General features: G+C 67.5%; 115 protein-coding genes and 1 tRNA gene (2 of these 116 cut by a window edge). 69 read left to right on the forward strand and 47 right to left on the reverse strand.

What is annotated here, in order from left to right; translation table 11 throughout:
• Positions 1-1209, forward strand: partial view of a PAS-domain containing protein gene (locus tag IB227_RS04405; RefSeq protein WP_192286457.1) — the final stretch only. Its footprint begins 2133 nt before the window's first position; the window shows 1209 of its 3342 coding nt (coding positions 2134-3342); the start codon falls outside the window, past its left edge; its stop codon occupies positions 1207-1209.
• A gap of 11 nt (positions 1210-1220) precedes the next feature.
• On the opposite strand, the gene IB227_RS04410 is transcribed toward IB227_RS04405, so the two are convergent.
• Entirely contained in the window at positions 1221-1922 is a 702-nt protein-coding gene (locus IB227_RS04410; RefSeq protein WP_132864696.1) for a response regulator transcription factor, read from the reverse strand.
• 89 nt (positions 1923-2011) lie between these two features.
• Here IB227_RS04410 and IB227_RS04415 point away from each other — a divergent pair, with 89 nt between their 5' ends.
• Positions 2012-3850, forward strand: coding sequence for a 3-hydroxybutyrate oligomer hydrolase family protein (locus tag IB227_RS04415; protein ID WP_192286458.1), 1839 nt, complete (start codon positions 2012-2014; stop codon positions 3848-3850).
• A gap of 31 nt (positions 3851-3881) precedes the next feature.
• Positions 3882-5540 carry a fatty acid--CoA ligase gene (locus tag IB227_RS04420; RefSeq protein ID WP_192286459.1) on the forward strand — a complete coding sequence of 553 codons (1659 nt, stop codon included), beginning with the start codon at positions 3882-3884 and terminating at the stop codon, positions 5538-5540.
• Positions 5541-5637: 97 nt separating this feature from the next.
• On the opposite strand, the gene IB227_RS04425 is transcribed toward IB227_RS04420, so the two are convergent.
• The 3 genes from IB227_RS04425 to IB227_RS04435 all read right to left on the reverse strand — a co-directional run bounded on the left by IB227_RS04425 (position 5638) and on the right by IB227_RS04435 (position 8655).
• Positions 5638-7323, reverse strand: coding sequence for an amidohydrolase (locus tag IB227_RS04425; protein ID WP_192286460.1), 1686 nt, complete (start codon positions 7321-7323; stop codon positions 5638-5640).
• Between the two features lie 89 nt (positions 7324-7412).
• On the reverse strand, positions 7413-8078 hold the full coding sequence (locus tag IB227_RS04430) for a glycine zipper 2TM domain-containing protein (protein ID WP_192287271.1): 666 nt from the start codon (positions 8076-8078) through the stop codon (positions 7413-7415).
• A gap of 142 nt (positions 8079-8220) precedes the next feature.
• The gene (locus IB227_RS04435) at positions 8221-8655 is read right to left on the reverse strand and encodes an OsmC family protein (RefSeq protein ID WP_132864700.1); all 435 of its coding nucleotides are present in this window, start codon (positions 8653-8655) and stop codon (positions 8221-8223) included.
• Between the two features lie 301 nt (positions 8656-8956).
• Here IB227_RS04435 and IB227_RS04440 point away from each other — a divergent pair, with 301 nt between their 5' ends.
• From IB227_RS04440 to IB227_RS04450, 3 genes are all read left to right on the forward strand, one after another.
• On the forward strand, positions 8957-9355 hold the full coding sequence (locus tag IB227_RS04440) for an HU family DNA-binding protein (RefSeq protein ID WP_132864701.1): 399 nt from the start codon (positions 8957-8959) through the stop codon (positions 9353-9355).
• Positions 9356-9558: 203 nt separating this feature from the next.
• Positions 9559-9864, forward strand: a complete 306-nt coding sequence (locus IB227_RS04445) for a DUF3861 family protein (protein WP_192286461.1) — start codon at positions 9559-9561, stop codon at positions 9862-9864.
• A gap of 79 nt (positions 9865-9943) precedes the next feature.
• Complete coding sequence (locus tag IB227_RS04450; protein WP_132864704.1) at positions 9944-10528, forward strand: DUF1439 domain-containing protein; 585 nt, start codon at positions 9944-9946, stop codon at positions 10526-10528.
• Between the two features lie 144 nt (positions 10529-10672).
• Here IB227_RS04450 and IB227_RS04455 read toward each other — a convergent pair whose 3' ends face one another.
• Positions 10673-11140, reverse strand: coding sequence for an SET domain-containing protein-lysine N-methyltransferase (locus IB227_RS04455; protein WP_132864705.1), 468 nt, complete (start codon positions 11138-11140; stop codon positions 10673-10675).
• A 260-nt stretch (positions 11141-11400) separates the two neighbouring features.
• On the opposite strand from IB227_RS04455, the gene IB227_RS04460 reads away from it, so the two are divergent.
• The 20 genes from IB227_RS04460 (at position 11401) to IB227_RS04555 (ending at position 31857) form a co-directional block, all read left to right on the forward strand.
• On the forward strand, positions 11401-11847 hold the full coding sequence (locus tag IB227_RS04460) for an SUF system Fe-S cluster assembly regulator (protein ID WP_132864706.1): 447 nt from the start codon (positions 11401-11403) through the stop codon (positions 11845-11847).
• A gap of 18 nt (positions 11848-11865) precedes the next feature.
• Positions 11866-13341 (forward strand): Fe-S cluster assembly protein SufB, encoded by a 1476-nt coding sequence (gene sufB / locus IB227_RS04465; RefSeq protein ID WP_132864707.1) that lies wholly within the window; start codon positions 11866-11868, stop codon positions 13339-13341.
• The gene (locus IB227_RS04470; protein ID WP_192286462.1) at positions 13338-13748 is read left to right on the forward strand and encodes a lysozyme inhibitor LprI family protein; all 411 of its coding nucleotides are present in this window, start codon (positions 13338-13340) and stop codon (positions 13746-13748) included. The genes sufB and IB227_RS04470 overlap by 4 nt, the downstream gene beginning before the upstream one ends.
• A gap of 39 nt (positions 13749-13787) precedes the next feature.
• A complete protein-coding gene (sufC, locus tag IB227_RS04475) occupies positions 13788-14552 on the forward strand; it encodes a Fe-S cluster assembly ATPase SufC (protein ID WP_132864709.1) in 765 nt (254 codons plus the stop codon).
• Positions 14552-15814, forward strand: a complete 1263-nt coding sequence (gene sufD / locus IB227_RS04480; RefSeq protein WP_192286463.1) for a Fe-S cluster assembly protein SufD — start codon at positions 14552-14554, stop codon at positions 15812-15814. Before sufC ends, sufD begins: the two co-directional genes overlap by 1 nt.
• Positions 15811-17067, forward strand: a complete 1257-nt coding sequence (locus tag IB227_RS04485; RefSeq protein WP_192286464.1) for a cysteine desulfurase — start codon at positions 15811-15813, stop codon at positions 17065-17067. The genes sufD and IB227_RS04485 overlap by 4 nt, the downstream gene beginning before the upstream one ends.
• A 177-nt stretch (positions 17068-17244) precedes the next feature.
• Positions 17245-17781, forward strand: a complete 537-nt coding sequence (locus IB227_RS04490; protein ID WP_132864712.1) for a GNAT family N-acetyltransferase — start codon at positions 17245-17247, stop codon at positions 17779-17781.
• The gene (locus tag IB227_RS04495; RefSeq protein WP_192286465.1) at positions 17778-18110 is read left to right on the forward strand and encodes a non-heme iron oxygenase ferredoxin subunit; all 333 of its coding nucleotides are present in this window, start codon (positions 17778-17780) and stop codon (positions 18108-18110) included. Before IB227_RS04490 ends, IB227_RS04495 begins: the two co-directional genes overlap by 4 nt.
• 314 nt (positions 18111-18424) lie before the next feature.
• Entirely contained in the window at positions 18425-18838 is a 414-nt protein-coding gene (locus IB227_RS04500; RefSeq protein ID WP_192286466.1) for a hypothetical protein, read from the forward strand.
• Positions 18839-18958: 120 nt separating this feature from the next.
• Positions 18959-21238, forward strand: coding sequence for a TonB-dependent receptor (locus IB227_RS04505; RefSeq protein ID WP_192286467.1), 2280 nt, complete (start codon positions 18959-18961; stop codon positions 21236-21238).
• Positions 21239-21302: 64 nt separating this feature from the next.
• Positions 21303-21995 carry a Fe2+-dependent dioxygenase gene (locus IB227_RS04510; RefSeq protein WP_192286468.1) on the forward strand — a complete coding sequence of 231 codons (693 nt, stop codon included), beginning with the start codon at positions 21303-21305 and terminating at the stop codon, positions 21993-21995.
• 56 nt (positions 21996-22051) lie between these two features.
• Positions 22052-22708, forward strand: coding sequence for a tetratricopeptide repeat protein (locus IB227_RS04515; RefSeq protein ID WP_225591703.1), 657 nt, complete (start codon positions 22052-22054; stop codon positions 22706-22708).
• 115 nt (positions 22709-22823) lie between these two features.
• The gene (locus IB227_RS04520; protein ID WP_192286470.1) at positions 22824-23225 is read left to right on the forward strand and encodes a hypothetical protein; all 402 of its coding nucleotides are present in this window, start codon (positions 22824-22826) and stop codon (positions 23223-23225) included.
• A gap of 125 nt (positions 23226-23350) precedes the next feature.
• On the forward strand, positions 23351-25756 hold the full coding sequence (locus IB227_RS04525) for a TonB-dependent receptor (RefSeq protein ID WP_192286471.1): 2406 nt from the start codon (positions 23351-23353) through the stop codon (positions 25754-25756).
• 167 nt (positions 25757-25923) lie between these two features.
• Positions 25924-26997 carry an acyltransferase gene (locus IB227_RS04530; RefSeq protein ID WP_192286472.1) on the forward strand — a complete coding sequence of 358 codons (1074 nt, stop codon included), beginning with the start codon at positions 25924-25926 and terminating at the stop codon, positions 26995-26997.
• 80 nt (positions 26998-27077) lie between these two features.
• The gene (locus IB227_RS04535) at positions 27078-27722 is read left to right on the forward strand and encodes a PepSY-associated TM helix domain-containing protein (protein ID WP_243694003.1); all 645 of its coding nucleotides are present in this window, start codon (positions 27078-27080) and stop codon (positions 27720-27722) included.
• Between the two features lie 25 nt (positions 27723-27747).
• Positions 27748-28269: a DUF2271 domain-containing protein gene (locus IB227_RS04540; protein ID WP_132864721.1), complete on the forward strand. Its 522-nt coding sequence runs from the start codon at positions 27748-27750 to the stop codon at positions 28267-28269.
• Positions 28270-28297: 28 nt separating this feature from the next.
• Positions 28298-29104, forward strand: coding sequence for a DUF4198 domain-containing protein (locus IB227_RS04545; protein WP_192286473.1), 807 nt, complete (start codon positions 28298-28300; stop codon positions 29102-29104).
• Positions 29105-29275: 171 nt separating this feature from the next.
• Positions 29276-30250: an FAD:protein FMN transferase gene (locus tag IB227_RS04550; protein ID WP_192286474.1), complete on the forward strand. Its 975-nt coding sequence runs from the start codon at positions 29276-29278 to the stop codon at positions 30248-30250.
• Positions 30247-31857, forward strand: coding sequence for a sulfite reductase flavoprotein subunit alpha (locus IB227_RS04555; RefSeq protein ID WP_192286475.1), 1611 nt, complete (start codon positions 30247-30249; stop codon positions 31855-31857). The genes IB227_RS04550 and IB227_RS04555 overlap by 4 nt, the downstream gene beginning before the upstream one ends.
• Before the next feature lie 62 nt (positions 31858-31919).
• Here the strand turns inward: IB227_RS04555 and IB227_RS04560 are convergent, their stop codons facing one another.
• Both IB227_RS04560 and IB227_RS04565 read right to left on the reverse strand, forming a co-directional pair.
• Complete coding sequence (locus tag IB227_RS04560; RefSeq protein WP_192286476.1) at positions 31920-32516, reverse strand: HutD family protein; 597 nt, start codon at positions 32514-32516, stop codon at positions 31920-31922.
• Between the two features lie 181 nt (positions 32517-32697).
• On the reverse strand, positions 32698-34530 hold the full coding sequence (locus tag IB227_RS04565; RefSeq protein ID WP_225591586.1) for a D-(-)-3-hydroxybutyrate oligomer hydrolase: 1833 nt from the start codon (positions 34528-34530) through the stop codon (positions 32698-32700).
• Between the two features lie 115 nt (positions 34531-34645).
• Here IB227_RS04565 and IB227_RS04570 point away from each other — a divergent pair, with 115 nt between their 5' ends.
• Positions 34646-35443: a 3-hydroxybutyrate dehydrogenase gene (locus tag IB227_RS04570; protein WP_132864727.1), complete on the forward strand. Its 798-nt coding sequence runs from the start codon at positions 34646-34648 to the stop codon at positions 35441-35443.
• A gap of 123 nt (positions 35444-35566) precedes the next feature.
• Positions 35567-36229, forward strand: a complete 663-nt coding sequence (locus tag IB227_RS04575; RefSeq protein WP_192286478.1) for a response regulator transcription factor — start codon at positions 35567-35569, stop codon at positions 36227-36229.
• A gap of 108 nt (positions 36230-36337) precedes the next feature.
• Here the strand turns inward: IB227_RS04575 and IB227_RS04580 are convergent, their stop codons facing one another.
• The 3 genes from IB227_RS04580 to IB227_RS04590 are packed head-to-tail and all read right to left on the reverse strand — an operon-like array spanning position 36338 to position 38060.
• The gene (locus IB227_RS04580; protein WP_192286479.1) at positions 36338-36763 is read right to left on the reverse strand and encodes a YeeE/YedE family protein; all 426 of its coding nucleotides are present in this window, start codon (positions 36761-36763) and stop codon (positions 36338-36340) included.
• The gene (locus tag IB227_RS04585; protein ID WP_192286480.1) at positions 36760-37173 is read right to left on the reverse strand and encodes a YeeE/YedE family protein; all 414 of its coding nucleotides are present in this window, start codon (positions 37171-37173) and stop codon (positions 36760-36762) included. Before IB227_RS04585 ends, IB227_RS04580 begins: the two co-directional genes overlap by 4 nt.
• A complete protein-coding gene (locus IB227_RS04590; protein ID WP_192286481.1) occupies positions 37170-38060 on the reverse strand; it encodes an MBL fold metallo-hydrolase in 891 nt (296 codons plus the stop codon). Before IB227_RS04590 ends, IB227_RS04585 begins: the two co-directional genes overlap by 4 nt.
• A gap of 78 nt (positions 38061-38138) precedes the next feature.
• On the opposite strand from IB227_RS04590, the gene IB227_RS04595 reads away from it, so the two are divergent.
• The gene (locus IB227_RS04595; RefSeq protein ID WP_192286482.1) at positions 38139-38462 is read left to right on the forward strand and encodes a metalloregulator ArsR/SmtB family transcription factor; all 324 of its coding nucleotides are present in this window, start codon (positions 38139-38141) and stop codon (positions 38460-38462) included.
• 72 nt (positions 38463-38534) lie between these two features.
• On the opposite strand, the gene IB227_RS04600 is transcribed toward IB227_RS04595, so the two are convergent.
• Entirely contained in the window at positions 38535-41870 is a 3336-nt protein-coding gene (locus tag IB227_RS04600) for a PAS-domain containing protein (RefSeq protein WP_192286483.1), read from the reverse strand.
• A 456-nt stretch (positions 41871-42326) separates the two neighbouring features.
• On the reverse strand, positions 42327-44567 hold the full coding sequence (locus IB227_RS04605) for a TonB-dependent receptor (RefSeq protein WP_192286484.1): 2241 nt from the start codon (positions 44565-44567) through the stop codon (positions 42327-42329).
• Between the two features lie 161 nt (positions 44568-44728).
• Here IB227_RS04605 and IB227_RS04610 point away from each other — a divergent pair, with 161 nt between their 5' ends.
• Positions 44729-46135 carry a GntP family permease gene (locus IB227_RS04610; protein WP_192286485.1) on the forward strand — a complete coding sequence of 469 codons (1407 nt, stop codon included), beginning with the start codon at positions 44729-44731 and terminating at the stop codon, positions 46133-46135.
• Between the two features lie 621 nt (positions 46136-46756).
• Here the strand turns inward: IB227_RS04610 and IB227_RS04615 are convergent.
• Entirely contained in the window at positions 46757-47164 is a 408-nt protein-coding gene (locus IB227_RS04615; protein ID WP_192287272.1) for a ComEA family DNA-binding protein, read from the reverse strand.
• Positions 47165-47300: 136 nt separating this feature from the next.
• Here IB227_RS04615 and IB227_RS04620 point away from each other — a divergent pair, with 136 nt between their 5' ends.
• From IB227_RS04620 to murU, 4 genes are all read left to right on the forward strand, one after another.
• Positions 47301-48794 carry a M20 family metallopeptidase gene (locus tag IB227_RS04620; protein ID WP_192286486.1) on the forward strand — a complete coding sequence of 498 codons (1494 nt, stop codon included), beginning with the start codon at positions 47301-47303 and terminating at the stop codon, positions 48792-48794.
• A gap of 71 nt (positions 48795-48865) precedes the next feature.
• The gene (locus IB227_RS04625; protein WP_192286487.1) at positions 48866-49138 is read left to right on the forward strand and encodes a GlsB/YeaQ/YmgE family stress response membrane protein; all 273 of its coding nucleotides are present in this window, start codon (positions 48866-48868) and stop codon (positions 49136-49138) included.
• A 61-nt stretch (positions 49139-49199) separates the two neighbouring features.
• Complete coding sequence (locus tag IB227_RS04630) at positions 49200-50210, forward strand: phosphotransferase (protein ID WP_192286488.1); 1011 nt, start codon at positions 49200-49202, stop codon at positions 50208-50210.
• Positions 50207-50920, forward strand: a complete 714-nt coding sequence (gene murU / locus IB227_RS04635) for an N-acetylmuramate alpha-1-phosphate uridylyltransferase MurU (protein WP_192286489.1) — start codon at positions 50207-50209, stop codon at positions 50918-50920. Before IB227_RS04630 ends, murU begins: the two co-directional genes overlap by 4 nt.
• 215 nt (positions 50921-51135) lie before the next feature.
• Here murU and hda read toward each other — a convergent pair whose 3' ends face one another.
• Genes hda through IB227_RS04650 form a run of 3 tightly spaced genes read right to left on the reverse strand, consistent with a single transcriptional unit; the run spans position 51136 to position 54142 of the window.
• Positions 51136-51840: a DnaA regulatory inactivator Hda gene (gene hda / locus IB227_RS04640; protein ID WP_192286490.1), complete on the reverse strand. Its 705-nt coding sequence runs from the start codon at positions 51838-51840 to the stop codon at positions 51136-51138.
• Positions 51837-53012 carry an AI-2E family transporter gene (locus IB227_RS04645; protein ID WP_132864744.1) on the reverse strand — a complete coding sequence of 392 codons (1176 nt, stop codon included), beginning with the start codon at positions 53010-53012 and terminating at the stop codon, positions 51837-51839. The genes hda and IB227_RS04645 overlap by 4 nt, the downstream gene beginning before the upstream one ends.
• Positions 53009-54142, reverse strand: coding sequence for a DUF2066 domain-containing protein (locus IB227_RS04650; protein WP_225591587.1), 1134 nt, complete (start codon positions 54140-54142; stop codon positions 53009-53011). The genes IB227_RS04645 and IB227_RS04650 overlap by 4 nt, the downstream gene beginning before the upstream one ends.
• Positions 54143-54239: 97 nt before the next feature.
• Here IB227_RS04650 and purM point away from each other — a divergent pair, with 97 nt between their 5' ends.
• From purM to IB227_RS04680, 6 genes are all read left to right on the forward strand, one after another.
• Positions 54240-55298 carry a phosphoribosylformylglycinamidine cyclo-ligase gene (gene purM / locus IB227_RS04655; RefSeq protein WP_132864746.1) on the forward strand — a complete coding sequence of 353 codons (1059 nt, stop codon included), beginning with the start codon at positions 54240-54242 and terminating at the stop codon, positions 55296-55298.
• A 29-nt stretch (positions 55299-55327) separates the two neighbouring features.
• A complete protein-coding gene (locus tag IB227_RS04660; protein ID WP_192286492.1) occupies positions 55328-55771 on the forward strand; it encodes a hypothetical protein in 444 nt (147 codons plus the stop codon).
• A gap of 43 nt (positions 55772-55814) precedes the next feature.
• A complete protein-coding gene (locus tag IB227_RS04665) occupies positions 55815-56423 on the forward strand; it encodes a DUF2238 domain-containing protein (protein WP_192286493.1) in 609 nt (202 codons plus the stop codon).
• The gene (gene purN, locus IB227_RS04670) at positions 56420-57079 is read left to right on the forward strand and encodes a phosphoribosylglycinamide formyltransferase (protein ID WP_192286494.1); all 660 of its coding nucleotides are present in this window, start codon (positions 56420-56422) and stop codon (positions 57077-57079) included. The genes IB227_RS04665 and purN overlap by 4 nt, the downstream gene beginning before the upstream one ends.
• A 66-nt stretch (positions 57080-57145) precedes the next feature.
• Positions 57146-57922 carry a DUF3108 domain-containing protein gene (locus tag IB227_RS04675; RefSeq protein ID WP_132864750.1) on the forward strand — a complete coding sequence of 259 codons (777 nt, stop codon included), beginning with the start codon at positions 57146-57148 and terminating at the stop codon, positions 57920-57922.
• Positions 57923-57924: 2 nt separating this feature from the next.
• Entirely contained in the window at positions 57925-58599 is a 675-nt protein-coding gene (locus tag IB227_RS04680) for a DUF3108 domain-containing protein (protein WP_192286495.1), read from the forward strand.
• A gap of 122 nt (positions 58600-58721) precedes the next feature.
• On the opposite strand, the gene IB227_RS04685 is transcribed toward IB227_RS04680, so the two are convergent.
• From IB227_RS04685 to IB227_RS04695, 3 genes are read right to left on the reverse strand one after another with little or no spacing between them, the layout of a single operon-like run.
• On the reverse strand, positions 58722-59030 hold the full coding sequence (locus IB227_RS04685) for an EF-hand domain-containing protein (protein WP_132864752.1): 309 nt from the start codon (positions 59028-59030) through the stop codon (positions 58722-58724).
• Positions 59027-60301, reverse strand: coding sequence for a UDP-N-acetylglucosamine 1-carboxyvinyltransferase (gene murA / locus IB227_RS04690; protein WP_192286496.1), 1275 nt, complete (start codon positions 60299-60301; stop codon positions 59027-59029). The genes IB227_RS04685 and murA overlap by 4 nt, the downstream gene beginning before the upstream one ends.
• Before the next feature lie 41 nt (positions 60302-60342).
• Positions 60343-60573: a BolA family protein gene (locus IB227_RS04695; RefSeq protein ID WP_192286497.1), complete on the reverse strand. Its 231-nt coding sequence runs from the start codon at positions 60571-60573 to the stop codon at positions 60343-60345.
• 53 nt (positions 60574-60626) lie between these two features.
• On the opposite strand from IB227_RS04695, the gene IB227_RS04700 reads away from it, so the two are divergent.
• The 16 genes from IB227_RS04700 to IB227_RS04775 all read left to right on the forward strand — a co-directional run bounded on the left by IB227_RS04700 (position 60627) and on the right by IB227_RS04775 (position 73426).
• Positions 60627-61628, forward strand: a complete 1002-nt coding sequence (locus IB227_RS04700; protein WP_132864755.1) for a KpsF/GutQ family sugar-phosphate isomerase — start codon at positions 60627-60629, stop codon at positions 61626-61628.
• Positions 61629-61686: 58 nt separating this feature from the next.
• Positions 61687-62232, forward strand: a complete 546-nt coding sequence (locus tag IB227_RS04705; protein ID WP_192286498.1) for a phenylphosphate carboxylase subunit delta — start codon at positions 61687-61689, stop codon at positions 62230-62232.
• Positions 62232-62798 (forward strand): LPS export ABC transporter periplasmic protein LptC, encoded by a 567-nt coding sequence (lptC, locus tag IB227_RS04710; protein ID WP_192286499.1) that lies wholly within the window; start codon positions 62232-62234, stop codon positions 62796-62798. The genes IB227_RS04705 and lptC overlap by 1 nt, the downstream gene beginning before the upstream one ends.
• Positions 62776-63303, forward strand: a complete 528-nt coding sequence (gene lptA / locus IB227_RS04715) for a lipopolysaccharide transport periplasmic protein LptA (RefSeq protein ID WP_132864758.1) — start codon at positions 62776-62778, stop codon at positions 63301-63303. Before lptC ends, lptA begins: the two co-directional genes overlap by 23 nt.
• Positions 63303-64022 (forward strand): LPS export ABC transporter ATP-binding protein, encoded by a 720-nt coding sequence (lptB, locus tag IB227_RS04720; protein WP_192286500.1) that lies wholly within the window; start codon positions 63303-63305, stop codon positions 64020-64022. The genes lptA and lptB overlap by 1 nt, the downstream gene beginning before the upstream one ends.
• Before the next feature lie 42 nt (positions 64023-64064).
• The gene (locus IB227_RS04725; RefSeq protein WP_192286501.1) at positions 64065-65498 is read left to right on the forward strand and encodes an RNA polymerase factor sigma-54; all 1434 of its coding nucleotides are present in this window, start codon (positions 64065-64067) and stop codon (positions 65496-65498) included.
• Positions 65499-65557: 59 nt separating this feature from the next.
• On the forward strand, positions 65558-65872 hold the full coding sequence (raiA, locus tag IB227_RS04730) for a ribosome-associated translation inhibitor RaiA (protein WP_132864761.1): 315 nt from the start codon (positions 65558-65560) through the stop codon (positions 65870-65872).
• Between the two features lie 24 nt (positions 65873-65896).
• Positions 65897-66349 carry a PTS sugar transporter subunit IIA gene (locus IB227_RS04735; protein ID WP_192286502.1) on the forward strand — a complete coding sequence of 151 codons (453 nt, stop codon included), beginning with the start codon at positions 65897-65899 and terminating at the stop codon, positions 66347-66349.
• Positions 66346-67296, forward strand: coding sequence for an HPr(Ser) kinase/phosphatase (hprK, locus tag IB227_RS04740; RefSeq protein ID WP_132864763.1), 951 nt, complete (start codon positions 66346-66348; stop codon positions 67294-67296). The genes IB227_RS04735 and hprK overlap by 4 nt, the downstream gene beginning before the upstream one ends.
• On the forward strand, positions 67293-68171 hold the full coding sequence (rapZ, locus tag IB227_RS04745) for an RNase adapter RapZ (protein ID WP_192286503.1): 879 nt from the start codon (positions 67293-67295) through the stop codon (positions 68169-68171). The genes hprK and rapZ overlap by 4 nt, the downstream gene beginning before the upstream one ends.
• 76 nt (positions 68172-68247) lie before the next feature.
• Positions 68248-68640: a PTS fructose IIA subunit family protein gene (locus IB227_RS04750; RefSeq protein WP_132864765.1), complete on the forward strand. Its 393-nt coding sequence runs from the start codon at positions 68248-68250 to the stop codon at positions 68638-68640.
• On the forward strand, positions 68633-68902 hold the full coding sequence (locus tag IB227_RS04755; protein WP_132864766.1) for an HPr family phosphocarrier protein: 270 nt from the start codon (positions 68633-68635) through the stop codon (positions 68900-68902). Before IB227_RS04750 ends, IB227_RS04755 begins: the two co-directional genes overlap by 8 nt.
• A gap of 46 nt (positions 68903-68948) precedes the next feature.
• On the forward strand, positions 68949-70667 hold the full coding sequence (gene ptsP, locus IB227_RS04760; RefSeq protein ID WP_192286504.1) for a phosphoenolpyruvate--protein phosphotransferase: 1719 nt from the start codon (positions 68949-68951) through the stop codon (positions 70665-70667).
• Positions 70668-70785: 118 nt separating this feature from the next.
• A complete protein-coding gene (gene mgtE / locus IB227_RS04765) occupies positions 70786-72147 on the forward strand; it encodes a magnesium transporter (RefSeq protein WP_132864768.1) in 1362 nt (453 codons plus the stop codon).
• Positions 72148-72355: 208 nt separating this feature from the next.
• Entirely contained in the window at positions 72356-72622 is a 267-nt protein-coding gene (locus IB227_RS04770) for a hypothetical protein (RefSeq protein ID WP_192286505.1), read from the forward strand.
• 69 nt (positions 72623-72691) lie between these two features.
• On the forward strand, positions 72692-73426 hold the full coding sequence (locus tag IB227_RS04775; protein WP_192286506.1) for a tetratricopeptide repeat protein: 735 nt from the start codon (positions 72692-72694) through the stop codon (positions 73424-73426).
• 84 nt (positions 73427-73510) lie between these two features.
• On the opposite strand, the gene IB227_RS04780 is transcribed toward IB227_RS04775, so the two are convergent.
• Genes IB227_RS04780 through IB227_RS04790 form a run of 3 tightly spaced genes read right to left on the reverse strand, consistent with a single transcriptional unit; the run spans position 73511 to position 75507 of the window.
• Positions 73511-74461 carry an aspartate carbamoyltransferase catalytic subunit gene (locus IB227_RS04780; RefSeq protein ID WP_132864771.1) on the reverse strand — a complete coding sequence of 317 codons (951 nt, stop codon included), beginning with the start codon at positions 74459-74461 and terminating at the stop codon, positions 73511-73513.
• Positions 74462-74480: 19 nt separating this feature from the next.
• Positions 74481-74948, reverse strand: coding sequence for a Holliday junction resolvase RuvX (ruvX, locus tag IB227_RS04785; RefSeq protein WP_192286507.1), 468 nt, complete (start codon positions 74946-74948; stop codon positions 74481-74483).
• Complete coding sequence (locus tag IB227_RS04790) at positions 74941-75507, reverse strand: YqgE/AlgH family protein (protein ID WP_192286508.1); 567 nt, start codon at positions 75505-75507, stop codon at positions 74941-74943. The genes ruvX and IB227_RS04790 overlap by 8 nt, the downstream gene beginning before the upstream one ends.
• 78 nt (positions 75508-75585) lie before the next feature.
• On the opposite strand from IB227_RS04790, the gene IB227_RS04795 reads away from it, so the two are divergent.
• Positions 75586-76122: a DNA-3-methyladenine glycosylase I gene (locus tag IB227_RS04795; RefSeq protein ID WP_192286509.1), complete on the forward strand. Its 537-nt coding sequence runs from the start codon at positions 75586-75588 to the stop codon at positions 76120-76122.
• A 326-nt stretch (positions 76123-76448) separates the two neighbouring features.
• Here the strand turns inward: IB227_RS04795 and IB227_RS04800 are convergent, their stop codons facing one another.
• Entirely contained in the window at positions 76449-77579 is a 1131-nt protein-coding gene (locus IB227_RS04800) for a PilT/PilU family type 4a pilus ATPase (RefSeq protein ID WP_132864775.1), read from the reverse strand.
• Between the two features lie 114 nt (positions 77580-77693).
• Entirely contained in the window at positions 77694-78731 is a 1038-nt protein-coding gene (locus tag IB227_RS04805) for a type IV pilus twitching motility protein PilT (RefSeq protein WP_132864776.1), read from the reverse strand.
• 82 nt (positions 78732-78813) lie between these two features.
• On the opposite strand from IB227_RS04805, the gene IB227_RS04810 reads away from it, so the two are divergent.
• From IB227_RS04810 to IB227_RS04830, 5 genes are all read left to right on the forward strand, one after another.
• Positions 78814-79491 (forward strand): YggS family pyridoxal phosphate-dependent enzyme, encoded by a 678-nt coding sequence (locus IB227_RS04810; protein ID WP_192286510.1) that lies wholly within the window; start codon positions 78814-78816, stop codon positions 79489-79491.
• Between the two features lie 18 nt (positions 79492-79509).
• On the forward strand, positions 79510-80355 hold the full coding sequence (gene proC, locus IB227_RS04815) for a pyrroline-5-carboxylate reductase (protein ID WP_192286511.1): 846 nt from the start codon (positions 79510-79512) through the stop codon (positions 80353-80355).
• A 25-nt stretch (positions 80356-80380) separates the two neighbouring features.
• Positions 80381-80839 carry a DUF4426 domain-containing protein gene (locus IB227_RS04820; RefSeq protein WP_132864779.1) on the forward strand — a complete coding sequence of 153 codons (459 nt, stop codon included), beginning with the start codon at positions 80381-80383 and terminating at the stop codon, positions 80837-80839.
• A 269-nt stretch (positions 80840-81108) separates the two neighbouring features.
• Entirely contained in the window at positions 81109-82482 is a 1374-nt protein-coding gene (locus IB227_RS04825) for an ATP-binding cassette domain-containing protein (protein ID WP_192286512.1), read from the forward strand.
• Between the two features lie 72 nt (positions 82483-82554).
• On the forward strand, positions 82555-82962 hold the full coding sequence (locus IB227_RS04830) for a hypothetical protein (protein WP_132864781.1): 408 nt from the start codon (positions 82555-82557) through the stop codon (positions 82960-82962).
• A 66-nt stretch (positions 82963-83028) separates the two neighbouring features.
• On the opposite strand, the gene IB227_RS04835 is transcribed toward IB227_RS04830, so the two are convergent.
• The 5 genes from IB227_RS04835 to IB227_RS04855 form a co-directional block, all read right to left on the reverse strand.
• On the reverse strand, positions 83029-84981 hold the full coding sequence (locus tag IB227_RS04835) for an alpha/beta fold hydrolase (protein ID WP_192286513.1): 1953 nt from the start codon (positions 84979-84981) through the stop codon (positions 83029-83031).
• On the reverse strand, positions 84978-86003 hold the full coding sequence (locus tag IB227_RS04840) for a DUF4105 domain-containing protein (RefSeq protein ID WP_192286514.1): 1026 nt from the start codon (positions 86001-86003) through the stop codon (positions 84978-84980). Before IB227_RS04840 ends, IB227_RS04835 begins: the two co-directional genes overlap by 4 nt.
• A 305-nt stretch (positions 86004-86308) precedes the next feature.
• Complete coding sequence (locus IB227_RS04845) at positions 86309-86728, reverse strand: GNAT family N-acetyltransferase (protein WP_132864784.1); 420 nt, start codon at positions 86726-86728, stop codon at positions 86309-86311.
• Between the two features lie 299 nt (positions 86729-87027).
• On the reverse strand, positions 87028-87432 hold the full coding sequence (locus IB227_RS04850) for a DUF4304 domain-containing protein (protein ID WP_192286515.1): 405 nt from the start codon (positions 87430-87432) through the stop codon (positions 87028-87030).
• Positions 87433-87559: 127 nt separating this feature from the next.
• Positions 87560-87979, reverse strand: coding sequence for a VOC family protein (locus IB227_RS04855; RefSeq protein ID WP_192286516.1), 420 nt, complete (start codon positions 87977-87979; stop codon positions 87560-87562).
• 267 nt (positions 87980-88246) lie between these two features.
• On the opposite strand from IB227_RS04855, the gene IB227_RS04860 reads away from it, so the two are divergent.
• Together IB227_RS04860 and IB227_RS04865 are read left to right on the forward strand one after the other, a co-directional pair.
• Entirely contained in the window at positions 88247-88393 is a 147-nt protein-coding gene (locus IB227_RS04860) for a hypothetical protein (RefSeq protein ID WP_192286517.1), read from the forward strand.
• Between the two features lie 191 nt (positions 88394-88584).
• Positions 88585-88962: a hypothetical protein gene (locus IB227_RS04865; RefSeq protein WP_225591588.1), complete on the forward strand. Its 378-nt coding sequence runs from the start codon at positions 88585-88587 to the stop codon at positions 88960-88962.
• Positions 88963-88985: 23 nt separating this feature from the next.
• Here the strand turns inward: IB227_RS04865 and IB227_RS18595 are convergent, their stop codons facing one another.
• From IB227_RS18595 to IB227_RS04950, 16 genes are all read right to left on the reverse strand, one after another.
• Entirely contained in the window at positions 88986-89789 is an 804-nt protein-coding gene (locus tag IB227_RS18595; protein WP_192286518.1) for a HEPN domain-containing protein, read from the reverse strand.
• 129 nt (positions 89790-89918) lie between these two features.
• Positions 89919-90878 carry a hypothetical protein gene (locus IB227_RS04875; RefSeq protein ID WP_192286519.1) on the reverse strand — a complete coding sequence of 320 codons (960 nt, stop codon included), beginning with the start codon at positions 90876-90878 and terminating at the stop codon, positions 89919-89921.
• 970 nt (positions 90879-91848) lie between these two features.
• Positions 91849-91923 (reverse strand) — tRNA-Val (locus IB227_RS04885).
• A 63-nt stretch (positions 91924-91986) separates the two neighbouring features.
• Complete coding sequence (locus IB227_RS04890; RefSeq protein ID WP_192286521.1) at positions 91987-92340, reverse strand: PilZ domain-containing protein; 354 nt, start codon at positions 92338-92340, stop codon at positions 91987-91989.
• The gene (locus IB227_RS04895) at positions 92337-93296 is read right to left on the reverse strand and encodes a DNA polymerase III subunit delta' (RefSeq protein ID WP_192286522.1); all 960 of its coding nucleotides are present in this window, start codon (positions 93294-93296) and stop codon (positions 92337-92339) included. Before IB227_RS04895 ends, IB227_RS04890 begins: the two co-directional genes overlap by 4 nt.
• Entirely contained in the window at positions 93289-93957 is a 669-nt protein-coding gene (gene tmk, locus IB227_RS04900) for a dTMP kinase (RefSeq protein WP_192286523.1), read from the reverse strand. Before tmk ends, IB227_RS04895 begins: the two co-directional genes overlap by 8 nt.
• The gene (gene mltG / locus IB227_RS04905; protein ID WP_192287274.1) at positions 93954-95015 is read right to left on the reverse strand and encodes an endolytic transglycosylase MltG; all 1062 of its coding nucleotides are present in this window, start codon (positions 95013-95015) and stop codon (positions 93954-93956) included. The genes tmk and mltG overlap by 4 nt, the downstream gene beginning before the upstream one ends.
• A 70-nt stretch (positions 95016-95085) precedes the next feature.
• The gene (locus IB227_RS04910; RefSeq protein WP_192286524.1) at positions 95086-96441 is read right to left on the reverse strand and encodes an aminodeoxychorismate synthase component I; all 1356 of its coding nucleotides are present in this window, start codon (positions 96439-96441) and stop codon (positions 95086-95088) included.
• A gap of 154 nt (positions 96442-96595) precedes the next feature.
• Positions 96596-97858, reverse strand: a complete 1263-nt coding sequence (gene fabF / locus IB227_RS04915; protein WP_192286525.1) for a beta-ketoacyl-ACP synthase II — start codon at positions 97856-97858, stop codon at positions 96596-96598.
• Between the two features lie 130 nt (positions 97859-97988).
• Positions 97989-98228 carry an acyl carrier protein gene (gene acpP / locus IB227_RS04920; protein WP_132864793.1) on the reverse strand — a complete coding sequence of 80 codons (240 nt, stop codon included), beginning with the start codon at positions 98226-98228 and terminating at the stop codon, positions 97989-97991.
• A 149-nt stretch (positions 98229-98377) separates the two neighbouring features.
• Positions 98378-99121: a 3-oxoacyl-ACP reductase FabG gene (gene fabG, locus IB227_RS04925; protein ID WP_192286526.1), complete on the reverse strand. Its 744-nt coding sequence runs from the start codon at positions 99119-99121 to the stop codon at positions 98378-98380.
• An 88-nt stretch (positions 99122-99209) separates the two neighbouring features.
• Complete coding sequence (gene fabD, locus IB227_RS04930; RefSeq protein WP_192286527.1) at positions 99210-100154, reverse strand: ACP S-malonyltransferase; 945 nt, start codon at positions 100152-100154, stop codon at positions 99210-99212.
• 82 nt (positions 100155-100236) lie between these two features.
• Complete coding sequence (locus tag IB227_RS04935) at positions 100237-101019, reverse strand: serine/threonine protein phosphatase (RefSeq protein ID WP_132864796.1); 783 nt, start codon at positions 101017-101019, stop codon at positions 100237-100239.
• A 62-nt stretch (positions 101020-101081) separates the two neighbouring features.
• Positions 101082-102047, reverse strand: a complete 966-nt coding sequence (locus IB227_RS04940) for a beta-ketoacyl-ACP synthase III (RefSeq protein WP_132864797.1) — start codon at positions 102045-102047, stop codon at positions 101082-101084.
• A gap of 88 nt (positions 102048-102135) precedes the next feature.
• On the reverse strand, positions 102136-102333 hold the full coding sequence (rpmF, locus tag IB227_RS04945; protein WP_132864798.1) for a 50S ribosomal protein L32: 198 nt from the start codon (positions 102331-102333) through the stop codon (positions 102136-102138).
• A gap of 104 nt (positions 102334-102437) precedes the next feature.
• Entirely contained in the window at positions 102438-102947 is a 510-nt protein-coding gene (locus IB227_RS04950; protein ID WP_192287275.1) for a YceD family protein, read from the reverse strand.
• 115 nt (positions 102948-103062) lie between these two features.
• On the opposite strand from IB227_RS04950, the gene IB227_RS04955 reads away from it, so the two are divergent.
• Positions 103063-103635 carry a Maf family nucleotide pyrophosphatase gene (locus IB227_RS04955; protein ID WP_192286528.1) on the forward strand — a complete coding sequence of 191 codons (573 nt, stop codon included), beginning with the start codon at positions 103063-103065 and terminating at the stop codon, positions 103633-103635.
• Between the two features lie 32 nt (positions 103636-103667).
• Here IB227_RS04955 and IB227_RS04960 read toward each other — a convergent pair whose 3' ends face one another.
• Positions 103668-105512, reverse strand: a complete 1845-nt coding sequence (locus tag IB227_RS04960) for a glycosyltransferase family 39 protein (protein ID WP_192287276.1) — start codon at positions 105510-105512, stop codon at positions 103668-103670.
• A 65-nt stretch (positions 105513-105577) separates the two neighbouring features.
• On the opposite strand from IB227_RS04960, the gene IB227_RS04965 reads away from it, so the two are divergent.
• Genes IB227_RS04965 through IB227_RS04980 form a run of 4 tightly spaced genes read left to right on the forward strand, consistent with a single transcriptional unit; the run spans position 105578 to position 109946 of the window.
• Positions 105578-106504 (forward strand): MoxR family ATPase, encoded by a 927-nt coding sequence (locus tag IB227_RS04965; protein WP_192286529.1) that lies wholly within the window; start codon positions 105578-105580, stop codon positions 106502-106504.
• Positions 106505-107461: a DUF58 domain-containing protein gene (locus IB227_RS04970; RefSeq protein ID WP_192286530.1), complete on the forward strand. Its 957-nt coding sequence runs from the start codon at positions 106505-106507 to the stop codon at positions 107459-107461. It begins immediately after the preceding gene.
• Positions 107458-109422: a DUF3488 and transglutaminase-like domain-containing protein gene (locus tag IB227_RS04975; RefSeq protein ID WP_225591590.1), complete on the forward strand. Its 1965-nt coding sequence runs from the start codon at positions 107458-107460 to the stop codon at positions 109420-109422. The genes IB227_RS04970 and IB227_RS04975 overlap by 4 nt, the downstream gene beginning before the upstream one ends.
• A complete protein-coding gene (locus IB227_RS04980) occupies positions 109419-109946 on the forward strand; it encodes a Slp family lipoprotein (RefSeq protein ID WP_192286531.1) in 528 nt (175 codons plus the stop codon). Before IB227_RS04975 ends, IB227_RS04980 begins: the two co-directional genes overlap by 4 nt.
• Before the next feature lie 69 nt (positions 109947-110015).
• On the opposite strand, the gene IB227_RS04985 is transcribed toward IB227_RS04980, so the two are convergent.
• Positions 110016-110297, reverse strand: the 3' portion of a protein-coding gene (locus IB227_RS04985; protein ID WP_192286532.1) for a hypothetical protein. The gene runs 1017 nt beyond the window's last position; the window shows 282 of its 1299 coding nt (coding positions 1018-1299); its start codon lies off the right edge, out of view; it ends in the stop codon at positions 110016-110018.

The raw sequence follows: 110297 nt of genomic DNA on the forward strand, positions 1-110297 counted from the left end.
CGCGCCGAGGATGCGCTCAAGCGCAGCAACGAGACCCTGGAGCGCCGCGTGCAGGACCGCACCGCGCGCCTGGAGCAGGCCGTACACGAGGCCGAGCGCGCCAACGTGGCCAAGACGCGCTTCCTGACCGCGGTCGGCCACGACCTGATCCAGCCGCTGCATGCCGCCCAACTGCTGACCGATGCCATGTCGCAGCACCTGGAATCCGAATTCCTGGACAGCTTCCTGCGCCAGATCCGCGGCGCGCTGGACTCCACCGACGACCTGCTCTCGGGCCTGCTCGACATCTCGCGGCTGGAAGCCGGTGGGCTGGTCGCCGACCCGCGCCCGTTCGCGCTGTCCAACGTGCTCGACCCGCTCGCGCAGGAATTCTCGGTGCTGGCCGCCGCACGCGGCCTGCAGTTCCGCTACGTGCCCAGCCGCGTCTGGGTGCACAGCGACCCGCTGCTGCTGCGCCGCGTGCTGCAGAACTTCCTGGCCAACGCCATCCGTTACACGCGCAGCGGCGGCGTGCTACTAGGTGTCCGCCGGCGCGGCGAGGCGCTGGTGGTCGGCGTGCACGACAGCGGCCCGGGCATCGCCGCCGACCAGCAGGGCGTGGTGTTCGAGGAGTTCCAGCGCGGCGACCGCAGCAACGGGCAGGGTTTGGGCCTGGGCCTGACCATCGCGCAACGCATCGCCGCCCTGCTGCATGCACCGTTGTCGCTGCACAGCGCGCTCGGCCGCGGCTCGGCCTTCGCCATCACGGTGCCGCGTGCCTACCCGGCGCGCGCGCCGCGCAACGACGCGCCCGCGGCCACCAGCACCATCAAGGGCACCCGCGTGCTGGTGGTGGACAACGACCCCGATGCGCTGGCGGCGATGCGGCAGATGCTGCTGGCCTGGGGCTGCGAGGTCACCGCGCTGGCCGATGGCGCCAACGCGGGCACCGCGGCGCGCGAGGCCGGGCTGTGGCTGTTCGACTACCACCTCGATGACGGCGACACCGGCATTGCCCTGTACGCGCGCCTGGCCGCTGTGCACGGCCCGCGCCCGACCGTGATCCTCAGCGCAGACACCGGCAGTGACACCCGCGAGGCCGTGCGTGAGGCTGGCTTGTCACTGTTGAACAAGCCTTTCAAGCCGCTGGCGCTGCGCTGGGCGATCAACCACCTGCTGGCCGCGCGTGCCACCGGCGAGGACGCCGGCGCAACGGGGGCCTGCGGCTGACCGGTGCCGGCTCAGGCCTCTTCGGCGGCCTCGCGCTGCACCCGCGCGTCCGCGCCCTCGATCTGCCGCGAGGGATCGGCCAGGCCGAGCTCATGCAGGACGCGGATCGCCTGCGCACGGTTGCGCACGCCCAGCCGGCCCATGATGCGCGTCATGTGTGCCTTCACCGTGCGCAGCTGCACCCCCAGGCGGTCGGCGATCTGCTTGTTGAGCAGGCCTTCGGCGACCAGGCTCAACACCCGGTACTGGTGCGCCGACAGGCTGGACAGCCGCGCGGCCAGGTCGGCATCCCGGCTGAACGGCGCCACCCGCGCGACGGTATCGCGCAGCATCGCCGGTATCCAGCGCTCGCCCTCAAGCACGGTCAGCAGCGCCTGCTGCAGGTCCGCCAGCCCCGAACTCTTGGGCAGGTAGCCGGCCGCCCCCAGGTCGATGGCACGCCGGATCACATGCGGTTCCTCGTTGGCCGAGACGATGATGATCGCCAGCCCCGGCTGCAGCGCGCGGATCGTCGCCAGCCCGGCCAGGCCGTGGTTGCCCGGCATGTGCAGGTCGAGCAGCATCAGGTCGATCGACTGGCCCTCGATGGCCTCCAGTACCCCGTCCAGTGAATCGGCTTCGCTGATCTGCAGGTCGACCACCGCTTCATCGGCCGCGCGATGCAGCGCGGCTCTGAACAGGGGGTGGTCATCGGCGATGAGCAGGGTTGGCATCTCGGGCCGAGGTTAGCAAATCCCATTGCAGCTGAGCACGGGGACCTAGGTACGCTGGTATCCCCAGACCGGATTGATAGTGTGGAGCGATGAACATTCCCTGCCGTGCTTCCCTGCTTTGCGCCGTGCTGCCGATCCTGCATGGCTGCATCCCCGTCGCGAACGCCGCCACCGCCCCCGCTGCCGCCCCGGTGTTCGAGCAATGGCGCGAGACATCCCATCGCGGCAGCGATGACCTGATGACAGCCGGGCTCGGTCTTGAAGGCCTGCGCGCCAGCGCGCCCCCCGCATTCGCCAAGCCCACCGCGCCCACCGCAGAGCAAGCGCGGCGCCGTGCGATCTGGAGCAGCTGGCGGGGCATCGCCGACCTGACCCCGGGTGGCGGCTTCGGTGAAATCTACGGCACGTTCCAGCCCGCACCGGGGCGCGAGTTCTCCGCCTACGGCCGCATCCCCGGCGCCGGCCAGCCGCACCGCGTGCTGGTGCAGATACCGGACAACTTCGACCCCGCACGCCGCTGCCTGGTCGCGACGGCGTCTTCCGGTTCGCGCGGGATCTACGGCGCGATTTCCGTGGCCGGCAGTTGGGGACTGGCCCACGGTTGCGCGGTGGCCTATACGGACAAGGGCGCCGGCAGCGACTACTACGATCTGGACGCAGGTATCGGTTTCCAGGCCGATGGCACCCCGGCTGCCGATGGCGCGTTGGCATTCGTCCCCGCGAAGGGAAGCGCTGCGCATGGCGTCGCGTTCAAGCACGCACATTCGGGCGACAACCCGGAAGCCGACTGGGGCCTGCACCTCGTGCAGGCCGTGCAGTTCGGATTGCAGGCGCTGGACCGTGCCTATCCGCAGTCGGCACCCTTCACCCCGGCCAACACACGCACGTTGGGCGTCGGGGTATCCAACGGCGGCGGCGCGGTATTGCGCGCCGCCGAAACTGAAGGCGATTGGTTTGATGCGATGGTGGCCGGTGAGCCCAACGTATCGGTCGCAGGCGCCCCTCCGCTCTACGATTTCGTGACCCAGGCCGCGCTGCTGATGCCTTGCGCATTGCTGGCCATCGATGATCTGCCGCAGCCACCCGCGCAGGCCCAGACACGACCGGCCGGAATCCAGCGCTGCGCGGTGCTGGCATCCATTGGACAGGTGCAAGGCGCGGACACAGAGGCCCAGGCGCGATCGGCATGGCAGCAGTTGGCGAACGCAGGCCTGAGTGAACCCGCCCTGCGCGCAGCCGCGTTCTCGACCGGATTTGATCTGTGGCAAGCGATCGCCGCCACCTATGCGTCAGCCTATGGTGGCTATGCCGCAGGCAATCACCCCTGCGGGTACACCTTCGCCGCCGCCGGCCCGGATGGCAGGCCCGGCATCGCGACACCCGAGGTCCGTGCAGCCTGGTGGAGCGATGCCAGCGGCATCCCGCCAGGCAACGGCGTGATGCTGCTGTACGACGATCACGCGCTGCCCGCAGCGGATCCCCTGCCTGGCCTGTCCTGCCTGCGCTCGCTCTGGACCCACGATGGTGCAGGTGCCGAGCGCGTGCGCGCCGGCATTGCCCGTGCAGCCGCCAACCCGCCCCGCCCGGGCCTGCCGATCGTCGTCATCCATGGCATCGACGACGGACTGGTGCCGATCAGCCTGACCAGCGACCGCTACGTGCCGCAGGCGCGTGCGGCGGGCGCACGGATCGCCTATTGGCGGGTAGCCAACGCGCAGCATTTCGACTCGCTGCTGGCGTTCCCGGATTACCGCAAGCGCTATGTGCCGCTGCTGCCCTACCTGTTCGCGGCCATGGACCAGGTCTGGAACCACCTCGAAGACCCGGCGCAGCCCCTGCCCCAGGATGCACTGATCACCCCCACCCCGCGCGCGGAAGCACCGCTGCAGCCCGCACAGTTGTCGCTCCCGGCGGCCTCCCGCCGCTGACACCCCGTTGCCTTGCCCCCAGGAATCGCCGATGCCCTCCACCACGCCGCCCGACTCCGGTCCCTACGCCTACCCGCTGCTGATCAAGCAACTGCTGCATACACCACTGGCAACCCGGCCCGGGCAGGAGATCGTCTACGGCGACGTGCGCCATGACTACCGCACGCTGCAGGCACGCATCGGCCAGCTCGCCGGCCTGCTGCAATCGCAGGGCGTGAAGCCCGGCGATACCGTCGCGGTGATGGACTGGGACAGCCACCGCTACCTGGAAAGCTACTTCGCGGTGCCGATGATGGGCGCGGTGCTGATGATGGTGAACATCCGCCTGGCCCCGGAACAGATCGCCTACACGCTCAAGCACAGCGGGGCCAGCGTGATTCTGGCCAACCGCGAGTTCCTGCCGGTGCTGGACGGCATCGCCGGGCAGTTGCCGGCGCTGCGCACGCGCATCCTGCTCGACGATGAAGGCGGCGCGTTGCCCGATGGCTTCGCCGCGGAGTACGAGGCCGGCCTGCAACAGGCCACGCCGGTCACGCACTTCCCGGATTTCGACGAGAACACCCGCGCCACCACGTTCTATACGACCGGCACCACCGGCCTGCCCAAGGGCGTCTACTTCAGCCATCGCCAGCTCGTGCTGCATTCGCTGGCGGCGATGGCCACGCTCGGCAGCGCGCACCAGCAGGGTCGCCTGCACCGCGACGACGTGTACATGCCGATCACGCCGATGTTCCATGTCCACGCCTGGGGCCTGCCCTACGTGGCCACGCTGATGGGCATCAAGCAGGTTTATCCGGGCCGCTACCTGCCCGGGCGGCTGCTGGCGCTGATCGGCCGCGAGAAGGTGACCTTCTCGCACTGCGTGCCGACCATCCTGCACATGCTGCTGAACGACCCGGCCTCGGCGCAGACCGACCTGCGCGGCTGGAAGGTCATCATCGGCGGCGCCGCACTGCCACGGGTGCTCGCCCAGCAGGCGCTGGCGCGCGGCATCGACATCTTCGGTGGTTACGGCATGTCCGAGACCTGCCCGGTGCTCACCGTCGCCCAGCTCGACGGCGACGCACTGGCCGACGGCGAGGCCGATGTCGCGCTGCGCACCAAGGCCGGCATCCCCATCCCGCTGGTGGACCTGCGCATCGTCGACGAGGACATGCACGAGGTCGCCCACGACGGCCAAGCCACCGGCGAAGTCGTGGTGCGCGCGCCATGGCTGACCCAGGGTTACCTGCACGATCCCGCCGCGTCGGCCACCTTGTGGGCTGGCGGCTACCTGCACACCGGCGACATCGGCAACATCGACGCGGGCGGCTACCTGCGCGTGACCGATCGCATCAAGGACGTCATCAAGACCGGCGGTGAATGGATTTCCTCGCTCGCGCTGGAGGACATCATCGCCATGCACCCCGGGGTCGCCGAGGTCGCGGTGATCGGCGTCGCCGATCCCAAGTGGGGCGAGCGACCGCTGCCATTGGTGGTCACGCATGCCGGCCGCGACGTGACCGAGCAGGAGATCATCGCGCTGGTCACCGCGCGCAGCCAAGCCGGCGACATCTCCCGTTATGCCATCCCCGAGCGGGTGCGCTTCGTCGACACCATCGCGCGGACCAGCGTGGGCAAGATCAACAAGCGCCGGCTGCGCGACCAGCATGACGCGCCGGCCGAACCCGGCGGCGCCGCATCCCCCTGAGGGAAACCGCGCCCTTCACCGCGGGACCGGACCTGCCCTTCCGCGGCAGTGCCAGCGGCGCGCGTGGGCCGCTGGCACCTTGCCGGCAGACGCCGGCTCAACCCGCTGGCGCGGCCTCGGCGGTGTAGACCGGCTCGCCATCCACCCAGGTCGACAACACCTTCAGGTCATCCAGCTGCGCGGCATCCACCGTCAGCGGATCACGGTCGAACACCACGAAGTCGGCGCGCAGGCCCGCCTGCAGGCGGCCCACCTGCGCTTCGTCATGCCCGGCCCAGGCCGCATCGCTGGTGAAGCCGCGCACCGCTTCCTCCGCGCTCAGGCGCTGGTCGGGCTGCCAACCGCCCGGCGGCTGGCCGTCGCGGTCCTGGCGGGTCACCGCGGCGTACAGGCCCAGGCGCGGATCGACGTTCTCCACCGGGAAATCCGAGCCCAATGCCAACCGCGCCCCGCTGTGCAGGTAGCGCTGCCAGGCATACGCACCCAGGATGCGCTCCGGCCCGACCCGCTGCGCGGCCCATCCCATGTCCGAGGTGGCATGCGTAGGCTGCATCGAGGCGATCACGCCCAATCGGGCGAAGCGCGGGATGTCCTCCAGCGACACCACCTGCGCATGCTCCACGCGCCAGCGGTGGTCACTGCCCTTGCGCGCGCCCAGCACCTTCTCGTAGGTGTCCAGCACGATGCGGTTGCCGCGATCACCGATGGCATGCGTGGCGACCTGCACCTTGCAGCCCTCGGCCTTGCGCACCGCCACCTCGAAATCGGCCGGCGAAGTCACCAGCAGGCCGCGGTTGTGCGGGTCATCGCTGTAGTCGGCGAGCAGGGCCGCGCCGCGGCTGCCCAGCGCACCGTCCATGAACAGCTTCACGCCACGCATTTCCAGACGACCGCCCGGATGCTGGTACAGGCCATCACGGCACAGGTCATCCAGCGCGGCCTGGTTGCCGTCGGCATAGGCATCGATGCGCAACGGCAGCTTGCCGGCGTCGGCCAGGCGCTTCATCAACGCCAGGTCCTCGCGCGAAACACCCATGTCATGCACGCCGGTCAGGCCGTTGCTCACTGCCGCCTGCAACGCGGCCAGCAGGCGCTTCTCGCGGGCGGCGTCATCCAGTGCGGGGATCTGCGCGGTGACCAGGCTGGAGGCCGCATCGACCAGCACGCCGGTCGGCCTGCCGGCGGCGTCGCGCACGATCCGTCCACCGTCCGGCTGCCAGTCCCCGGCCAACGGCTTGCCCGCCTTCTCGGCGATGCGCAGCGCGGCGCTGTTGACCCAGCCGGCGTGGCCGTCGACGCGGTCCAGGTAGACCGGCCGTTCCGGGAAGGCGGCATCCAGGTCGGCGACGGTGGGAAAGTCGGTGTTGTCCCACCGGTTCTGGTCCCAGCCACGGCCCTGCAGCCACTCTCCCGGCGCCAGAGTCTTCTCGAATGCCTTGAGCCGCTCCACCACCTCGCCGCGGGTGCGCGCGCCGGACAGGTCGGCCTGCGCCAGCGTGTTGCCCAGGTAGACCAGGTGCGCATGTGCGTCGATCAGCCCCGGCACCACCGTGGCCTTGCCGGCGTCGATGCGGGGTGCCTGCGGATGCTGCTTCAGCACCGCCTCGCGCGTGCCCACGCTGAGCACGCGGCCAGTCTGCGCATCCCAGGCCATCGCACCCACCACCGGCTGCGCCGGGTCTCCGGTACGGATGGTGTCGGCCACCAGCACCTTGACCTCGGCCTGGGCCGGGCTCAGGGACAGGCAGGGAAGCAACAGGGCAAGACAGGCGACACGGCGCATACGATCACTCCTGAACGGGACCCGGCGACTATGCCGCCATCCCGCAGGCATGACAAACCGCGGCCTGCGGCGTGCGCCGCAGGCTTGCCTCAGTCGGCGTTGACGTCCACCCGTACCCGGATGCGCTCGCCCGGGTGGTAGTCACGGCGGGTGTGGTATTCGCGGCCGGCGTACTCGTAGGTCACGTCATAGCCGTCCACGCGTTCGCTCTCGCTGCCATAGCCACCGGGCTCGCAGACGCGCACGTCGCCGCGGCGGTAGTCCGGGCCACGGTTGCTGGCTTCGTAGATGGCGCGCCCGGCCGCGCCGCCGGCGATCGTTCCCACCGCGGTGCCGAGGTAGCGGCCGTCGCCACCACCGATGCGACTACCGATCATCGCGCCGGCCAGGCCACCGATCACCGTGGCGATCTGGCGCCCGGTCTCGCTGCCCTGGCGGTACTGGCCATTGTCATTGCCGCGGTCGTCGTAACCGTCGTTGCGATAGCCATTGCCGTTGTAGCGGCCGGTGTCGCGGTAGCCATCCTCGTTCACGTAGCTGCCATCGCTGCGCTGGTAGCAGCGCTCGTTGCGGCCGCCGTTGCCACTGACGATGATCGGGTCCACGCGCACCACCCGCGCGTAGTCGTAGGCCGGCCCGTTGTCGCCGGCATGGCCGCCGTCGCGGTAGCGGCCATCGTCATCGCGGTAGCCGGGACGGTACTGGCCGTCGTCGTAGTTCTGTGCGGACGCGGCAAAACTGGACAGGCCGGCCATGATCAGGACACCGGCGATAGGCAGCGAACGAAACATGGCAACAGGTCCCCGTGGTTGGATGGCGCGATGCTCGGGCGCGCCGGGTGAAACGTCCCTGAACCGGACCGGCGAGCCCTTCCCCGCCCGCCAGCCCCTGCCTGGATCAGGCGGAAAACTCGCTTTCCAGGCTGATCGGCACCGCGCTCAACGCCTTGGACACCGGGCAGTTCTGCTTGGCGTCGTCGGCAATCGCGCGGAAGCGTACCTCGTCCAGCCCCGGCACCACCGCCTTGACCTTCAGGCGGATCTGCGAGAACTGCGGCCCGCCTTCCATCGACAGGTCGACGTCGGCACGGGTATCGAGCGAAGTGGGCGGGAAGCCGGCCTCGCTGAGCTTGGCCGACAGCGCCATGGTGAAGCAGCCGGCGTGCGCGGCAGCGATCAGCTCCTCCGGATTGGTGCCCTTCTCCTCGCCAAAGCGCGTGCTGAAGGCGTAGCGCGTGTTTTCCAGCAGCCCGCTCTGCGGCGTGGCCAGGCGGCCTTGGCCGGTCTTGAGGTCACCTTCCCAGTGCGCGGTGGCATGACGCGAAATACCCATGGTGGAACTCCTCGTGGTGGTTGGCAGCCCAGCCTAAGGCAGCGTTCGTTAGCGCATTGTGCGGTGCGTCGCCGATCACCTGGCCTGCCGTGGACGTGCCGGGTGACGCCGCACTGTATCCCTGTCGATGCTGTTTTCCCCTGTGTTTTGGCATGTGGAAGCATGCACAAACCGGCCAGAAGCAATTTTTATGGGCTTTTTTGTCGATTGCCTATTGGCGGCATGCAATTCATGCCCTACATTTCGCTTGCCGACGGGGTCGGCACGACCAAACAACCAACCGTTCACGGAACAGGAAATCATGGCAAAGACCGCTAAAAAGGCTGCCCCGAAGAAGGCAGTGAAGAAAGTCGCCACCAAGGCTGCCGCCAAGCCGGCCGCAGTGAAGCCGATCAAGGAAGCTCTGACCAAGTCGGGTCTGGTTGCCCACATCGCCGAAGCCACCTCCGTCGCTGCCAAGGACGTGCGCGCTGTGTTCGCCGCCCTGGAAGGCGCCGTTGCCGCCTCGGTCAACAAGAAGGGCGCTGGCTCCTTCACCCTGCCGGGCCTGCTGAAGATCAGCACCGTGAACGTTCCGGCCAAGCCGAAGCGCAAGGGCATCAACCCGTTCACCAAGGAAGAGCAGTGGTTCGCCGCCAAGCCGGCCACCACCAAGCTGAAGGTTCGTCCGCTCAAGAAGCTCAAGGACGCCGCGCTCTGATCAGCGCGCCCCTTGTGGCGAACCGGACGGGACGGCGAAAGCCGTCCCGTTTCTTTTTGGGGGCGCCCATGGCGCGTAGGCGGACCACTGCGTTCCATCCACGCCGGACCCGGGCACACTGGAACACAGCGTCATGGTCCGGCGCCTCGCAACACCCCGATGGCGGGCCTATGGTGGGGCCATCCCCCTACCCCCACGCCATCATGTCCAGCAACGCGCACCGCTATCGCATCACCGTCACTCCCATCGAAACCGATGGCCAGCAGTGCACCGGGCGCTGCACGCTGGAGTTCGACCAGCGCACCACCTACAGCTGGATGAAGCAGTTCGAGCAGGCCCAGCGCCAACGCCGCCTGCCCTCCAACGACGACGCATCGCTGGTGGTCGCCACCGGCCTGCTGCACAGCTTGTCGGCCGCTTCGGGCCGGCACGGCAACGCCCTGGACAGCCTGCAGCCGGAACTGGACCAACTGCTGTTGAAGCTGGAAAAACTGCAGCAGCCTGGTTGAAGCCAGGCGCGTGGCTAACCGGGCATTCACTTGATCCGGTTATCTTGCGTCTCCGTCTCCACCAATCCACGAGTCCGCCATGAACCTGCGCCACCTGCTCCTGTCCGCCGTCGCCTGCATGGCCCTGGCCACCACCGCCCACGCCGCGCCGCAGGTCAACGGACGGCAGTTGACCGTGGGCGCCAGCGACGTGCAGGACTATCTGGACGGCAGCTTCCCGCGCACGCAGAAGGCGCTCGGCGGCCTGCTGGCGCTGACCGTCAGCGAGCCGCACCTGACTCTGCCGCAGGGCAACCGCCTGGACCTGGGCTTCGCCCTGGCCATGGCCGCCGGTGGCACCTCGATGCCGGTCGGCAAGGTGCAGATCAGCAGCGGCCTGCGCTACGACGCGCAGACGCAGGGCTTCCACCTGGACCAGCCGACCGTCGACCGCTTCAACCCGGCCATGGCCGGTGGCGAACTGGATTCCAGCACCCGCAGCCTGCTCAACAGTTGGCTGGCCGATTACGCCCGCCGCGAACCGATCTACAAGATCGACCCGACCATCGCGCGGGTGATGGGCGCCTTGCAGGTACAGTCGGTCGGCATCGAGAACGGCCGCATCGCGGTGACCTTCAACCAGGGCCTGGGCAACCTGGTGCCGCAGGGCCTGCTGGGCAAGTAAGCCCCTCCTGCATGCACGCAGGAAGGCCGCGAAAGCGGCCTTCCGCGTTTGTGCGCCCCCGCCGCCGGCATTCCCTCCCGGCCCACGCCACAACGGGAAAGGGCCGCGCAGGCGGCCCCTTCATTCACCCCATCGATGCGCGGGTCAGCGCTTGGGCTGCAGCATCGTGCCGGTGCACTTGGGCGAGCCGCAGCGGCATTCCCAGATCTTCTTCAGGCGCGCGGTGTGGCGCTCGGCCAAGGTGATGCCGTAGTTGTAGGTCAGCTCCTCACCCGGCTTGATGTCGCGGACGGCTTCGATGAACACCTTGTCGGCGGTGCGGTCGTCGCCCTCGGCTTCCTCGATCATCGCCTCGCAGTTCGGGTCGCAGCTGTGGTTGATCCAGCGCGCATCGTTGCCCTTGTGGTTGGCGTCGATGACGTAGTCCTCGTTCAGCGTGAACAGGAAGGTATGCCCGCTCTCGACGTCGCCGGTGTCATCGGCATCCACCTCGGCATGGGTCCGGCGCTTGCCCTTGTACTCGATGACGCGCTCGCCCTGCTTGATGTCGGCCACGGCGAACACGCCGTTGCCATGGATGCTGGATTTGCGCGCCTGGATCTTCTTGGGCATGTAAATGACCGGAAACGAATGAGAGGCGCAGATTCTCTCCCATCTGCGCCAATGACCCAAGTACGCGCCGGACCGGGGCCGGGCCATCGCGCCCCTCCGCGGACACCGCCCCGCCCGGCGATCACGTCCCGGTGCCGGTACCCGCCGCCGGCCACGGCAGCCACCGCCGTCACCTGCCCCGCCCCTGCCTGAACAGGGCGCTTGGACTCGACCGGCGACAAAGCGTACAATTTTGGTCCGCTTTGAACCCACCTGCCGAGATGCTCCGCGTCACCAAGCTCACCGATTACGCCACCGTCGTCATGACCGTGCTCGCCGCACGGCCGGACGAAGTGCTGAGCGCGACCGAGCTGGCCGAGGCCGCCGGTCTGGAACCGCCCACCGTCAGCAAGCTGCTCAAGCCCCTGGCCCAGGCCGGGCTGGTGGAAGGCCTGCGCGGCGTGCGTGGCGGCTACCGGCTGACCCGTCCGGCCAGCGAAATCACCCTGATCGAGGTCGTCGAGGCGATGGAAGGCCCGCTGGCGATCACCGAATGCAGCCAGGGCCAGAGCCATTGCGGCATCGCCAGCCAGTGCGGCGTGCGCTCGAACTGGCGGCTGATCAACGATGTCGTCAGCGACGCCCTGCGCGCCGTCACCCTGGCCCAGATGCTGCATCCCTTACCGCTTGCCGACCGTCGACGGATCACCGCCGACGTCGTCTCCTGAACCACCGTAGGCAGCCCCATGGCCACCGAGACCATTGAAAACGTCGGCATCGCCGACACTCCGAACCGTGAAATCCACGAACAGCTGGGTCGCAAGTACGACGCCGGTTTCGTCACGGACATCGAATCCGATTCGTTCCTGCCGGGCCTGAACGAGGACGTCATCCGCGCCCTCTCGGCCAAGAAGGAAGAGCCGGAATGGATGACCCAGTGGCGCCTGGATGCCTACCGTCACTTCCTCACCCTGCGCCAGCCGGACTGGGCCAAGCTGCAGATCGGCCCGATCGACCTGCAGGCGCTGAGCTATTACTCCGCGCCCAAGGGCCCGAAGTACAAGTCGCTGGACGAGGTGCCAAAGGAACTGCTGGACACCTACGACAAGCTGGGCGTGCCGCTGCACGAACGCGCCAAGCTGGCCGGTGTCGCCGTCGATGCGGTGTTCGACTCGGTCTCCGTCGGCACCACCTTCCGCAAGGAACTGGCCGAGAAGGGCGTGATCTTCTGCTCGATCTCCGAGGCCATCCGCGAGCATCCCGAGCTGGTGCAGAAGTACCTGGGCTCGGTGGTGCCGGTCGGCGACAACTATTTCGCCGCGCTCAACTCGGCGGTGTTCTCCGACGGCAGCTTCGTGTTCGTGCCCAAGGGCGTGCGCTCGCCGATGGAACTGAGCACCTACTTCCGCATCAACGCCAACAACACCGGCCAGTTCGAGCGCACGCTGATCATCTGCGAGGACAAGGCCTACGTGTCCTACCTGGAAGGCTGCACCGCGCCGATGCGCGATGAGAATCAGCTGCACGCCGCGGTGGTCGAGCTGGTGGCGCTGGAAGACGCCGAGATCAAGTACTCCACGGTGCAGAACTGGTACCCGGGCGACGAAAACGGCGTGGGCGGCATCTACAACTTCGTCACCAAGCGTGCCGAATGCCGTGGCGCGCGTTCCAAGGTGACCTGGACCCAGGTGGAAACCGGCTCGGCCATCACCTGGAAGTACCCGTCCTGCGTGCTGCTGGGCGACGACTCGGTGGGCGAGTTCCACTCGGTGGCGCTCACCCACCACCGCCAGCAGGCCGACACCGGCACCAAGATGATCCACGTCGGCAAGCGCACCAAGAGCAAGATCGTCTCCAAGGGCATCAGTGCCGGGCGCGGCCAGAACACCTACCGCGGCCTGGTCAAGGTGGACCGCAACGCCGAGGGCGCGCGCAACTACACCCAGTGCGACTCGCTGCTGATCGGCAAGAAGTGCGGCGCGCACACCTTCCCCTACATCGAGGTGAAGAACCCCAGCGCCACCGTCGAGCACGAGGCCACCACCTCCAAGATCTCCGATGACCAGCTGTTCTATTGCCGCGCGCGCGGCATCGACCAGGAGAACGCGGTGTCGATGATCGTCGACGGCTTCTGCAAGCAGGTGTTCAAGGAACTGCCGATGGAATTCGCGGTGGAAGCCAAGAAGCTGCTGGAAGTGTCGCTGGAAGGCTCGGTCGGATGAGCCGCCTGCCCCTGCTACTGCTGGCATTGCTGCCGGTGGCGGCCTCGGCCGCCGCGCCGGGCAAGGCCTGCGACGATGCCCGCACCCAGCTGGACATCAACGAATGCGCCGCGCGTGAAGCCGACGCCAGCGATGCCGAGCTCAACGCCGTGTACCGGCAGGTGATGCAGAAGCTGCAGGGCCAGCCGGTGGCCATCGACAAGCTGCGCAGCGCCCAACGCCTGTGGATCCAGCTGCGTGATGCCGACATCGACGCACGCTACCCGGTGGGCAAGGACGAGAACCCGCGCGTTCTGTATGGCTCGATGTACCCGATGCTGTACTCGGCCAACAAGGCCGAACTCACCCGGCAGCGCACCCAGTGGCTGCGCGCCACCTTCCTTGATCGCGCCGAAGGCGAGCTCTGATCGCCCCGCCCCACATTCAAATTTGAAGACCGCACCCTCATGTTGAAGATCGAAAACCTCCACGCAAGCATCGGCGACAAGGAAATCCTCAAGGGCCTGTCGCTGGACGTGAAGCCCGGTGAAGTCCACGCCATCATGGGCCCGAACGGCGCCGGCAAGTCCACGCTGGGCAACGTGCTGTCCGGCCGCGATGGCTACGAGGTCACCGAAGGCAGCGTGCAGTTCGAAGGCAGCGACCTGCTGGAGCTGGAACCGGAAGCGCGCGCCGCCGCCGGCCTGTTCCTGGCCTTCCAGTACCCGGTGGAAATCCCCGGCGTGAACAACACCTACTTCCTGCGTGCCGCGCTCAATGCCCAGCGCAAGGCGCGCGGCGAGGAAGAACTCGATTCGATGCAGTTCCTGAAACTGGTCCGGCAGAAGCTGGCCGTGCTGCACCTGAAGGACGAGTTGCTGCACCGGGGCGTCAACGAAGGCTTCTCCGGCGGCGAGAAGAAGCGCAACGAGATCTTCCAGCTGGCCGTGCTGGAGCCGAAGCTGGCGATCCTGGACGAGACCGACTCGGGCCTGGACATCGACGCGCTCAAGAGCGTGGCCGACGGCGTCAACGCGCTGCGTTCGCCGGAGCGCTCGTTCCTGGTCATCACCCACTACCAGCGCCTGCTCGACTACATCAAGCCGGACGTGGTGCACGTGCTGGCCAATGGCCGCATCGTCAAGAGCGGTGGCCCGGAACTGGCGCTGGAGCTGGAAGCACACGGCTACGACTTCCTGAAGGACCGCGTGGTGCGCGAGGCGGCCAAGTAATGAGCGTCCTGCTGGATTCCCTGGCTGCCGGCTTCTGCGGCAGCACCGAACGCGCCGAACTGCTCGAGGCCGCACTGAAGACCGGCCTGCCGGCCGCGCGCAGCGAGGCCTGGAAGTACACCTCGCTGCGCCAGTTCGAGCGCCGCAGCTTCAGCGCCGCTCCGCTGCAGGCACCGGCCATCGATGCGGCCCTGGTGGCCGATATCCCGGCCCCGCGCCTGGTGTTCGTCAACGGCCGCCCCAGCAGCGACCTGAGCGACCTGGCCGGCGTGGATGCGGGCGTGCAGGTACGCACCCTGTCGGCGGTGAAGCAGCAGGAGCCGGAAGCCGTCCGCTTCCTTGGCCGCCGCTTCGACCGCGCCGAGGAGATCTTCGCCCAGCTCAACGCCGCGCTCGCCGATGAAGGCGTGCTGGTGCAGGTGAGCGACGGCGTCCACAGCGATACCCCGCTGCACCTGGTGTTCGTCAGCACCGGCGACGGCAGCGATCGCGTGTGGCACCACCGGCACCTGGTGGAACTGCGCCGCGGGGCCTCGCTCAGGCTGGTCGAGCACCACCTGCACGACGGTGACAGCGCCAACTTCGACAACACTCTGGTCCACGTCCACCTGGCCCAGGATGCCCAGCTGGCGCACGCCCGCGTGCAGGCCGGCAGCAGCCGCGACACCCACCTGCTGCGCACCGACGCCGTGCTTGCGCGCGACGCGCAGTACCGTCGCATCGACCTGGAACTGGGCGCGGCGCTGACCCGCCATGAGCTCAACGTGCGCCTGGAAGGTGACAACGCCAGGCTGGTCGCCAACGGCGTGCTGCTGGGCAATGGCCGTCGCCACATCGACACCCGCCTGGGCATCGACCACATCGCCCGCGACACCAGCGCCGAGCTGGTCTGGCGCGGCGTGGCCGCCAACCGCAGCCGCGTGGTGTTCCATGGCGGCATCAACATCCGCGAAGGCGCCGATGGCACCGATGCCAACCTGTCCAACAAGAACCTGCTGCTGTCCGCCGACGCCGAGATCGATACCCAGCCGACGCTGGTGATCGACGCCGACGAGGTCAAGGCGGCGCATGGTGCCACCGTGGGCCAGCTCGACGCCAATGCGCTGTTCTACCTGCGCACCCGTGGCGTGCCGGCCGAACAGGCCCGCGCCATGCTCAGCGCGGCGTTCTGCCACGAACCGCTCGCCGCGGTCGATGGCATCCTCACCGAGAAGCTGGCCCGGCACCTGGACCAGGCACTGCAACAGGCTGGCATGGCATGAACCTTTCCTCCCCGCGTCTGATCCACCCTTCGGCCACCGCTCCGGACTGGGACCGCGTGCGCGCCGATTTCCCGCTGCTGATGCGTGAAGTCAACGGCAAGCCGCTGGTGTACTTCGACAACGCCAACACCGCGCAGAAGCCGCTGCAGGTGATCGGCGCGGTGGACGAGTTCTACCGCCGCTACAACGCCAACGTCAGCCGCGCCGTGCACGCGCTGGGCACCGAAGCCACCGAAGCGTACGAAGGCGCGCGCGCCAAGCTGGCGCGTTTCCTCAACGTGCGCAGCGACGAGCTGGTGCTGTGCAGCGGCACCACCTTCGCGATCAACCTGGTGGCCTATTCGTGGGCCTTGCCGCGCCTGAAGGCCGGTGACGTGATCCTGGTCTCGCGCATGGAACACCACGCCAACATCGTGCCGTGGCAGCTGGTGGCGCAGCGTACCGGCGCGACCCTCCGCGTGGCCGAGATCCTGCCCGACGGTTCGCTGGACCTGGATGCCCTGCACGCGGCGATGACCCCGGATGTGAAGCTGTTGGCAGTGACCCACGTTTCCAACGTGCTGGGCACCATCAACCCGGTCCGCGAGATCTGCCGCGAGGCGCGCAAGCGCGGCATCGTCACCGTGGTGGATGGCTCGCAGGCCGCCCCGCACCTGCGCGTGGACGTGCAGGCCATCGGCTGCGATTTCTACGCCATCACCGGGCACAAGATGTGCGGCCCGACCGGCACCGGCGCACTGTGGGCACGCCGCGAGCTGCTGCAGGAAATGCCGCCGTTCCTGGGCGGTGGCGAGATGATCAAGGAAGTCAGCTTCGACGGCACCGTGTTCAACGATGCCCCGCACAAGTTCGAGGCCGGCACGCCGAACATCGCCGGTTTCATCGGCCTGGGCGTGGCGGTGGATTACCTCGACGCGCTTGGCCGCGACCACATCGCCGACCGCGAGCAGGCGCTGCTGGCGCATTTCACCGAGGAGCTGCAACGCATCGACGGCGTGCGCATCTTCGGCACCACGCCGCACAAGGCGGCGGTGGTGTCGTTCCTGGTCGACGGCGCGCATTCGCACGACCTGGCCACCCTGCTCGACCTGCAGGGCGTGGCCGTGCGTTCGGGCCAGCATTGCGCGCACCCGCTGCTGCAGTACTACGGCGTCGCCGCCACCTGCCGCGCCTCGCTGGCCTTCTACAACACGCATGACGAGATCGAGTCGTTCATGGTGGCCCTGAAGAAGGTCCGCACCCTGCTGGGCTGAGGCCAGGAGCGGCCGCGAAAGCCCTCCCCCTTCGCCGCGCGAAAGGGAGGGCGCAATGCGGTAGTGCCGAGCCACGCGCGGCGCTGTCTCCGGACACCCCGGCCACGCGCCGCCTCGTTCCCGGCCGCGCCGTGCACCGCCGCTTCCCCTTCGCCTCGCGCGCACTAGAATGTGGGGATGAACGAGCTGACTTTCCGTACCGCGACCGCCGCCGACATCCCGGCCCTGATTGAACTGGTGACTTCCGCCTACCGTGGCGATGCCTCCCGCGTCGGCTGGACCACCGAGGCCGACCTGCTCGATGGCCAGCGCGTGGACGCCGACGGCATCCTGGCCGACATCAACCGCGCGCGCAGCGTGGTCCTGCTGGCCGAACAGGACGGCCAGCTGATGGCCTGCTGCCATGTCGCCGATGAGAACGGCCACGGCTATTTCGGCATGTTCGCGGTCAACCCCAAGGCGCAGGGCGGCGGCGTCGGCAAGCAGGTGATGCAGTACGCCGAGCGCTTTGCCGCCGAACAGTGGCAGCTGCCGACCATGCAGATGACGGTGATCGACTGCCGCGACGAACTGATCGCCTTCTACGAACGCCGCGGGTACGTGCGCACCGGCATCAAGAAGCCCTTCCCCTACGGCGATGCCCGCTACGGCCTGCCCAAGCGCGATGACCTGCAGTTCGAAGTGCTGGAGAAGCCGCTGGGAGCGGCGGCATGAGCGAGACCTGGACCTTCATCTGCGCCAGCGGGGAACTGCTGCCCGGGGAAATGAAGACCGCCTTCGACGAGGTCACCGGTACCCCGCTGGTCGTCTTCAACCTCGATGGCGAGCTGTACGCCCTGGAAGACCAGTGCAGCCATGAGGAGTTCGAACTGTCCTCCGGCGTGATCGACCCGGCCGAGGGCAGCATCGAGTGCATCCTGCACGGTGCCCGCTTCGACATCCGCGATGGCCGCGCCCTGTGTGCGCCGGCCTATTCCCCAGTGCCCAAGTTCCCGGTCAAGCGCGAACACGGCGGCATCTGGTCGCGCGACGACCGCCACTGAGCCTGCAGGCCTCGCCCGCCGCCACGGCGGAGGCCGCTCGCCCGACAGGGCCACCGGGCAACGGCCGTCTGGCCGCCGGCTCCTGACGCGGGGGCCGGCGGCCAGACGGCCGTCGGCTGCTTGCCGCGCCCCCTTCCCCACTCCCCCTTTGGCCTGCCGGCCGGGCAGCGCCTGCCCGGGTGATTCGCCTGGCGTCATGGCCCGGCGGGCCCACTCAATATTGATAACGCAAACAATTCTCAATAAGATGCGCATCCATTGCGTCCTGCAATGATTTCTTAACACGCCTGTCTTCGATGCCCGCTTCCAGCGCCATGGCCATTCAGCGATTCGCCGCCCAGCTGCGGCAGCGCCAGCCGTGGCTGATGCTGGCACTGGGCCTGCTGATCGCCTGGGCGATGCTCGGCCATGCCGTGGCCGCGCCCGGCGCGTTGGCACCCAGCGCGTCCGTCGACCTGGTCAGTGCCCTCCCTGGCGGTGGCCAGCCCGGGGACCTGCCGGACATGGCTGCCATTTCCGAGTCCGGGGCCGAAAGCCTGCGCAGCGCGCGGCCACGTCCCGCGTCCACCGGCAGCCTGCCGCCGCGGGCCCTGCCGGCACCGCCCAGCCGCACGTTCCTGAGCGCAGCGACCGATACCCGCCTGCGCCAGGCGCTGGAAAGCGCACATCGCTATCCGCGTGCGCCCTACCTGCTGATCAATCGCGGCCACGCCCCTCCGCGGGCCTGAGCCCGTATCCACGCCGGTTCCGGCTGTCGCCGGCCACGCGTCTGCCTGATCCCCCGTTTCCGCTTTCCGCGCCGGCTCCCTGCCGTCGCCATCCTTTCGCCTACCCACAGAGTCTTTGCAATGAACCCTGCTCGTACTCCGCTGACGTCCGCCCTCCTGATCGCCATCGCCCCGTTGGCTGCCCACGCCGCCGACAGCGCCGACAATGGCGCCGACCCGCGCAAGGCCACCGACCTGGACAAGGTGCAGGTCCGCGGCAGCTGGTTCGCCCCTTCTTCGCCGAAGTTCACCGCTGACCTGCTGGACACCCCGAAGTCCGTGTCCATCGTCTCGGAGAAGCTGATCCAGCAAACCGGCGCGACCAGCCTGCAGGATGCCCTGCGCATGGTTCCGGGCATCACCTTCGGTGCCGGCGAAGGCGGCAACCCGACCGGCGACCGCCCCTTCATCCGTGGCTTCGACTCGCAGAGCAACATCTTCGTCGACGGCCTGCGCGACGTCGGCTCGCAGACCCGCGAGATCTTCGACCTGGAGCAGGTGGAAGTGGTCAAGGGCCCGAGCTCGGCCTATGGCGGTCGTGATTCCGGTGGTGGCAGCCTCAATCTGGTCAGCAAGACCCCGAAGCTGAAGAACGAGACCAGCGTCAGCATGGGCGCGGGCACCGACAGCTACGCGCGCGGCACCGTGGACAGCAACTACGTGCTCGGTGACGGCATCGCTGCCCGCCTGAACCTGATGAAGCACCAGTCCGACATTGCTGGCCGTGACGCCGCCAACGTCGATCGCTGGGGCATTGCGCCGTCGATCGCGTTCGGCCTGAACAGCCCGGCGCAGCTGATCGTGGGCCACTACCACATGGAAACCGACGACCTGCCCGACGCCGGCGGCTTCCCGTACAGCAACCCCTTCACCAGCGGCGCGAACGTCGCCAAGAACGGCGACGGCAGCCCGCTGGTGCCGGACCGCAACAACTACTACGGCCTGAAAGACCGCGATTTCCAGCGTACCCGCGCCGACATCAGTACCGTCGACGCCAGCTACGACTTCGGCGACCACAAGCTGCGCAACATCGCGCGCCTGGGCAACACCAGCAACGACTACCTGTGGACCCAGCCGGACGACAGCAAGGGCAACCCGAACCTGTACGGCACCCTGTGGCGCCGTACCAACGCCCGCGCCGTCGACCTGAAGAACTTCACCGACCAGTTGAGCCTGACCGGCAGCTTCACCACCGGCTCGCTCAAGCACAGCTACAGCACCGGCGTGGAGTACAGCGACGAGAAGATGACCCGCGGCACCTACCAGATGACGCCGGGCACCAACAATCCGCTCAACGGCAGCACCGCCTGCCCGACCACCGGCGCGGCCACCGGCTACAACTGCACCGACTTCAACAACCCCAACCCGAATGATCCGTGGTCGGCCAACCAGATCGTCTACCGCAGCAACAAGGCGCTCGACGTCCGCCAGACCACCAAGACCAAGTCGGTCTACGCGTTCGACACCATCGAGTTCAACGAACAGTGGTCGGTCAACCTGGGCCTGCGTTACGACGACTACTCCACCGAACAGGTTACCCCGGTGCTCGGCAAGGCCCCCACGGTGTTCAACAACGACAACGACTTCGTGAACTACCAGGCCGGCGTCGTGTTCAAGCCGGTCGCCAACGGCAGCATCTACCTGTCCTACGGCACCTCCTCGACCCCGCCGGGCATGGACGGTGGTGACGGCTCGGACGGCATCAATGCCGCCAACGCCGACCTGAAGCCACAGGAGACCAAGAACCTCGAACTGGGCACCAAGTGGGACCTGTTCGACAACCGCCTGAACCTGACCGCCGCCCTCTTCCACACCGAGCTGAACAACGCGCGCGTGGTGATCGACAACGGCACCACCCAGAACGCAGGCAAGAAGGTCATCGACGGCTTCGAGCTGGGCTTCACCGGCCAGCTGACCGACGCGTGGAGCATCTACGGCGGCTACACCTACCTGGATTCGGAGCTGAAGGACAATGGCTTCACCTGCTCGGTCTCCAGCCGCACCGGCTGCCCGGCACCGGGCGTGTGGATCCCGTCGCCGAACAACGGCAACCAGTTCCCGAACACCGCCAAGCACAGCGCCAACCTGTGGACGACCTACAGCTTCCCGTTCGGCCTGACCCTCGGCGCCGGTGCCACCTATTCGGACAAGCAGTACGGTGACGCTGCCAACCTCAAGTGGATCCCCAGCTACACCCGCTGGGACGCGATGGCCAGCTACGCCATCCAGGAGAACATCAGCCTGCAGTTGAACGTGCAGAACCTGAGCGACAAGGTGTACTTCACCAAGGCGTATGCTTCGCACTACGCCAGCATCGCTCCGGGCCGCTCGGCCACGCTGGCACTGAACGTCACGTTCTGATCGCGCTGGACCGCTCCACCCGCCCCCGGCCTCGTGCCGGGGGCTTCGCATCAAGGGAATACTCATGCTGCTGCACATCCCCGACGTACTCACGCGCGAACAGGTCGCACTCGCCCGCCAGCGCCTGCAGGATGCGGGCTGGGCCGACGGCAAGGCCACCGCCGGCTACCAGTCGGCGCAGGCCAAGCGGAACCTGCAGCTTCCCGAATCCGATCCGGTCGCGCGTGCGCTGGGGTCGATGGTCCTGGATGCCATCGGCCGCAACGACACCTTCTTCGCCGCCGCCTTGCCGCGACGCGTGTACCCACCGCTGTTCAACTGCTACCGCGAAGGCGAAACCTTCGGCTTCCACGTCGACAACGCCATCCGCTACGACCACATCAGCCGGCCCGATGACCCGCAACCGGTCCGCACCGACCTGTCGGCGACGCTGTTCCTGTCCGATCCGGATGAGTACGACGGGGGCGAACTGGTCATCGAGGACACCTACGGCAACCAGCGGGTCAAACTTCCCGCCGGGCACATGGTGCTGTACCCCGGGACCAGCCTGCACCAGGTGACCCCGGTGACGCGCGGTGCGCGCCTGGCATCGTTCTTCTGGATCCAGTCGATGGTGCGCGACGACGGCCATCGCCGCCTGCTGTGGGAGCTGGACCTGTCCATCCGTGGCCTCACCGGCGACCATCCCCAGCACCCGTCATTGGTCAGCCTGACCGGCGTTTACCACAACCTGCTGCGGCAATGGGCCGAAGCGTGAGCACCGCGCTGCAGGACCTCCAGTCGTTGCTGCGGCAACTCCCGGACAACCCGGCCATGGTCATGGCCGAGCTCGAGCAGCGCGCGCAGCGCGGTGAGGTGCTGGCCCAGTTCCTGCTCGGCCAAGCCTGCATGGAAGGCCGTGGCCGCGACATCGATGCCGGAGCGGGCATGGCCTGGTTCGAGCGCGCCGCCAATGGTGGACTGGCGCAGGCGATGAACATGCTCGGCCGCTGCCACGAGCTCGGCCACGGTACGCCGGTCAACCATGAACTGGCCGCGGTCTGGTATCGCCAGGCCGCCGATGGTGGCCTGGACTGGGGGATGTACAACCTTGCCAATCTGCTTGCCACCGGACGCGGGCTGGCCAGGGACGAGGGCGCCGCCTATGCGCTCTACCTGCGTGCCGCCCAGGCCGGCCACGCCAAGTCGATGAACCTGGTCGGCCGCTGCCTGGAGGAAGGCCGCGGCGTCGCCGCCGATCCCGCCGCCGCACCTGCCTGGTACCTGCGCTCGGCCGAAGCCGGCGACTTCCGTGGCCAGGCCAGCCACGCTTCCCTGCTGCTGGCGGCCGGCGAGGTGGATGCCGCCGTGCACTGGCTGAGGAAGGCATTGGCCAATGGCAGCCCCTCATTCATCGCGGCAATCCGTCCACAACTGGCGGCCTCGCCCCATGCGGCGATCCGTGCCCTGGTTACAGGTCAGGCGATGTGATGGCCAACGGTCATCATTGATAGTGGTTATCATTTGCAAAAGCTAACGCGTCCCATCTAAAATTCCCGCCCGAAACGCATGGCCTTCCTGTCGTGCGCATCACCGGGGATTTCACGTGTACCAGCTGCAGCGCCAACAGGACGTGGCCATCGTCGCGCATCGCGCCAGCGCGATCCGCCCGGTGGCGTTGTGCGCGTTGCTGCTGCTGTCGCTGCTCGCCTCGCTGTGGCAGCATGGCACCCACCTGCCACGCCTGGGCGGCGCCCAGAGCACCTGCGCCACGGCGGGCGAGGAACGTGGCGAAACCCCGCTCGAAGAACAGGGCCCGGCCAAGCTGCGCCGGGCCGCCCCCCTGCATGCGGCGCGTGCCGCCCTGCCCCATCCCGGGTTCCTGCCGCGTCGTGCCGCCGTTGCACGCGCCGTCGCACCCCTGCCAATCCCCGCCGCATCGCATCAAGCCCCGCCCGCCCTGCACAGTCCGCGCCAACAGCGCGGGCAGGCACCGCCACTGGCCTGACTGCGTCACCACGGGCCGGGTCCGGCCCTGGCTCCCTGCTCCTTCCTGCCGCAGCAGCGGCCGCACGCCAGCGCGTGCGGCACCGGCCTGCGCACCGCTCATCCATCTTTCCCGAGGTTGCTTCCATGGCTGCCAGCCATCGTCGTCGTGCGTCCGTTTCCCGCCACCTGCTCACCGCCGCCGTGCTCGGCGCGCTATCCGTCTCCGCCCACGCCAGTGGCACCGGGGCCCCCACCACGCTGGACAAGGTGGTGGTCACCGCCGCCGGCTTTGAACAGAAGATCGTCGATGCGCCGGCCAGCATCAGCGTGGTCAGCCGCGAGGAACTCGCGCTGCGCCCCTACACCAGCCTGATCGACGCACTGCGTGACGTCGAAGGCATCGACGTGGGCATGGAAACCACCGACAAGAACGGCCGCGCCACCATCTCCATGCGCGGCATGCCGTCGGAATACACCCTGGTCCTGATCGACGGCCGCCGCCAGAGCAACGTCGGCAACCTGTACCCCAACAACTTCGGCGGCGGCCAGTTCGCCTACCTGCCGCCGCTCGATGCCATCGAACGCATCGAAGTGGTGCGCGGCCCGATGTCCACGCTGTACGGCGCCGACGCGATGGGCGGCGTGATCAACGTCATCACCCGCCGCAACAAGGGGCAGTGGAGCGGTTCGTTCACCCAGGGTTTCACCGTGCAACAGGACAGCCAGTTCGGCGACGCCCGCACCAGCGACCTGTATCTCAGCGGCCCGCTGGTCAAGGACACGCTGGGCCTGACCGTGCGCGGCAGCTGGTATGACAGTGACGAATCCTCGCCGGAGTGGTCGGCCCTGCCGCTGCCCGATGGCAGCAGCTGGGAGCGCGCGCTCGGTTTCGGCGGTGGCGGCAAGGCCGTGGCCAACACCAACTGGAACACGGGCATGCGCCTGGACTGGAGCGTGTCGGAGAACCACAGCCTGTGGTTGGACTATGACCTCTCCCGCCAGAAGTACGACAACAGCAAGGGCCAGACCGGCACCCTGGACGGGCTGGAGAGCCTGTGGCGCAGCGGCGTGGCCACCATTCCCAACGGCAGTGGCGGCACCACCAGCCGCCGCGTGGTGCAGCCGCGCGTGGGCTATACCGCCTACCAGCGCTACGAACTGGACCAGCTCGCCCTGACCCACCAGGGTCGCTATGACTTCGGCACCTGGCAGACCAGCCTGGCCCGCACCCAGAGCAACAACCTCGGTCGCTCGCTGCCGTTGACGCTGGAAGAGCGCGCCGACCTGCAGACCCTGTGGAACGACGTCTGCAGCCGCCGCGGCCAGGCCGCCAACTGCAACATGACCAACGGCAACGTCTCGATCCTCAACGATGCCGAACGCGCCCGCCTGCAGGCCTTCCTGCCGCGCCCGCTGCGCACCATGGAACTGGACGCGCTGGTGCTGGACACCCTGCTGGACCTGCAGTTCGGCGCGCACCAGCTCACCCTGGGCGGCCAGTACAACAACACCGACATGACCGACGGCGTGTTCGGCATGGACGGCGGCGGCTACAAGGACAACGTCAAGCAGAAGCACCGCACCTGGTCGGTGTTCGCCGAGGACAACTGGTCGCTGGCCGAGCGCCTCACCGCCACGCTCGGCCTGCGCTATGACCACCACAACATCTTCGGCAGCCATGTCAGCCCGCGCGCCTACCTGGTGTGGAACGCCAGCGATGCCTGGACCGTGAAGGGTGGCATCAGCACCGGCTACAAGACCCCGCGCCCGGACCAGCTGTTCCCCGGCGTCACCGGCTTCGGCGGCCAGGGCGTGATCCCGATGGTGGGCTCGCCCAACCTCAAGCCGGAAACCAGCACCAACTACGAGATCGCCAGCTACTACGAGGGTGAGCGCTGGGGCTTCAACGCCACCGCCTTCTTCAACCGCTTCGAGGACAAGATCGCCAGCGGCGGCAGCTACCCGAACTGCGAGGTCGCCCCGGCCGGCGGTGGCTATTGCGTCGATGTCGGCCCGGGCTGGGCAGCGCTGGGCTACAGCGTCTTCGGCCAGAGCGTGAACCTGGACAAGGCCGAGACCCGCGGCGTCGAGCTGGCCAGCCATGTCGACCTGCTCGCCAACCTGCAGCTGCGCGGCAACTACACCTGGACCAAGAGCGAGCAGACCAGCGGCACCGGCAAGGGCCTGCCGATCGCCGGCAACCCCGCCAAGCACATGGCCAATGCCAGCCTCAACTGGCAGATCAGCGATGCGCTGAGCCTGTCGCTGATCGGCGAAGGCCGCTACGACCGCTACCGCGACACCCTGCCGGACGCCAACGGCAACCCACAGACCCGCTATTACGAGGACTACACCCTCTTCCATCTCGGCGGCAGCTGGAAGGCCACCCCCTGGCTGACCTTCAACGCACGCGTGAACAACCTGTTCGACAAGGACTTCGTTTCGCAGTCGTGCCTGCTGACCTCGCCCAGCGAGTACAGCTGCGTGGACGACTACGCGGTCAAGGAGCAGCGTCGCAGCTACTGGATCTCGCTCAACGCGCGCTTCTGAGCCGTTGCCCGCCGCCGCCCCCACGACGGGCGGCGGCAGGGCCCGTGCCGCACCCGTACAGGCCCTGTTCCGGCCGCTGAACCGTGGCGGCCGGCGGCGCCGTCCACCTGCAACACGCGGCGCGGGCACGATGCTAGAGTCCGCACACTCTGAGCTTCCCCGTCGTGATGGCCACCCGCCCTTTTCATTCCATCCAGGCGTTGCGCGCCATTGCCGCCCTGCTGGTGGTGCTGTTCCACCTGCAGATCGTGGAGGACAAGTACACCGCCGGCATGCCGCTGCTGCCGGGCTTCATCCGCCATGCCGACAGTGGCGTGGACCTGTTCTTCGTGCTGTCCGGTTTCGTGATGACCACCATCGCCGCCGGCAGCTATGGCTCGCCGCGTCAGGCCGGGCGTTTCCTGGTGCGACGCAGCTGGCGCGTGCTGCCGCCCTACTGGTTCTACACCAGCGTGGTGCTGGCTTTGATGCTCCTCGCCCCGGGCATCGCCAACAGCGCCTACAGGCACCAGGACATCCTTGCCTCGTACCTGCTCTGGCCACAGACGCAGTTGCCCCTGCTGACCGTCGGCTGGACCCTGATCCACGAGATGTTCTTCTACCTGGTGATGGCCGGGATGATCGCCTTCGCGCGCGAGACCTGGTTGCCGGCCCTGCTGCTTGGCTGGGGTGCCCTGACCCTGGCGGCACACTTCCTGCTCGATGCCGGTGCGCCATGGCAGCAGGTCGCCAGCAGCCCGCTGACACTGGAATTCATTGCCGGCGCACTGGTCGGGCTGTACTGGAGGCACCTGCCCGCGCCCATGGCCTTGCCGGTGGCCGTTGCCGGCGCGCTGGGCCTGGCCGGCGCGATGCTGCTGTTGTCCGAAGCCGGCGGCCCGCCCCCTTCCATGGCAATGCGCCTGTATGCCTTCGGCCTGCCGGCGGCCCTGCTCACGCTGGGGCTGGTGCGCTGGGAACGTGCCGGATCGCCCCGGGTCCCGCTTCCATTGCTGCGGATCGGCGACAGTTCCTACTCGCTGTACCTGAGCCATGTGTTCGTGATCTCCGCCGCCGGGCGGCTCTGGCAGGCGAGCGGCTGGAACCACGGCCCCTGCCAGTCCGGGGCCTTCATCGCGCTCACCGTCCTGGCCTGCATCGGCGCCGGCTGGGCCTCCTGGCGCTGGCTCGAGCAACCCTTGCAACGCCTGCGTCCGGGCCGACGCACGCCGCGACCCGATACCGCGGCGGCCAGCGGGTGAGGCCGCGATACAATTCGATACAAATTGCGAATCATTCTCATTAATGATCTAATTCCCGGTCTCTCATCCGCTTCGTTCCCGTGTCCGCAGACCGCGCTTCCACCAACACCGTGCAGCAACAGGCCAGCCGCGGCTTCTGGCTGCGCACGCTGCACCAGTGGCACTGGATCAGTTCGGCGGTCTGCCTGATCGGCATGTTGCTGTTCTCCATCACCGGCATCACCCTCAACCACGCCTCGAAGATCGAAGCCAAGCCGCAGGTACAGAACCTGCAGTTGGAGCTGCCGGCGCCGGTGCTCAAGGCGCTGGGCACGCGCGAGGATGGCAACGCGCCGCTGCCGGCACGGGTCTCGGACTGGCTGTCGGCGCGGCTGGACGTCTCCATCGGCCAACGCCCGGCCGAGTGGTCGCCCGAAGAGGTCTACCTGTCCATGCCCGGGCCTGGTGCCGATGCGTGGCTGAGCATCGACCGCCAGACCGGCGCGGTGGAGTTCGAGAAGACCCGCCGTGGCTGGGTGTCCTACTTCAACGACCTGCACAAGGGCCGCAACGCCGGACCGGGTTGGGGCTGGTTCCTGGACCTGTTCGCCGTGGCCTGCCTGGTGTTCTGCATCACCGGCCTGTTCCTGCTGCATCTGCACGCGCGGCAGCGGCGCATGACCTGGCCGCTGGTCGGCCTGGGCCTGCTGATCCCGCTGCTGATCGCCCTGCTCCTTATCCACTGATCGTCATTCCTCCCGGAGTCGCACCATGCGCGTCACCCTGACCATCGCCCTGAGCGGCCTGATCGCCACCGCCCCGGCCGCCTACGCCGCCAGCCTCGACGTCAACGTCGAAGTGCCCAAGCTCAACGTCGCCGAATACCACCGCCCGTATGTCGCGGTGTGGATCGAGGGTGCCGACCAGAAGGTCGCCGCCAACCTGTCGGTCTGGTACCAGCTGCGCGACACCGCCGAGGGCCATGGCACCAAGTGGCTGCCGGACCTGCGCCAGTGGTGGCGCAAGAGCGGCCGCACCCTGCAGGTGCCGGTCGATGGCGTCACCGGCCCGACCCGCCCGGTCGGCAAGCACCAGCTCAGCTTCAACGACCGCCAGCCGCAGCTGCGCGGCCTGCCCGCCGGCCAGTACACCCTGGTGGTGGAAGCCGCCCGCGAGGTCGGTGGCCGCGAGCTGCTCAAGATCCCCTTCACCTGGCCGGCGCGCAGCGTCCAGAACGGCAGTGCCCAGGGCACGTCCGAACTCGGCGCCGTCACCCTGTCCGTCAAGCCCTGATCCGCACCACCGCACTGGAGCCCACCGAATGAAGCGTTCCCTCCTGATTGCCGCCGCCATCGCCGCGCTGGTTCCGTTCACTGCCTCGGCCCACAAGGCCTGGCTGCAGCCGTCGCAGACCGTCATCTCCGGCACCAACCCGTGGATCACCGTGGACGCGGCCGTCTCCAACGACCTGTTCTACTTCAACCACGTGCCGCTGCGCATCGACAACCTGGTGATCACCGCACCGGACGGCAGCACCGTGCAGCCGCAGAACGTGGCCACCGGCAAGTACCGCAGCGTGTTCGACGTCGAACTCACCCAGCAGGGCACCTACCGTCTGGCCAACGTCAACGCCGGCCTCTCGGCCACCTGGCAGGAAGATGGCAAGCCCAAGCGCTGGCGCGGCAACGCCGAGAAGTTCGCCACCGAAGTGCCGAAGAACGCACCGGAGCTGAAGGTCTCCGAGACCGCCGGGCGGGTCGAGACCTTCGTCACCAACGGCGCACCGAACGACACCGCGCTCAAGCCGACCGGCAAGGGCCTGGAGATGGTGGCCGTGGGCCACCCGAACGACCTGTTCGCCGGCGAGGCCGCCAGGTTCCGCCTGCTGGTGGACGGCAAGCCGCAGGCCGGCCTGGAAGTGGAGATCACCCGCGGCGGCACCCGTTACCGCAACGCGCAGGAAGAGATCAAGGTCACCACCGACGCCAACGGCGAGTTCTCGGTGACCTGGCCGGAAGCCGGCATGTACTGGCTGGAAACCGGCACCGAGGACAACCAGACCACGGTCGCCCAGGCCAACGTGCGTCGCCTGACCTATGTCGCCACGCTGGAAGTGCTGCCGCAGTAAGCAATTGCTCAAAGTCCCTCTCCCGCCTGCGGGAGAGGGGTTGGGGTGAGGGCACGAGGAGCGGCCCCGTCGCCGATCAACGTCAGCAAGAGCGCTCCCCCATCCGCCCCTTCGGGGCACCTTCCCCCGCACACGGGAGAAGGACAAAAGGCTCCCCGATTCCCGACACTGATGTCCCCCAACGCCGACATCGCCGCCCTTGGCGGCCACACCATGGGCACCACCTGGAGCGTTAAGCTGGTCGCGCCACGCAGCCGTGACCTGCATGCGCTGCACGCGGGCATCCAGGGGGAACTCGATCGCGTGGTCGCGCAGATGAGCACCTGGGAACCAGACTCGGACATCAGTCGCTACAACCGTGCCGCTGCCGGCCACTGGCAGCCGCTCCCCGAGGACTTCTGGACCGTGCTCAGCGCCGCGCACGACATCGCCCGGCGCAGCGACGGTGCATTCGATCCCAGCATCGGCCCCTTGGTCGCGTTGTGGGGCTTCGGTGCACAGGCGCGCGCGCAGCGCGTACCCGACGCTGCAGAAAGGACAGCGGTCGCCCGCCGCTGCGGCTGGCAGAAGCTTCAGTTGAATCAACCGGCACGCGCTGCGCTGCAACCCGGCGGCCTGCAGTTGGATCTGTCCGCCATCGCCAAGGGCTATGGGGTGGACCTGGTCAGCCATTGGCTGCGTCGCAACGGCGTCGAGGCGGCGCTGGTCGAAGTCGGCGGCGAACTGCACGGCTACGGTCGCAAGCCCGACGGCCAGCCCTGGCGCGTGCTGGTCGAGTCCGCGCCCGAGGAGGATGCCGGTGCCGAGTACCCACCGCGGGTGCTGGCACTGGACGATCTGGCCATCGCCACCTCCGGCGATCGCTGGCACCACTATGACCACGATGGCGTGTCCTACAGCCACACGCTGGATCCGCGCACGCAGGCTCCGGTCACCCGCGCCGCGGCCGCGGTGACGGTGATCGATCGCCAGGCCATGCACGCCGATGCCTGGGCCACCGCATTGACCGTGCTGGGCACCGAACAGGGCTTGGCCTTTGCCCGGGCGCAGGGGCTGGCCGCGCGCTTCGTCTCGCGCGATGGCAGTGGCCTGCAGGAAGCCATGACCCCCGCCTTCCAGCAGTACCTGGACGCAGACGCCACATGAGCACCCCCCGCTTCAATCGTGCGCTGTTCGGCAACCTGGCCGTGATCGCGGTGCTGGTGGCCGTCGCCGTGCTGCTGCTGCGCCTGCACCTGGGCGAGGATTGGTGGCTGGCCTCGCCGCTGCCCTGGCAATGGTGGAGCGCGGCGGGCGTGGGCGCGGTCTATGCGGTTGCCTGTTTCGTCCTGTGGCGGCGCGTGCGCCCGCGCAAGGAGCCGGCCAGCGACACCGGGCAACCGCCGCTGCTGATTGTCTGGGCCAGCCAGACCGGCTTTGCCCGACAACTGGCCGAACGCAGCGCCCAGAGCCTGCGTGCCGCCGGCCATGCCACCCGCCTGCGCGCACTGGACCAGGTCGACGCCGCCCTGCTGGGCAGCAGCCACCAGGCGTTGTTCATCGCCAGCACCACCGGCGAAGGCGACCCGCCGGACCATGCACTGGCCTTCCTGCGCCGGGTGATGCCGCAGGCAAGCGCGTTGCCGGGGCTGCAGTACGCGGTGCTCGCCCTGGGCGACCGCAGCTACGACCACTATTGCGCCTTCGGCCACCAACTCGATGCATGGCTGCGCGCACATGGCGCGCAACCGTTGTTCGACCTCGTCGAGGTCGACAACGCCGATCCCGATGCCTTGCGCCATTGGCAACAGCTGCTCGGCCAACTGGGCGGCACCGCCAGCAACGTGCCGGACTGGAGCGCGCCCGAGTACCAGCCCTGGCGGCTGCAATCGCGCCGGCTGCTCAACCCCGGCAGCGTCGGCGGCCCGGTGTTCCACCTGGCACTGCAACCGGCCGAAGGTGCGCTGCCATCCTGGCAGGCAGGCGACATCGCCGAGATCGGGCCGCGCCAATCCGCCGCGGCGGTGCAGGCCTGGATGCAGGCGCATGGATTCGACCCCGGCACCCGCTTGCCGGACGGTCGCCTGCTGGGCGAACTGCTCGCTGCCTCGCAGTTGCCGGAGCATGCCGCCGACATCGACATCGCCGCCCTCGCCGCCCAGCTCAGACCGCTGCCTCATCGCGAGTACTCCATCGCCTCGATGCCCGGCGAAGGCAGCCTGCAACTGATGCTGCGCCGCCAGCTGCGCCCGGATGGCCAACCCGGCCTTGCCAGTGGATGGCTATGTGACTACACCCAACCCGGTGACCGCATCGACCTGCGCCTGCGCAGCAACGCCAACTTCCATCCGCCGGCCGCGGACGTCCCGCTGATCCTGATCGGCAACGGCACCGGCATCGCCGGCCTGCGCGCGCACCTGCGTGCGCGCATCGACATCGGCGCGCGCCGCAACTGGCTGCTGTTCGGCGAGCGCCATGCCGCCCATGACTTCCACTTCGGCGACGAGCTGCAGCAGTGGCAGCGCGAAGGCTGGATCGAACACCTCGACGCGGTCTTCAGCCGTGATGGCGGCGCCTTCCACTACGTGCAGGATGCGCTGGCCGCGCACGCGCCGCGGTTGCGCGAGTGGATCGACCACGGCGCTACCGTGCTGGTCTGCGGCAGCCTGCAGGGCATGGCCCCGGCGGTGGACGCGGTGATCCTCGATGCCCTTGGCAGCGAGGCCCACGAAGCCCTGCGCATCGCCGGTCGCTACCGGCGCGACGTGTACTGAGTACTCCCAACGGGTAGCGCCGAGGCTTTGCCGCCAGCACCGCAGCGGAGCCGGGCTCCGCTCTACCGCGTCACTGCCGGAGTCACCCGGATCGCCAGCAGCTCGCCGCCACCGTGCAGCGTGAAGCGCTCGCGTGCCCCGGCACCCAACCAGGCGGTATCGCCTGCGGACAATGCCGGCAGCACATCGCCTTCGAAGCGGGCCTGTCCGGTCAGCAGGTGGATCGCCCAGGCCGCCTGTGGCTCGGTGAAGAACAGCATGTTGCCGACCAGCGGGCGATGCAGCAGCTCGGCATTCACCTCATCCCGCCGCCACATCAGGTTGAAGTCCTGGGTGACGCCATCGACCAGCTCGCCCGTGATCACGTCCTCACCCGCGAAACGCAGCCGCTGGTAGGGCGGCAACAGGGTTTCGCAGCGGCCATCGGCAAAGCGCAGGCGCAGGCCTTCGCCCTGCAGCAGCACCAGCTCGCGCTCGATGCCCGGGAATGCGGAAAACGCGGCGTCCTGCTCGATCTCGGCGATGGACAAGCGCAGCTGCCAATCGCCCTGCTCGGGCAGGCGCAGGATCTCGCGGGTCCAGCCCAGCCCGTTGCGCCAGCGCTCGCGCTGGTACTGGGCGGCGGGAATGACACGGGAAGAAAGATTCAGAAGGTCCATGCGCGCATGATGCCATCGCCCGCGCACGGCAGGGCGCCAGGACGGCAGGAGCGACTTCAGTCGCGAAACCGACAATGCCCGCATGAACGCAGAAGCCTGCCATCCGAGAAATCAGATGACAGGCTTCATGCGCCCAGCAACCTCAACCGGCCTCGCGGCCAAAGCCGCTCCAGCCGTGGGGTCAGCGCGGCACGGCCAGGTGTTCGGCGGTCAACGGCTGGCCGGCACGCGGCGTGGTCGCGATCACCGCATCGGCCGGCAACGCGGTGCCGTTGTCCAGGCGCGCTTCCACGCGGTCCAGTGCGGCGTACACATACGGCAACAGCGGCAGGTAGCGCGCGCCGTAATCCGGCAGGCCCAGGAACCCGTCGAAGTGCTGCACGTGCTGCACCTGCCAGTAGCTCACCTCACGCCCCGCCGCCTTGGCGGCAGTGGCGTAGGGCTTGCTGCTGAAGGCCGGCGGGATCAGCCCATCGTCGGTGCCATGCACCACCATCACCGGCAGCCCCTTGCGCGGCAGCCCGGCGCGAGTGGCCTGGACGCCGGCCTGCACGCGCTTGGCATCCTCGCCCTGCCCGTCCCACAAGCCGCGCAGGCATTTCAGCCCGGCGTAGGTCAGGTCCGGCAACTGCACCTTGCTGTCGAGCAGGCCGACGCCGGCGCCCGGCGGAATACCGCTGCCATCGGAAATCCATGCCGCACGCTCGGCGGCGCTGGCCACGCGCGGAGAGAAGTCCGGGTTCTGCGCGGCGAAATTGAAACCGCACGGATGCTCACCCACGCCATAACGGCCATAGGCCGAAGCGTAGGTCGCGGCGATCGCACGCCACAGATCGAAGCCGGTGGACAACGCACCCGCGCGCAATGCGGCATCGGTCCAGCCCTTGCTCAGCATCAACGCGTAGGCCGACTGCGCCTGCGCGGCCGGCGTCGCCCCACTGATCACGCCCTCGCGGGCCAGCGTGGCGCAGCGCACCGCAGCGCCCGCCTGCAATGCGGCGGTCAGCGGCGGTTGCGGCAGGTTGCTCATGTGCAGCTGCGCGCACGGCATCAGCAGCGCGGCTTCGGTGGTGTAGTCGTACAGCGCACGCGCGCCAGGGCCATCGGAATAGATGCTCGGCTCACCGGCCACCACCGCATCCAGCCAGTCACCGTCCATCTCGGCCGCGCGCAGCACCGCGCCGCCGCCGTTGGAGATGCCCACCGCGATGATGCGGGTGTTGTCGAAGGTGAACGGCGCCGCCTGCGGATAGGCCTGGCCCAATGCCAGCAACGCGAACTCGGCCGCCTGCTTCACGTGCCGGCCCCAATCGGCCTCCGGGTTGTCCTTGGAATGGGCGTGCTTGAAGGCCACGCCCGATGCGTTGACCGGCGCATCCGGCGCGAACGCCAGGTCGGCGACCTCGCCCAGTGCACCGACGCTGCCATTGGCGCGCACGCCCTGCTGTGCGTCCAGGTCGTAGTAGTCGCTGCCGGCGCCCTTGTCGGTGTAGACCACCGCACAGCCCTTGGGCAGGCCCCAGGCCGCTGCCACCGACACTGCGCCGTAGATGCCACGCGAGCCCGAGGCCGGGGCCACCAATACGCAGCGCTTGGCCAGGTCGAAGTTGTCCGGCACCTGCGCCAGCACCCGGTGCGGCTTCCTGGCACCCGGCAGACGGGCAAAGGCGGAGTACTCGCGGCCCGGCGCCGGCGCCAGGCTGCCGAACAGCTCGCCGTAACCACCGCCCGGGGCGAGGTCGGCGATGCCACGCCAGCTGCCCCACAGGGCGCGGCGACGCAGCTCATCGACGGTCGGCGCGGTGGCGTCGGCAAAGGCCGGCGGTGCCAGGCTGCGCAATCCGGCCAGGCCGAGGCCGGCGGTGAGCAGGTCATCACTGCCGCGGTGTTCGCTGCGGAGTTCGTTGCTGAACATGGAAGGCTCCACGGACTTGGAGGCGGGGCCGCTGGCGCAGGAGGCCAGGCTCAGTCCGACGAATAGGCCGCAGGCGGCGCGCAGTAGGGATTGGCTCATGGGCGCACACTAGCAGAGGCCCACGGGCCGGCTCATCGTACTTTCGTACCACACGCTTTTAGCACCCCGGCTGCTACGTTTTCCGTACTTTCCCCACTGTTCTACGGAGTCCCCCATGGACCGCTTCCTGCAAGGCCGCACCGCGCTGGTGACCGGCAGTACCTCCGGCATCGGCCTGGCCATCGCACAGGCGCTTTCGGCGGCCGGCGCGCGCGTGGCCATCAACGGCCTGGGTACGCCCGAGCAGATCGACGCCGCGCTCAAGAGCGTGGCCGATGCCGGCAGCGAGGCCCGTCACTTCGGCGCGGACCTGCGCAAACCCGACGAGATCACGACCCTGCTTGAAGCCGTGCAGGCCTGGGGCCAGGTCGACGTGCTGGTCAACTGCGCCGGCATCCAGCATGCCGCGCCGCTGGCCGAGCAGCCGTCACAGAAATGGGACGACATCATTGCCATCAACCTCAGCGCCGCCTTCCACACCATGCAGCACACTCTGCCGGGCATGGCCGAGCGTGGCTTCGGCCGGGTGATCAACATCGCCTCGGTGCACGGGCTGGTGGCCTCGAAGAACAAGGCGCCCTACGTGGCCAGCAAGTTCGGCATCGTTGGCCTGAGCAAGGTGGCCGGGCTGGAATACGCCGCCGCCGGCAGCCGCGACAGCGGCGGCGTCACCGTCAACTGCATCTGCCCGGGCTGGGTCGAAACCCCGCTGATCGAGCCGCAGATCCAGGCCCACCGCAACGGCGGCAGCCGCGACGATGGCGTGCGTGCCCTGCTTGAGGAGAAGCAGCCCAGCCTGCGCATGTCGCTGCCGGAGGACATCGGCGCGATGGTGGTGTGGCTGTGCCGCCGCGAGGCACACAACGTCACCGGCGCGGCGATGCCGATGGATGGCGGCTGGACGTCGCAGTAAGTGCACGCACGCCGACGACACCGGCCAACCGCATCCGCGCATGCTGCGCGTTGATGCGGTTGCGTTTGTCGCCGCTTCGGCCTTTACTCACCGCTTCCGTCGTCCACACGCCCCCGCCCAAGAATGCCCAGCCTGCTGATCGCCGACGACCACCCCCTGTTCCGCGCCGCGCTGCGTCAGGCTGCCAGCGACGCGGTCAACGGCATGCAGGTGCGCGAGGCCGAGTCACTGGAAGGCGTGCTGGCCGCATTGGATGACGCCCCGGAAACCGACCTGATCCTGCTCGACCTGCACATGCCGGGCAACCACGGCCTGGCCGGGCTGGCAGCGATCCGCGCGCAGCACCCGGGCGTGGCGGTGATCGTGGTCTCGGCCAACGATGACCCGCGCGTGGTCCGGCGCGCACTCGATCACGGTGCCGCCGGCTACCTGCCCAAAAGCTCGGGTTTGAATGAGCTGCACGACGCCATCCGCAGCGTGATGGCCTGCGAGCAGTGGTTGCCGGCCTCACTGCGTGCCTCGGTGGCACGCGCGCAGTCCTCCAGCCATGACAGCGAACTGGCCGCGCGCCTGGCCAGCCTCTCGCCGCAGCAGTTCCGGGTGCTGGTGCTGGTTGCCGAAGGACTGCTCAACAAGCAGATCGCCGACCGCCTGGACGTGCAGGAACGCACGGTAAAGGCACATCTGTCCGCCATCTTCGAACGGCTGGGCGTGCGCAACCGCACCCAGGCCAGTGTCGTGCTGCGCGAGCTTGAACTCAGCGACCCCGCCCGCCAGGTGCTCTGACCCACGCGTGCAGGAGCGGCCTCGGCCGCGAAGCAGGAATCGCGTGACTGCAATTGCGCGATGTGGCCTGGCGCTGAAACGGGACCGGCTTCGCGGCCGAGGCCGCTCCTACCGCCCGCGCAGCCAACGATGCAGGTACATGCCCAGCAGCATCGCCGGCACGAACCACAACGCTTCCGGCGACAGCACGCCCAGCCCCACCAGCGCTGGCCCCGGGCAGTAACCGGCCAAGCCCCAGCCGATACCGAACAACGCCGCGCCGAGCAGCAACGGCCGGTCGATCTGCTTGAGTGCCGGGATCTGGAACCGCTCCGCCAACACCGGTGCCGGCCGGCGCAGCACGAAGCGGAACAACACCAGCGTGGTGAGCACCGCACCGCCGAGCACGAACAACAGGGCCGGGTCGAAGTCACCGGACACGTCCAGGAAGCCGAGGATGCGCTGTGGATCGGTCATGCCCGACACCGCCAAGCCCAACCCGAACAGCGCGCCGGAAAGCAGCGCCGCCAGGGTGATGCGTGCATGCGTGTTCATGCCACGTGCCTCACGATGAAGGTGGTAATCACCGCGATCAGCATGAAAGTCAGCACCGCTGCCAGCGACCGCAATGACAGCCGCCCCAAGCCGCATACGCCGTGCCCGCTGGTACAGCCATTGCCCATCCGCGTACCGATGCCCACCAGCACGCCGGCCACCACCAGCAACAGCGGCGAAAACCCCTGCCGCGGCACATAGGCACCGGGCACCGACCACAACCAGGCCGCACCGGCGCCGACCAGTCCGATCAGGAAGGCCAGCCGCCACGCGATTTCGCCCCGCTTCGGCAGCAGCACACCGCCGAGCATGCCGCTGATGCCGGCGATGCGGCCGGTCAACCACAGCAGCAGGGTCGCCGCCATGCCGATCAGCACGCCGCCCAGCAGCGCGCTCATCCACGTGTTCATCGCGCATCACCCATCTGGTCCAGCGGCAGGCGGAAGTAGCGCACGCCGTTGGCATCGGGTTCGGGCAGGCGACCACCGCGGATGTTGACCTGCAACGCGGGCAGGATGAGTCGCGGCACCGGCAAGGTCGCATCACGCTGTTGGCGCAGTTGCACGAAGGCCGATTCGTCGACACCGTCCTTCAAGTGCGCATTGCCGGCACGCTGCGCGGCGATGCTGGTCAGCGGTTCGGCCTCACGGCGCGTGCCGGGGTAGTCATGGCACAGGAAGATCCGCGTATCCGCCGGCAACGCCAGGATCTTCTGGATCGAAGCGAACAGGCGATGCGCGTCACCGCCCGGGAAGTCGGTGCGCGCCGTGCCGCTGTCGGCCGCAAACAGGGTGTCACCAATGAAGGCCGCATCGCCGATCACGTACGTCAACCCGTCATCGGTATGCCCGGGCGTGGCGATCACACGCACCGGCAGGGCGCCGATCGCGAACTGGTCCCCATCGACGAGCAGCCTGTCGAACTGGCGCCCATCGGCGATGAATTCCTCGCCCAGCCCGAACAATACCTTGAACCGCTCCTGCACCTGCACGATGCCGCGCCCGATCGCCACCTGCGCCTGCAGGATGTCGGCCAGGTATCCGGCCGCGCTGAGGTGATCGGCATGCGCGTGCGTCTCCAGGATCCACGTCACCTGCAGCGCCTTGCCGCGCACGAACGCCAACAGCGCATCGGCCGATGCCGTGCTGATCCGTGCGCCGGCCGGCTCGTAGTCCAGTACCGGGTCGATGATCGCCGCGGCACCGCCCTCGCCTTCGTACACCACGTACGTGAACGTGCCGGTGTCCTTGTCGAAGAACGGTTCCACCTGCGGATGAAGCCGGATTGCATCGCTCATGGCCTGCACCTTTGTAATTTAGACTTTTCTAAATTAAACTCCTCTCACCTGAAGCGCAACCCCCCGAAAGCTGGCCCGATGAACACGCCCGACATCGATGCTGCGGACATGCAGTCCCACGCCGAGCAAGCCGCCGCCCTGCTCAAGTCACTCGCCCACCCGGCACGCCTGCGCGTGCTGTGCCACCTGGTGGACGGCGAGGCGTCGGTGAGCGAACTGCAGGCGCAGGTGGCGTTGTCGATGTCGGCGCTGTCCCAGCACCTGGCACTGATGCGCGACGCAGGCCTGGTCAGCACCCGCCGCGAGGCGCAGACCATCTACTACGCGCTGGCCGACAGCCCCGCACTGGGCGTGATGCATGCGCTGTATGAAGCGTATTGCGGCAAGGGAAAGCGCCGGTAGTCCGCGGGACGGGCTCCCGCCGCATTGCCGATCGCGTTGGGCCGGGGTTTCATCCCGGCCTGCGCCGCCTCGCTATCGCTGCGTCACCGTCCGCGCCGCCAGCAGGCGGTCCAGGATCGACTTCAACGCCAACGGCCGCGCCGGCTTCTGCAGCAGGGTCAGCCCCTGCTCCAGCACGTCACGCCGCGTGGCCAGGCTGTCGTCCGCGCTGAGGATCAACGTCGGCCGGGCGCCGTAGCGCTCGGCCAGGCGCGCCTGCAGCGCCGTGCCGGTATCGCCGTCATCCAGGTTGTAATCGAACAACCACAGCGCCACGGCCTGCCGTTCCATCGCCGCGACCGCATCGGCTTCACCGGATCCCTCGGCCACCGCGTAGCCCCAACCGCGCAGCAGTCCCGCCAACGCCGCCAATGCCGCCGGATCGTTGTCCACCACCAGCACCGGCGTGGCCTCCCCTGCGGGCGCGGCACGCTCGTGGAGTGCAACCGGCGGCGCCGATGCCACCAGGACCGACACCGAGAAAACCGTGCCGCGCCCCCTGTCACTGCGCAGCCCCAGTGGTGCATGCAGCAGGCCGGCGATGCGGTCGGCGATCGCCAGCCCCAACCCCAGTCCCTGGCCGCTGGTTTCCTCACCGCGCCGGAACTCCTCGAAGATCCGGCGTTGCTCGCTGCGGGCGATGCCGGGCCCGGTGTCATGCACCTCGATGCGGATCCTGTCCGCTTCCCGCCGTACGCCCAGCAGCACGCCGCCGCGCGCGGTGTAGCGCACCGCATTGGCCAGGAAGTTCTGCAGTACCCGCCGCAACAGCTGCGGGTCGCTGTTCACCCACGTGCGGGTAGGCAGGTAATGGAAGGCCAGGCCACGTGCCGTGGCCAGCGCGCGGAACTCCGAGGCCAGCGGGTCGAGCACCTCGGCCAGCGGCATGTCGCGCGGCTGCGGCACCAGTCCGCCGGCCTCCAGCCGCGACATGTCGAACAAGCCGGTCAGCAGGTCCGTGGTCGAATCCAGCGCCCCCTGGATCTGCACCACGGCCTGCTGCTGCTCCCCGTCGTCCACCTGCTGTGCCAGGCGGTCAGTGAACAGATGCGCCGCGTGCAGCGGTTGCAGCAGGTCATGGCCCACCGCGGCGAGGAAGCGGCTCTTGGCATCGTTGGCACGCTCGGCCTCGCGCTTGGCCGATTCCAGCAGCGCGGTACGCTCGCCGACGCGCTGCTCCAGCGTTTCGTTGCTGCGCTTGAGCTCGCGTTCGCTGCGCCGGAAGGCGGTGACATCGGTGAACGTGGCCACGAAGCCCCCCCCCGGCATCGGGTTGCCGCGGATCTCGACGATGCTGCCATCGGGAAACACGCGCTCGGTCAGGTGCGGCGTGCCGGCACGCATGAAGGCCAGGCGGCGGTCCACCGCGCGCTCGTCGCGCCCGCGCTGCGGCATGGCCTGCAATGCCCAGCGGGTCAGGTCCATGATCGGACGCCCCACCTGCAGCAGTTCCTCCGGGAAGCCGAACATCCGCGCATAGGGCCGGTTCCAGGCCACCAGGCGCTGGTCGCGGTCGATCACGCTGATGCCCTGGCTCATGTTCTGCAATGCCGCCTGCAGCACCTGCTGGCTGAAGCGCAGGTCCTGCGAGGCCTCGCTGACGATGGCGGCCACCGCCGCCAGCTCGCTGCTCTCCCGGCGCGCGGCATCCAGCAGCAGGCGCGCCGATGCCGCGCCGAGCACGGCGGACAATTCCCGTTCGACCCGCGCTTCGACCAGGGTCGGCACCGGGCCGCTGCGCGGCGCATCGGCAAGCAGCCGCTGGACCTGTTCCAGCGGCAGGAAGCGGCGCCCCGCATCGCGCAGTGCGTCGGCATCCAGGCTGCGGCTGGCGCGGTCGGGCGTATCACGCCGCCATACCATCGCCAGCAACGTGACCGCGGTGCCCACGAACAGGCTGGCCCCCACTGCCCGCCCCAGCGGTGTCCATCCGGTCAGGCCGAACAGGCCCTGCGGCGCCAGCCACTGCCAGCCGAACGGGCCGTCCACCAGCCAGCCCGGTGCACGGCCGCTGCTTTCCAGCAGGGACGGCAACAGCAGCACCCACGCCCAGGTGAGGAAGCCGGCCAGCACGCCGGCGATGGCCGCACGCGGGGGCGTCTGCGGTCGCCAGATCGCAAAGCCCAGCACCGGCACCAAGGTGGCCAGCGCCGAAAACGAGATCCCGCCGATGTCGGCCAGCACGTTGCCGCCGCCGATCAGACGGCTGTACGCCCATGCCAGCAGCATGATCAGGCAGATGCCCGCCCGGCGCAGCCAGACCAGCTCGCGGCGATGGTCGCGTCCACCGGCACGCCGCCACGCACCGCGCAGCAGGCCCGGCGCGAACCAATGGTTGCCGATCATCAGGCTCAGCGTCAGCGTGCTCACCACCACCATGCCGGTGGCCGCGCTCAGGCCGCCGAGGAAGGCAAACAGCGCGATCCCTTCGTGCCCGGCCGAGAACGGCAGCGCCAGCGTGTACATGTCCGACGGTACGCTGTTGCCCAGCAGCGCGGTGCCCGCGCGTGCCAATGGCAGGATCGGCAGCGCGATCAACAGCAGGTAGAGCGGGAACAGCCAGCGCGCGGTGCGTACATCGGCCGGGTCGCGGCACTCAACCACGCTGACATGGAACTGGTGCGGCAACAGGAACATCGCCAGCCCGCCCAGCAGCATCAGCGGCACGAACCCGCCCCCGGGGGCATCGGCGGCCGGGGCTGGCATCGACGGCAGGCCCTTCAGCCCGAACCACACGAACAGGCCCAGCACCAGCATCGCGCACAGCTTGAACACCGACTCCACCGCCATCGCCAGCACCAGCCCGCGGTTGTGCTCGGACACATCCGCGCGCCGCGCGCCAAACAGCATCGCGAACAGGGCCATCGCCAGCGCCACGTACAGGGCGCTGTCCTGCCAGGGCGAACCGCCCTGCCCGGCATCGACCGCACGCGAGGTGATCATGCCGAAGCTCATCGCCACCGCCTTCAACTGCAGCGCGATGTAGGGAATCAGGCCAAGCGCGGCCACCAGCGTCACCGTCGCCGCCAGCCAGGCATCGCGCCCGAGCCGCGCGGCGATCAGGTCGGCCAGCGAGGTGGCATTGGTCTCGCGCGCAAGCCGCACCAGGCGCACCATCACGCCCATCGCCAGGGCGTAGAACAGGATGGCCCCGACGAAGGTCGGCGGCAGCGGCCAGCCATAGCGCGCGGCTTGCGTCACCGTGCCGTAGAAGGTCCACGAAGTGCAATGCACGGCCAACGACAACGCGTAGACATGCCGCCAATGCCGCGCGAATGCGGTCGGTCGGCGCTCGCCATACAACGCCGCGCCGAACATCAGCGCCAACCAGGCCAGGCCCGCCAGCGCCACCGTCACCAGACTCAACATGTACGCCGCTTCCCCGAATGCATCGGCGCAGGATACGGAGTAAGCCCGCACCGCAGAAGGGCCATCCCTCACCCCAACCCCTCTCCCGCACGCGGGAGAGGGGCTCAGGTTTGCTTGGGTTGTGGCTTTAAAGCCCCTCTCCCGCACGCGGGAGATGGGCTCAGGTTTGCTTGGGCTGTGGCTTTAAATCCCCTCTCCCGCACGCGGGAAAGAGGGGCTCGGGTTTGCTTGGGCTGTGGCTTTGAAGCCCCTCTCCCGCAGGCGGGAGGGAGGGGCTCAGGTTTGCTTCGGCTGTGGCTTCAAAGCCCCTCTCCCGCAGGCGGGAGAGGGGTTGGGGTGAGGGCCGCTCTGGCACACGTACCCAAGAACGAACAAGGCCCTTCCCGCTACTGCGGGAAGGGCCATCGCTTCTGCTTCGATTCGCGTCCCGGTGCCGTCACCGGCCCTGGCGCTGCATCAGAAGTTGTAACGCACCGACACATACCAGTTGCGCGGCAGACCGTAGTACGCGGTCTGGATGTTGCCCACGCTGGCAAACTCCTGGCCTTCGGTCATGTACTGCTTGTCGGTCAGGTTGCGCACGCCCGAACGCACCTGCCAGCTCATCTGCGGCGAATCCCACACGCCGTAGGCGCCGAGCAGCGTGTACGCGTCCTGGCTCAACACGGCACGGTTGTCCACTGACAGCCAGGTCTCGCTACGGTAGGACACATCACCGCCCAGCGTCAGGCTGCCGTTGTCGCCCAGCGAGAACACATGCTGCAGGGCGACGCGCGCAGTCCAGTCCGGCGAGAACGGCACGTGCGCGTGGCTGACGTTCGGGTCGAAGCCCGGGTAGGACGGATCCAGGCGGAAGTCCTCGAACTTGTCGTACTTGGCGTCCATCCAGCCCACCTGCGCGCTCAGCGTGGTGGACTCACCCAGCAGCGCGCTGCCTTCCAGCTCGATGCCCTTGATGTTCAGCTTGGCGGCGTTCAACACCGGGAAGGTGCCCACGTCCTGCGACACACGGGCCTGGAAGTCGCTGTAGTTGCTGTAGAACGCCGCCGCGCTGCCACGGAAGCGGTGGTCGGCCGAGCTGCCCTTCAGGCCCAGCTCGTAGGTCCACACGTATTCCGGATCGAACTTGGCATGCTCGGTGTCATACACGGTGTTGGCGCGACCATTGAAGCCGCCCGACTTGAAGCCGCGGTTGGCCGACACATAGCCCATCAGGTTGTCGCTGAAGGCCTTCTGCAGGCTGATCGACGGGGTCACGGCGGTCCACGATGCCTTTGCATCGAAGGCCACGGTGCCATTCAGGCCGGCGAACGGCGCACCCCAGAACGTGCTGGTGGAACGCTCGTAGTCCTTCTTGTCCTTGGTCCAGCGCACGCCGGCGGCCACGGTCCAGCTCGGCACGAACTCCCAGTTCACGTGGGCGAAGGCGGCCGTCGAGGTGGTGGTCAGGTCGTCGTCGATCGTGCGCAGGAACGGCACCTTGGCGCCCAGGAACGAGAACAGGTCATCGGCATACGCCTCCTGGTACGACGGCACGTTCTCCTTCATGTAGTACGCGCCGAAGGTGGCATGCAGGTTGGAACCATTGTCGTAATGAAGCTGGAATTCCTGGCTCTTCTGGTTCTGGTCCAGCGCCACCAGCACGTCGCCCAGCTCATACTCGGACGCATCGATGTCGATGTACGACTCGGTCTTGAGCTTGCGGTAGGAGCTGATGCTCTTCAGCGTCCATTGCTCGTTGATGTCCCAATCCATCGCCAGCGACGCACCGGAGTGCTTCAGGTACTGGCCCTGGCCATCGTCGAACGAGGTCCGCGCGCGACGGTTCCATTCACCGGTTTCACCCGGCTTGAGCACGATCGCGCCGCCCGGCGCCAGGCTGGTCTGGACCAGGTTGGCCATCGGCCGGCCCAGGGTCAGCGCCGCGTCCTGCTTGGTGGTATCCAGCGACAGCACCGCGCTGAAGTTGTCGGTCGGCTTGAAGGCCAACTTCAGGCGCAGCGCTTCGGTGTCGTCGTCGTTGTAGCGCTTGCCGGTGTCGGCGTCCTTCACGTAGCCGTCGTTGGTGATCTTGGCACCGGCGATGCTGCCGGCCACCGTATCGCTCAGCTGGCCGGACACGTAGAAGCGGCCTTCCAGGCGACCGTAGTCACCGGCGGTCACTTCCACCGCGCCGCCCTCGTTGTCGAACGGGTTCTTGGTGGTCAGCTTGATCGCGCCGCCGGTGGAGTTCTTGCCGTACAGCGTGCCCTGCGGGCCGCGCAGCACTTCCAGCTGCTGGATGTCGAACAGCGAGAACAGCGCGCCGTTGATGCGCGAGTAGTACACGTCATCGACGTACATGCCCACGCCCGGGTCGAAGGTCTGCAGGGCATCAGGCTGGCCGATGCCACGGATGAACACGTTGACGCTGTTAGCCGAGCCACGGCCCTGGGCGATGTTCATGTTTGGCACCGCGCCCTGCAGACCCTCCACGGTCGAGGCCTGCAGGTCCTTGATCTGCTCCTCGCCGAAGGCGCTCACCGCCACCGGTACGTCCTGGATGGACTCGCTGCGACGGCGTGCCGTCACGGTCACTTCGTCCAGCTGCGTGGCCTGGGTGCCCGCCGCCGTGGCCTGCTGCTCCTGGGCCTGCACGAATGCGGCCGGCGCCAGCAGAATGCCGCCGATGGCCATGCTCAGATACTTGCGCTTCATTGGTCTCCCTCCTCCCGGGTATGACGCAGCGGCAATGGGATGCCGCCATGCTGCGCACGTTAACGACGCGTTAGCCGGCCGCGTATCGTCCCTTCGTACAGTGGGCCGGCCGCCCGCGCGTCCCGATACTCGCCGGCAACGTATTGGCCGGGGAGCCGTGGATGTCGTTTCTGATCGTATTGGCGGCCCTGTGCTTCCTGATGTTCGTGGCCTACCGCGGCTACAGCGTCATCCTGTTCGCCCCGGTGGCCGCGCTGGGCGCGGTGCTGCTGACCGACCCGACCCTGGTCCAGCCGATGTTCACCGGCCTGTTCATGGACAAGATGGTCGGCTTCCTCAAGCTGTACTTCCCGGTATTCGTGCTCGGCGCGGTGTTCGGCAAGCTGATCGAGATCTCCGGGTTCTCCAAGTCCATCGTCAGCGCCACCATCAAGCTGGTCGGCGCCCAACGCGCGATGCTGTCGATCGTGCTGGTCTGCGCCGTGCTGACCTACGGCGGCGTGTCGCTGTTCGTGGTGGTGTTCGCGGTCTACCCGTTCGCGGCCGAGCTGTTCCGCCAAAGCAACATCCCCAAGCGGCTGATCCCCGGCACCATCGCGCTGGGGGCCTTCAGCTTCACCATGGATGCCCTGCCGGGCACGCCGCAGATCCAGAACATCATCCCGTCGGCCTTCTTCGGCACCAACAGCTGGGCCGCCCCATGGCTGGGCGTGATCGGCACCGTGGTGATCATGCTGCTGGGCATGAGCTACCTGGAATGGCGCCGTCGTACCGCCATCGCCAAAGGCGAAGGCTATGCCGGCACCGGCGAGGAGCTGCGCAACGAGCCGGAAGCGTTCCGTGGCGACAAGCTGGCCCACCCGCTGCTGGCGATCCTGCCGCTGATCCTGGTCGGCGTCTCCAACTTCCTGTTCACCCGTTGGATCCCCGGTTTCTACGGTGAAACCCAGTCCTTCCTGCCGGCGGTCATCGGTAATCCGGCCCCGGTGGTGCAGGAGGTCTCCAAGATGGCCGCCATCTGGGCGGTACAGGGGGCGCTGCTGCTCGGCATCCTCAGCGTCATCGCCTTCGCCTGGAAGCCCGTGGTCACGGCCTTCGCCGAAGGCACCAAGTCGGCCATCGGCGGCGCCATGCTGGCCTCGATGAACACCGCCTCGGAGTACGGCTTCGGCGCGGTCATCGCCGCCCTGCCCGGCTTCCTGGTGGTCTCCAACGCCCTTGGCGCAATCCCCAACCCGCTGGTCAACGAAGCGGTGTCGGTCACCGCCATGGCCGGCATCACCGGCTCGGCCTCGGGCGGCATGAGCATCGCGCTGGCCGCGATGGCCGACAGCTTCATCGCCAATGCGCACGCCGCGGGCATCCCGATGGAAGTCCTGCACCGGGTAGCGGCCATGGCCTCCGGCGGCATGGACACGCTGCCGCACAACGGCGCGGTGATCACCGTGCTGGCCGTCACCGGCCTGACCCACCGCCAGTCCTACAAGGACATCTTCGCCATCACCCTGATCAAGACCCTGGCGGTATTCGCGATCATCGCGGTGTATTACATGACCGGGCTGGTTTGATACCGGATCAGGGAACTCCGAGCTCGGAATTCGGAATTCGGAATTCGGAATTCCGAAAGGCTGCCATGTGATCGCAGGGCCGTGTCATTGCCCGCTCTGGCCCTGTACCTCTTGCGGCTCGCGGCGTCAGCCATCACCGCCAGCGCTCAACAAGCGCCCCCTCTACCTCCCCTTCGCTGCACGGCAGGAAAGGAGCAGAACAGCAAAGGCAACGGCGGAAGCCAATTGCTCGCCACTGTTCGCGCCGCAGAAGGCAGGTAGAGGACCGTTTGCACACCATTGGCATGCGGCCGGATGAACGCCAATGGCCATGTCACAGGGCCGGAGGTTTGCTCCGAAGGACTGCGAAGGGATGCCCGGATTGGCGACAAGCCACGCCTTTCCTGCAGCATTCCAGCATTCCAGCATTCCAGCATTCAATATTCCAGACACGAGAAAGGCGCCCCACGAGGCGCCCTCTGCTCTAACCAAGCCCAAAAAAGAACGCCCGGCTGCACGTCACTGTGCAACACCGGGCGATCTCACTTCCCTGTTGGCGTCCTGCCTATCCCCAGCGTCCTGGCCCTTTTGGGTTCCTGGTGGTCCGCCCTCCTGGCGGAACACGAATAAGTCACGTCCTTGTCAGCGCCTTTCGATCGGTTTGACTGCCGGTGTTCCTGCCGGCCTCCTGCTGTCGGCGGGGGCAGCTCCAGCCCTCGCCTCGATCAGGTCTCGATTCCGTTCGACCGTCTTCAGCCCGATTCCCTTCACCAGCGCCAGTTCCTCGACACTCTTGAAGGGGCCGTTTGCCTGTCGATGATCGATGATTGCCTGCGCCTTTGAGGGGCCGACATTCACCATCACCTGATCCAGCTCCGCCGCGGAGGCGGTGTTGATATCGACCTTGTCCGTGGCTTTCGCCGATAGGGTCAACACCAACGCCAGAACCAGTGACTTCAGCATCACGGTGAAAAGCTTCATCACTACTCCTTGTGGTTTGGGACCGCTCCCCGGCATTCCCGCCGGTGGAACAAGTGTTCCGCACCACATGAACATAGGCTATCCGTCACGCCTCGTTTACACAGCCGGCGAACATCCCGACGCCTTGTAGGAAAACCCCTACAAAGCCCATTCAAGGGCAGCGGGCGTAGAATGGTTGCACCTGACATTGCTACCGGAGATCCAGATGGACAGCGCCAAGATCGGCCAATTTCTCAGCGACAAGTGGGACAATGACATCGTCCCGCAATTGGTCGATTACATCCGTATCCCCAACAAGTCGCCGATGTTCGACGCCAACTGGGTCGCCAACGGCTACATGGACCAGGCCGTGGGCCTGATGGAGAACTGGGCCAAGGCGCAGAAGATCCCCGGCCTGCAGGTTGAAGTGGTGCGCCTGGAAGGCCGTACCCCGCTGATTTTCCTGGAGATCCCGGCCACCGGCCCGGAGACTGGCGACGACACCGTGCTGCTCTACGGCCACCTGGACAAGCAGCCGGAAATGACCGGTTGGGACGACGACCTCGGCCCGTGGAAGCCGGTGCTGCGCGGCGACAAGCTGTACGGCCGCGGTGGCGCCGATGACGGCTACGCCATCTTCGGCTCGCTGGCCGCCGTGCTCGCCCTGCAGGAGCAGGGCCTGCCCCACGCCCGCTGCGTGATCCTGATCGAAGCCTGCGAAGAATCCGGCTCCTACGACCTGCCGGCCTACGTCGACCACCTGGCCGACCGCATCGGCCAGCCGTCGCTGGTGGTCTGCCTGGATTCGGGCTGCGCCAACTACGACCAGCTGTGGTGCACCACCTCGCTGCGCGGCCTGACCGGCGGCAACTTCACCGTGAAGGTGCTCAACGAGGGCGTGCACTCCGGCGATGCCTCCGGCGTGGTGCCGTCCAGCTTCCGCCTGCTGCGCCAGCTGCTGTCGCGCATCGAGGACGAAAAGACCGGCCGCATCCTGCTCGACGGCCTGCACACTGAGATCCCCGCCGAACGCCTGGAGCAGGCCAAGCGCGCCGCCGAGGTGGTCGATACCGCCATCTTCGACAAGTTCCCGCTGGTCGATGGCCTCAAGCCGATGAACGACGACCTGACCGAGCTGGTGCTCAACCGCACCTGGCGCCCGGCACTGTCGGTGACCGGCATTGGTGGCATGCCGCCGCTGGAATCGGCCGGCAACGTGCTGCGCCCGGAAACGGCGGTGAAGCTGTCGCTGCGCCTGCCGCCGACCGCCAACGGCAAGGCCTGCGGCGAGCTGCTCAAGGAAGCGCTGCTGCGTGACCCGCCGAACGGCGCGCACGTCAGCCTGGACCTGGAAAAGGCCTCCACCGGCTGGAATGCGCCGGCGATGGCGCCGTGGCTGGAGAAGTCCATCGACGACGCCAGCCAGGCCTTCTTCGGCAAGCCGGCCATGTACATGGGCGAAGGCGGCTCGATCCCGTTCATGGGCATGCTGGGCGAGAAGTTCCCGGGCGCGCAGTTCATGATCACCGGCGTGCTCGGCCCGCACTCCAACGCGCACGGCCCGAACGAGTTCCTGCACATCCCGATGGGCAAGCGCGTGACCTCGTGCGTGTCCAAGGTGCTGTTCGACCACCACGCGGCCAGCCTGCGCGGCGAGACCAGCGGCTCCAAGGTGCATGCCGACAGCGGCACCCGCCACGGCGGCCACGGCTGCTGCTGAGCCCGGCCGGCTTGATGACGGACGCAGCCCGGCCTTGCTAGGCTGCGTCTTTCCTTCTGGCAGGCACGCACATGAGCGGACTGTTTGGCAGTGACAGCTGGCTGTACATCATCCTGATCGGCTTCTTCGTCGGCCTGCTGGGGCGGTTCTTCATGCCCGGCAACAACCGCATGGGCTGCCTGTTGACCATCGTGCTCGGCATTGCTGGTGCCGTGTTCGCCGGCTGGTTCGGCCGCGAGATGGGCTGGTACTCGGCGGGACAGCCGGCCGGCTTCCTCGGCGCCATCATCGGTGCAGTCGCCATCCTCGCCCTGCTGCGGCTGATCAGCGGCAGCAAGCGCTGAGCCTTCCCGCCGCATTCCCTGATTCCCGGCGTCGCATGGCGCCGTTTTGACGTACCCGTCCATGACCGATCCCGCTACCGACCCGCTGCGCGCGCAGCAGCGCCTGCACTGGGCACGTACCGCCCTGGGCGATGCCGATGCCGCGCTGGAGCGCGCCTCGGTCGACGCCGGCTTCCGCAGCTACTGGCGTGCCACCGGCGCACGCGGCAGCCACATCGTGATGGATTCGCCGCCTGGGCTGGAAGACGTCACGCCCTGGCTGCGCATGCATGACCTGCTCGCCCCGCATGGCGTGCGGGTGCCGCAGGTGCTTGCCCGCGACGTCGACAACGGCTTCCTGCTGCTGGAAGACCTCGGCGTGCCTACCCTCGCCCGCCACATCAACGAAGACAACGCCGATGCCTGGTTCGAGGCGGCCTTCGAGCAGTTGATCCGGCTGCAGTCGATCCCGGTCCCGGAGGGGCTCGGCGTGTTCGGCGAAGCGCTGTTGCAACGCGATGCCGGCCTGTTCGACGAATGGTTCCTGCGCAAGCACCTTGGCCTGCAACTGGACTGTGGTGAGGTCGACCGGCTTCAGCAGGTCCAGCGCCGCCTGATGGACAACGCGCTCAACCAGCCGCAGGTGCTCACCCACCGTGACTTCATGCCGCGCAACCTGATGCCGGTCGGCGACACGCTGGCAGTGCTGGATTTCCAGGACCTGGTGCGCGGGCCGATCGCCTACGACCCGGTCAGCCTGTTCAAGGACGCGTTCCTGAGCTGGCCGCTGGCACGCGTGGATGGCTGGCTGGCGCGCTACCACGCCCGCGCGCAGGAAGCCGGCCTGCCGGTGCGGCCGTGGCCGTTGTTCCTGCGCGATGCCGACTGGATGGGCGTGCAGCGCCACCTCAAGATCCTGGGCCTGTTCGTGCGCCTGCGCGACCGCGACCACAAGCCGCACTACTACGCCGACGCACCGCGCTTCCTCCGCTACCTGGACGAAGTGCTGCCACGCCATCCGGAGCTGGCGCCGCTGCACGACCTGTTCGAGCGCCGCATCAAGCCTGCCCTGGCTGCCAAGGGCGAGGCATGAAGGCGCTGATCTTCGCCGCCGGCCTGGGCGAACGCATGCGCCCGCTGACCGACCACACGCCCAAGCCGCTGCTGCCGGTCGCCGACACACCATTGATCGAATGGCACCTGCAGCGCTTGGCCGCATTGGGGATCGACGAGGTGGTGATCAACACCAGCTGGCTGGCCGAGCAGTTCCCGCAGCAGCTGGGCGATGGCAGCCGCTGGGGTCTGCGCCTGCATTTCAGTTACGAAGGCCCAACGCCACTGGAGACCGGCGGCGGCATGTGCAACGCACTGCCCCTGCTCGGCGATGCGCCGTTCATCGCGGTCAATGGCGATATCTGGAGCGATTTCGATTTCGCGCGCCTGCCGTCCACGCTGGACGGCCTGGCGCACCTGGTGATGGTCGACAACCCCGAGCATCATCCGCGCGGCGATTTCATCCTTGGCCAGGACGGCCAACTGCGCGATGACGGTGATGCCCCACGGCTGACCTTCGCCGGGATCGGCCTGTACCGGCCGTCACTGCTGCAGGACTGGCAAACCGTGATTGGTGATGTCCAAGGCAGCGACGCGATGCCGCCACGTTTCAAGCTGGCGCCGTTGCTGCGTGCGGCGATGGCGCTGGAAGCGGTCAGCGGCCAGCACCATGCCGGTGCCTGGACCGATGTGGGTACGCCGCAGCGGCTGCAGCAACTGGATGCGCGGCTGCGCGGCACTGGCAGCTGAGACTGGCGTTGCGGCAGTGGCGTGGCAGAGCGCTTACCCCTCCCCTTCGCTGCGCGAAAGGCAGGGCAAGAGCGGGTTTCGCTGCCATCTGTTCGACCGCGCGAAATCACCTCATCCCTTTCGCGCAGCGAAGGGGATGGCTGGGGAGGGGGGCGCGCTCCAACGGCCAATAGAACAACAACACGGGAATTCCATCCCAGCCCAGGCGGCCGGGCTTACTCGCCGCTACCCGCTTCCAGCACGCGCTTGAGGAACGGCACGGTGATGCGCCGCTTGGCCGCCAGCGATTCGCGGTCCAGTTTCTCCAACAGCGTCACCAACCCGCTCAGGTCGCGGCCGGTGCGGTTCAGCAGCCAGTCCAGCGTGGCCTCGTCCATCACCAGCCCACGCCGCACCGAACGCTCGCGCAGCACCGCCGCGCGGCCTTCGTCGTCCAGCGGGTCGAGCATGATGCGCCCGCATTGCGACAGCCGCGAGCGCAGGTCCGGCAGCACCAGCCCCAGCGCGTCGGGCGTGCAGCGCGCGGTGTACAGCAGGGTCACATCGGCCGCCCGCGCGCGGTTGTGGAACTCGAACAGGGTGACTTCCTGCTCGCGGCGGCCGGCGATGTACTCCAGCCCGTCCAGCGCCACCACGTCATGGCCTTCCAGGGCTTCCAGCGCCTCGTCCAGGCGCTTGCCTGCCGCCTGCAGCGGCAGGTAGGCCGGGCGACGCCCGGCTTCCAGCGCGGCGGCACAGGTGGCCAGCGACAAATGCGTCTTGCCGGTGCCACCAGCACCGGCAAGGAAGATCCAGTCGTGGCTGCTGCCGACGGCAAGCGCGCGCAACTGGGCCAGCGCGCCATCCGGCGCGCCGATGAACGTCTCGAATCGCTGGTCAGGCGGATAGCGCAAGGCCAGCGGCAACTGCGGCACACTCACTTCGGTTCTACATCCTTCGACACGATGGCCAGTTCCGTCGGGGCATCACTGCTCCGCGGGTCCAGCACGATCGTCGGCCCATGGCCTGCGTACAACTCACTCTGGCGATAACGTTCGTGCGCGTAGCGCAGCAGCACGTTGATCACGGCTGCCGCCGGCAGGGCCAGCAGCATCCCCAGGAAACCAAACAACTGGCCACCGGCCATCACCGCGAAGATCACCGCCACCGGGTGCAGGCCGATCTTGTCGCCGACGATACGTGGGGTCAGCACGTAGCTTTCCAAGAGCTGGCCGACGGTGAACACCACGCCCACCAGCACCAGCAGCTTCAGGTCGAACCCCTGTGCCTGCACCAGCGCGGCCAGCACCGCCATGACCACGCCGGTGGTCGCGCCCAGGTACGGGATGAAGCTGATCAGGCCAGCCACGATGCCGATCAGCAGGCCCAGCTTGAGCCCCACCACCGACAGGCCCACCGCATACACCACGCCCAGCGCGATCATCACCGCGATCTGCCCGCGGATGAACGCCCCGAGCACCTCGTCCGATTCCTTGGCCAACCGCGAGACGGTTTCGATGTGGTTGCGCGGGATCACCGACGCCACCCGCTCCACCAGCTTGTCCCAGTCACGCAGGAAGTAGTACGCCAGGATCGGCAGCAGCGCCAGGTTGACCACCCAGGCCACCATCGCGAAACCCGAGCGCGACAGGTAGCCGAAGAAGGTGCTGGCCACGCCGCCGGCCTGCTGCCAGTGGCTACGGATCCAATCGATCAGGCGGTCCGGGTCCAGCCAGCCCATCAGCTCAAGGCCGGTCTTGGCCTCGATCCACGGGATCGCCGTGCCCATCAACCAGGCCTGGCCCTGCGGCAACGCGGCCACCAGGGTGGTGATCTGGCGCTCGATCATCGGCACCAGGATCAGCAGCGCCAACACCAGCAACAGCACCATCAGCGCGAACACCATGACCACCGCGGTATTGCGCGAGCGGCCACGTGCCTCCAGCCGGTCCACCAGCGGGTCGCCCAGCCAACCCAGCATCAGCGCGACCACGAACGGGGTCAGGATCGGCGCCAGCAGCCACATCACCCACAAGCCGAACGCGGAGAGCACCATCCATTTCAGGCGGCGCAGGAACAGTGCGATTTCTGCTTCCGGGGTTTCGGTGCTCATCGAATGCGGTACTCGCCCTGCTTGCTGCCGGTGTCGGTGCCTTCGGTCGCATCGCCGTCCTGGACCGCCTGGCCAACCGGCTGCAGCGGCGAATTCTGGCCCAGCATGCGGTTCAGGCCCGGCAGGCCGGTCATCAGCTCCACGTCCAGCTCCAGCCGGTCACCGTTGGCCTGGATCGGGATGATCGACTTGACCACGGCCGCGCCCTGCAGCGCGGAGGCCGCCCGCAGGTAGTCGTCGGCACCGCGGATGCCGTTGATCGCGATGCGGTACGTGCCCGCCGCGCCGGCCACCGGGGCCTTGGCATAGCGACGCACCAACGCATCGGCGACACCGTCGGCGCCACCGGCCATCGCGCGGCGGGCATCGCCATCACGGGTGGTCCACTTGGACAGTTCGCGGCCGTTGTCGACGAACACCCAATCGGCCTGCCAACCGCCACCGCCGGCGCGGTAGAGCTTGCCCACCAGCTGCATCGGCGGCGCGTAGCGCGCCGAGGCGCGTGCGACCGCGGTGGTGTCCTGACGCCAGATCGCGCCGACCAGCGCCTGCTCGGCGGCGCCGCCGGCCGGCAGTCCCAGCCGGTAGCCGCGCTCGATCGCGCGGTCCAGCAACGGGCGGGCCGCATTGGCCTGCTGGGTGCCGACCAGGCGCGGGCCGCTGCCATCGTCGATGGCCAGCCAGATCACCGGCTTGGGCCGTGGCTGCGGCCAGACCGGCAGGCCCAGCGCGGCGACCAGCCCGTCCACATCGTCCTGGCGGAAGCGCGCGACCAGCATGGTCCGGTAGCTCGGCGCACCGCTGGCGCCGACGCTCTGGTCCTGGCGGTAGTCGTAGCTCTCGACCATGTCCTTGGCGCTGCGCAGCGCCTGCGCCACGCCCGGGCGGGTCATCGCGGCGCGGTCACCGGACAACTTGCCCAGCACCGCGCCCAGCGCGCGCGCCAGCGCACCGCCGCGGTCGGCGTCGCTCTGGCTGTTGACCGGCACTTCGGCCTCGTAGGTGCCGCTGGCATTGGCGACGTCCCCTTCGGTACGCATGCCCGACTGGGCCAGCGCACCGCCGCCCAAGGGCAGGCAGAGCGCCAGAAACAGGATTGTGACCAGGCTGCGACGCATTGAATATTCCATTGCTCGACGGTTCCGGGGGGAATTGTTGCCCGAATGGGGCCTTCGCGCCAACGTGGCCTGTTAAAATCGACCGTTCACCCCGCCAGCGCAGCCGACCGTGACCAGCACCCCGACTTCCGCCAACTCTCCCCTCACCTACCGTGACGCCGGTGTCGACATCGACGCGGGCAATGAACTGGTGGAGCGCATCAAGCCCTTGGTCAAGCGCAGCTTCCGCCCGGAGGTGATGGGCGGGCTGGGCGGCTTCGGCGCCCTGTTCGACCTGTCCAACAAGTACCGCGAGCCGGTGCTGGTGTCCGGTACCGACGGCGTCGGCACCAAGCTGAAGCTGGCCCAACAGCTGGGCCGCCATGACACGATCGGCATCGACCTGGTCGCCATGTGCGTCAACGACGTATTGGTGCAGGGCGCCGAGCCGCTGTTCTTCCTGGATTACTTCGCCACCGGCAAGCTGGACATCGACACCGCCGCCGCGGTGGTGGGCGGCATCGCCAATGGCTGCACCGAAGCCGGTTGCGCCCTGATCGGCGGCGAAACCGCCGAAATGCCGGACATGTACGCCCCGGGCGAATACGACCTGGCCGGGTTCACCGTCGCGGCCGTGGAAAAGAGCGAGCTGAAGGACGGCTCGGCCGTGCAGCAGGGCGACGTGCTGATCGGCATCGCCTCCTCCGGCCCGCACTCCAACGGCTACTCGCTGGTCCGCCGCATCTACGAGCGTGCCGGCAGCCCGGCCGAGCTGGTGCTGGAGAACGGCGTGAAGCTGGTCGATGCGCTGATGGCGCCGACCCGCCTGTACGTCAAGCCGCTGCTGTCGCTGCTCAAGGAACACGGCACCGCCATCCACGGCATGGCCCACATCACCGGTGGCGGCCTGACCGAGAACATCATCCGCGTGGTACCCGAAGGCCTGGGCCTGGACATCGACGCGCGCAGCTGGACGCTGCCGCCGGTGTTCCAGTGGCTGCAGCGCGAAGGCAACGTCGCCGACAGCGAGATGTGGCGCACCTTCAACTGCGGCATCGGGTTCGTGCTGCTGGTGCCGGCCGACCAGGTCGCCGCCATCAACGCCTCGCTCGACGCCCTGGAACTGGCGCACTGGCAGATCGGCGAGGTGGTCGCGGCCACCGGCACCGAACGCGTGCGCATCGGCTGAAGCCCCTCCCGACCCACAAGGTGCCACTCATGGACGCAGTGAACGCCCCCGTTCCGCCGCCACTCGACCTGCCCGCAGAGGACGCCAACCACCTGCGCCTGCTGTCGATCTTCCACTACGTGCTGGCGGGCTTCACCGGCTTGTTCTCGCTGTTCCCCGTCCTGCACCTGGTGCTGGGGCTGGCCATGGTGTCGGGCAAGTTGCCGGTGGACGCGAACAACCCCAACGCGGAGCTCGAGCCGCAGCTGGTCGGCTGGTTCTTCGTCGCCTTCGCCGGCATCTTCATCACCTGCGGGCTGACCCTGGCCGGCTTCATGGTCTACGCCGGGCGCTGCCTGGCGCAGCGCCGGCGCCATACCTTGTGCCTGGTGGTGGCCGGCATCTCCTGCATGATGATGCCGTTCGGCACGGTCCTGGGTGTATTCACCCTGATCGTGCTGTTGCGCCCCCAGGTCAAGGCGGCCTTTGCTTGAACCCTGTCCTGTCGCTGCCTTCCCCGCTGCGGGGCCGCCTCGCATGAACATCGCCAAGAAACTCGCCTTCGGCGCCGTGCTGGCGGTGTTCGTTGCCACCTGGATAAAGCCGCTGTGGCCGCTGGAGCAGTCACTGCACAGTTCGCTGACCGTCCTCGGCCTGGCCGGCCTGTGGTGGGTGGACCGGCGCTGGCGCCTGGGCAATGGCGCCTTCGCGGCGATCTGCGGCTTCATCGCCATCCATTGCATTGCCGCCCGCTGGCTGTACTCCAACATTCCCTATGACCAGTGGCTGCAGTCGCTGGTGGGCTGGTCGCCGGACGCCGCCTTTGGCTGGAAGCGCAACCATTTCGACCGGTTGATCCATTTTCTGTACGGGGTGTGCTTCACCCCGGCGCTGGTCCAGTTGGTTCGCCATGCCTGGCCGCGGCTCCGTTTCGGGCACGCCTTCACCCTCGCGGTGATGACGATCATGTGCTCGAGCCTGGTCTACGAGTGGTTCGAATGGGGCATCGCGCTGGCGCTGTCCCCCGACGCGGCCGAGGCCTACAACGGCCAGCAGGGCGATCCCTGGGATGCCCATGCCGACATGCTGCTGGCCACGCTGGGCAGCCTGCTGGTCTGGCCGTTGGCCCGCAAGGCGCTTGCATGAACACCCGTTCACGCATCGCCGTGCTGGCGTCCGGTCGCGGCAGCAACCTGCAATGCCTGCTGGACGCCATTGCCGGCGGCCAGCTGGATGCCGAGATCGTCGGCGTGCTGTCCGACAAACCGGCCGCGGCCGCCCTGGGAAAGGTACCGCCAGCCCTGCGCTGGGCACGCTCGCCGCGCGAATTCGACAACCGCGAGGCCTTCGACGCCGCGCTGGGGGATGCCCTCGCCGCCTGCCGGCCCGACTGGATCATCTGCGCCGGCTACATGCGCATCCTCGGCGCCGCGTTCGTGCAACGCTTCCAGGGCCGCCTGGTCAACATCCACCCGTCGCTGCTGCCATTGCACAAGGGCCTGGATACCCACGCCCGGGCAATCGAGGCCGGGGATGCCGAGCACGGCGCCAGTGTCCACTTCGTGGTTCCTGAACTGGATGCCGGCAACGTCATCGCCCAGGCACGGGTACCGGTGCTGGCCGGCGACAGCGCCGAGCAGCTGGCCCGGCGCGTGCTGGCGGTCGAACACCCACTGCTGCTGGCAACCGCCCGGCTGCTGGTCGCCGGACGCGTAGCTGAACAGGGAGGCATCATCCAGTTGGATGGTCAGTCCCTGCTCAGCCCGCTACGCCTAGATTCCGACGGCACGCTGGCTGGCTGATCCCGACATGGCGCTGACCCGCGTGCTGGCATCATCCCTCCCTTCCCCTTCGCCCGACGGCTGCGCATGACCCTCAAACCCTTCAAATGGCTGGTGTTGGGCTCGTTGCTGGCGACCGCCGGAGGCCAGGCGCAGGAACAGGCGCCGGCCCCGCCGACGGTCGTCGCGCTGCCGGCGATGGAATGGACCCCGCCGCCGCTGGAGCCCTTCGTGGCCACCTACCAGGCCTTCTACAAGGGCAAGGAAGCCGGCGATGCCACCATGCGGGTGGTGCGCGGCGAAGGCACGCAGTGGCGCGTGGACATGGGCGTGCATGGCAAGCGCGGTTTCGCCAGCGTACTCGGCCTGAACCTGGAGCAGAGCACCGTCTTCAACAACGAAGGCAACGTGTACACGCCGCTGAGCCAGAGCACGGTCAAGAAGGCGTTGTTCCTGGGCAAGAAGGTCACCGGCACCTACAACTGGCAGACCGGCACCGCGCAGTGGCAGGGCGACCTGAAGAAGGAACGGCAGCAGCCGATCCCGCTGCAGCGTGGCGACCAGAGCGCGCTGCTGCTCAACCTGTCGCTGATGCGCGATGCCATGCCCGGCAAGACGCTGCAGTACCGTTTCGTCGATGTCGGCCGGGTTCGCCAGCACGAGTACCGCGCCGCCGACGCCACCGAGAACGTGCAGGTCGGCGAGCTGAGCTACGACGCGCTGCGCGTGTACCGCACCAACGGCGGCAACGACGAGATGATCATGTGGATCGCAAACGGCGTGCCGACGCCGGTGCGTATCCTGCAACGCAAGGATGGGCAGGATGAGATCGACCTGCGCCTGATCGAATACACAGGAGCCTGAGCATGAAGACCCTCTTCCGTATCGCCGCCGCCTCGGTGCTGGCCATCGCCAGCCTCCCCGCCCTGGCGCTGGAACCGTTCACCGCCAACTACCAGGCCAGCTACATGGGCATGCAGGCCAGTGGCGTGATGACCCTGGCCAGCGAGGCGAACAACCGCTGGCGCTATAGCCTGCAGATCAAGAACCCGATGGCCGACCTGAGCCAGAGCACCGTGTTCGAGGAACAGGGTGGCACGCTGCGCCCGCTCTCCAGCCATGACCGCTCGGTGCTGCTGATCAAGCGCAAGCAGGTGGACGCGCGCTATGACTGGAACACTAACCAGGCCACCTGGACCGGCGACGTGAAGGCCGACCGCAGTGGCCCGATCAGCCTGCGCGCCGGTGACATGGACGCCCTGCTGATCAACCTGGCGATCGCCCGCGACCTGGCCGCCGGCAAGCCGCTGACCTATCGCATGGTCGACGACGGCCGCATCAAGCCGATGACCTACCGCGTCATCGGCAAGGAAAACGTCACCGTCGATGGCCGCTCGCAGGAAGCCACCAAAGTGTCGCGCGTGGACGGCAACAAGGAGCAGATCGCCTGGATCGTCCCCGGCATGCCGGTGCCGGCGCGCCTGCTGCAGCGTGAGAACGGCAAGGACGCGCTGGACCTGACCATCCGCTCGATCCACTGAGTCTCGCCCGCGGCCGGCCCCTCCCGGGCCGGGCGCAGGTCGCACCGCACGGTGACGGCCGCCGCCCGGTCACCGCGACATGCAGAAATGCAAAAAAGAAGCCTCCTGTCCGGAGGCTTCTTTCATTCGGCGGCGTCCTTCTTGAACACCGTGCGGCAGTCGCGGCGGAATTCCTCACCGCTGCTGCGCCACACGAAGCTGCGGCATTGCCGGTTGCCTTCCTCGGTGTCCTTCACCTGCACGGCGTAGAAGGCCTGGAAGAACTCCTCGCCACTGACCTGGCCATCGCCGTTCCAGTCCATCTGTTCCTTTTCCACGCCACGGGTGATCGCCACGCCGCTGTACCAGCCCCAGCCCAGCCAGGCCAGGGCCATCAGCACCAGGACCAGCAATGCCTTGCGACGCGGGGTGAAACGGCCCTTGAGGATCATGACACGCGCCGGATGCTGGCACCGAGGGCACCGAGTTTTTCCTCGATGTTCTCGTAGCCACGGTCGAGGTGGTAGATGCGGTCGATAGTGGTGTCGCCCTCGGCCAGCAGGCCGGCCAGGATCAGCGAGGCCGAGGCGCGCAGGTCGGTGGCCATCACCGGCGCACCGCTCAGCCGCTCGGCGCCGCGGACGATGGCGGTATGCCCTTCCACCTGGATGTCCGCGCCCAGGCGCAGCAGCTCGTTGACGTGCATGAAGCGGTTTTCGAAGATCGTTTCCTTGATCACGCCCACGCCGTCGGCCACGCAGTTCATGGCCATGAACTGGGCCTGCATGTCGGTCGGGAAGGCCGGGTGCGGCGCGGTGGTGATGTTCACCGCCTTGGGCCGCTTGCCGTGCATGTCCAGGGTGATGGTGTCCTCGGTGGTGCGGATCTCGGCACCGGCCTCGACCAGCTTCTGCAGCACCGCGTCCATCGTGTCCGGGCGCGCGTTGCGCACGACGATGCGGCCGCCGGTCATCGCCGCGGCGACCAGGAAGGTGCCGGTCTCGATGCGGTCCGGCAGCACCGCATGGCGGCCACCGTGCAGGCGCTCCACGCCCTCGATCACCAGCCGTGCGGTGCCGATGCCCTCGATCTTCGCGCCCAGCGCGATCAGGCAGTGCGCCAGGTCGGACACCTCCGGCTCCATCGCCGCGTTTTCCAGGACGGTGGTGCCTTCGGCCAGCACCGCGGCCATCAGCACGTTCTCGGTGCCGGTGACGCTGACCATGTCGAACGTATAGCGACCGCCCTTCAGGCGACCGTCGACATGCGCCTTGATGAAACCGTTCTCGACGTTGATGTGCGCACCCAGCGCCTGCAGGCCCTTGATGTGCTGGTCGACCGGGCGCGAGCCAATGGCGCAGCCACCCGGCAGCGACACTTCGGCCTGCCCGAACTTGGCCAGCAGCGGCCCCAGTACCAGGATCGAGGCACGCATGGTCTTGACCAGCTCATACGGCGCGACGTGCTGGTCCACGCTGCGCGGGTCCACCACCACCGCGCTGCCGCGCGACAGCGTGCCCTGGTCGATGGTGACCTTGGCGCCCAGCTCGCCGAGCAGCTTCACGGTGGTGATCACGTCGTGCAGGTGCGGCACGTTGGTGATTTCCACCGGCGCATCGGCCAGCAGGGTGGCGCACAGGATCGGCAGGACGGCGTTCTTGGCGCCGGAGATATGAACCTCACCGTTCAGCGCCTTGCCGCCGGTGACTACGATTTTTGCCATGGATGTGGAAGCCGGAATAGGGGAAATGGAGGTGCGCCGGCTCAGCCGGCTTCACCCGGGGTAACGGTCTTGAGCGCCAGCGCGTGGATCGCGCCGCCCATCAGGTCGCCCAGCGTCGCATAGACCATGCGGTGGCGGGCCAGCGGCAGCTTGCCGGCAAAGGCCTCGCAGACCACCGTCGCTTCGAAGTGAACGCCGTCTTCACCCTGCACGTCGGCACGGGCGCCGGGCAGCCCGGCTTCGATAAGGTTTCGGATGGTCTCGGCGTCCAAAGCGCTTTCCTAATAAAATGAACGTCCATTCTACTATTCCGAGTGGCGCCCGCATGGCTGCTTCCCCGCTTTCTCTCGATACCCTGCGTGATACCGACCTGGTCGCCAGTGGCCGGCGCGTGTTCGAGATCGAACGTACCGAGCTGGACCGCGTGGGGGGCCGCATCGGCGCCGAATTCGCCGCCGCCTGCCGGCTGGTGCTGGCCTCCCCGGGACGGGTGGTGACCACCGGCATGGGCAAGTCCGGGCATATCGCGCGCAAGATCGCCGCCACCCTGGCCTCCACCGGCACCCCCTCCTTCTACGTGCACCCCGGTGAAGCCGGGCATGGCGACCTGGGTATGATCACCGAGGACGACGTGGTACTGGCGCTGTCCTACTCCGGCGAGTCGGACGAAGTGCTGATGCTGCTGCCGGTGCTCAAGCGCCAGGGCAACCCCCTGATCTCGATGACCGGCCGGCCCCAGTCCAGCCTGGCCAAGGCCGCCGACGTGCACCTGGACGTGAATGTGGACCACGAGGCCTGCCCGTTGGCCCTGGCCCCGACCTCCAGCACCACCGCCTCGCTGGCGATGGGCGACGCGCTGGCCGTGGCCCTGCTCGACGCGCGCGGCTTCACCGCCGACGATTTCGCCCGCTCGCACCCGGCCGGCAGCCTGGGCCGGCGCCTGCTGCTGCACATCACCGACGTGATGCACAGCGGCGCGGACCTGCCCAGCGTGCCCGAGGACGCCAGCCTGAGCCAGGCGCTGATGGAAATGAGCCGCAAGCGCCTGGGCATGACCTCGGTGGTCGATGCCGACGGCCGCCTGGTCGGCCTGTTCACCGACGGTGACCTGCGCCGTGCCCTGGACACCGACGTGGACGTGCGCACCGCCGGCATCGCCCAGGTGATGACCCGCGGCCCGCGCACCATCGGCGCCGACCAGCTGGCCGTGGAAGCAGCACGTTTGCTGGAGAAGCACAAGATCAACGGCCTGATCGTGGTCGATGGCGACAATCGCCCGGTCGGCGCCCTGAACATTCATGACCTGTTGCGGGCAAAAGTGGTTTAAACCCCGCACAATCCCCCATCTACCCCGAAATGCCTGCCGCAACGGACCTTGCCCGCTGATGCCCTATTCCCCGCTCGACCACTTCCCCGCCCCGCTGCACGCCGTGGCCGCACGCATCCGGCTGGCCTGCTTCGACGTGGATGGCACGCTGACCGACGGCCGCCTGTACTACGACCATGCCGGCAACGAGAGCAAGGCGTATTACGTGCAGGACGGGCTGGGGCTGAAACTGCTGCAGCAGCACGGCATCCATCCGGTGTTGATCACCGCCCGCAACAGCCTGTCGGCCCAGAAGCGTGGTGCTGACCTGGGCATCGACACCCAGATCGCCGTCGGCGACAAGCTGGCCAGCGTGCGGGCGTTGTGCGAGCAGCACGGTATCGGCCTGGACCAGGTGGCCTTCCTCGGCGACGACCTGCCGGACCTGGCCCCGCTGGGCGCGGTCGGGCTGGCCGCTGCCCCGGCCGACGCCCACCCGTGGATCGCCGAACGCGTGCACTGGCAGACCCGTGCCGCCGGCGGCCGGGGCGCGGCGCGCGAGCTGTGCGACGCCCTGCTGGCGGCGCAGGGCAAGGTGGAAGCCGTGCTGGCGAGGTACGCCTGATGAACTGGCGCACCGTCCTGGGCGTCGGCCTGTTCATCGCCGCGCTGGTCACCGGCATTTCGGCCTGGCGCCATCGAACCGTGGCCGGCCCGGAACAGATCAGCGAGAACGTCAACGACTTCGTGCTCTCCGACTTCGAGATCATCAGCCTGGACGAGGAAGGCAAGGAGTCGGCCACGCTGCGGGCACCGGCGATGCAGCGCAAGCGCGCCGACCAGACCTCGACCATCATCCGGCCGTTGTTCCTGCTGCCCGATGATGCGGGCAACCACTGGGAGTTGCGCGCCGATACCGGCTGGGTCAGCCCCAAGGGCGAGGAACTGCGCCTGCGCGGCAACGTGGCCGGTGACAGCCCCAAGGACGGCAAGACCCCGCCCACCACCTTCCGCACGACCTCGCTGGATATCTTCCCGAAGCAGAACCTGGCCCGCACCGAGGCCCAGGTCACCCTGACCCGGCCGGGCCTGAGCCAAACCGGCGTCGGCTTCCAGTCCAACCTGAAAACCCAGCAGTACTCCCTCCAATCCCGAGTCAAGACCCGCTATGAACCCAATGCTGCCCGCTAAGCTCGCGTCGATCACCCTGCTCGCCGCCCTGCTCGCACCTGGCCTGGCGTGGGCCAAGAGCTCGGACCGCAACCAGCCGATGACGATCGACTCCAACAACAACGACTGCAACTTCAGCGACAACGGCAAATGCCAGTTCCGCGGTGACGTGGTGATCGTCCAGGGCACGCTGGAGATCCACGCCGACAGCGCCGACGTGATCCAGCGCAACGGCGAGACCGAGCGGGTGATCCTGACCGGCAAGCAGGCCACCCTGAAGCAGCAGATGGATGACAACACCTGGATGAACGCCCGTGCCGACAACATGGACTACAACATCAGCAGCGAAGTGATCATCCTCACCGGCAACTACAACGTCGAGTCCGAGCGCGGCACCAATGCCGGCCAGCGCATGGTCTACAACACCCGCACCGGCGCGATGCAGAGCGGCGGCGACGGTACCCGCGTGCGTACCGTCATCCAGCCCAAGGCCAAGGCACCGGCCGCGCAGGGAGACAAGAAGTAATGCTCGTCGCCCAAGGCCTGCGCAAGCGCTACAAGAACCGCGAAGTCGTCAAGGACTTCGGGCTCACCCTGGAAGCCGGCGAAGTGGTCGGCCTGCTCGGCCCCAACGGCGCCGGCAAGACCACCTGCTTCTACATGATCGTCGGGCTGGTCGCCGCCGATGCCGGCAGCATCGTGCTCGATGGCCAGGACATCACCGCCGACCCGATGTACTCGCGCGCCAAGCTGGGCGTGGGCTACCTGCCGCAGGAGCCGTCGGTGTTCCGCAAGCTGAGCGTGGCCGACAACATCCGGCTGGTGCTGGAGCTGCGCGACGACCTCGACGCCGAGGGCCGCGAGCGCGAACTGTCGGCGCTGCTGGAAGAACTGCAGATCAGCCACGTTGCCAGCCAGGCCGGCGCCAGCCTGTCCGGTGGCGAGCGTCGCCGCTGCGAGATCGCCCGCGCGCTGGCGGCCAAGCCGCGCATGATCCTGCTCGACGAACCCTTCGCCGGCGTCGACCCGATCTCGGTCGGCGAAATCCAGCGCATCGTCACCCACCTCAAGCAGCGCGGCATCGGCGTGTTGATCACCGATCACAACGTGCGCGAGACCTTGGGAATCTGCGACCGGGCGTATATCCTCGCTGAAGGCAGCGTTCTCGCGCAGGGGGCACCGGAACAGCTGCTGGCCAACACCGACGTTCGCCGCGTCTACCTGGGAGACGCGTTCACCCTCTGAGCCTGCGGCCAACGTCACGCCCTTCCCCGGACGGAACCCGGCATGAAAGCTCGGCTGCAGACATCGATGGGACAGAGCCTGGTCATGACGCCCCAGTTGCGTCAGGCCATCCGGCTGCTGCAGATGTCCAGCACCGAGCTCGAACTGGAACTGGTCGAGGCGGTGGAAACCAATCCCCTGCTGGAATGGGCCGAGAACGGCGACAACGCCGGTGACGACGAGGCCGCGCCGGGCGCGTCCAGCGACGAAGCCCCGGCCGACCTCGGCCAGGGCGACATCAGCGACGATGGCGATAGCTGGGAAGGCCGGGACGAGGACTGGAGCAGCGGCCACGGCGGTTCCTTCGACGAGGACGGCGACGGCGACAGCCGCGAACAGGCCGCCGAAGCCGACACGCTGGCCGACCACCTGCTCTGGCAGTTGCACCTGTCCCACCTCAGTGCCCGCGACCGCGCCATCGGCGTGGCCCTGATCGATGCACTGGATGAGGACGGCTACCTGCGTGAGCCGCTGCCGGGCATCGCCGAAACCCTGCTTCCCGATATCCATGCCGACGAGGACGAAATCCTCGCGGTGCTAAGCCAGATCCAGCGCTTCGACCCGGCCGGCGTGGGCGCGCGCTCGCTGGGGGAATGCCTGTCCCTGCAACTGGATGCCCTGCCTGCCGACACCCCGGGCCTGGTGTTGGCCCGCGGCATCGCCGCCGGCCCGCTGGAGCGCCTGCCGCGCGCCGGCATCCCCGGCATCGCCCAGGAGCTCAAGCAACCCCTGGACGCGGTCGAGCAGGCCGTCCAGCTGCTGCGCTCGCTGGACCCGCGCCCGGGCAAGCAACTCGGCGAACTGACCTCGGACACTTACGTGGTGCCGGACTGCGTGATCTGGCGCCAGCGCGGCATCTGGCGTTGCGCGCTGGCCGGCCACGCCGGCCCCCGGGTGGTCATCCACCGCGGCTACGAACAGTTGATCCGCCGCTGCGGCGATGCCGACGCCAGCTACCTGCGCGCGCAGCTGCAGGAGGCCCGCTGGCTGCTCAAGAGCCTGGAGGCGCGCGGCGAAACCCTGCTGCGCGTGGTCGGCAGCCTGCTGCACCACCAGGCCGGCTTCCTGGAGTTCGGCGAACAGGCCCTGCGCCCGTTGACGCTGCGTGAAATCGCCAGCGAACTGGACCTGCACGAATCCACCATTTCCCGCGCCATCGCCCGCAAGTACGTGCGTACCCCGCGTGGCACCCTGCCGCTGCGCGCGTTCTTCGCCTCCGGCATCGATACCGAGGGTGGCGGCGAGGCGTCCAGCACCGCCATCCAGTCGATGATCCGCAACCTGATCGATGGCGAAAACCCGCGCAAACCGCTTTCTGACGCGAAGCTGGCTGAGCTGCTCAAGACCAGTGGAATACCGGTGGCGCGGCGCACCGTGGCGAAGTATCGTGAAGCCATGAACATTTCTGCCTCCCACGAACGCATCCGCATCGTCTGAAGCTTTCGCTGGCTGGGCAGAGGGTTCATGAGGCAACCCCGAACCACAGGAGGAATCCGATGCGTATCGAGACGTATGGCCAGCAGATCGAAGTCACTCCCGCCCTGAAGGAGTACGTGGAAACGAAACTGGAGCGGGTGGGACGACACGTCGACCAGCACTGCGAGATACGGGTGCAGCTGTCCACTCGCAAGCCTGACTTCCTCGTCGTCGCCACGGTGAATCTGCCCGGGCGCACCCTGCATGCCGACGCCGCCGGCTCGACCATGTACGCGGCCATCGACGTCCTTGCCGACAAGCTGGACCGGTTGGTCATCAAGCACAAGGAAAAACATCTTCCCCACGCATCGCATGCACTGCGCGACAATGGCTGACAGCAGCCACTCTCCGCACCAGACATGCCGTTGACCGACCTGATGGCGGCCGTGAGTACCCAGGTACTCGCGGCCGCTGATCGAGACAGCACCCTTCTTGCCGCCTCGCGCCTGCTGGCCTGTCGCGAAGCCGGCGCAGACAGCCTTTTTGACAGCCTGCGCGAGCGTGAACGCGTCGGCAGCACCGCCATCGGCCATGGCATCGCCATCCCGCATGGCCGCTCCCCTACCCTGCAACGGCCCCGTGGCGCCTTGCTGCGCCTGCAGCAGCCGGTCGATTTCGGCGGCGACGAGGGCGTGGACCTGGTCTTCGCCATGGCCGTACCCGAGCATTACACCCACCAGCACCTGATGCTGCTGTCCGAGCTGGCCGAGCTGTTCTCCGATGCCGGCGTCCGCCAGGCCCTGCGCGATGCGCCCGATGCCGAGGCACTGCAGCAGATCATCACCCAACCGCCACAGGCGCCCCGCGGATGAATACCAGCATCACTGCCCAGGAACTGTTCGACCAGCAGCGCGAGAAGCTCGACCTGCGCTGGGTGGCCGGACGCGAAGGCGCACGCCGCGAACTGGAGGCGGGCAACACCGTGTCACGGCGGCCGTCGCTGGCCGGCTACCTGAATACGATCTACCCGAACAAGGTCCAGATCCTCGGCACCGAGGAGCTGACCTGGCTGGATTCGCTGGACGCGCGCCAGCGCTGGGAGGTGATCGAACGGATCATCCAGGCCCACCCGATGGCGCTGGTCATCACCAAGAGCCATGGCTGCCCGGAAGACCTGCGTGCGGCCGCGGACGAATCCCAGACCCCCCTGTGGGTGTCGCCCAAACGCGGCCACGAGCTGCTCAACCACCTCAGCTACCACCTGGCCCGGACCCTGGCGCCACGCATCACCCTGCACGGGGTGTTCATGGAGATCTACTCCATCGGCGTGCTGATCACCGGCGAGGCCGGCTCGGGCAAGAGCGAGCTGGCGCTGGAACTGCTCTCGCGCGGGCACCGGCTGGTCGCCGACGATGCCCCGGAGTTCACCCAGATCGCCCCGGACGTGCTCGACGGCACCTGCCCGGAACTGCTGCAGGACCTGCTCGAGGTCCGTGGCCTGGGCGTGCTCAACGTGCGCCAGATGTTCGGTGACACGTCTGTAAAGAAGAACAAGTACCTTCGCCTCATCGTCCACCTGACCAAGCCGATGACCGAACCCAGCGCCTACGGCTACGAGCGCCTGACCGGCGATTCCGGCAAGCGCCACGTGCTCGACCTGGACGTGCCGCTGATCACCCTGCCGGTGATGCCCGGCCGCAACCTGGCGGTGCTGACCGAGGCCGCCACGCGCCTGCACATCCTGCGCACCAAGGGCATCGACCCGGCCGCCATGTTCATCGCCCGCCACAGCAACCTGTTGGAGCAACGCAGTCCATGAGCGCCTTACCGTCCCCGGTGCTGGTCATCGTCAGCGGCCTGTCCGGCTCGGGCAAATCGGTCGCCCTGAAGACCTTCGAGGACCTGGATTACTACTGCTCGGACAACATCCCGGTGAACCTGCTGCCGGAATTCGTGCGCGGGGTGCTGGGCGAGGCCAATGAAACCAGCCCGCGCCGCATCGCCGTCGGCATCGACGTGCGCGGGCGCAGCGACCTGAGCCAGCTGGCGAAGTGGCGCAAGACCGCCAACGAGCATGGCATCGATGCCCGCCTGCTGTTCTTCGAGGCCGACGACGACACCCTGCTGGCGCGCTACGCCGATACCCGCCGTCGCCACCCGCTCAGCCACCTCGGGCTGTCGCTGCCCGAGGCGATCACCCGCGAGCGCGAGCTGACCGCCCCCCTGCGCCGCGAAGCCAATGCGGTGATCGACACCACCCGGCTCAACGTGCACCAGCTGCGGCGCCGGGTCATCACCGAATTCGCGCTGAGCCAGCAGAGCAAGCTCTCGCTGCTGTTCGAGTCCTTCGCCTACAAGCGCGGCGTGCCGGCCGAGGCCGACTTCGTGTTCGATGCGCGCGTGCTGCCCAACCCGCACTGGGACCCGGAACTGCGCTCGCTGACCGGCCGTGACCGTGAGGTGCGCGAATACCTGGACGCCCAGCCGGAGGTGGTGCGCTATGTCGCCCAGCTGCAGGACCTGCTGGACACCTGGCTGCCCAAGCTGGGCAACGAGACCCGCGCCTACGTGACCGTGGCCTTCGGCTGCACCGGTGGCAAGCACCGTTCGGTGTACCTGGCCGAGCGCCTGGCCCGGCATGCCCGCGAACAGGGCTGGCCGGACGTGGCCACCTTCCATCGCGAGCAGGATTGAACCCCGTACTGAACGGCACACAGAAGACAGGTTCCGACGCTATCGCGGACTCATGGTGACCTGTTAACGTTCAGGGATGACCTGCGGCATTCTCCTCGTGACCCATCCCGGCGTCGGCACTTCCCTGCTGGAAGTGGCGACCACCCTGTTGCGGCAGTTGCCGCTGAAGACCGAAGCCTTCGAAGTCCCCTTCGATGCCGACCTCGACGCACTGCTGCCCGCGGCCTCGGCCGCGATGCGGCGGGTCGAGGGTGACGAAGGCGTGCTGGTGCTGACCGACCTGTACGGCGCCAGCCCCAGCAACCTGGCCAACCAGCTGGTCCGGCTGGGTACCCCGGCCAGGCGCGTCTCCGGGTTGAGCCTGTCGATGCTGCTGCGGGTGATGAACTATCCGGAACAGGGATTGGACCAACTGCCCGCCACTGCGGCGGCGGGCGCTCGCAATGGAGTCATCGTCGACGATGCTTGAGAAAGAACTCACCGTATCCAACCGCCTGGGCCTGCATGCCCGCGCGACCGCCAAGCTGGTGCAGGTGGTATCGGCCTTCCGCGCCAATGCCACGCTGGTGGCCAAGGGCCGCGAGGTCAATGCCAAGAGCATCATGGGCGTGATGCTGCTGGCCGCCGGCCAGGGCACCCCGGTCACCGTCCGCGTCGATGGCGAGGACGAAGGTGCCGCGCTGGAAGCCATCACCGCCCTGTTCGAACGCCGTTTCGACGAAGACAACTGATGCGCGCACTGCCGCCTCCCGCCGACACGCCAAGGGGCCTGCTGCCATGACCCGGCTGCACGGGCTGGCGGCGTCGCGTGGCACGGCCCTTGGGCGTGCCCGTGTCCGCCTGCCGCACGTGCAGGAAACCGGCGAAAAGCGCATTGCCGCATCGGCTGTCGAACAGGAACTGGAACGCCTGCACCGCGCCACCGACGCGGCGCGCGCGGAGATGCGTGAACTGCGCAGCCGCCTGCAGGGCGCCCTGCCCGCCGAGGTCGGCGAGTTCCTCGACCTGCACGCCATGCTGCTGGACGACCCCGAACTGCTTGCCGCGCTGGATGAACTGGTGCGCGGCAAGCGCTACAGCGCCAGCCATGCGCTGCGCGTCCAGCGCGACCGCCTGGCGCAGGTGTTCGAGGGCATGGAGGACGCCTACCTCAAGAGCCGCATCGACGACCTGGACCACGTCATCGGCCGCATCCATTCGTTCCTGCACAAGCGCGCCACCCATGTGAAGGGGCTGGCCGGGGAGATCCTGGTCTGCGAGAACGTGGCCCCGTCCGAACTGGCCCAACTGCAGTCGCAGGGCGTGGTCGGCATCGTCAGCAGCGGCGGCAGCGTGCTTTCGCATAGCGCCATCCTGGCCCGCAGCCTGCACATGCCACTGGTAGTGGGCGCCAGCGCCGTGTTGAACAAGGTCAACGACGGCGACGTGATGATCCTGGACGGCGGCAGCGGCGAGATCGTCATCGAGCCCGCCTCCTCCGACCTGCGCCAGTACCGTGCGCGCCAGCGCGAGCTGGCCCGCGAGCAACGCGAACTGGGCCGCCTGCGCGCCAAGCCCACCCGCACGCTGGACGGCGAGGAAATCACCCTGCTGGCCAACGCCGAATCCCAGGACGACGTGGCCCAGGCGCATGCGCTGGGCGCACGCGGGCTGGGCCTGTACCGCACCGAATTCCTGTTCCTGCAGCGCAACCACCTGCCGGACGAAGAAGAACAGTTCCGCGCCTACCGCGACACCGTGCTCGGCATGAGCGGCCGGCCGGTCACCATCCGCACGCTGGACCTGGGCGCGGACAAGGCCGATCGCACCGGCCTGGTGATGGGCAACGAGGAGAACCCGGCGCTGGGCCTGCGCGGCGTGCGCCTGTCGCTGGCCAACCCCAAGGTCGCCGACACCCAGCTGCGGGCCATCCTGCGCGCGTCCGGCTACGGGCCGGTGCGCATCCTGGTGCCCATGGTCAGCAGCCGCGAGGAGATCATGGCGGTGCGCCGCCGGTTGTCGCGACTGGCCGCGCTGCTGCGCAACGATGGCCATGAAGTGGCCGAGAACATCCCGGTCGGGGCGATGATCGAGGTGCCAGCGGCAGCCATCGGGCTGGAATGCTTCATCGACCAGGTCGATTTCCTGTCGATCGGCACCAACGACCTGGTGCAATACCTGCTGGCCGCCGACCGCAACAACGAGGCGGTCAGCGAGCTGTACTCGCCGCTGCATCCGGCGGTGCTGCGGCTGCTGTGGCAGGTGATCGAGACCGCGCGACGCCACCAGACCCCGGTGGCGGTGTGCGGCGAGATCGCCGGTGACGCGCAGATGACGGCAATGTTGCTGGCGCTGGGCCTGACCGAGTTCAGCCTGCACCCCGGCACCCTGCTGGAGGTGCGCCGCGCCATCCGCGAAGTGGACCTCACCGGCCTGCGCGCGCAGGCACCGCAACTGCTGGCCGCCCGCGACCGGCGTGGTATCGAGCGCTGGATCAACGGCAACGCCCGCGACTGATTCCGATGCCCCGGCACCTGTGCATCGGCACGCCGTGCACGCGATAATGACGGGCTCAACACCGCCGATGCCGCATCCTTGCCCCGGATAGCGGCCTTTTCATTCCCGGGAGCAGCGCATGGCCGAAGCGGTACGCCACGACAAGACCGCACGACAGCTGCGTCTGCTTTCCGATGCGCTCGACAGCGGCCGGCTTGGCCCCGTACGCCGCCTGGTCAACACCCTTTCGCCGGCCGAGATCGGCAACCTGCTCGAATCGCTGCCGCCGGGCAAGCGCGAGGTGGTGTGGGGGTTGGTCGACGCCGAGGATGACGGCGAGGTGCTGGTGCACGTCGGCGACGACGTGCGCGAGAGCCTGCTGGCGGACATGGACCCGGACGAGATCATCGCCGCGGTCGAAGACCTGGACATCGACGACCTGGCCGACCTGGTCGAGGACCTGCCCGACACCGTCATCGACGAAGTGCTCAAGTCGATGGACCGCGAGAACCGCGAGCGGCTCGAGCAGGTGCTGTCCTATCCGGAAGACACCGCCGGCCGCCTGATGAACCCGGACGTGGTCACCGTGCGTGCCGACGTCAACGTCGACGTGGTGCTGCGTTACCTGCGCCTGCGCGGCGAGCTGCCGGACCATACCGACCACCTGTTCGTGGTCAGCCGTCGTCACCAGTACCTGGGCCGGTTGTCGTTGGCCTCGCTGGTGACCCACGAGGACACCACCCCGATCAACCGCCTGATCGACGATGAGCAGCCGGCCATCGACGTCGGCGAGAGCGCCGACGAAGTGGCCCGCCAGTTCTCCGACCATGACTGGGTGTCGGCACCGGTGGTGGATGACAACAACATCCTGATCGGCCGCATCACCATCGACGACGTGGTCGACATCATCCGTGGCCAGGCCGAGCACCAGGTGCTGGGCGCGGCCGGCCTGGACGAGGACGAGGACCTGTTCAGCCCGGTCTGGCGCGCCATGCGCCGGCGCCTGATGTGGCTGTCGATCAACCTGTGCACTGCGTTCCTGGCCTCCAGCGTGGTCGGTCATTTCGAAGGCACCATCGACAAGCTGGTAGCGCTGGCCGTGCTGATGCCGATCGTCGCCGGCTTGGGCGGCAACGCCGGCACCCAGGTGCTGGCGCTGATGGTGCGCGGCCTGGCGCTGGGCCAGGTGGGCGCGTCCAACGCACGCACCCTGCTGTGGAAGGAACTGCGCGTCGCGCTGCTCAATGGCCTGCTGCTCGGCTCGATCCTGGGCCTGATCGTGCTGGCCTGGTTCCACATGCCGGGGCTGTCATTGGTGATCGCCGTGGCCCTGACCTGCAACCTGCTGTTCGCCGCCTCGGCCGGCGTACTGGTGCCGCTGACGCTCAAGCGGCTGGGCTTCGACCCGGCGCTGGCCAGCGGCATCTTCCTGACCGCCGTGACCGACACGATGGGCTTCTTCACCTTCCTTGGCCTGGCCACGCTGGTGCTGCTGCATTGATTGCAGCGGGGTCTTGTCCGTTCACAGCGCGCCCGGGCTGCGTATCGGCCCGTTGCCTTTCGCGGACGCCCGCGGGAACGCGGCGCAATCCCGGCCATGGGAATGCATCGCACCTCACGCCGCGGGGATTTCATCCTGGCCCACGGGGTTCCCGGGCGACGTGGGGCTTGGCGTACTACACTCCGCAGCCCATCCGCAGGCACCGCCCATGACCACCACCATCACCGATTACTACCAGCCCGGCTGGCGCGACCAGAACCATGCCTGCCCGGCCTGCGAATGGCAGGGAAGCTCGCGGCAGATGGAGATGGAGCTGCACGACGAGCAGACCGAATACACCTGCCCGCAGTGCGAGTACCCGCTGCTGGTGGTGATGCACCCGTCGCTGCAGGAGGTCAAGGCCGCCGCCGATGCGGGCAACGAGGAAGCCCAGCAGCAGTTGGCCATCCTGGCGATGGCACCGCGCGACAGCTGAGGCGAACCACTGGCAACGGCGACCACGGCGTGCAAAGCTCGCCGGCAACGCCACTGCACCGGGGGGGGTATGCGCCTGTTGTTGATCGTCACGCTCGGACTCTGCTGCAACCTCGCCTTCGCACAGACCGAAACCGGCCCGTGGAAGCTGACCACCGCGCCGGTCGCCCCGCGCCCCGCCGAGCCGGGCCTGGGCAGGGAGTTACGGGCATCGGTCCAGCAATCGGTCGAGCAGAGCCTGAAAGGTGACAACGCGCAGGCGCGCGTTGCGTTGCTGGAGGTCGCCCAGCACTGCGATGCCTATCGGGCGGTCGCCGGGCGACGTGCGGTGAGCTTCCGTACCCAACGACAGTACGAGCTGTACCTGGCCGACCACAACGACGGCACGCCGCTGGACTGGCTGGACATGGCCTGCGCAGATGCCTACAAGCAGCTGGCCTACATCGCCGTGGAGTACCACGACACCGACCAGGCCATGCAGTGGCTGGACCAGGCCCAGGCAACTGCCCCGTATGAGGCCGACGTGCTGACCGAACGCGGCATCGCCTTCAACCAGCGCAAGGACTGGCGTGGTGCGCTGGCCAGCTACCAACAGGCGCTGGAACTGACCCGCAGCCATCCCGAGGCCGCGCATCTGCAGGCATTGGCGCTGCGCGGCGTGGGGTTCTCGCTGATCGAGCTGGGCGACCTGCCGTCGGCACAATCCCATTACGAGCAATCGCTGGAACTGGAACCCGACAACCCGGTCGCGCTGCAGGAGCTGACCTACATCCAGCAGCTGCGGGAGCGTGCCGGCGGGAAGTGACGCCTAAGGTTGGGGGCGATCAACGGTGAAGCGGATGGAATCCTGGCTTCACGGCCGAGACCGCTCCTGTCGCGGCAGCCGGCATCAACCCAGCAGGGTTTCCAGCACCGCCATGCGCACGGCCACGCCATTGGCGACCTGGCGCAGCACCCACGACTGCGGGCCATCGGCCACTTCGTCGGTGACTTCCACGCCGCGGTTGATCGGGCCCGGGTGCAGCACCGCCGCGTCCTTGCCGGCACGCTTCAGGCGCTCGTTGGTCAGCCCGTACTGCGCGTGGTACTGCTCCAGCGACGGCACCAGCCCTTCTTCCATGCGCTCGCGCTGCAGGCGCAGCATCATCAGCGCATCGGCACCTTCCAGCAGCGCGTCGAAGTCCTGTCCGACCACGCAGCCCTTGAGGGTTTCATCATCGGGCAGCAACGACTGCGGGCCGCACACGCGGATCTCGCCCACGCCCAGCGTGCGCATCGCGTGCAGGTCGGTGCGGGCCACGCGCGAGTGCTTCACGTCACCGACGATCACCACCTTGAGCTTGGAGAAGTCCGGCCCCTTGGCCTGGCGCAGGGTCAGCATGTCGAGCAGGCCCTGGGTCGGGTGCGCGCTGCGACCGTCACCGGCGTTGACCAGCGCGGTGCCCTCGCCGGCCGCAGCGGCCAGCGCCGCCACCGCGCCGTCGTCCGGATGGCGGATGACGAAGCCGCGCACGCCCATCGCTTCCAGGTTCTTCAGCGTGTCGCAGGCGGTTTCCCCCTTGCGCGTGGACGAGGTGGAGGCATCGAAATTGAGCACGTCCGCGCCCAGCCGCTGCGCGGCGAGCTGGAACGAACTGCGGGTGCGCGTGGACGGCTCGAAGAACAGCGTGCACACCGCGGTGCCGGCCAGCACCGCGCGCTTGTTGCTGATCCGACCCACCGCCGCGTCACGGATCTGGCCGGCGCGGTCGAGCAGCTGCAGCAGGGTCTCTCGGGGCAACCCTTCCAGGGTCAGCAGGTGGCGGAGGCGTCCTTGGTCATCGAGTTGCGCAGCAGTCATGGCGGGAGATCTTCGGCAGTCAGGAAATGGGGGTGGCGTCGTGCGGGGCCGACAGCCAGCGCTCGATGATGACCGCGGCGGCCACGGCATCAAGATTGGCGGCATCGCGGCGGCGCTTGCGGCCTTCGGCACGTTCCACCGCAAAGCGGTGCGCGGCCTCGACCGAGCTGGAGCGCTCGTCAACCAGCAGCACCGGCAACTTGTAGCGCTGCTGCAACTGCCGGGCGAAGGCATGCGCGCGCTTGCGGTTGGGCTGGTCCTCGCCTTCCAGGGTCAGCGGGTCGCCGACGATCAGGCCCTGCGGCCGCCACTCCTTGTGCAGGCGGTCCAGCGCGGCCCAGTCCGGTCCGTTGGCATGCACGTCAACCACGGCGATGGCGCGTGCACCGACGCCGAAGGCGCTGCCGATGGCCACGCCGATGCGGCGCGAGCCGACGTCGAAGCCGAGTACGGTGCTGTCGGTGGACAGGCGGGCCGGCTCAGGCACGGCCGCTGTACCCGGTCAGGCGGAACAGGTCCACGCCGATCCGCGCGGCGGCCAGCTGCCAGCGTTCTTCCAGCGGCGTGGCGAACAGCAGCGCGGCATCGGCCGGAACGGTCAGCCAGCTGTTGTCGGCCAGTTCCTGTTCCAGTTGCCCGGCCCCCCAGCCGGCGCAGCCCAGGGTCACCAGCGCGTTGCGCGGCCCCTGGCCGATGGCCATGGCCTCAAGGATGTCGCGCGAGGTGGTCAGGTACAGGCCGTCGGCAACGGTCAGGCTGGAATCCCAACCGCGCGCGTCGTCATGGATGACGAAGCCACGCTCGGTATGCACCGGCCCGCCATTGAGCACCGGCACCGCGCGCAGGTCGCCGTCGTCGCAGTCGATCTCCATCTGTTCGAAGACCTCGCCCAGCGTGAAATCGGAGGCCTGGTTGACGACCACGCCCATGGCGCCGTTCTCGTCGTGCTGGCAGATCAGCGCGACACTGCGCGCGAACGTGCCATCGGCCAGGGACGGCAGGGCGACCAGCAGGTGGTTGGACAGGGGCAGGGACAGCGCGGACATGGCGCACATTCTAGCGGTTACGCGTGTCCGGGGCGTGCAGCGGCGATAATCGGGCCACGTCCCTGCTGATCCGCGCCCATGCCCACGTACTGCGACATCGCTCCCGGCCATCCCGTTCACGACCATTACCACGCCCATGAGTACGGCTTTCCGCAGCACGCGGAAAGCGAGCTGTTCGAGCGCCTGCTGCTGGAGATCAACCAGGCCGGGCTCAGCTGGGAAACCATCCTGCGCAAGCGCGAGGGTTTCCGTGCCGCCTACGACGGCTTCGACGTGGACACCGTGGCCGCCTACGGCGAGGCCGACGTGGCCCGCCTGATGGGTGATGCAGCGATCATCCGCAACCGGCTCAAGGTGCAGGCCGCGATCCACAACGCGCAGGTGATCCAAGGGCTGCGCCGATCCCATGGCGGCTTCTCGGCCTGGCTGGACGCGCACCACCCGTTGAGCAAGGCCGAATGGGTGAAGCTGTTCAAGAAGACCTTCCGTTTCACCGGCGGCGAGATCACCGGCGAGTTCCTGATGAGCCTGGGCTACCTGCCCGGTGCGCACCACGAAAGCTGCCCGGTGCATGCGCGCGTGCTGAAGCTCAAGCCGAAGTGGTTGAAGGGCTGAAGACCGGGTAGGAGCGGATTCAGCCGCGAAGCGGGGATGGGCTGGAAAGCGCCTCCCCCCTTCCCGGCCGCCCCCTTTGCTTCGCGGGGAAATCGAGCGAAGAGCACCCTTCCCCAACCCTCCCCTTGCTGCGCAAAGGGAGGGGGAGAGGCCGCATTACTGCGCAGAAAATGGTGTTGCTGCCGCCTGATCGATCGCAGGAACAGCCCCCTCCCTTTGCGCAGCAAGGGGAGGGTTGGGGAGGGGTACGCCGTTCGCGCAATATTCCAAAACAAAAAGGCCAGTCCCGCTTCCGCAGGACCGGCCTTTCCACTCGCCTCCAGCCCTCAACGGACCTCGGCGATCTCCACACCATCCAGACCCTGCGACAGGGTCTTGGCATCGCCCCCCTGGGAGAGCTTGATGCGCAGGCGCACCTCGTTCTGCGAGTCGGCGTAGCGCAGTGCGTCGTCGTAGCTGATCTCGCCGGCCTGGTACAGCTCGAACAGGCTCTGGTCGAAGGTCTTCATGCCCAGTTGCACCGAGTCCTTCATCACTTCCTTGAGCTTGTGGATCTCGCCGTCGCGGATGTAGTCCTGCACCAGCGGCGTGCCCAGCAGGATTTCCATCGCCACGCGGCGGCCCTTGCCATCGGGCTTGGGCACCAGCTGCTGCGCGACCACGCCCTTGAGGTTCAGCGACAGGTCCATCAACAGCTGGTTGCGGCGGTCTTCCGGGAAGAAGTTGATGATGCGGTCCATCGCCTGGTTGGCGTTGTTGGCGTGCAGCGTGGCCAGCACCAGGTGACCGGTTTCGGCGAAGGCGATGGCGTGGTCCATGCCCTCGCGGGTACGGATTTCGCCGATCATGATCACGTCCGGCGCCTGGCGCAGGGTGTTCTTCAGCGCCGCTTCCCAGCTGTCGGTGTCGATGCCCACTTCACGCTGGGTGACGATGCAGCCTTCGTGCTTGTGCACGAATTCGATCGGGTCCTCGATGGTGATGATGTGGCCGCTGGAGTTCTGGTTGCGGTAGCCGATCATGGCCGCCAGCGAGGTCGACTTGCCGGTGCCGGTGGCGCCGACGAACAGGATGATGCCGCGCTTGGTCATGGCCAGCGTCTTGATCACCGCCGGCAGGTTCAGCTCCTCCACGGTGGGAATGCGCGTCTCGATGCGACGCAGCACCATGCCCACCTGGTTGCGCTGGTAGAAGCAGCTCACGCGGAAGCGACCCACGCCGGACACGCCGATGGCGAAGTTGCACTCGTGGGTTTTCTCGAATTCCTCGCGCTGTGCCGGCGTCATCACGTTCAGCACCAGGTCGCGGCTCTGCTGGCTGGTCAGCGGGGTCTGGGTGATCGGCGACAGCTTGCCGTTGACCTTCATCGACGGCGGCATGCCGGCGGTGATGAACAGGTCCGACGCTTTCTGGTGCGCCATCAGCTTGAGGAACGAGGTGAAATCAATGGTGCTCATGGCATGCTCCCTCGGAGCCAATAAGGGTGGTCACGAAACAGGGTTGCGACGACTGGAGGCAGGTTGCGGCCGGTGCCATGCACCGTTGCCGGGCCCCTGCCCCGCCTTGCCTGCTTACTCGAACAGCCGCTTGTCCTTGGCGTATTCCTTGGCCTGATTGCGGGTGATCAGGCTGCGCTTGACCAGGTCCTGCAGGTTCTGGTCCAGGGTCTGCATGCCCACCTGCTGACCGGTCTGGATGGACGAATACATCTGCGCCACCTTGTCTTCGCGGATCAGGTTGCGGATGGCCGGGGTGGCCACCATGATTTCGTGCGAGGCGATACGGCCGCCGCCCACCTTCTTCAACAGCGCCTGCGAGATCACCGCGCGCAGCGATTCGGACAGCATCGAGCGCACCATCGGCTTCTCGCCGGCCGGGAACACGTCGATGATACGGTCGATGGTCTTGGCCGCCGAGCTGGTGTGCAGGGTGCCGAACACCAGGTGGCCGGTTTCCGCGGCGGTCAGCGCCAGGCGGATGGTTTCCAGGTCACGCAATTCGCCGACCAGGATGATGTCCGGGTCTTCACGCAGCGCCGAGCGCAGGGCCTCGTTGAAGCCGTGCGTGTCGCGGTGCACTTCGCGCTGGTTGATCAGGCACTTCTGCGAGGTGTGCACGAATTCGATCGGGTCCTCGACGGTGAGGATGTGGCCGTATTCGTTCTTGTTGATGTGGTCGATCATCGCCGCCAGCGTGGTCGACTTGCCCGAGCCGGTCGGCCCGGTCACCAGGATCAGGCCCTGCGGCTGCTCGATCAGCTGGCGGAAGATCGGCGGGCAGCCAAGGTCTTCCAGCGTGAGCACTTCGGAGGGAATGGTACGGAACACCGCACCGGCGCCGCGGTTCTGGTTGAAGGCATTGACGCGGAAGCGCGCCAGCGACGGGATCTCGAAGGAGAAGTCGACCTCGAGGAACTCTTCGAAGTCGCGCCGCTGCTTGTCCGACATGATGTCGTAGACCAGCGCGTGCACCTGCTTGTGGTCCAGCGCGGGAATGTTGATGCGACGGACGTCACCGTCGACACGGATCATCGGCGGCAAGCCGGCCGAGAGATGGAGGTCCGAGGCCTTGTTCTTGACCGAGAACGCCAAAAGTTCAGCGATATCCATACGCCGCTATGTCCCCTGCGTTGCGAGTATCTGGAAGGTGTTTCCCCTGGCGGGCAGTATAGCCTTCCCGCGTAAGAGGTTGATGTCTTTGCAAACCGTGTCCCTGGCCTCACTCCAGCAGCAGATCGACGCTGTTTCCCGGCCTGGCCAGCCGGTCCGCCTGCTGGCCGTTTCCAAGCTGCAGCCGGCCGCGGCGATCGCCGCGCTGGCCGCACAAGGTCAGCGCGCGTTCGGTGAAAACTACGTGCAGGAAGCGGCCACCAAGATCCAGGAGCTGGCCGCGCTGGCGCTGGAATGGCACCTGATCGGCCACCTGCAGTCGAACAAGGCCGAGGTGGCCGCGCGTAGCTTCCACTGGGTGCAGACCGTGGACCGGCCCAAGCTGGTCGAGGCCCTGGCACGGCATCGGCCGCCGGCGCTGCCGCCGCTGAATGTGCTGATCCAGGTGAACATCGACGACGAGGACAGCAAGCACGGCTGCCAGCCGGCGCAGGTCCCGGCGCTGGCCGAGGCCATCGCCGCGCACGCGCGGCTGCGCCTGCGCGGCCTGATGGCCATCCCGGCCCCGTTCCCCGAGCACGACAGGCGCCAGGCCGCCTTCACCCGCATGCGCGGCCTGTTCGACGCGCTGGCCGCCCGCCATGCCCACGTGGATACTCTGTCGATGGGCATGAGCAGCGATTTCGCCGAGGCCATCGCCGCCGGTTCGACCATGGTGCGGGTGGGTACCGCGCTGTTCGGCCAACGCCCGACTCCCTGATCCAACCGAGATTCCACGATGACCAGCACGCCGCACGCCGCCCTTCCCGACACCGACATCGCCTTCGTGGGCGGCGGCAACATGGCCCGCAGCCTGATCGCCGGGCTGGTCCGGCGCGGCATGCCGGCCCCCCGCATCCACGTCGCCGAGCCGGTGCAGGCGCTGCGCGAGGCACTGCAGCAGGACTTCGGCGTGAATGTCCACGAGGACGCCGCCGGTGCCGCCGGCCAGGCCGGGCTGTGGTTGATGGCGGTCAAGCCGCAGGTGATGCGTGCGGTCTGCGGCGAGCTGGCCGCCCACGCCGCGGCACGGCAGCCGGTGGTGGTCTCGATTGCCGCCGGCATCACCGCCGGGCAGCTGGACCGCTGGCTGGGCGGCGACCAGGCGGTCGTACGCGCCATGCCCAACACCCCGGCCCTGCTCGGTGCCGGCGTGACCGGGCTGTTCGCAAACGCACGCGTCTCGGCCAGCCAGCACGCGCAGGCCGAACAGGTACTGGCCAGCGCCGGGCGCACGGTGTGGATCGACGAGGAAGCCAGGATGGATGCGGTGACCGCCGTGTCCGGTAGCGGTCCGGCCTATGTGTTCCTGTTGGCCGAGGCGATGGAGGCGGCCGCGCTCGAGCAGGGCCTGCCCGCCGAGGCGGCGCGCACGCTGGTGCTGGATACCGTGCTCGGTGCCGCGCGCATGCTCACCGAAGCCGGCGAGGCGCCGGCCGAGCTGCGCCGCCGCGTCACCTCGCCGGGAGGCACCACCCAGGCCGCCATCGAGACCTTCCAGGCCGGCGGCTTCGAAGCACTGACCGCCCGCGCCATCGACGCGGCCACCCGACGTGGCCGCGAGCTCTCCGCCGCCAACGACTGACCCCACCGCCCACCCGGAGGTCCGCATGTCCCGGTTCCCGCTGCTGCTGTTGTCCGCCGTGCTGTCATTGGCCGCCTGCTCGGCGCAGGAAACCCCGCGCCCGGCCTCGCCGGTGCAGCCACAACCGGGGCATGCCGACCTGGGCAGCCTGCGCGTGCACTACAACCTGCTGCCCACGCTGGCCATGAACGAGGCAGTCGCCCGCAGCTACGGCGTCAACCGCGAAGCCGACCGCGCCCTGCTGGTGGTCGCGCTGCGCCAGCTCAGCAACGGCGAGGAGCTGCCGGCCGGCGGCAGCGTGCAGGCCACCGCGACCGACCTGTCCGGCCAACGCCAGCAGGTGCTGCTGCGTGAAGTCCGGACCGGCCCCTATACCGACCTGATCGGCGTGCTCGATGCCCATCCCCGCGACCAGCTGCGGCTGGAACTGCAGGTGGCTGCGCCAACCGCGCAGGGGACGGTGCGTTTCGCGCGAAATTTCTGAATCCGGCCGAAACCGGAAATGTGACGTCGGGGCCGGCCGGATGACATTGGCAGGACAAGGCCATGACCTATCGGCCAGCCACCTTTTCCCTTCCACATCAATTGGATAGCAGGGCTTTCGGACAACACCCGGCGCCCCCTCCCTATTCACGGATGTTGATGCGCGTCAACACAAAGTCAAATTGACAGGGATTTGAGGCAAACCATACTGCCCGCCTTTCCCTCTTCCGCCCGCGCCCGCCGGATGCGGTCTGCGTCGGACAAGGTTCCATGACCTCCCCTGTTCAAACTGCTGTCCCCTCGTTGCTGCAGCTGGAAGGCTGGGGCATGAGCCGTGGCCGCCGTACGGTGCTGGCCCACCTCGACCTGACCCTGGACGGCCCCGGCATCGTGGTGCTGATGGGTCCCGGTGGCACCGGCAAGTCCTCGCTGCTGCAGGCGCTGTCCGGCCAGCACAACGCCCATGGCGAACGCTGGGGGCGACTGCTGTTCAACGGCGCACCGCTGGAGGCCGCGCAACGACCGCCGGTGCTGGTCCACCAGCAACCACGCGAACTGGGCTTCAGCGTGCAGGAAAACCTGGCCGCCGCACTGCGCCAGCATCCCGGGGGCAGCCAGCACATCCTGCGCGAGGACATCGTCGCGCGCCTGCAGGCACTGGCCGCCGACGCCCTGGTCGAGCACCTGTCGCACAGGGTCATCGACCTGCCGCGCGTGCTTGCCCGCCAGTTGGCCATCGTCCGCGCGGCCTTCAGCGGCAGCCCGCTGCTGCTGATCGACGAGCCCACCAGCGAGCTGGAGCCACACGAGGCCGAGGTCGTGCTCGGCCTCATCGAGCGCCTGGGCCGTGACCATGCCTGCCTGGTCACCCTGCACCACCAGGGCCAGGCCCGTCGCATCGCCTCGCGGGTGATCCTGCTGGCCGGCGGCCACGTGCAGGTGGATGCCGACACGGCCGCCTTCTTCAGCAACGCCATGCAGCACCCGGTACTGGCGCAGTTCCTGCGCACCGGCAGCTGCCATGTGCCGGCGCCGGACGCGCGCGCCGAGGAACTGGCCGACAACGTGCCAGCCCCTACCCCGCTGCAGGTCGCTCCCTCAGCGGAGGTTGCGCCGCCACCCGCTCCGGCACCCGTGGTGCAACCGGTCCGCCTGTCGGCGACGCCGTCGCGCCGTGGCCCCAATGGCTTCCATTGGCTGGTACCCGGCAAGCTCGCCGGTTGCCCGATGCCGGGTGTGGTGTTCGCACCCGACCACGACCTGGCGCTGCTGCGCGGCATGGGCGTCACCGTGCTGGTCAACCTGACCGAAAACCCGATGCCCGACGCGCTGCTGGCCCCGCACGGCCTGCGCAGCTACCACCTGGGCATCGCCGACCGCGGCGCACCGCCGCTGCTGTGGGCCAAGCTGCTGCTGGCCAAGATCGAAGTGATGCTGCGCGAGGGCGAAGTCGTCGCCGTGCATTGCCTGGCCGGGCTCGGCCGCACCGGCATGGTGCTGGCGGCATGGCTGGTCCGCGAAGGGCTCACCGCCGACGAAGCGCTGCGCCGCCTGCGCACCCTGGAACCGGGCTTCGTGCAATCGCGCGAGCAGGAAGACCTGCTGCACGCCCTCGAAGAAAACCTGCTGATCCGCGCCTGCTGACCCTCCCTTTCCGCACGCGGGCCTCCCCGGCCCGCGCGCATTGCGTTTGCCTCCCCCTCAAGGAACCACCCCATGTCCCTCGATACCACCCTGCAACAGGCCGTTGCCTCCGTTCCCGAATGCGTGGCCGCCGGCTACGTCGACATCAGCTCCGGCATGCTGCTCTCGGTCCGTACCGTCGATTCGCATCCGCGCGAAGTGCTGGACCTGGTCGCCGCCGCCACCGCCGACCTGTACCAGGGCCCGAACATCCGCAGCATCGAGCAGATGTTCCGCCGCGCCCGCGGCCTGCAGGAACAGGAAGGCGCACATTACTTCCAGGAAATCATCGTCAACAGCGAGAACCTGATCCACATCTTCATGCGCGGCAAGCGCTACCCGGACTACGTGATGGTGTTCGTCTGCCGCCGCACCGCCAACCTGGGCATGGCACTGACCCGCTCGCGGCTTGCGATGCCGGGCATCGAAGCGGCCATCTGATCCGCTTGCGCAACGAACAAGGCCACCTCGCGGTGGCCTTGTTCGTTGATGCCGGAGATGGCGCTCTCAGTGCTGCACGCCGTCCACCTCGCGCAGGTCCTCGCGCAGGATGCGCCGTACTTCCAGCACCGCCTCCGGGGTTTCCTGCACGCTGTGGCCGGAGATCACCACCTTCTCCGACAGCGCACCGTCCAGGTGCGCGCTCCAGTACGGCACCAGCCCGTCATCGGACTGCGCGGTGGGCACGTCGGCTTTGCGCTGGGCGATGATCGAGTGGTACTTCAGGCCCGGCGCGATCGGCAGGTCCGCCGACTTCTGGATGAAGGGGTCGCTGGCCTTGAGGTTCTCGATGCTGTTGCCGACCTGCGGTTCCTTCGGCTTCTTGCCGGCCTCGCCGGGCTCCTGCAGCTCCAGGAACACTTCGCCGAACTTGCCCAGGATGGTGAACGGCAACCGCACCAGCCGGCCGATCATCCGCCCCAGCCGGTTGCCCGCCGCATCAGTGCCCTTGTGCGGGGACGCGATGAAGATCGCCCGCTCCACGTTCGGCTGCGGGGTGAAGTTCAGCAGCGGCCCGAGCCGGCCCTGCACCCGCGTCAGCCGCTCGCCCTCCAGCTTGAAGCGCTGCACCGCGTCGTTCCACAGCACATCGCCGGAACTGCTGAGCATCAGCCGCGCGATCACCCCACCCATGCTGTGGCCGATGAACACCATGTCATGCGTGGCCGGCGCGGTGCCGTTGGGGTCGAAGTGCTTCAAGGTCTGGTTGAACGCGTTGCTCACCGTGTACCGGTTCAACGCGATCGGCGCGTTGGTCGGGTAATACACCGACCACACCTGGTAGTGCCGGCGCATTTCCGGGTCGCCCATGATCTCGTTGGCCAGGTTCACCCAGGCCTCCGGGCTGCTGGCCAACCCGTGCAGCATGAAGATGATGCGGCGGTTCGGATCGTACGGCTGCATCAGGTAGATATGCGGCTCGCGGATGCCCTCGCCGCGGCCAAACAGCGTGCGCAACGACTCGGTGGCGAACCCCGATTGGGCGAGCCACACGCCGTAGGCGGCGGTGAAGTTCGCCGCCAGCGGCACTTCCTGGCCGCGCAGCATGATGGTGCTGGTGAGGTCGGGCGAGTACGCCTCCAGGCGGATGTCGCGCGTGGCCAGTACTTCCTCCAGCGTGTCACCGCTGAAGTACAGCAGCGTGGTCGCGTTGATCGCCGGCATCTCGCTGAACACCGGCAGGGTCGGCCCGCCCTCGCCTTCCACCGGCACCGCCAGCGGCGCTTTCTCCAGCACCACCACCAGCTCTGCGCCAAAGCCGTCGCGACGGTAGGAACTGCGCAGGCCGGCAAAGCTCACCGACGAGGCGGCCACCAGCTGGCTGGGGATGCCGGTCAGGTTGAGCTGGTCGAACTCGCTGCGGATGGTCCAGCGGTCCACCTGCACCGGCTTGGTCAGGTCCTCGCCTTCCAGCGCCCGCGCCTTGCTGCGCTGGAACACCACCGACGAGGCCTGCTCGGTGGCGTAGTTGTAGTAGTCACGCACCTGGGTGAGGCGGTCTTCCAGTGCCCGTTGCGCCGGCGTGCGGCCACTGAAGAACAGGTACGCATACGAATAGCGCGCCGTCTCCAGCCAGGCGTCCAGTGCCGCGGGCGACAGCTCCGGCGCCTGCCCGGGCTTGGACTTGGGCGTGACCGCCAGGGCCTCCTGCATCCACAGCTCGGCCAGCGTCGAAAGCCGTTGCTCGGTCTGCAGCCCGTCGATGGTCGCCACGGTCTGCCGGCAGGCCGGCAGGTCCTTGCCGCAGGCACTGGCGGTCAGGCCGATCACCGACAGCGCTTCCTGCGACAGTGCGCTGAGCTTGCCGTCGGTCAGGATGTCGCCGCGCTTGAGCGCCACGTGGTCGGTGGCCGTGACCGACTTCATCTTCACCATCGCGCAGCCGCTGGACAGCAGCAGCGCCGCGACCGCCATCACCGGCAGCAGCCGGCGCATCCATGCTTGCGCAGTGGGACTCATGGAACGTTTCCTTGGGGGGAGATGCCGGGTACGCCCTGGCGTATCCGTGCCGAGAAATCGGGGCCATCATCGGCCTGGCGTGCCCGCTGGGTGATGCGGCCAAGCCGGTGCAGGTGTTCGTAGGGAACACCCGGGGTCAGCCCGCCGACATCCTGCGCATATTCGGCCAGGTAGCCGGAGGCCAACAAGCGGTAATCCAGCGGCAGGCCCGGCACGATGCGTCGCATCAGCTCGAACACCACCGTGGTGCAGTTGCTGGTAAGCGTGTTGTAGAACGCCGGGGCCTGCTCCAGCGCCTGCCCGCGCTCCACGTAGAAGCGCAGCAGCTCGCGCATCTTCTCCGGTGTCAGCCCCTGCAGCCGGTACAGGTAGACATCCTCGCCGCGCACGTTGCTGCGCACCTGCACGATGTCGCGCTCGTCCGAGGCCACCAGCACCGCCTCGAACTTGCGGAAGAACCCGCCCAGCGCCGAGAACGACTCCCCCTGCTCCTTGCGGATCTCCAGCGAGAACACCAGCTGCCGGCCATCGGCGAAGCCGAAGGACACCAGCGTGTGGGCGATGGCCGGGCCCATCCAGTAGGACAGGATCATGTCCACCGACTGCACCTGCGACAGGTCGTACTCGCGCCGTTCCCAGCGCACGTCGTAATCGGTCTTGCTGCGCCACTGGAAGTCGCGCACGTTGTCGATCACCAGCCGGTCGCCCTCGATGCGCGCGTGCAGCGGCTGGGCCACGTCGTCGGCCCAGTCACGGTCCTGCTGCGGGGTGATGGTCGACCACCACGCCAGCATCAGCGCGAACACCCCGCCGAACACCGCCAGCGAATGCCAGCGCCGCCGGGGTGAAAAACCGGCGCGCACCGCCCATACGCTGGGCACGCACCACACCAGGATCGCCACTACCCGCGCCACCACGCTCCCGGGGAACTGGTACCACAGCGCGAAGCCGCCCCAGATACCCACCAACAGGCAACACAGCGCCAACAACGCTCCGCCCACACCACCCAACACGCGGCGCATGCGCTGCTTCCCTTCCTGGACCACACCCACCTCCGCACGACCGTGCACTGGCTATCGGCGGCTACCCACCGCCCTGGAATACCCTGCCCGTCAGGCCAGGGACACCGGCCCCTCGCGGGCGGGCGTAAAGATAGCCTGCTGAATGCGGAAAGCCGAGTGAAACCGCCCCGGGCCCTGCCCGCCGAACGGGAACCGGCGTTCCAGACCCGGAGGCCGGGACAAAACAACGGCCATTCCCCTCGCAACGCAGCCCGGATACACCCGACGCACCGGGACCGGCAATCCCGCTGCGCACCTTGCCCCGGTTAGCGCCGCAGGTACGCCATTCCCACCGACCGCGGGGCGGTGAGGACAAACCCGAACTGCGCATACAGGTCCTGCGCCTGCCCATCTGCGATCAAGCTGACATAGCCACTGGCCGGCACCTCGGCCTCGATGTACTTCATGATCTCGCCCATGATCCGCTTGCCCAGCCCCTGCCCCTGGTGCGCGGGCAGCACCGCGATATCCACCACCTGGTAGAAACAGCCGCCATCACCGATCACCCGCCCCATCCCGATCACCTCATCGCCGTGCAGCACCTGCACCGCGAACAAGGTATTGGGCAAGCCGCGCTCGGCCGCCGCATCGCTCTTGGCACTCAACCCGGCACCCACCCGAAGCGCGCGGTACGTCTGCACCGAAGGCGTCTGCAGCAGGCAGGAATAGGAAGCCGAAGGATTCATTCATTGCACTCGCGATTGGAGAAAGACGGAGATGCAAGTAGACGCCGACTGGCGCCTGAAGTCGATGTGACGTCGGTGGGTCGCCAAGCCTAGCGCCCAGCACCACTCGTTCGAGGGAACGCACGGCACCCGGACGCTCTACGTTCCGAGCACGCGGCCTGCAAGTCAGAGTGGGTGCCTCGCACCCGCATGCGTCATGGCACCCCTGCGCTGCGCTTGCCGGCTACGCGACCCGCTGACGCCGGCCAAGCGGTTTCAACACCACCGTCCGCCGCAGACCCGCAGGGTGACACCGCATTTCAGTGGATATTCGGCCCTTGGATCCCGTCCTCCAGCCACGCCTCGATCTGCGGCAACAGCGCAACAACGGACGCCGCCAACTGGTCGTAACGGCTCTGCTCGCTGCCGAAAGCCTTGAAGCTGAAGCCGCGGAAATCCTTGTGCTGCTCGGTATCGATCAGGCGCTTTCTCAACAGCGGGTCCGTCTCGAACACCCTCTTCGGCACTTCGCCGGACTCCGGATCAACCCAAGCCGCGGGAACGCGGCTGAACTCCAGGATGAAGCTGCCGCCATACGTCCAGTACTGGATCGACAGGAAGTCGCGGTGAGCGTCACTGGCGCGAACGAAGTGAGCCGCGCCGCTGCCGCCGAAGCCGAGTTGGCGCAACGCGGGCAGCAGAACTTTCTTGATTGAAATAGCCATCAGTTGGCCGGGGGTTATCACGCAGTCGCATCCCTTCATGAACCATTGCCGCAATCAGACCCCGGTACAGGCGCCTTTGCCAACATGCACCTGGCTCTGCCCCCTGTTCCCGGAAACAAATCGCCCCTCAGTTTTCCGACGGCCCCTTCAGCTCGATCGTGTTCCCGTCCGGGTCGAGGAAGTACAGCGAAAGGCCATCGCCCTCGGCACCGAAATTGACCTCGGTCTTGCCCACCGCCGAGACGCCGTGCTGTTCAAGGTGAGCGACAAGGCGGGCCTCATCGAACGGCTCGATGCGCAGGCACAGATGATCGACATTCCGCCCCTCCTTCCCGGCCGCCGCGCCACCGCGCGACCCCAGCGGACCGTCCAGGCTCACCAGGTCGATCATCGACGCACCGGCACGCAGATGGACAAGCCCCAGATGCTCACGCCGTCGGACAACCTCGCAACCGAGCACGGCCCCGTAGAAGCCGATGCTCCGCTCCAGGTCACTCACCCGGAACACCACGTGATCGATTCGCTGCACGACGAAGGGGTTTGGCATGGAAGGCTCCTGTGGGGGGCTATTCTGCATTGATCCAACTCAGCCTGTCGTGGTGGATGCGGGGCATGCTGAGCTTTCTCGTGCAATTGCTGCGGCGGGTTGGTACCAGCAGCAATTATTGCCGGCTATTTTCGATTAGAAGACAGTCGAAATCGTACTCTGACCCATGTTTTCGCAACTAGCCAGATCCCGACCAACTAGACGGCGGGCACCGCAGACAGTGCGGCCGCCATCTAAGTCGGCGGCTTCTCGCTCTTCACCATCTACATGCGCGAGTCGGTGTCGATCCAGCTGTTGAAAGAGCTGTATGCCGAGACCGGCGAAGGGGGCTTCATCTGCCACACCCGCCTGGACGTGGCATCCGCATATCCCAAGGCCGTCACCCTCATCAACGGCGTGACGGGAGACGAGTAAGGCACAGGACCAGCCGACGGTGTCCGCAACAACACCGGCAGCCAAGGCGCGGAACTTTCTGAAGGGCACCGCGTGACCTGACGCAGGGAGGGGGAGGCCAAAGCTCAAAGGCCTCCCCTTCCGACACGTGCGCCCTCCTTTCTTCACGCATCCGCAATTGAAAATATGGGGTCTCTCGCCCTAGGAGCACCATGGCCAAGCCACGAACCCCCACCAAGAAAGCCAAAGTATCTGGCGCAACGCTGAAAGACTCTGGCCGCTACAAAGGCCGCAAGGAGCCAACCAACCCTAGCCTCGTCGGAACGCCATATAAGGGGATGACACCAGCCGAGGTGAAGGTGTGGAAGGAATGCGCCGAAAACATGCCATGGCTCAACGTCTCGCATCGCTTGCTACTGCGACAAGTGAGCATCCTCGCCGCAAGAATGGAAACCGACCCAGAGCTGGGAATATCAGCAATGCACGCGCTCAGCGCAATGCTGTCGAAACTCGGCGCCACACCCACTGACGAGTCGAAGGTGGATCATCCCCAGGGCGAAGAAGACCAAGACGAGCATTTCTTCCACTAGCAAATGAGCAAAAGCAACGGAGCTCACCCTCCAAACAATCGACGCTCCAGAAATCCTTTATCAGGAAGCGAGCCGCTTTCAATGATTCGGAACAGAACCCGCCTGTATAAATCAACCGTGGCCAGCAGGGCCTCGTCGGAGAACTTGTTGCTGCCATGTGCAGCTGCGGAACGAGCGTCATACAGCTTGAGCACCTTCTTTTGTAGCGCCGCCCGCTCATCGCCGGCTTCCTCAAGATATGCGGCTACGTTGCAAGATACGCGAAACCGAAGCTCCGATTTCTCAGCGGTGAAAACTGCCTCTAAGGCGCCCCACATAGAGACGAGCATCATTGCCTTACTCGGCATGATTTGTGCGGTCTCAAAAGTGTCCAAAAGAAGCGAGAACTCAGGCGACCGCATTCGAAGCCGTACGGCAGCGGACCAATGATCTGCAACCCAGCTGGCACTGCTGGATGAAAAGTGAAGCGAATCAGATCTATCAACAGCGAATCGAACTGGCCTCGAGCGGCTTTGAATGACTCTCAGATCGCCAGACTTCCCCTTTGCAGCTAGTTCAGCGGTCGCGACTAGAGACTCAAATGCAACTTCGATATCTGGATCGCACCAAAGCCTGAGCAACGTCACGATAGTCATGGCGATCAATTGGCGCTCGCCTTGAGTTTCTGCCAAAGCATCAGGCACGACAAGCTCAGCCAGTATGTCCCCACCGCCGCCCAACGGAAAGCTCATCCACGGCCCAGGATGATGTGACCCAGCTTTGAGCGGCGGCGCAAAGGCGAAATTGGCTGTCTGGAATCGATGTGCATAGGCGGCACGAAGATTCACTCCACCCCCTAGGTTCACCACTTCGGAGTCCAAGCGGACACCAATCAAGCCAATGTACATAAGCGCGCCACCCAAAAGGTCGAGGAAAGCAACATGGGCAGCCTTTCGAAACGATGCACTACTCTCGCTTCAATCATTGTTGAACTGATAGTAGTCATGTTGCTCCGCATAGTTTCGCATGTAGGCATCCATTGCAGAGCTGTCCTCCGGGTCAATCAGTTCGTAATAGTCACTCGGACTGAACTCGGATCTCCTAGTAAAGTGATCTGCGACCCCTGCAGCGCGCAAGGCTTGGTATCCAACGAGCCGAAGCCCGCATGCAGAGCACATAAACCGTGTCGGAAGGACTGTCTGCCTAACAGTAATGAAGCCGTCACCATGCTCCACACGCTGTTTACCAACGTCATCCCCTTGGACTGTTGCCACTGACTTGCAAGCAGGACACTCAACCCTATGGTGCCGCTGGTGTGCCAGTTCATCGCCTGAAACCCGCGCCTTCTCGACGAGTTCCGCGCGTTCTACCTCCGGCTTCGCAACGAACACCGTCGCATGCGCAGCAATGTCCGCCTTCACTGCGCCAACGAGGTTCTTCTCTGCCTCACCGAGGGTCGCATTGGCTGCATTAGCTTCGTCAGGGCCTAGCAAATCATCGAGAGCGTAGCCCAGCGATTCTGAGAGGATCGAGCAGGTACGGAAGAATCCAGGAAGCCAATCCTGTACTGGGAAAGTAGCGAAAGCTGCAGAACCCGTATGCAACTCTTCATTTCTCCGTCCACTAAGTGTTTGAGCAAGTCTCACCTCATCTTCCGTGAACTTGGTAATGAGCACTTTGCAGAGGCCAAGTACTTGTGTCGTGTTCACTGACTTAGGGTTTGCGGTTCCATATCCGAGAATATGCAGCGCATGCCTCTGATCCTTCTCTGGTTCCGCGAGCAGGAGAGGGCTCACATTGGCGACGGCAGCGCGACAGAGCAGCTCCAGCCCCATTGATGCCCATAGGGGGAAAACATCCCCCTCCCGATCCTCTTTAAAGGCTCGATCCAGAAAGAGAACAGACTTCTGCCAAAGTGAATCTTTATCCCAACTCATTGCCGTCCCCCTAGGTACATCCTCAAGATCGATCTTTCACAGTCGGAAGCATCTACAGCCTCACGTCCGTGCAAGCATAGCCAGTTGTCGATCAGCACGGCATTGTTGCCAGTCCAATGGAAAATGATTGAACTGCTAGCACGTTGCTCTTCAACTAGCGCAACGAAGTCCCGCGCAGCATTGTTGGCTGGCTCCATATGAGCTGGATCGTAGCGAACCGATCCGGGCACAACATGATCCAACAATGGGCTGCAATAGATGGCACCTCCTATCCGCTTGCTTCGAAATATCGCGCGCGAAGCGCACGCATGCGAAAGGAGGCGCGCTACGTGTTCCGGGCCAAGTATCACTGTCGGTGTCGAGCTTGCTGTTTGCGCTTGCATTAATACAAAGCGGGCTGGAACTGACCAAAAGGCTGTGTCTGTGTGGAGCGGAAACGGACCGTACCCATGAATATTGCTGAAGGCGTGGCCCCGACCAACTCCGACAGACAACGGGCGAACCCTTTGGACAGCCCCCACGTGGCCTACACCCAAATTGGCGCAATACAAGGTCATTGCATTCAGATCGTCAAAGCTCGCAAGCTCATGCCAACCGCAAGACTGGGTAGGCCACTGGTCTGTCACCTCACACTCTCCCCACACGAGTGAGTGCGAATAATGGCATGGAGAATTCACATCGCAAATGAGCCGGCATTCGAACCGAAGCGGAGGACGGGAACATATAGCCCGCCCCTTCAACCCGGAACGAGAAGCCCCTGTTCGAGAGCGGCAGGAACAGTCCTAGTTGCTAGAACTGACTCAGTCAAAGCCGACGCTGATTAAATCAGAGCTTGAGCGCCATCGGCAGAGTTCTTCCAGACATCTCGCGTAATGCCCGCAGGCAAAAGCATAGAAACGAGAGCCGCACTTACTCTGCACTTACGAAAAAACCGGCTTTCGCCGGTTCTTCTGCAACACTTTGATTTTTATGGTGGGCGGTACAGGGATCGAACCTGTGACCCTTGCCGTGTGAAGGCAATGCTCTACCGCTGAGCTAACCGCCCGTGTTGCGAGCCGCTCATTATAGGGGCTTGAGCGAGCACGTCAACGGTTTTCACAAACAATCTTCACATCGTCTGCGTGGGCTTGTCCGAGCCCGAGGTGCCGGCCAGCAGCGTCTCGATCTTGTTGCGGATGCCCTCGCCGTCCACGCCGTCGGCCAGCTGCACGCCGATGCCGGCCTGGCGGTTGCCCTGCGCGCCCAGCGGGGTCACCCAGACCACCTTGCCGGCCACCGGCAGGCGCTCGCTGGAGTCCGGCAGGGTCAGCAGCAGGAACACTTCATCGCCCAGGAAGTAGCGCTTGGGCGTGGGCACGAACACACCGCCGTTCTTCACGAACGGCATGTAGGCGCTGTACAGCGCGGCCTTGTCCTTCACTGCCAGCGACAGGATGCCCTGGCGTGCGTTCATCGCACTCATCGATTGGTCCCCTTGGATTGCATCTGGTTGGCCGCGTTCCACGCCAGCAGCAGCTCCACCACGGCGAGGTCGGCGCGCACCGTGGTGCGCAGCAGGTCGCGGGTGCGGTTGGCCGCATCAAACCAGGCGGCCAGCTTGTTCAATCGCGCCGGATCGGTCAAGCCGTCGGCAGCCTTCTTCAGGGCCAGGTCGGCGGCATGGCGCAGGCGCAGATCGGCGTGCTCATCGCCGGTCCAGCGCTGGGCCAGCTCGACGCTGCCCAGCTTGCCCAACGACAGCTGTTCCAGCTCGCTGGCCACCTGCCGGCGCAGGGCCATGCCCTCGCCCTGCAGCCACCGGTCGGCCAGCGCCGGGTGGCCGCGCGCGGCATCCAGCGCCTCGCGCGAGACGCCCTCGGTGTAGCCGCGTGCCTGCAGCCAGGCCAGCGCTTCCTCGCGCGGCGGCAGCCGGAACTCCAGCCGCTGGCAGCGGCTGCGGATGGTCTGCGGCAGCCGCGCCGGGTCGGCGCTCACCAGCCACAGGTAACGGCCGGGCGCCGGTTCTTCCAGCGTCTTGAGCAGGGCGTTGCAGGCGGCGCGGTTGATTGCATCGGCCGGGTCGACGATCACCACCTGCGCCACCCCGTATTGCGGGGTCAGCGCCAGCTTCTGCGAGATCTCGCGGATCTGCTCGATGACGATCTCGGTGCGCAGCTTGTCGCCGGTCTTGTTCGGGATGAACGAGGTCAGCTGCAGGTCCGGGTGGGTGCCGGCGGCAATGAGCTGGGCATTGCGCTGCCGGGCGGCGGCATCAACGCCATGACCAAGCACGTGCTCGGCCAGCTTCAAGGCCACCGCGCGCTTGCCCATGCCCGCCGGCCCGCACATCAGCAAGCCGTGGCCCAGCCGCCCGGCGTCGAGCGCGGCCACGGTCTGGTCATAGGCGCGTTGCTGCCAGGGGGCGAAGGGCTCACTCATGCACGCGCTCCTGTTCAAGCCAGTGGCTGACCGCGCCGCGCACCTGGGCGGCGACGCCGGCCTGGTCCTGGCTGGCGTCGATCAGGCTGAAGCGCTGCGGGTCGTTCTGGGCGCGCTGGCGGAACTGCGCACGCACGCGCTGGAAGAAGTCGTCCTGCTCGGTCTCGATGCGGTCCGGCCACAGGTCGCGGCCATTGGCGCGGGCGCGGCCGACGGCCACGTCCACGTCCAGCAGCAGGGTCAGCCCCGGCTGCAGGCCAACGGCGCGCTTTTCCAGGTCGGCGATCCACTGCGGGTCCAGGCCGCGGCCGGCGCCCTGGTAGGCGTAGCTGGAATCGGTGAAGCGGTCGCTGACCACGAACGCGCCGCGCTGCAGGGCCGGCCGGATCACCTGCCGCACATGCTGGGCGCGCGCGGCGAACACCAGCAGCAGCTCGGCTTCCGGCGACAGCGGCTCGCCGGCGATCTCCGCATCCGGCGTCAGCACCAGCCCGCGGATGCGCTCGGCCAACGGCGTGCCGCCCGGCTCGCGGGTCAACACCACTTCATGGCCCTGTGCCCGCAGCAGGTCGCGGATGGCGTTGATCGCCGTGGTCTTGCCGGCACCCTCGCCGCCTTCCAGGCTGACGAAACGCGGATGCCGGAGCAACGCTTGGTTCATTGTTGTACTGCCTCGTTGTTCTTCCCGCGCAGCCGCTGCAGGTAGCGTGCGACCGCGGCGTTGTGTTCGGCATAGGTAGCCGAGAACGCATGCGCGCCACTGCCGTCGCCCACGGCGACGAAGTACAGCGCATCCCCTGCCGCCGGCCGGGCGGCGGCGTGCAGAGCATCACGGCCCGGCATCGCGATCGGCGTCGGCGTCAGGCCGGCGCGCGTGTAGGTGTTGTAGGGCGTGTCGGTGGTCAGGTGCACCTTGCGGATGTTGCCGTCGTAGGCGCTGCCGATGCCGTAGATCACGCTCGGGTCGGTCTGCAGGCGCATGCCCATCTTCAGGCGACGGGCGAACACCCCGGCAATCTGCGGGCGCTCGCTGGCCAGGCCGGTTTCCTTCTCGATGATCGATGCCAGCGTCAGCAGCTCGTACGGCGAGCTGAGCGGCAGGTCATCGACACGGTCGGCCCAGGCCGCGGCCAGCTCCTTCTCCATCGCGGCATGGGCGCGCTTGAGCACGTCCACGTCGGTGTCACCGCGCTGGTAGACGTAGGTTTCCGGCAGGAAGCGCCCTTCCGGGTGCTGGTCAGGGAAGCCCAGCGCCGCCATCAGCGCGCTGTCGCTCATCTCGGTGGTGGTGTGCCGCAGCGGGTCGGCGCGGTTGAGCGCGGCGCGCAGCTGGCGGATGTTCCAACCCTCGACGATGGTCACCCGGTACTGCAGCACCTTGCCCTGGCGCATGTTGCGCAGCAGGGCCTCCGGGGTGGGCGCCGGTTCCAGCGCGTACTCGCCGACCTTGATCTTGCCGGCCGCATCCAGCTCCCGCGCCAGCCACTGCCATTGCAGGTCATGGCCTTCGTCGATGCCGGCCGCGCGCAGCTTGCCGAGCACGGTACTGAACGAATCGCCGGAAGCGACCACCACGCTGGGTTGGCTCGGGGTCACCGGGGTCACGGCGAAATCCACCTGCCGCACCCACACCAGCGCTACACCCGCAGCGCCGGCCAATGCCACCAGCAATACCACCACCGCCAGCACTGCCAGACATCCGCGCTTGGCACCCGCCATGGTCACCCCGATCAATTCAATCCGGTGCGCAGGATACCGCGTGGCCGGCAACGCCGGCCAAAGGCCGCCTTCATTCGACCGGATCCAGCGCCCGCAGCAGGCCGCGTGCCTTGGCCCGGGTCTCGTCCAGCTCCTTGGCCGGGTCCGAATCGACCACGATGCCGGCGCCGGTGCGGAACGTCGCCGCCGCGCCCTGCACCTCGGCGGTGCGGATCAGGATGTTCAGGTCCATGTCGCCGTCCCGGTTCAGCCAGCCGAAGGCACCGGTGTAGGCCCCGCGTGCGGTCTGTTCCAGCTCGGCGATGATTTCCATGCAGCGCACCTTCGGGCAACCGGTGATGGTGCCGCCCGGGAAAGTGGCGGCGATCACCTCACCCGGCGTCACCTCCGGACGCAGGCGGGCGCGCACGTTGCTGACGATGTGGTGGACATGGGCGTAGCTTTCCACCGTCATCAGTTCATCGACCTCGACGCTGCCGGCCGCGGCGATGCGGCCCAGGTCGTTGCGCTCCAGGTCGATCAGCATCACGTGCTCGGCACGTTCCTTCGGGTGGCCGACCAGCTCCTGGATGCGCGCGGCATCGTCGTCCCCGGCGAACCGCGGGCGGGTGCCGGCGATCGGCCGGGTCTGCACCACGTCACCGCTTACCGATACCAGGCGCTCCGGCGAGGAGCTGACCACCGCCCGCCCGGCGGCGACGAACAGGCCGGCGAATGGCGCCGGGTTGGCGGTGCGCAGGCGCGCATACAGCGCCTCCGGCGGCAGTGCCGCGTCGAAGTGCGCCTGCCATCGCCGCGACAGGTTCACCTGGAACACGTCACCGGCATGCAGGTAATCGATCACCCGGCGCACGCCATCGGTGAAACGCTGGCCGGCGTCTTCGGTGATGTCCGCCGGGGCCTGCCAGCGCGGCAGCGGCGCCAGCGCGGTGGCGTCCTGTAGGTGCTGCTGCAGGTCGGCCAGCAGCCCGGCATGGTCGTCCTCGGCCACCGCCACGCAGCGCCCGCTGTCGCGCTCGCGCAGGATCGCGGCGGGGCAACGCAGGGCCACGGCGGACGGCAGGCCATCGGCGCGCGCCGGCAGGTTCAGGACCGGCTCGACCTGCCCGGCCAGTTCGTAATCCAGCAGCAGCGCCCAGCCGCCGCGGAACGGGAATTCAGCGAACAACGGCGCGCGCGCGGTGCGCAGCGCCTGCCAGTGCTGGTCAAGGACGTCGAGGAAGGTGCCGGCCAGCACGCTACCGTCTTCACGATGCACCTGGCCATCGGCTTCCAGCCGCAGCTGCCCGCCGTCGGCGATCAGCAGCATGTCCCACCGGCCCTGCTTGCCGGCAGCGGTGGATTCGAGCAGGACGGGATAGCGATGCGGCGCGAGCCGATGCAGCCCCAGCAGGTCGGTGTCGGCGTGCAGGGGGAGGATGTGCATCGTGGGCCCGAAATGTCAGAAATGCAGGCTGTTCCCTTCTCCCGTCTGCAGGAGAAGGTGCCCGGAGGGCGGATGAGGGGGGAGCTGCTAAAGCCCTTAAAAAAGACGCCCTCACCCCAACCTCTCTCCCGCTTGCGGGAGAGGGGCTTAAAGCTTAGATGCGCTTGAACACCAGCGTGCCGTTGGTGCCGCCGAAGCCGAAGCCGTTGGACATCACCACGTCCACCTGTGCCTTGCGGGCCACGTTCGGCACGTAATCCAGGTCGCAGCCTTCGCTCGGATCTTCCAGATTGATCGTCGGCGGGATGATGCCGGTCTCCAGCGCCATCACCGAGAAGATGGCTTCCACGCCGCCGGCCGCGCCGAGCAGGTGGCCGGTCATCGACTTGGTGGAGCTGACCAGCAGCTTGTAGGCATGCTCGCCGAAGGCGGTCTTCATCGCCATGGTCTCGCCCAGGTCGCCCAGCGGCGTGGAGGTGCCGTGCGCGTTGAGGTAGCCCACCTGCTCCGGGGTGACGCCTGCGTCCTTCATCGCCGCAACCATGCAGCGGGCGGCGCCTTCGCCGTTCTCGCTCGGCGCAGTCATGTGGTACGCGTCGGAGCTTGCGCCGAAGCCGGCCAGCTCGCAGTAGATGCGTGCACCGCGCGCCTTGGCGTGCTCGTACTCTTCCAGGATCAGGATGCCGGCACCGTCGCCCAGCACGAAGCCGTCGCGGTCCTTGTCCCACGGGCGCGAGGCCTTTTCCGGCGCGTCGTTGCGGGTGGACATGGCCTTCATCGCGCAGAAGCCGCCCAGGGCGGTCGGCGAGGAACCCCGCTCGGCGCCACCGGCGACCATCACGTCGGCATCGCCGTACTGGATCATGCGCATCGCCGTGCCGATGGAATGGTTGGACGTGGCGCAGGCCGACACCGCCGAGAACGACGGCCCCTTCAGGCCGGTGATGATGCTCAGCTGGCCCGGCAGCATGTTGATGATGGTCTTGGGCACGTAGAAGGGCGAGATCTTCTTGCCCTCGTGGAACTCGATGGTCTGTTCCTCGATGCCCAGCAGGCCACCGATGCCGGCGCCGACGATGGCGCCGATGCGCTCGGCATTGGCCTCGGTGATTTCCAGGCCCGAGTCATGCAGCGCCATGAAGGCGGCACCCAGGCCGTAGTGGATGAACGGGTCCATCTTCTTGGCATCCTTGCCACTGACCCTGAACTTGCCGAACAACGGGTTGTCGGCGGTGATGTCGAAATCCTTGACCTCACCTGCGATCTTGGTGGTGAAACGTTCCAGATAGGCATCTGCAACGTTCGTCAGCGGGCCAATGCCCGAGCGGCCATTGATGATGCCTTCCCAGCTGCTGGCCAGATCATTGCCCAGCGGCGACACCATGCCCATGCCGGTAACGACGACGCGACGACTCATTGCGGATTCTCCTGGCCCCGTTCACGGGGGCGGGGGTTGAAGCGGTGAAAAGCACAGGGCCGCATCCGCGGCCCCATGGATTTGCAACGCGGGCGGAAGTTCATGCCGGCCGCGTTCTGTCAGGCGTGGATTACGCCTTGACGTGCGCCTTGACGTAGTCGATGGCAGCCTGGACGGTACCGATCTTCTCGGCTTCCTCGTCCGGGATTTCGCACTCGAACTCTTCTTCCAGCGCCATCACCAGCTCGACGGTGTCCAGCGAGTCTGCACCCAGGTCATCGACGAACGATGCGCTGTTGGTGACTTCTTCTTCCTTGACGCCAAGCTGCTCGACAACAATCTTCTTGACGCGTTCTTCGATGGTGCTCATTGGATATCGCTCCAGATGGAGTAGTGGTTCAAAAGACGCCACCACGTGGTGATGGCCGTGGGATAGTGTAGTGGAAAGCGCCGGGCCGATGCATTCTGGCAAAAAACCCCGGCGATCAACCACTTGGGTGCAGTCCCTGCACCACACGCTTACGGCATGTACAGCCCGCCGTTGACGTGGAGGGTTTCGCCGGTGATGTAGCTGGCCGACGGGCCGGCCAGGAAGCCCACCGCCTTGGCGATGTCCGCCGGCTCGCCGAGGCGGCCCAGCGCGACCTGGCCGAGCATCGCCGCCTTGGCGTCCTCGGGCAGGTCCTTGGTCATGTCGGTATCGATGAAGCCCGGGGCGACCACGTTCACGGTCACGCCACGGCTGCCGATTTCCTTGGCCAGCGATTTGGAGAAGGCAATGATGCCGGCCTTGGCCGCGGCGTAGTTGGCCTGGCCGGCATTGCCGGTCACGCCAATCACCGAGGCGATGTTGATGATGCGGCCCTTGCGCGCCTTCATCATGCCGCGCATCACCGCCTTGGAGGTGCGGTAGACGCTGGTCAGGTTGGTGTCGAGGATGGCCTGCCAGTCCTCGTCCTTCATGCGCATCAGCAGGTTGTCGCGGGTGATGCCGGCGTTGTTCACCAGGATGGTGATGGCGCCGAATTCCTTGCTGACCGCCTCGATCAGCGTGTCCACCGCGCCGGGCTCGGTCACGTTCAGGGCGCGGCCGTGGCCACCCTGCGCGGCCAGGCGTTCGCCGATGGCGGCGGCGCCGGACTCGGTGGTGGCGGTGCCGATGACGGTGGCGCCCTGGGCGGCCAGTTCGTCGGCGATGGCGGCACCGATGCCGCGGCTGGCGCCGGTGACGAGCGCGATTTCACCCTGCAATGGCTTGCTCATGCGGTTTCTCTCTTCTTCAGGCGGCGCCGCGGTGGCGGCAGCCGTTCACGGCCGGACGCAGGTTGCGCCCGCCCTCATGCCCATGGGATCAGTTGGCCCACTCTTCCAGCGCACCGGCGAAATCGGCCGGGGTCGCCAGCGAGCGGCCTTCGATGGTCTTGTCGATGCGCTTGACCAGGCCGGTCAGCACCTTGCCCGGGCCGCACTCGGCCACGCGGCTCACGCCACGGGCGGCCAGCGCCTGCACGCAACCGGTCCATTGCACCGGCTGGTACAGCTGCTGCACCAGCGCCTGGCGGATGGCATCCACGCCGTCATGCACCTTGGCATCGACGTTCTGCACCACCGGCAGCTGCGGCGCGCGCCAGTCCAGCCCGGCCATCACTTCGGCCAGGCGGTTGGCGGCTTCACGCATCAAGGGGGTGTGCGAGGGCACGCTGACGGCCAGTTTCACCGCCTTGCGCACGCCCTTCTCGGCCAGCAGCGCCAGCGCGCGGTCGACCGCGTCGGCATCGCCACCAATGACGATCTGGCCCGGGGAATTGAAATTGGCCGGCACCACGACCTGGCTGCCCGCCGCTTCGGCGCAGACCTCCAGCACCATAGCGTCCTCGGCACCGAGCACGGCCGCCATGGCACCGACGCCGGCCGGGGCCGCGTCCTGCATCAGCTGGCCGCGCAGACGCACCAGGTGTGCGCCTTCACGCAGCGACAAGGCACCGGCAGCGACCAGCGCGGTGTATTCACCCAGGCTGTGCCCGGCCAGCACGGCCGGCTTTGCACCGCCCTGTGCGTTCCACAGGCGCCACACCGCGATGCTCGCCGCCAGCAGTGCCGGCTGGGTGAACTCGGTGCGGTTGAGCTGCTCTTCCGGGCCGCCCTGCGACAACGCCCACAGGTCCACGCCGGCGCCATCGGACGCCTCGGCGAAGGTTTCGCGGATCTGCGGGTGCAATTCAGCCAGTTCGGCCAACATGCCCAGGGACTGGGAGCCCTGGCCGGGGAACACGAAAGCGAGTCGGGAATCAGTCACGCGGTCATCTGCTGCACTTCGAAGCGGGGCATCATAAGCGCGAACCTGCCCGCTCGTCTGTACTGAAGCGTATGCAGGGCGCTCAGCCGAGCATGCCCAGCAGGTCGACCTGGCCGTCGATCAGCCAGTCCACGCAGACCACCGTCAGCAGCACCAGGCCCAGCGAAGTGGCCGCGTGCAGGGCGAAAATGGCCTGCGCCAGCACCCGGCCGGACCGACCCGCCCGCTTCAACAGGCGCGCCAGTGACTGCAGTCGCGTGGTCACCTCGTTGGCCTGCTCGACCACCGGCCCCTGCGCCCGCTCCATCGCCTCGATCAGCAGGTCCTGCAGGACCTCGCCGCGGTGGTCGTAATACTTGGCCACGCCGTAGCCAAACATCAGCCAGTCGCGCGCCTGCGCCGTGGGCAGGTCCATCACTTCCAGCGGGTCCTCCTCGAAATCGAGGAAACCGACGTTCTCGCCGTCCCAGGTCATGTTGCGCGGCAGCGGCTGGCCCAGGTAGGCCCCGCGCGCATGCGCATCGGCAAGGGTGGCCATGGCCGCCTTCACCAGCCGGTCGCGGCCGGCATCATCGGCATCGCGCATGCATTGGTTGAAGGAGTCGCCGGTATGCTCCAGCAACAGGGCCGCCCGCCCCTCGCCGATGACGGCCGGGACGTTCACGCCCTGCTCGCGCAACTCGGCCAGGCGGCGCGCCTCGATGTCACGCGCCTGCTCGCCACCCCGGTGCGGCGGCGGCCGCAACGCGTCCATGCCGAAACGATGGGCGACAAGGTTCAGCAGGCCAAGGGCGAATGCCCGGCTGCCTTCACCGTAGTACTTGAGCCACGCACGCTGGCCCTCGATAAGAATGGCTTCTGCCATGACGCAACCTCCCGGATCACCCGTGCCGCCGCGTCACACCGCGGCCGGCACGCAAACCGTGATCAGTAACGCAGCAACGCCGAACCCCAGGTGAAGCCGCCGCCGAAGGCTTCCAGCAGCAGCAGCTGGCCACGCTCGACCCGGCCGGAGCGGATCGCCGCATCCAGTGCCAGCGGCACCGAGCCGGCCGAGGTGTTGCCATGCTTGTCCACGGTCACCACCACCTGGTCCATCGACATGTCCAGGCGCCTGGCCGTGGCTTCGATGATGCGCAGGTTGGCCTGGTGCGGGATCAACCAGTCCAGGTCGGACTTGTCCAGGCCGTTGGCCTGCAGGGTTTCATCGACGACCGAGTCCAGCGCCTTGACGGCGTACTTGAACACGTCGTTGCCCTTCATGTTGATCTTGCCGGGCTTGTCCAGGCCGACCGACACGCCGATCGGGTTCCACAGCAGCTCCTTCTTGCTGCCGTCGGCATGCAGGTGGGTACTGAGAATGCCGGTGTCTTCGTCGGCCTTGAGCACGACGGCGCCCGCGCCATCGCCGAACAACACGCAGGTGGTGCGGTCGTTCCAGTCGACGATGCGGGTCAGGGTTTCCGCACCGATCACCAGCACATGCCTGGCGTCGCCGCTGCGGATGAATTTATCGGCCACGCTCAGGGCAAACAGGAAGCCCGAACATGCCGCATTGACGTCAAACGCCGCCGAGCCGGCCGCGCCGAGGCGCGCCTGGATCAGACAGGCGGTGGACGGGAAAATGATGTCCGGCGTGGTGGTCCCCACGACGATCATGTCCAGCTGCGAAGCCTCGATGCCGGCCGCCTCCAGCGCACGCACCGCGGCGTGATAGCCGAGATCGCTGGTGGTTTCGCCTTCGGCAGCGATATGTCGCTCACGGATACCCGTTCGCGACTGAATCCACTCATCGGTCGTGTCCACGATCTTGGTCAGATCGTCGTTGGTCAACACTTTCTCGGGCAAGTAACTACCAGTGCCCGCGATCCTCGAGTAGATCCGCTTGCTCATGCTGTTTCCTGTTGCGCGAAGCCGCCCGAAGGCGGCCCCGGAAGAATCGGTGCAACCGCCGCCACGCGTACGTGGCGGCGGTCACGAATCAATCTTCTTCGACGACCGAGGACGACTTGGTCGTGATCACCTTCTTGCCACGGTAGAAACCGTCGGCGGTGATGTGGTGACGCAGGTGCACTTCACCCGTGGTCGGGTCGGTGGACAGCTGCTTGGCGCTCAGGGCGTCGTGCGCACGACGCTGGCCGCGGCGGGACGGGGTAACACGGGATTTCTGCACAGCCATGGGATTGCTCCAAACTCGGTTCGTTTGCTTCGTCGTTTAATTGCACGGGACGCCAGCGTCCTGCACTACTCGCTTTCGCCGCAGCCGCCGACGATAACCGGCCGCTATTGTTTCTTCAGCGCCGCCAATGCCGCGAACGGATTGGCCTTGCCCTGTTCCTCTTCGGTCGCCGGCCAGTCACGTTCGACCGCCTCGCTCCCCGGTGCCAGCGCCACCACCGGCACCGCCAACACCAATTCATCCTCGACCAGTTCCAGCGGCTGCAGGTTGCCATCTTCCGGCACCAGCAGCGCTTCGTAATCCGGCGGAAGCGCCGATTCCTCTTCCTCGTCGCGGATCAGGCCCAGTCGCTGGCGGATCGCCACCGGCAGCAGGAAACGCTGCATGCTGCGCTGACAGATCAGCGGCAGCTCGGTATCGATGGTCAACTCGACATAGGCTACCTTCAACACCTCGTCGCGCCCAAATTCCAGTGCGTAATGGCACTGCCCTTCGGCATCGGCAACAAGGCCCTGCAGGCGGGGCAAATCGGACAAGGGCACCTGGCCGTCGAAGCACCTGCGTGCTGCGACCATCCGCCAAGCATCCAGCAATTCGGGCACGTTCGCGGACATAAGCTGCAGAATGTTAAGGACCAGGCCCGCCGCTGTCAAACCCGGTGGCAAGGAATCATTGTCACCATGGGCTGGTCGCAGCAGACTGCCACGCCCGGATCCGCCATTTTCCCACATGACCGACCTGATCCTCGCCTCCACTTCCCGCTACCGGGCCGAATTGCTGTCCCGGCTGCGGCTGCCGTTCAGCTCCATCGCCCCCCAGGTCGATGAAACCCCGCTGGCCGGGGAGGCGCCGGCTGCGCTGGCCGCCCGTCTGGCGGCGGCCAAGGCGCAGGCCGTGGCGGCCGGACACCCGGGCGACTGGGTGATCGGCTCAGACCAGGTCGCCGAACTGAATGGGGCGCCGCTGGGCAAGCCGGGCACCGTCGACGCCGCCTGCGCGCAACTGGCCGCCATGTCCGGCCAGGAGGTGCGCTTCCATACCGCGCTGTGCCTGGACAATGGCCGCGAGCAACTGCAGGCCATGGACGTCACCCGGGTCCGGTTCCGCGCCTTGAACCGCGAGGAAATCCGCCGCTACGTCGACGCCGAGCAACCATTGGACTGTGCCGGCAGCTTCAAGTGCGAGGGATTGGGCATCAGCCTGTTCGAGGCCATCCATTGCAGCGACCCGACCGCACTGGTCGGCCTGCCGCTGATCGCCCTGTCACAGTTGCTGCGGCGCGCCGGCTACGCGCTGCCCTGATCGCCGGCAGCGCAAGCACCCGGGAGAGCGCCCTACTCCACCACGAACGGCTGTTCGGCCCATTCCTCGACGCTGCCGTCCTTGCCGTGCAGGCGCATGCCCAGCCAATGCCGGCCCGACGCCAGCGCGCGGGTATCCACCCTGGCGTCGAAGCCCACCGCCGGATGGTGCGGGTCATTCGTGCCCGGCCACGCCTGGCGGATGTCGAAGACCCGTCCATAGACGGCATCACCGACACTGTGCCCGTCCACCAGCAGCTCCACGCGGTCCAGCCCGACACCGTCCTTGAATGCCCACCCCTGCACGTCGACCACGCCGCGCGCGACCGACGCACCGGCCGCCGGCACATCCACCCAGGCCATCGCCGGGGTGACGCACGGCCCCTCCTGCCGGGTTGGCGGTAGCCGGAACAGAAGGAACCGCTGAAAACCATGGTCCAACGACACCACCCGAGGCGGCGGCAGCGGCCCGACCAGTTCGCAGACCGCGTGATAGCGGGCCAGCAGGTCGCGGTAGCGCTGGTCACTGGGAGCCAGCACCAGCAATTGCGGGTTGTCGCGATGACCATCGCTGACCAGGCCCCACAGGGCCAGCTGCGCGGTACGCCCATGACGATCATTGAGCGGATGCGGCAGCACCTGGATGGACGGATCGTCCAGGCCGAACCCCAGCTCGGAACCCACCTTGAAACTGCCGGCCAGGACCGTGGTGTCGGCCGGCATGTGCTGCAACTCTTCGCGCACGGCCGCGGCCAGCGGTGACCAGCCGGCGAAATTGCGCGGGTAGTACTTGCTGCCCGCCATCTCCTGGCGCAAGCCGGGCATGGACACGACCAGGTAATACCCCAGCGCGACGACCAGGCCGATCGCCGCCGTCACCCATACCGCGCGCCGCCACGCCTTCGGCCAATGCGTCAGCAGCATCGGCACCCCGACCAGCAGGGCCAGATATCCGGGCAGCGGCCAATGGAAGCTGATCCGCTCGGCATCGGTGAAGAAGCCCAGCAGGAAGATCAACGCCGTCGAGGCGGCGCCCACCAACGCGAAGTAGCGCCACTGCACGTGATGGAACCCACCCGCAGCCTTGCGTACGCCGCTGATGCCCACCATCACCATGGCCACGAACAGCACCGGCGTGACCATCAGCGGCTGTATCAGCAGGAACAGCAGGCCCTCGCTGCTGAACACCCAGGGGTGGCGCTCGATGATCTGGAACTTCAGGCCAGCGTCCTGGTTTTCCAGGTTCCACGCCATCAATGGCAGCCATGCCACGATGCCGGTGGCCAGCGCGATCCAGATCCGGGGATCACGCAATACACGCCGCCCTTCCGGCAACAGCACCAGGGCAATGAATCCCACGATGATCACGCCGAGGAACCGATAGTGGCTCAGGGCCCCCACCACCAGGCCCAGCGCGAGCAGCAGCGCACCGCCGGCATCCACGCCGCGCAACAGCCGTGCACCCGCCCCGAGGCAGAGCAATGCCGCGATGGCCATCGGCACGTCCGGCACCGCCAGGATGCCCAGCGTGGCCGACATCGGCATCAGCAACGCCAGGCAACCGGCCTGCCAGCCGATCCGCCCGCCGAACCAACGCCCGGTGATCCACGCCACCATCCACGGCAGCAATGCACCCAGCGCCAGGAATGGCAGGCGCACGCCGAGACGATGCCCGCCGGCCACTTCCACGCCCAGTCGCGTCAACCAGGCCGTCAACCCCGGCAGGTCCGAATAGGCCGCCGCAAGATGCTGGCCTTCCTGCCAATAGAACGCTTCGTCGACGAACAACGGCAACCGTGACGCCACCAGGACCTTGACCGCCGTGGCCAACACCCACAACGTCAGGAACATGATGTAGGCGCGGCGCTCCCCCCTGATAGGCACTTACACTTCCTCAAAGTTGCAAGAATCGAGAGATGACCATGAGTCTGGCCACACCCGGAATGCTAACCGATGTCACGTTGCTCTCCCTGCACAAGGCGCAGGAACAGGTCAACGCCCTGCTGCTGGGCAAGGCGCAGGAAGTACGGCTGGCGTTTGTCGCCCTGTTGTCCGGGGGACACCTGCTGATCGAGGATCTGCCCGGGCTCGGCAAGACCACGCTGGCCCACGCCATGGCCTCCACGCTCGGCCTGCAGTTCCAGCGCGTGCAGTTCACCTCGGACCTGCTGCCGGCCGACGTGCTGGGCATCTCGGTCTACGACGCGCAGAGCCGCAGCTTCCAGTTCCATCCCGGGCCGGTGTTCTGCAACGTCCTGCTGGCCGATGAGATCAATCGCGCGCCGCCGCGCACCCAGAGCGCGCTGCTCGAAGCGATGGCCGAGCAGCAGGTCACCCTGGACGGCGTCACCCATGCATTGCCGGATCCCTTCTTCGTGATCGCCACGCAGAACCCGGTGGACCTGTCCGGCACCTTCCCGCTGCCTGACTCGCAGCTGGACCGCTTCCTGCTGCGCCTGACCTTGGGCTACCCGAATGCCCAGGCCGAACGCGCGCTGCTCAGTGGCGGCAGCCGCCGTGACCTGATCGCGCGCACCACGCCGCGCCTGTCCGACCAGGACATCCTGCAACTGCGCGAGGCGGTGGAACAGGTGCACGCCAGCGACGCACTGATCGACTACGTGCAGGCGCTGCTGACCCGCAGTCGCCAGCACCCGGGGGTGAAGGTCGGCCTGTCGCCGCGCGCCGGCATCGCGTTGTTGCGCGCGGCCAAGGCGCATGCGCTGCTGCTGGGCCGCGGGCATGTGGTACCCGAGGATGTGCAGGCCTTGTTCATCGCCGTGGCCGGGCACCGGCTGGTCGCCGAGGCCGAGTCCTCGTCCGGCCCGACCCTGGCACGCGCCATCCTGCACAGCGTCAAGGTCGATTGAATGATCGACCGCCTGCGGCAGCGCCTGCAGTCACTGCAATGGCTGGCGCGCCCACGCCACCCCGAAGCGCTGCCCGTGCAACTGGACCGGCGCCGCATCTACGTGCTGCCGACCCGCTTCGGATTGTTCCTGGCCGCACTGCTGGCGGTGATGCTGCTGGGCGCACTGAACTACAACAACAACCCGGCGCTGCTGCTGGCCCTGGTGCTGGCCACCACCGCCATGGCCAGTGCCGTGTACGCCCACCTGCAGTTGTCCGGCCTCCGCCTGGAGGCGATGTCCGCCGAGCCGGTGGCGGCCGGCACCCCCATCCAGTTGCGGCTCGCGCTGTCACGCAGCGACAGCCGCAGCCGACGTGCGCTGCAGCTCGACCACGAACAGGTCCAAGGCAACGCCAGCCTGGCGCAGGACAGCCAGGCCGAGGCCGACCTGTGGCTGCCCACCACCGCGCGCGGCTGGATGGACCTGTCGCGCATCCGCGTCTCCACCACCCAACCGCTTGGCCTGGTACGTGCGTGGAGCTGGTTCTGGCCGGAAGCACCGCTGCTGGTCTATCCCACGCCCGAAGCCAACCCGCCGCCCCTGCCGGATACCGGCAGCCATTCCACGCGTACCCGGGTGCATCCGCTAGGCGACGAACTGCAGCAGTTGCGGCCCTATCGTGCCGGTGATGCACGCCGGACCATCGCCTGGAAGCACTCCGCACGCCGCGACACGCTGCTGGTGCGCGAGTACGAGCGCCCGGCCGGCACCGAACTGGTACTGGACTGGCAGCAGCTGCATGTACTGCCCCATGAGCGCCGCATCTCCCGCCTCGCACGCTGGGTGGACGATGCCGAACGCGAGGGCCGCCGTTACCAGTTGCGCCTGCCCGGCACCCCACCGATCGGCCCGGCCAGCGGCGATGCCCATCGCCACCTGTGCCTGCGCGCCCTTGCCCTGCTACCGCCCGCATGAAACGCGACAACGCTCCTGACGCCAGCAACACCGCACGCAGCGGGGCGATGCTGGCCACCGCCCTGGCCCTGTTGCCACTGTTGCTGCAGTTGCCTGGCGTGCTGGCAGGCGTGATCGCCGCGGCCGCCATGCTGGTCGCACTGCTTTCCTGGCGGAAGGTGCCGTCGATGCCACTGCGGCTGCTGCTCGTCGCCGTCATGTTGGCCGCCATCTACTGGCAGATGGGAGCCCATCCCGGACGCGACACCGGCTGTGCATTGCTGGCGGCGATGCTGGCGATCAAGTCCAGCGAACTACGCAGCCTGCGCGATGCGCGCAGCCTGATTGGCTTCGCCCTGTTCGCGCCCTTTGCCGCGTTCCTGCTCGACCAGGGTCCAACCACCCTGCTGCTGGCCGCCGCGGCGGTGATCTGCGCGCTGCTCGCACTCCAGCGGATCGCCGACGAGGACGCCGGTATCCGGCCACTGGCTGTCGGCCTGCAACTGCGCACCGTCGGACGCCTGATGCTGCTGGCCTTGCCCTTGGCCCTGGCTGCGTTCTGGCTGGTGCCGCGCCTGGGAAGTCCACTGTGGGGGATCCCGGAACGGGCCATCGGGCGGCCCGGCCTGTCCGACAGCATGCAGGCCGGCCAATGGCTGGACCTGATGGTGGACGACAGCCCCGCGCTGCGCGTGCAGTTCTTTGGCCCGCCGCCAGCGCAGAACCAGCGTTACTGGCGCGGCCCGGTGCTCACCCGTTTCGACGGCCGGCGCTGGACCCGGCTGGACTACCAGCGCACCACGCCGCGCCCCCACTTCGAACCAGGCGCGGCCCAATGGGACTACCAGATCGAGTACGAGCCCACCGACGATCGCCAGCTGGTCTCACTGGACCTGCCGCTGAACAACCCACCTGGCACGTTCCTCGATGCCGACTACTCCCTGCTCAGCCCACAGCCATTGACCGCGTTGACACGTTGGCGGATGCAGTCGGCTGCGCCGCAACGATTCCAGCTGGAGCTGCCCCCTGCACTCCGTCAACAGGCCCTGCAGCTCCCCGACGGCTTCAACCCGCGCACCCTTGCCCTGGCCCGGAAGTGGCGCAGCGAGGCCGGCACGGACGACGCGGCCATCGTCCAACGCAGCCTGGACTGGATCCACCGCGAGTTCGCCTACACGCTGTCCACGCCCCTGCCCGGTCGCCATGGTGCCGACGAGTTCCTGTTCGACCAGAAGGAAGGCTTCTGCGAGCACTTCAGCTCCGCATTCGTCGTGCTGATGCGCGGTGCCGGCATCCCGGCCCGCGTGGTCACCGGCTACGCGGGCGGCGTGCGCAACCGCTTCGGCGACTACTGGGTGGTCCGGCGGATGGATGCCCATGCCTGGGCCGAAGTGTGGCTGCCCGAACGCGGCTGGGTGCGGGTGGACCCCACCGCAGCGGTCGCCCCGGAGCGCATCTATGACACCCTGGAAGACCGGCTTGCCCAGCAGGGCGGCACCGCCGCCGGTGGGCTGGACCTGGCCGGCCGCTGGGACAGCATCGTGCAGTTCGGTGACTGGATGCGCCGTGGCTGGAACACCGCCTTCCTCTCCTTCGATGCCAAGCGCCAGCAACGCCTGCTCAGCCCCTTCGGCGTCGGAGAGCTGTCGCCCTCGCAGTTGGTCGTACTGTTCGCCGGCTTCGCCGTGATCGCGGTGGGGGCCATGGCCTGGCTGCTGGCACGCGGCGAGCGCCAGCGCGACCCGCTGCTGCGCGCCTGGCACCGGCTGGGCCGGCGCTATGCCCGCCTCGGCCTGGCCCGCGAGCCCCACGAGCCGGCCGGCGATTGGGCGCGCCGGGTGGAACTCCGCTACCCGGGCAGCGGTCTGATGGCACTCAGCAAACGTTTCGCCGACGCACGCTACGCTGGCGTCCTGTCCGACCACGTTTCATTATTGCGGGACCTGCGCAGGCACCGCCCGAAACCCGGAGCATCACCATGAACACCCGCATTGCCCTGATTGTCGCCGCCAGCCTCACGCTGGTCGCCTGTGCCACCGCTCCCAAGCCGCTGCAGGGGCAGTTCAGCACGGTTTCCCCGCGTGATTCGGTGGCGCAGAAGCAGACCGGTACGCCGGTGCGCTGGGGTGGTCGCATCATTGAAACCCTGCCGAGCCAGGGCGAGACCTGCTTCCAGATGATCGCCCGTCCGCTCACCGGTACCGGTCGCCCGAGCAGCACCTCCTCCGACGCCAGCGACGGCCGCTTCATCGCCTGCCGCGCCGGCTTCTACGACCCGGCGGTGTTCGAGCCGGGCCGCGACGTGACCTTCATCGGCCGCATCGATGGTTACCAGACCACCAAGATCGGCGAGTACGACTACCCACTGCCGAAGATCAACGCCGACGTGGTCTACCTGTGGCCGGTGCAGCGTGAAGTGGAAGTGGTGCCTGCCTACCCGTACGGCCCGTGGGGCCCGGGTTGGGGTCCCGGCTGGGGCTGGGGTTGGCGCGGCGGCTGGTGGTAAGACGCCCAGCGCTCACGGCAAACAGGAAACGCCGCCTCCGGGCGGCGTTTTTCGTGCCGGCAGGAGAACTCACTCCTGCCGGCGGATCGTCCAGTCGCCCTCGCGGGCATCAGGCCGCAGCACCCAGCCAGGCTTGAGGGCGAGCTCCCATCCCTCGCCCGCCCAGCCCTCGGCCGTTTGCCGTGCCCCGGCATGGGCCACCGACAGCCGCTTCCAGTCGCTGGACAACAGCCCGTCACCACGCACGTCCAGCACGCCCCATTCGGCTGCCGCGCGGATCACCCCGTACACCGCACCCTGCGGTGGCAACGGCGTCACCCGGTTCGGATCGAAACTGAAGCTGGCACCGTT

Source organism: Stenotrophomonas sp. STM01, assembly GCF_014852135.1.
Taxonomy (GTDB): domain Bacteria; phylum Pseudomonadota; class Gammaproteobacteria; order Xanthomonadales; family Xanthomonadaceae; genus Stenotrophomonas; species Stenotrophomonas capsici.

What these genes read in the sequence shown, in the direction of transcription:
- IB227_RS04810 (WP_192286510.1), top strand. Translation starts at nt 78,814, where the DNA reads ATGTCTTTGCAAACCGTGTCCCTGGCCTCACTCCAGCAGCAGATCGAC.
- IB227_RS04675 (WP_132864750.1), top strand. Translation starts at nt 57,146, where the DNA reads ATGACCCTCAAACCCTTCAAATGGCTGGTGTTGGGCTCGTTGCTGGCG.
- IB227_RS04775 (WP_192286506.1), top strand. Translation starts at nt 72,692, where the DNA reads ATGCGCCTGTTGTTGATCGTCACGCTCGGACTCTGCTGCAACCTCGCC.
- IB227_RS04575 (WP_192286478.1), top strand. Translation starts at nt 35,567, where the DNA reads ATGCCCAGCCTGCTGATCGCCGACGACCACCCCCTGTTCCGCGCCGCG.
- murU (WP_192286489.1), top strand. Translation starts at nt 50,207, where the DNA reads ATGAAGGCGCTGATCTTCGCCGCCGGCCTGGGCGAACGCATGCGCCCG.
- IB227_RS04580 (WP_192286479.1), bottom strand. Translation starts at nt 36,763, where the DNA reads ATGAACACGCATGCACGCATCACCCTGGCGGCGCTGCTTTCCGGCGCG.
- IB227_RS04560 (WP_192286476.1), bottom strand. Translation starts at nt 32,516, where the DNA reads ATGGACCTTCTGAATCTTTCTTCCCGTGTCATTCCCGCCGCCCAGTAC.
- IB227_RS04545 (WP_192286473.1), top strand. Translation starts at nt 28,298, where the DNA reads ATGAAGCGTTCCCTCCTGATTGCCGCCGCCATCGCCGCGCTGGTTCCG.
- IB227_RS04420 (WP_192286459.1), top strand. Translation starts at nt 3,882, where the DNA reads ATGCCCTCCACCACGCCGCCCGACTCCGGTCCCTACGCCTACCCGCTG.
- IB227_RS04855 (WP_192286516.1), bottom strand. Translation starts at nt 87,979, where the DNA reads ATGCCAAACCCCTTCGTCGTGCAGCGAATCGATCACGTGGTGTTCCGG.
- mltG (WP_192287274.1), bottom strand. Translation starts at nt 95,015, where the DNA reads ATGGCGGGTGCCAAGCGCGGATGTCTGGCAGTGCTGGCGGTGGTGGTA.
- IB227_RS04845 (WP_132864784.1), bottom strand. Translation starts at nt 86,728, where the DNA reads ATGAATCCTTCGGCTTCCTATTCCTGCCTGCTGCAGACGCCTTCGGTG.
- IB227_RS04650 (WP_225591587.1), bottom strand. Translation starts at nt 54,142, where the DNA reads ATGGAATATTCAATGCGTCGCAGCCTGGTCACAATCCTGTTTCTGGCG.
- IB227_RS04680 (WP_192286495.1), top strand. Translation starts at nt 57,925, where the DNA reads ATGAAGACCCTCTTCCGTATCGCCGCCGCCTCGGTGCTGGCCATCGCC.
- IB227_RS04565 (WP_225591586.1), bottom strand. Translation starts at nt 34,530, where the DNA reads ATGAGCCAATCCCTACTGCGCGCCGCCTGCGGCCTATTCGTCGGACTG.
- IB227_RS04615 (WP_192287272.1), bottom strand. Translation starts at nt 47,164, where the DNA reads ATGTGGTGCGGAACACTTGTTCCACCGGCGGGAATGCCGGGGAGCGGT.
- IB227_RS04450 (WP_132864704.1), top strand. Translation starts at nt 9,944, where the DNA reads ATGAACCTGCGCCACCTGCTCCTGTCCGCCGTCGCCTGCATGGCCCTG.
- IB227_RS04645 (WP_132864744.1), bottom strand. Translation starts at nt 53,012, where the DNA reads ATGAGCACCGAAACCCCGGAAGCAGAAATCGCACTGTTCCTGCGCCGC.
- IB227_RS04860 (WP_192286517.1), top strand. Translation starts at nt 88,247, where the DNA reads ATGCGCGAGTCGGTGTCGATCCAGCTGTTGAAAGAGCTGTATGCCGAG.
- IB227_RS04950 (WP_192287275.1), bottom strand. Translation starts at nt 102,947, where the DNA reads ATGTCCGCGAACGTGCCCGAATTGCTGGATGCTTGGCGGATGGTCGCA.
- IB227_RS04750 (WP_132864765.1), top strand. Translation starts at nt 68,248, where the DNA reads ATGACCTGCGGCATTCTCCTCGTGACCCATCCCGGCGTCGGCACTTCC.
- fabF (WP_192286525.1), bottom strand. Translation starts at nt 97,858, where the DNA reads ATGAGTCGTCGCGTCGTCGTTACCGGCATGGGCATGGTGTCGCCGCTG.
- mgtE (WP_132864768.1), top strand. Translation starts at nt 70,786, where the DNA reads ATGGCCGAAGCGGTACGCCACGACAAGACCGCACGACAGCTGCGTCTG.
- IB227_RS04835 (WP_192286513.1), bottom strand. Translation starts at nt 84,981, where the DNA reads ATGAGTCCCACTGCGCAAGCATGGATGCGCCGGCTGCTGCCGGTGATG.
- IB227_RS04630 (WP_192286488.1), top strand. Translation starts at nt 49,200, where the DNA reads ATGACCGATCCCGCTACCGACCCGCTGCGCGCGCAGCAGCGCCTGCAC.
- IB227_RS04570 (WP_132864727.1), top strand. Translation starts at nt 34,646, where the DNA reads ATGGACCGCTTCCTGCAAGGCCGCACCGCGCTGGTGACCGGCAGTACC.
- IB227_RS04440 (WP_132864701.1), top strand. Translation starts at nt 8,957, where the DNA reads ATGGCAAAGACCGCTAAAAAGGCTGCCCCGAAGAAGGCAGTGAAGAAA.
- IB227_RS04525 (WP_192286471.1), top strand. Translation starts at nt 23,351, where the DNA reads ATGGCTGCCAGCCATCGTCGTCGTGCGTCCGTTTCCCGCCACCTGCTC.
- sufB (WP_132864707.1), top strand. Translation starts at nt 11,866, where the DNA reads ATGGCCACCGAGACCATTGAAAACGTCGGCATCGCCGACACTCCGAAC.
- IB227_RS04895 (WP_192286522.1), bottom strand. Translation starts at nt 93,296, where the DNA reads ATGAGTGAGCCCTTCGCCCCCTGGCAGCAACGCGCCTATGACCAGACC.
- IB227_RS04510 (WP_192286468.1), top strand. Translation starts at nt 21,303, where the DNA reads ATGCTGCTGCACATCCCCGACGTACTCACGCGCGAACAGGTCGCACTC.
- IB227_RS04890 (WP_192286521.1), bottom strand. Translation starts at nt 92,340, where the DNA reads ATGAGTGCGATGAACGCACGCCAGGGCATCCTGTCGCTGGCAGTGAAG.
- lptA (WP_132864758.1), top strand. Translation starts at nt 62,776, where the DNA reads ATGAACCCAATGCTGCCCGCTAAGCTCGCGTCGATCACCCTGCTCGCC.
- IB227_RS04840 (WP_192286514.1), bottom strand. Translation starts at nt 86,003, where the DNA reads ATGCGCCGCGTGTTGGGTGGTGTGGGCGGAGCGTTGTTGGCGCTGTGT.
- IB227_RS04485 (WP_192286464.1), top strand. Translation starts at nt 15,811, where the DNA reads ATGAACCTTTCCTCCCCGCGTCTGATCCACCCTTCGGCCACCGCTCCG.
- tmk (WP_192286523.1), bottom strand. Translation starts at nt 93,957, where the DNA reads ATGAACCAAGCGTTGCTCCGGCATCCGCGTTTCGTCAGCCTGGAAGGC.
- IB227_RS04780 (WP_132864771.1), bottom strand. Translation starts at nt 74,461, where the DNA reads ATGACTGCTGCGCAACTCGATGACCAAGGACGCCTCCGCCACCTGCTG.
- proC (WP_192286511.1), top strand. Translation starts at nt 79,510, where the DNA reads ATGACCAGCACGCCGCACGCCGCCCTTCCCGACACCGACATCGCCTTC.
- IB227_RS04540 (WP_132864721.1), top strand. Translation starts at nt 27,748, where the DNA reads ATGCGCGTCACCCTGACCATCGCCCTGAGCGGCCTGATCGCCACCGCC.
- IB227_RS04830 (WP_132864781.1), top strand. Translation starts at nt 82,555, where the DNA reads ATGTCCCTCGATACCACCCTGCAACAGGCCGTTGCCTCCGTTCCCGAA.
- IB227_RS04425 (WP_192286460.1), bottom strand. Translation starts at nt 7,323, where the DNA reads ATGCGCCGTGTCGCCTGTCTTGCCCTGTTGCTTCCCTGCCTGTCCCTG.
- IB227_RS04460 (WP_132864706.1), top strand. Translation starts at nt 11,401, where the DNA reads ATGCTCCGCGTCACCAAGCTCACCGATTACGCCACCGTCGTCATGACC.
- IB227_RS04700 (WP_132864755.1), top strand. Translation starts at nt 60,627, where the DNA reads ATGGCTGCTTCCCCGCTTTCTCTCGATACCCTGCGTGATACCGACCTG.
- fabG (WP_192286526.1), bottom strand. Translation starts at nt 99,121, where the DNA reads ATGAGCAAGCCATTGCAGGGTGAAATCGCGCTCGTCACCGGCGCCAGC.
- raiA (WP_132864761.1), top strand. Translation starts at nt 65,558, where the DNA reads ATGCGTATCGAGACGTATGGCCAGCAGATCGAAGTCACTCCCGCCCTG.
- IB227_RS04735 (WP_192286502.1), top strand. Translation starts at nt 65,897, where the DNA reads ATGCCGTTGACCGACCTGATGGCGGCCGTGAGTACCCAGGTACTCGCG.
- IB227_RS04470 (WP_192286462.1), top strand. Translation starts at nt 13,338, where the DNA reads ATGAGCCGCCTGCCCCTGCTACTGCTGGCATTGCTGCCGGTGGCGGCC.
- IB227_RS04585 (WP_192286480.1), bottom strand. Translation starts at nt 37,173, where the DNA reads ATGAACACGTGGATGAGCGCGCTGCTGGGCGGCGTGCTGATCGGCATG.
- purN (WP_192286494.1), top strand. Translation starts at nt 56,420, where the DNA reads ATGAACACCCGTTCACGCATCGCCGTGCTGGCGTCCGGTCGCGGCAGC.
- IB227_RS04625 (WP_192286487.1), top strand. Translation starts at nt 48,866, where the DNA reads ATGAGCGGACTGTTTGGCAGTGACAGCTGGCTGTACATCATCCTGATC.
- IB227_RS04415 (WP_192286458.1), top strand. Translation starts at nt 2,012, where the DNA reads ATGAACATTCCCTGCCGTGCTTCCCTGCTTTGCGCCGTGCTGCCGATC.
- IB227_RS04490 (WP_132864712.1), top strand. Translation starts at nt 17,245, where the DNA reads ATGAACGAGCTGACTTTCCGTACCGCGACCGCCGCCGACATCCCGGCC.
- IB227_RS04595 (WP_192286482.1), top strand. Translation starts at nt 38,139, where the DNA reads ATGAACACGCCCGACATCGATGCTGCGGACATGCAGTCCCACGCCGAG.
- IB227_RS04435 (WP_132864700.1), bottom strand. Translation starts at nt 8,655, where the DNA reads ATGGGTATTTCGCGTCATGCCACCGCGCACTGGGAAGGTGACCTCAAG.
- IB227_RS04495 (WP_192286465.1), top strand. Translation starts at nt 17,778, where the DNA reads ATGAGCGAGACCTGGACCTTCATCTGCGCCAGCGGGGAACTGCTGCCC.
- IB227_RS04610 (WP_192286485.1), top strand. Translation starts at nt 44,729, where the DNA reads ATGTCGTTTCTGATCGTATTGGCGGCCCTGTGCTTCCTGATGTTCGTG.
- IB227_RS04755 (WP_132864766.1), top strand. Translation starts at nt 68,633, where the DNA reads ATGCTTGAGAAAGAACTCACCGTATCCAACCGCCTGGGCCTGCATGCC.
- acpP (WP_132864793.1), bottom strand. Translation starts at nt 98,228, where the DNA reads ATGAGCACCATCGAAGAACGCGTCAAGAAGATTGTTGTCGAGCAGCTT.
- sufC (WP_132864709.1), top strand. Translation starts at nt 13,788, where the DNA reads ATGTTGAAGATCGAAAACCTCCACGCAAGCATCGGCGACAAGGAAATC.
- IB227_RS04875 (WP_192286519.1), bottom strand. Translation starts at nt 90,878, where the DNA reads ATGAGTTGGGATAAAGATTCACTTTGGCAGAAGTCTGTTCTCTTTCTG.
- IB227_RS04445 (WP_192286461.1), top strand. Translation starts at nt 9,559, where the DNA reads ATGTCCAGCAACGCGCACCGCTATCGCATCACCGTCACTCCCATCGAA.
- IB227_RS04790 (WP_192286508.1), bottom strand. Translation starts at nt 75,507, where the DNA reads ATGTCCGCGCTGTCCCTGCCCCTGTCCAACCACCTGCTGGTCGCCCTG.
- IB227_RS04800 (WP_132864775.1), bottom strand. Translation starts at nt 77,579, where the DNA reads ATGAGCACCATTGATTTCACCTCGTTCCTCAAGCTGATGGCGCACCAG.
- ptsP (WP_192286504.1), top strand. Translation starts at nt 68,949, where the DNA reads ATGACCCGGCTGCACGGGCTGGCGGCGTCGCGTGGCACGGCCCTTGGG.
- IB227_RS04975 (WP_225591590.1), top strand. Translation starts at nt 107,458, where the DNA reads ATGAAACGCGACAACGCTCCTGACGCCAGCAACACCGCACGCAGCGGG.
- IB227_RS04530 (WP_192286472.1), top strand. Translation starts at nt 25,924, where the DNA reads ATGGCCACCCGCCCTTTTCATTCCATCCAGGCGTTGCGCGCCATTGCC.
- IB227_RS04795 (WP_192286509.1), top strand. Translation starts at nt 75,586, where the DNA reads ATGCCCACGTACTGCGACATCGCTCCCGGCCATCCCGTTCACGACCAT.
- rpmF (WP_132864798.1), bottom strand. Translation starts at nt 102,333, where the DNA reads ATGGCTGTGCAGAAATCCCGTGTTACCCCGTCCCGCCGCGGCCAGCGT.
- IB227_RS04970 (WP_192286530.1), top strand. Translation starts at nt 106,505, where the DNA reads ATGATCGACCGCCTGCGGCAGCGCCTGCAGTCACTGCAATGGCTGGCG.
- IB227_RS04620 (WP_192286486.1), top strand. Translation starts at nt 47,301, where the DNA reads ATGGACAGCGCCAAGATCGGCCAATTTCTCAGCGACAAGTGGGACAAT.
- IB227_RS04825 (WP_192286512.1), top strand. Translation starts at nt 81,109, where the DNA reads ATGACCTCCCCTGTTCAAACTGCTGTCCCCTCGTTGCTGCAGCTGGAA.
- IB227_RS04430 (WP_192287271.1), bottom strand. Translation starts at nt 8,078, where the DNA reads ATGGCCGGCCTGTCCAGTTTTGCCGCGTCCGCACAGAACTACGACGAC.
- IB227_RS04935 (WP_132864796.1), bottom strand. Translation starts at nt 101,019, where the DNA reads ATGGCAGAAGCCATTCTTATCGAGGGCCAGCGTGCGTGGCTCAAGTAC.
- rapZ (WP_192286503.1), top strand. Translation starts at nt 67,293, where the DNA reads ATGAGCGCCTTACCGTCCCCGGTGCTGGTCATCGTCAGCGGCCTGTCC.
- IB227_RS04770 (WP_192286505.1), top strand. Translation starts at nt 72,356, where the DNA reads ATGACCACCACCATCACCGATTACTACCAGCCCGGCTGGCGCGACCAG.
- IB227_RS04665 (WP_192286493.1), top strand. Translation starts at nt 55,815, where the DNA reads ATGAACATCGCCAAGAAACTCGCCTTCGGCGCCGTGCTGGCGGTGTTC.
- IB227_RS04940 (WP_132864797.1), bottom strand. Translation starts at nt 102,047, where the DNA reads ATGAGCAAGCGGATCTACTCGAGGATCGCGGGCACTGGTAGTTACTTG.
- IB227_RS04685 (WP_132864752.1), bottom strand. Translation starts at nt 59,030, where the DNA reads ATGATCCTCAAGGGCCGTTTCACCCCGCGTCGCAAGGCATTGCTGGTC.
- IB227_RS04555 (WP_192286475.1), top strand. Translation starts at nt 30,247, where the DNA reads ATGAGCACCCCCCGCTTCAATCGTGCGCTGTTCGGCAACCTGGCCGTG.
- lptC (WP_192286499.1), top strand. Translation starts at nt 62,232, where the DNA reads ATGAACTGGCGCACCGTCCTGGGCGTCGGCCTGTTCATCGCCGCGCTG.
- IB227_RS04805 (WP_132864776.1), bottom strand. Translation starts at nt 78,731, where the DNA reads ATGGATATCGCTGAACTTTTGGCGTTCTCGGTCAAGAACAAGGCCTCG.
- IB227_RS04660 (WP_192286492.1), top strand. Translation starts at nt 55,328, where the DNA reads ATGGACGCAGTGAACGCCCCCGTTCCGCCGCCACTCGACCTGCCCGCA.
- IB227_RS04820 (WP_132864779.1), top strand. Translation starts at nt 80,381, where the DNA reads ATGTCCCGGTTCCCGCTGCTGCTGTTGTCCGCCGTGCTGTCATTGGCC.
- hprK (WP_132864763.1), top strand. Translation starts at nt 66,346, where the DNA reads ATGAATACCAGCATCACTGCCCAGGAACTGTTCGACCAGCAGCGCGAG.
- IB227_RS04605 (WP_192286484.1), bottom strand. Translation starts at nt 44,567, where the DNA reads ATGAAGCGCAAGTATCTGAGCATGGCCATCGGCGGCATTCTGCTGGCG.
- IB227_RS04910 (WP_192286524.1), bottom strand. Translation starts at nt 96,441, where the DNA reads ATGCACATCCTCCCCCTGCACGCCGACACCGACCTGCTGGGGCTGCAT.
- IB227_RS04965 (WP_192286529.1), top strand. Translation starts at nt 105,578, where the DNA reads ATGCTAACCGATGTCACGTTGCTCTCCCTGCACAAGGCGCAGGAACAG.
- IB227_RS04515 (WP_225591703.1), top strand. Translation starts at nt 22,052, where the DNA reads ATGGTCATGGCCGAGCTCGAGCAGCGCGCGCAGCGCGGTGAGGTGCTG.
- murA (WP_192286496.1), bottom strand. Translation starts at nt 60,301, where the DNA reads ATGGCAAAAATCGTAGTCACCGGCGGCAAGGCGCTGAACGGTGAGGTT.
- IB227_RS04955 (WP_192286528.1), top strand. Translation starts at nt 103,063, where the DNA reads ATGACCGACCTGATCCTCGCCTCCACTTCCCGCTACCGGGCCGAATTG.
- IB227_RS04600 (WP_192286483.1), bottom strand. Translation starts at nt 41,870, where the DNA reads ATGTTGAGTCTGGTGACGGTGGCGCTGGCGGGCCTGGCCTGGTTGGCG.
- IB227_RS04590 (WP_192286481.1), bottom strand. Translation starts at nt 38,060, where the DNA reads ATGAGCGATGCAATCCGGCTTCATCCGCAGGTGGAACCGTTCTTCGAC.
- IB227_RS04705 (WP_192286498.1), top strand. Translation starts at nt 61,687, where the DNA reads ATGCCCTATTCCCCGCTCGACCACTTCCCCGCCCCGCTGCACGCCGTG.
- IB227_RS04500 (WP_192286466.1), top strand. Translation starts at nt 18,425, where the DNA reads ATGGCCATTCAGCGATTCGCCGCCCAGCTGCGGCAGCGCCAGCCGTGG.
- IB227_RS04865 (WP_225591588.1), top strand. Translation starts at nt 88,585, where the DNA reads ATGGCCAAGCCACGAACCCCCACCAAGAAAGCCAAAGTATCTGGCGCA.
- sufD (WP_192286463.1), top strand. Translation starts at nt 14,552, where the DNA reads ATGAGCGTCCTGCTGGATTCCCTGGCTGCCGGCTTCTGCGGCAGCACC.
- IB227_RS04850 (WP_192286515.1), bottom strand. Translation starts at nt 87,432, where the DNA reads ATGGCTATTTCAATCAAGAAAGTTCTGCTGCCCGCGTTGCGCCAACTC.
- IB227_RS04725 (WP_192286501.1), top strand. Translation starts at nt 64,065, where the DNA reads ATGAAAGCTCGGCTGCAGACATCGATGGGACAGAGCCTGGTCATGACG.
- IB227_RS04550 (WP_192286474.1), top strand. Translation starts at nt 29,276, where the DNA reads ATGTCCCCCAACGCCGACATCGCCGCCCTTGGCGGCCACACCATGGGC.
- lptB (WP_192286500.1), top strand. Translation starts at nt 63,303, where the DNA reads ATGCTCGTCGCCCAAGGCCTGCGCAAGCGCTACAAGAACCGCGAAGTC.
- IB227_RS04410 (WP_132864696.1), bottom strand. Translation starts at nt 1,922, where the DNA reads ATGCCAACCCTGCTCATCGCCGATGACCACCCCCTGTTCAGAGCCGCG.
- IB227_RS04455 (WP_132864705.1), bottom strand. Translation starts at nt 11,140, where the DNA reads ATGCCCAAGAAGATCCAGGCGCGCAAATCCAGCATCCATGGCAACGGC.
- IB227_RS04980 (WP_192286531.1), top strand. Translation starts at nt 109,419, where the DNA reads ATGAACACCCGCATTGCCCTGATTGTCGCCGCCAGCCTCACGCTGGTC.
- IB227_RS04505 (WP_192286467.1), top strand. Translation starts at nt 18,959, where the DNA reads ATGAACCCTGCTCGTACTCCGCTGACGTCCGCCCTCCTGATCGCCATC.